The sequence below is a fragment of the Enterococcus sp. AZ035 genome, from assembly GCF_050548325.1.
In the GTDB taxonomy this organism is placed as follows: domain Bacteria; phylum Bacillota; class Bacilli; order Lactobacillales; family Enterococcaceae; genus Enterococcus; species Enterococcus faecalis.
The window spans coordinates 115343-215000 of sequence record NZ_CP172958.1; the positions used below are offsets into that span (position 1 = coordinate 115343).

Sequence of the window (99658 nt, forward strand, 5' to 3'; positions counted from 1 at the left end):
GAAAATTGAATAAGTCCATTCCTTATATTATTTCGAAAGGTCTGAACTTAGATGATGTAATTGAGCTTAATTCGACAATTAAGACATGGAAAATTGGAGATTTCATACGAAAATATTCGATGGATGGTATGAACGAATATAAAAAACTACAGTTTATTGTAAAGAAGTATAAAAATATCTCACCCTCTTCTTTAATATCTTTGGCTATGGGAAATAAACACTATGATGGTAATTCACAAGAATTAGTAAAAACAGGTCAATTTTCATTTTATAACTACAAGGAATTTATAAGATTATTAGATTCTTACGGAAACTTTTGTGAAGAGTTGAACTTGAGAAGTTCACAGCAAACATTTTTTGCTTATGTAGAATTATTTATTGTAAAAGATTTCGATTATTATAGGTTAATTAATGGATTTAAAATAAAAACTAAAAATGTTATAGAAGGAATTTTTCACCAAGGAGTCGTTTTGGAAGAGTTTTTGAAAGCATATAATTATAAATTGCATAGAAATTCAAACAAAGCAATTAAATATGAAATCGAAATTGATGGGAAGCCAGTAATAAGAGATATTCAAAGTATGTTTTTAATAAAGGAGATAAAAAATGGATAGAGAAATGAGTGATATTTATATAACGGAAGAATATGAAATGTTCAGCTTTTTAAGAAGTAATCGTGAAGTTACACTGAACAAGAAACTGGAAAATTCTATTCTACAAAAAGGAATTATTCGACCCATTATAGTAAACTCCACAATGCAGATCATCGATGGGCAACATAGATATAGTATTGCAAGAAAATATGGCTTACCCGTGCCATACTATGTTTCCGTAAACAAAGAAATGAATGACATTATTAAAATAAATAATACAGCATGTAAGTGGCGGGTAATAGACTATATTAATAAATACGTAATTTTAGGAAATGAAGAATACAAAAAGTTAAAAGATTTACATATAGAGAATAACAAAATTCCCTTAGTTGAGTTAGTTTCTGTATGCATGGGATCTTGGACTAGGCAGAATAAAATGATGACAGAAGTTAAGAATGGAATGTTCAGTTTTTACAATTATGAAGAGCTAAAGAATTTATTGAATGAATACAATGAATTGAAAAAAAATACTCAAATTAAAGATGCGGGAGCTGTATTCCAAGCTTATTTTAATTTGTCATCTATAATGAAATACAATCAAAAATGGTTTATAAAAAAGGTAAATGGTTTAGAAATATCAAGAAAAGTATTAGGTATAAGGCAACCTGAAAAAGTTTTAAAATTATTTTTAGAAACATATAATGATAATCTGAAAAAAAATTCAAATATAAATCATGATATGCGATATCATTTAGATTTAAAGCATAGAGCAGTTATTGATGATGAGATAAATTTCAAACGAGTAGATCCCAAAAAATTCAAACAGTGATTATTTATTGGTTGATCACGACTAAGTAAAGGAGACTTGCAAGAAAAATAGGCCTGTTTTTCTTGCAAGTCTCAAAATTTACCATTTAAACGCCGTCTAACAAAAGTGATTTTAGGCGGGAAAAGATTTTTATAGAAAATCCTCATTTTTCCAGTTTCTATTTTGCAAATTCGTTATTTTTTGTTATTCTATTGATGGTTGTGTATGCGCTTTCTTTTTAGGTGGATACACAAAAATGAACGGAGTGCAGAAAGGAATGGTGTTCAAAGTGGGGAACAATTTATCGACAAGAAAAGGAGAAAACAGAGAAACAATTGTCAGTTGGCTGGGTCTTTCGTTATTGGTTGGCTTGGCGTTTATCTTATTTAGTCTGTTTCATCAACCAATGATCAGCCAAGCCAATGAGCCGACCCAAGAGAAACATTTTATGGTTTATTATCGGGCTTGGCGTGACAAAACGATGCAAGGAGTTAATACAACATTGCCAGATGAAAATTGGCTAACGATGCACGATATTCCTTATGGTATTGACATTGTGAATGTCTTTAGTTATGTGCCAAAAGGACAAGAAGCACTTGCACAGCCATTTTATGATACGTTAAAAAATGAGTATGCGCCAGCACTGCATGCACGAGGTGTTCGTTTAGTTCGTGGGATTGATTACAGCGAGCTATTAAAAGTTCCTTATGCAGGAACAACGCCTACAGAAGCAGAATTTGATGCTTATGCGAAAGAGTTGTTAACCAAATTTGTCGATGATTTAGGAATTGATGGGTTAGATATTGACATGGAAACTCGTCCAAGTGAAAAAGATATTGTTCTATCTAATGGTGTCATTCGTGCATTATCAAAATACATTGGACCGAAGTCGGGAACGGATCGTCCATTTTTGTATGATACCAATGCAGAATATTTACCACCTTTACAAGATGTCAGTGACTGTTTCGATTTTCTCGCGTATCAACAGTATGGCAGCGATGACCAACGCACGCAACGAGCATTAAATAATTTAAGTCCGGTTCTCAATGGGGAACGATTTGTTCCAGGATTAACTTTCCCAGAAGAGCAAGATCGCAACCGCTGGTATGACACAAAAGAGCCGTATATGGAAAGTAACATGTATAAAGTAGCTCGTTATTCTTATGAAAATAATTTAGGGGGCATGTTCCTCTATGCCTTAGATCGCGATGGTCGCACCTATAATGAAGACGATTTAAATCAGATAAAACCTTCTAATTTACTTTGGACAAAAACGGCCATTGCAGAGAGTAAAGGCGTTTCTCTTGCAGAGATGAAAGCGGCTGCGCAACACTATTTAAAACGAATTAGCTACGCCAACACAGACCTTGAAGCACAAAATAAAGCCGCAGAAGCAGTGACACAAGCAACAACGCTTTATGATGTGAATAAAGCTATTTTAGGTGGCGATTATGGCCAAGGGATTTCAAACACCTATGATGCTGAATTAGAAAAAGGCCTGTTAGCCATTGACTTAACCACTTTATATCGTGCGTTGGATCAAGCAGTTACAGCCATTGAAAAGGCAGAAAGCTATACACCAGAAACGATTCAAGCACTACAAACAACAAAAGAGACAGTCGCCACAGAACTTGCGGGAAAAACGTATACAGCCGCACAAGTGACTACTTGGCAAACGGAGGTCCAAACAGCTTTGGATAATTTAAAAGAGAAACAAACACAACCTTTAAAAAGTGTCTTTTCCATTGATGCGGGAAGAAAATATTTTTCCGTGGAGCAACTGGAAGAATTAGTGGCCAAAGCTAGTCAAAATGGGTACACAGATGTCCAATTAATTTTAGGAAATGATGGCTTACGGTTTATCTTGGATGATATGTCGGTCAATGTGAATGGTAAAAAATACAACCACAACCGGGTTTCAAAAGCAATCCAACGAGGCAACAACGCATATTACAATGATCCTAATGGCAACGCGTTAACACAAAAAGAAATGGATCGGTTGTTGGCTTTTGCGAAAGCGCGCAACATCAACATCATTCCCGTGATTAACAGTCCAGGACATATGGATGCCTTGTTAGTGGCCATGGAAAAACTAGCGATTAAAAATCCCGCTTTTGATGGCTCAAAACGAACAGTAGATTTAGGGAACCAAAAGGCAGTGAATTTCACAAAGGCGATTATCAGTAAGTACGTGGCTTATTTTTCCGCGCATAGTGAAATTTTCAATTTTGGCGGCGATGAGTATGCAAATGATGTCGATACAGGCGGTTGGGCGAAACTGCAATCTTCTGGGCGCTACAAAGATTTTGTCGCTTATGCGAATGATTTAGCTAAAATAATTAAAGATGCGGGCATGCAGCCAATGAGCTTCAATGATGGCATTTATTACAACAGCGACGATTCTTTCGGTACATTTGACCCAGAGATTATTATTTCTTATTGGACAGCCGGTTGGAGCGGATATGACGTAGCCAAACCTGAGTACTTTGTTCAAAAAGGACACAAAATTTTTAATACCAATGATGCGTGGTATTGGGTAGCTGGCAATGTTGATTCTGGCATTTATCAATATGATGATGCTTTAGCAAATATGTCGAAAAAAGCATTTACAGATGTGCCAGCAGGTAGCCCAAATCTTCCAATTATTGGAAGTATTCAATGTGTTTGGTATGATGACCCTCGTCGTGACTATGATTTTGAACGAATTTATACGCTAATGGATACGTTCTCGGAAAATTATCGTGAGTATATGGTGGTTAAATAAAACTAGTTAAAGCTAACGAGTTATCTATAAAGACTGGCACGAATCAAGCTTGATTCGTGCCAGTCTTCTTTAACTGAAGAAGATTTGTTTGCGGGCCAACAATCAATTTAGGAATGCCTTATTGAAATGTTCCTGTTCTTATTGTAGACTGAAAGAAGTGGTGGTGGAAAGCTATCACCATTAATAGAAAAGCAGGAAAATAAAAAGGATCTTGTTGGAAGTTTAATGCTTAAAAATGTAAGCGGAATCATTTTTGTTGGAATGCTAAAAAAGGGAGTAGAGTTATGAGTAATGAAAATATCGTCTTAGCAAGAAATACAGAGCGTGCACCAAAGCATCATCTCGCAGCCCAAACAGTCGCATTTTCCCACTATAATCATTTGTCGGCACAATTACCTATTGAGCCAACCTCTGGACAATTGGTAGAAGGTGGCATTCGGGCCCAAGCGACACAATGTTTGAAAAATATCCAAGCGGTTGTTGAAAGTATCAACCATGTGATGAGTGACATTGTCAGAATGACCATTTTTGTCAAAGATATGCGGGATGCTGCCGCAGTTGAGGAGGTCTATGCGGCCTTTTTTACCCATTATTATCCAGCTAAAACAGTGGTCGCCGTCGCAGATTTGCCGTTAGACGCTTCTGTTCAAATGGAGGCACTTGTTTCAAATGGGGAAGGAACTATCCCTAATGCACCTCAAGCTGGGGATTTAATTAAATTAACAAATCAGACTGTTCAGGCACCAATTGATGCTCTAGCCAGTCAAACGGTCGCGTTTTCTCACTATAACAATCTGTCTGCACAATTGCCTATAGATCCTCAAACGGGCAGAGTTGTGGCTGGCTGTGTTAAAACGCAAACAAAGCAATGTTTGAAAAACATAAAAGCCATTTTAACCAGTATTGATGTGCCTTTTGATGATATTGTGAAGATCAACATTTATTTAAAAGATTTATCTAAGCTGGAAGCTGTCAATCAAGTACATGCCGCTTTTTTCCCAGATTCAGGAATTGCGCGCACGGTCAATTATATGCCAGCACGAACAGTGATTGCTGTTGCTGATTTACCAATGGGCGCGGCGGTGCAAGTAGAAGCGGTGGTTTCTCATGGGGATGGTACGCCACCACAAGCGATTGAAGATCGACATGGATTAATTATTGAAGCAAATAATACAGAGCACGCACCGAAGTGTCCATTTTCGACACAAACTGTTGCTTTTTCTCATTACAACCATCTATCAGCTCAGCTACCATTGGACCCTAAAACAAATGCGTTAGTCGCTGGCGGAATCAAGGAACAAACGACGCAATGTTTAGAAAATATTAAAGCGATTATTGAAAGTGTGGATCACAGCTTAGCTGATCTGGTGAAAGTGAACATTTTTGTGAAAGAGATTGAAGAGCTGGCGGCAGTAGATGACGTCTACCAAACGTACTTCCCTGAAGGCACGCCTGCAAGAAGAGTGATTGGTGTGACGGATTTACCAAAAGGTGCTCAGATTCAAATCGAAGCGATTGCTGGGAACGCAGAAGGTACGCCACCAATTGGTTAAACAGTAGAAGAAACAAACGTCAGCTGGCTTCTGAAGCCAGCTGACGTTTTTAGTATTTAGATAAATCAGTAAAGTAAGTTAGTTGCCATTTTTGTGTTTTTTTGGCGGTTTGATTAAGGTTTTGGCACCAAGAAGGATAAAAACGGGCCGCCATTTTGCCTTTTTGTTGATGCGTTTTGAGAATTTTTTGTTGGATTAAACATTCTTTTGGCAGAAGAAAGAGACCTTGCTTTTCTTGATCAGCAATGACAATTGCTAACATTTCAGGGGCTTCCGTTGCATCAAAGGCTTCGTTCTGATTTTGTTGATTTTTTTCCCAGAAGGCTACAAAATAGCCTTCTTTTTTCGGCGTTTTTTTGGCTAAGCGACTGCGGATAAGTTGTTGCGATTCATTAACTTGACATAAAAAGCCTTCATATTCGGCATTTTGTTTTTCTTCGGAAAGCAGGGTAATCGTGCCCACTGCTTTTTCAAGTATTGGCAATGAATTCATAGGGAATGTCCTTTCTTTTCGTTTAATGTCGGTAAGAGTTCTTGGATAATGGTTAATCCTTTCGCCAATACCTCAAGCTGATTGGAGGCCAAGGAAATTCGTAAAAAAGCATCTGGCTGATTTTGCACAGTAAAGCGGCTCGAGTGAAAAAGACGTACCCCATTTTGGAGAAATTCTTGTTCAATTTGCGGCGCCGTTTTTTCGGTAGAAAGGGGAATAGTTCGGTAGTACGGCAAAGGATTGCTAGGTCTAGCTAACCCAAAAATGGTATCAAATAAGTCATTGGCTTGTTTTGTTAAAGCCAATTTTTCTATCACTAATTCTTCTGCAACTGGTGAGCGTAAGACTTGGGTGACAATTTCAGCATCAAAGCCAGAAGTTTTAACGTTAATGTTAAAAATCGCACGCTCTATTTCTTGGCGAAGAAGCGGAGGGAAAACAAGGTACGCAATGCGTAAGCCTGTGCAGACAAATTTTGTCATCCCCGCTAAGTAAATCGTTTGTTGAGGTAAGAGTTCTTGAAACGTTGGTAAAACCGCTTGCTGTGCATAAGTTGTTAAAAAAGAATGAATGTCATCTTCAATTACCCATAAGTGTTCTTGCTGAATGATTTCAGCTAAAGTCATTCGGCGGGCGCTAGACATTTGGAAACCAATCGGGTTATTACATGCGGGCATTAAGAAAATACCATGTATTTTTTTCTTTTTGCATTCTTGCAGTAAATGCTCTGGGTCCATCCCCTCGGAATCATAGCCAATCGGGACGATTTCTAAATGATAAAGCTGGGCGAGTTCAATAAAATTTGAATACGTGTATCGATCTACGGCAATCCGCTGACCTGGAGAAAAAGCGGCGGCTAACGTCACGGCCAGCCCATTCTGGACACCAGATACAATGGCAACTTCTTCGGCATTGGTCCGAACGCCTTGTGTCTGAAGCCATTCGGCAGCGGTTGCTCGTTGAAAGTGCGTACCTAAAGGATCGCGATAATTTAGCAAACTGTTAAGGGCCGCATTTTTACTAACTGATTCAATAAAAGGTAAAATCCGCTGATTACACATATCAAAGGAACTAACCAGCCCTAAATCAATTAGATGGTCCGCTACTTGGTTGGTAGAGATTGTAATTGAGCGAAACGCGTTGGGAGAAACGAAAGTGCCGCTACCGATGTTGGTATAAAGTAAGCCTTTTTCCATAGCGTGTTTATAGGCTTGACCAATCGTCGTGAAATTCAGATCCAAGTAATCAGCTAATTCTCTTTGCGAAGGCAATTTCACATTTTTTTGAAGCGCACCAGATAAGATATCCGCTTCTAATTGTTGAACCAATGATTGGTAATAAGGTCTTGTTAAACGTTCTTTAACAGGGCGCCATGACAACGCATAGTTCTCATAGGAATTAATCGGCATGAGGGGAACTTCCTTTCTATAAAATTGTATTCCATACAATTATAGCATTGAGTGTATTGTTTGTCTGGTTTATGATAGCGCAAAGGGAGGAATTCAGATGGACATTATTTCTTATGAGAGGGTTATTCAACAATTGTCGTTTTCCGAAGCAATTCAAGTGATGAAACGTTGCTTTGCAGAGTTGCAAAAAGGAAAAATTTCGCAAAGTGAGCGCCATGTAGAGGTTTTACCAGATGGGAAAAATCAAAATCTTTTTGCATTAATGCCTGCTTACTTAGGAAAAAATCGCTTTTTTGGGGCAAAAATCATTACAGCTTTTCCAGAAAATCCACAAAAAAATTTGGCCTCGCATCTTGGTCAAATTTTATTGTTTGATAGTTCTACTGGAAGACCAGTCGCGATGATGGACGCCAATGCGATTACGTGGCTTCGCACGGCAGCTGTTTCTGCTTTGGCAACCGATTATTTAGCAGCTCCAAAGGCAAAAAGTATCGCTTTGATTGGTGCAGGTCAACAAGCTTCATCTCATCTCGCAGCGCTACAAAGCGTTCGGGCGATTGAAAAGGTTTTTATATATGACCGCACAGCAGAACGTGCACGAAAATTAATCGCTAAGCAACAGCACAATTACCCCGAATGTACCTTTATTGGTTGTTCTTCTGTCCAAGAAGCCGTCCAGGAAGCGGAAATTATCTGTACACTAACTTCCAGTCAGGACGCATTTTTAGAAGAAAAAGACGTTTTGCCGAATGCCCATATCAATGCAATTGGTACATTTACGCCGACTTCCAGAGAATTAACAAGCGACCTTGTTAAAAACAGTCAAGTGTTTGTAGATGAGTATGCGGCTGCATTAAAAGAAAGCGGGGATCTTTTAATTCCGATTTCAGAAGGTGCCTTTTCAGCTGAAAAAATTGTAGGTTCTCTCGGCGAATTAGTCACTGGCAAAGTTAAACTAAAGGCGGAGCAGAAAGGCCGCACGATTTTTGATGCGGTTGGCTTAGCAGTTGAGGATTTGTGTTGCGCGGAATACATTTATCAAAAAATACAAGGAGAGAATTAAAATGAGTTATCCCTATTATATTGTCGATGCTTTCGCGGAGGAAGTTTTTAAAGGCAATCCCGCCGCTGTTTATGTTTTGGAAAAATGGTTGCCAGAAGCGGTGATGCAAAACATTGCGATTGAAAATAATTTGTCAGAGACTGCTTTTACGGTCAAGGAGGGACAAAGTTACGCCCTGCGCTGGTTTACGCCGGAACGAGAAATCGATCTCTGTGGACATGCTACATTAGCGACGGCTTTTGTGTTGTTTAACTATTATTCCGTTGCGGAAGAAACACTCCATTTTACTAGTCAAAGTGGACCGCTCGCAGTGACCAAAAAAGAGGAATACTATTATCTAGATTTTCCTTATATCCTACCGGAAAGGATTCCAATTTTGCCAGAGTATGAAGCCGCTTTAGGCACGAAAATTTATGAAGCTTATTTGGGTCGCGATTTATTTTTTGTCTTAAAAGACGAAGAGACAGTGGCAAAAATCACACCAGATTTTTCTGCATTAAAAGCATTGGATTTAGGAGTAGGAGTCATTGTAACGGCATCAGGAGACTCGGTGGATTTTGTTTCACGAACTTTTTTCCCGAAACTAAGAATTAACGAAGACCCAGTTTGTGGTTCTGCGCACGCCAATTTAATTCCTTATTGGGGAAAACGGCTCAATCAAACGACCCTTTCGGCCTATCAAGTGTCCCCAAGAGGCGGCTTTTTAACTTGTGAAGTGAAAGAAAATCGAGTCATTATTGGTGGTACTGCTAAACTATTTGCAAAAGGAGAAGCGTACTTACCTGTATAAAAGTACACCGACCGCTAGCAATTCGTCGTTAGCGGTCGGTGTACTTTTTAAATAGAATAGTTGCGAGAAACAAAGGGAACTTCTTCACCATTTTCGAGCTGATTTAGGTACAAGGCTAACATGAAAAAGTAACCTGAGAGTAAGTTGACTACATCATACAGCTGCGGATCAATTTTTTTACCACCATAGTCCATGCGATAAAGTAAACGAACAATATCTTTGGCTTTGGCTCTTAAAATGTGTGCATAAGAGGAACAGATTGTGCCCATCGGTAAAACAAAAGGACGATTTTCTTCGTATGTCAGTTCATTCATAGCATTGACACGTTCCAAAAGCCAGGCTATTTCGTCCTCTGTGACTGTTAATTTTGTTCGGGTCGTTGGATTGACATGGTAGATTAACTCGCAAATTTTGGCTAGTTCTTCTGTTAGTGCAGGCTGTTCAGGGACGTCTAATTGTTGCACGTATCCTCGTAGAAGACCTGTCATCGAGGCCAATTCATCAGTCATTAATTCAAAATCACATCGTAAATCTTCTGGTTTAGAAGATAGATACGGGTACGCTTCATACGGACTGCGGTACATTTTTTCCATTCAATTTCCCTACTTTCTAAAAATAAAAAGCCCTCAAAAAGAATGCACGAAAGCCAATCTTTTTGAGCGCCGTTGCTCGACTGTTCACAGTACACCATTGTACTTGCTAAGGTAATCATAGCCAAGAGTGAAGGGAGAGTCAAGGGGGAATCAATATGAGATAACTTTATTGATTTATTTTTTGCTTAATATAATTAATGACATCTTTCTTTTGTTCTTTAGCCTCTGATATATATTCCTTTAGTTCTTTATCCGTAATTGTTGAACTGTTAATTCCTTGTTCATACAATTGTCGTCTAGTTTTTGAAACATCATCTGTTGGATTCAATTCTCTATTCTTTAAATTCTCGGTTGTTTCAATTGTTATAGATGATGTAGAAGTTGGTGTTGTGTCCGGATTACTACTATCTTTTTTAGAAGACTGGGTAGTTTGCTGCTTAGTTGATACTTCAGTAGATGAAGCGTCGCTATTTTTTCCCCCAGTATTATTACTACATGCCGTTAAAAATAAGGCTAACAATAGTACAATAAGTTTTTTTTTCATTATATCCTCCTATAAAATAACGAAACATGGTCGGCCTTCTGTCCAATCAATTGGATCATTTGACGGGGTATTCCAAAGTGCTTGTGTTGACACCCAACCTGAGTAAAACTGGCGACCATACGGATCATAGGTTAAAGTGTAACCATTTTTGTACTCATGAACGACAATAGCATGTCCAATCCCAACATTTTGATATAAAATAACGGGATATCCTTCAGAAAGATAGGCGTTTAATGTAGCTACATCATTAATAACTTTGATCGAACGGCCATATGATTGAGCTGTTATCACTAAATCAGTTGCAGAAGCGCCAAAGTATCTTTGATTTAACCCGCCATAAGATGCCATTCTTGTTGCAACACTGACAGGATTTACATTATAACCGTAAGAGCCTCTTAAAATCATAGATAAACTTGTTGGAACACATCCTGCTGCGCCAATGGTATAGTTTCCGATATAAGTATTAATCCATTGTGGGTCACGTTGAGAATAATAATAAGGTTTTTTCTTTAATCTTTCTGCACGTAATCTGTTTGCTATCTCTGCTGGTGTGCGAGCTTCATCGCCAACTAAAAAGGCTTTTCCAGATCCTTTAGGAGCAGTTTCACCTTTTCTAACTATTTTGATTTGAATAGCTTCCAAATGTTTAGAGGCAGCTTGACTTCCAGCTGAGGCACCATTAGCTGCCCAATTCAACCAACCTTTATCTTGGATATGGACACGGTAATAGACATCATAATATCTTGAAACATCACCGGCCAGTTTAATTTTAATGGCTTCTAATTGTAAATTTTTTCCAGTTGTGCCAGACAATGCCCCATTAGCTTTATAAGCTTGCCATCCGATATTTTGGATGTGCGTAGAGTATTCTATATTTCCAGCTAGAGCAGCATCACTCAGGTTGATTTTGATTGCTTCCAGTTGTAAATTTTTCCCACTTGTACCAGCTATTTCACCATTCTTGACAACCCCTTGCCAACCAATATTTTGCACGTGTGTTTGATAGTTGACATTTGGTTTGATTTCATCTGGACGTTTTGCTTCATTTCCAACTAAAAAGGCTTTTCCATTTCCTTTAGGAGCAGTTTCGCCCTTTCTAACTACTTTGATTTGGATGGCTTCTAAATGTTTAGATGCAGCTTGACTTCCAGCTGGGGCGCCATTAGCTGCCCAATTTAACCAACCTTTATCTTGGATATGGACACGGTAATAGACATCATAATATCTTGAAACATCACCGGACAGTTTAATTTTAATGGCTTCTAATTGTAAATTTTTTCCAGTTGTGCCAGATAATGCCCCATTGGCTTTATAATCTTGCCATCCGATATTTTGGATGTGCGTAGAGTATTCTATGTTTCCAGCTAGAGCAGCATCACTCAGGTTGATTTTGATTGCTTCCAGTTGTAAATTTTTCCCACTTGTACCAGCTATTTCGCCATTCTTGACAACCCCTTGCCAACCAATATTTTGCACGTGTGTTTGATAATTGACAGTTGGTTTGATTTCATCTGGACGTTTTGCTTCATTTCCAATTAAAAAGGCTTTTCCATTTCCTTCAGGTGCCGCTTCGCCCTTCTTCACTAATTTAATTTGAATGGCTTCTAATCTTTTAGCGGCGCTTTGACTACCTGCGGACTCACTGTTTTTTGCCCAATTCAACCAACCTTTATCTTCTATATGCACACGATAATAAACATCATATGCGTTAGCTATTTCTCCAGTTAAGCGAATTTGAATCGCTTCGAGCCGCAAAGACTTTCCGCTTGTACCAGACAATTGATTATCTTTCACATATCCTTGCCACCCAATTTCTTGGACATGTGTTCTATATTCTACAGATCCAGCCAAATCTGAATTTGAAATATTCATTTTAATTCCTTCAAGACGTAAAGAGCGTCTGCTAGTCCCAGAAATTTCCCCGTTTTTGACAACCCCTTGCCATCCGATGTCTTGGATATGTGTCTGATAATTAATATCAGGAACTTTTTCTTCTGCTTTTGCCGGTGCTATAGGTGTGTCCTCATTACTTTGTGATGTTTCCAAAGTAGTTTCAGTATCGTCGCTACTATTTTCTGTATCATTAACAGTTGTTACTTCTGATGTAGAAACTTCAGTGGTGGAATCGGAGGTTGAGGAAGTGGACGTTGTTTCTGTTTCCTCTTGAGAATTTATGATGCTTGGGTTCATTTCTTCAGTGACACCGCTACTCATTTGTCGCTCCGTTAGAGATGTTTCTGAAGCCACCGTTTCTTCAGTAGTTCCCTTAGAGCGTTCCAAAGCGTAAGCAGAAATAGGGGTAACGAGAAATCCCGACAACAAAACCGCTAACATAGAACTAGTTATAACACTTTTTTTCATTAATTTACTCCTTCATAGCTTATTTATTATTTATAGTATACGACAACGTCAAAGGCCAAACAAGAACGTCTTGTTTTTATAAGAACAATAGTGAAAAAGTGTCTATAAAATGACTGAAAAAATTACCAGAAGTAAACCAATCAATAAACTGACAAGACCAGAAAGTTGACCTAATCGTTGTTGGGTAGAAGAAGGCTGGTCGGTAACAGTGAGCAAACTTGAGAAAAAGTTCATTTTTTTCACGAGTATTAAATACGCAACAACAAGCAAAAGAATACCCGAAAAAAGGTACGAAAGGGGCTCAGAAATAAATTTTTGGGCACGAAGTAAAAAAATTCCTATGAAGAGGACAACAAAACCATACTTAAGAAAAGTTTCTTTTGACATGTTGAAATCGCTTCCTTTTAATTGATGAATTTTATTAATAGTCACTATCAAAAGGATTAAGACATAGCCATGCAAGTTTATTGATTAATGAGTTGAATGCTAATCCTTTAGCAGTTCAAAAAAGGCTTGGACACTCTGATATACAAATAACATTAGGAAACGTACCCACATTTATATCCAACTATTGATAGAGAAGTTGCAGATAATTTAAAAAATGTAATTAATATTAAAACATCCAATAAATCATTGGTAAATTGGAATGGAAATCAATATATTAAAAATAAGAGATAATACAAACTAGCTTATTTTTCGTTTATTTTTTATAATTAATGTTACAGGAAATTTACCATTAATTATAAGGAGAGGAAAAAATGTTTGAATTGTTAAAAAATAATTGGTTTGAGTTACTTATTTTAATTTTTATTTATCCTGGCTATAAAGGGATAAAAAAGGCTATCGAAAATGGCTTATCTGAATTGCCACAAAGGCTACATGAAAAAAACTAGAAGAGATAAGAAATGAAAATAGTAATATAATGCAAGACAAGGAACATCAAACAACTAGGGAATTGCAAGTTGATAACTATTATCGTTCAATTTCAGGTAAAAAAATAGAAGACCTTTTCTCTCGTTGGATGGATATGATAGCGGATACTGAAAAAATTGAAAATTTGAAGCCAGCTGTTTTAAATAAGATGATTAAGGAATTAATGATGTATGGTTCAGCGAGAACAGTTTATATTGGCTCTCTTTTTCAACAATATAATTATAAAAGACCGTCTACATCAGATGAATTTAATGCTTTCGAATTACTTTATCTAGGAGCTAGTCTAGTGGCTTCTATGAAGCAAGATTTTACAGGATATGAGGTTGACCCTGAGGTACTGCTAAGAATGAAAATTACAGATATCGATTCTGAAATAAACAAAGAAAGATTTAAACTTGCAAAAGAGAACGCAAGCAAGATAATAGAAGACGGTTTTATATAGATAGCTACCGAAAAGGGTACCAGAAACCAAATTAAAAGCCTAGAAACGTTGGAAAATCAACGTCTAGGCTTTGTTTTTAGACTATTCCCACTCCACAGTTGCAGGTGGTTTTGAAGTAATATCGTACACGATACGGTTTACATGTGCAACTTCGTTCACGATGCGCACAGAGATTTTTTGTAAAACATCCCAAGGGATACGGGCAAAGTCAGCGGTCATGCCGTCGATAGAAGTCACAGCACGGATACCGACTGTGTAATCGTAGGTACGGCCATCGCCCATAACGCCTACTGAGCGGATGCCAGGTAAGACAGTAAAGTACTGCCAAATGTCACGATCTAAGCCAGCTGCTGCGATTTCTTCACGTAGGATAGCATCTGAATCACGAACGATTTGTAACTTATCTTCTGTAATTTCACCAAGCACACGAATACCTAATCCTGGTCCTGGGAATGGTTGGCGCCAAACGATTGCATCAGGCATGCCAAGTTCAGTTCCTAAGGCACGAACTTCGTCTTTGAATAATGTATTTAAAGGTTCAATTAATTCAAATTGCATGTCTTCAGGAAGACCACCAACGTTGTGATGTGATTTAATTGTTTGCGCAGTTTCTGTACCAGATTCGATGACATCTGTGTAAAGAGTTCCTTGTGCTAGGAATGAAACGCCTTCTTCCCCAGCAAGTTTAGTTGCTTCGTCATCAAAAACATACACAAATTCGTTACCGATGATTTTACGTTTTTGTTCAGGGTCAGAAACGCCTGCTAATTTGCTTAAGAAGCGTTCTTTCGCATCTACTTTAATAATGTTTAAGCCAAATTTACCGCCTAAACTTTCCATTACTTGTTCTGCTTCACCTTTACGTAATAATCCATGGTCAACGAAGATACAAGTTAATTGGTCGCCAATGGCTTTTTGTAAAAGCACGCCGACAACACTTGAGTCAACGCCACCTGATAAACCAAGTAAGACTTTTTTATCGCCTACTTGTTCACGGATTTTAGCGACTTCCATATCGATGAAGTTTTCCATGCTCCAGTCACCAGTACAGCCACACACATCAAAAGCAAAATGACGTAATAAGTCGTTACCATATTCTGAATGACGAACTTCTGGGTGAAATTGTACGCCGTAGAATTTGCGGTTGGCATCTTCGATAGAAGCGATTGGACAATCGTTGCTTGTCCCAACTTTTTCGAATCCAGGAGCGATTTCTGTTACTAAATCACCGTGGCTCATCCAAACGGTTTGTTTCGCAGGTGTTCCTTGGAATAATGTCGCATCACCAAGGATTTCTAATTCTGCTTTTCCGTATTCACGGTTTGCGGCAGGTTCTACTTTTCCGCCTAAGTTATGAGTCATTAATTGCATACCGTAGCAGATGCCAAGAATGGGAATTCCTAACTCATAAATTTCTGGATCAATGCTAAAAGCATCTTTGTCATACACGCTGTTTGGTCCACCTGAGAAGATGATTCCTTTAGGCGCGATTTTGCGAATTTCTTCTGCCGTAGTTCGGTGGCTTAATAACTCAGAGAATACGCCAAATTCACGAATACGACGAGTAATCAATTGGTTAAACTGACTACCAAAGTCTAAAACAATAATTTTTTCGACAGATGTCAAATCGGCAACGTTAGTCACGTCTATTACCCCTTATCCATTTAAATTTATCTAAAGAAAAGGCGGTTAAAAAGTGGTCAGCACCAAGAATTAAGAAAGGATTTTCAAAAATTGTTTTACGATTTTTAGAAAATTTTGGCTTAATTCCGCAGGGGCTACTTTTAAACAGCCGAAAATCAGGCGGTTAAAAAGTGGTTCACTTTTGTTCCGTACTCTTCTTTGTCTAGCTATACTTATTAAAACATTTTACTCCTTGAAAGTCATGCATTCTGCTGAAAATTTTCAAGGATATTTCTACAAAAGATACAGGATATTTCTTAGCTCGTCAACCCTTAATATTTACGTAGATAGATTTGGTCAATCAAATGATTTTCCGTTTTATGCAAAATAATGTCCGCACGTCCGCGCGTTGGCAAGATATATTCCTCCAAGTTCGGTAAGTTCACGGTTTTCCAAACATTCCGTGCCATGGCGAAAGCATCTTCTCGTTTGCCAATTGCATATTGGTAATAATAATTATTAGGATCTAAGAAAGCCGTATCTAATAAGGCCCCAAAACGTTCTAGGTACCATTTTTCAATTAAGGCTGGATCGGCATCTACAAAAATAGAAAAATCAAAAAAATCACTCACATAAATTTGTTGATTGGCGGGTAACTGTAATGTGTTAATGCCTTCAACAATCAGAATATCTGGTTGTTGTATCAACTCATATTCGCCTTCGATAACATCGTAGACACTGTGAGAATAGACGGGTGCTTTAATTTCGTCTTTGCCGCTTTTGACTTCGTTTAAGAAATTAATTAGCTTCTCCATGTCATAACTTTCAGGAAACCCTTTTCGGTCCATAATTCCCTGTTCTTCTAACACTTTATTGGGATACAAAAATCCATCCGTTGTAATGAGTTGAACGTTTCTTCGTTTAAACGTTCGGGCCAGAATTCTTTGCAAAAGACGAGCGGTGGTGCTTTTACCAACGGCGACACTGCCGGCAATTCCAATGATGAATGGTGGTACAGAGACATATTCATGTAGGAATAATCCTTTGCTAAGTGTTAGCGATTCAAATTCTTTCATGTACAAATGAATAAGATGCGTTAAGGGTACATAAATTTCTTGTACATCTTTTAGTGAAATTTGGTCGTTCACACTTTTAATGTTATCCAATTCTGCTTCGGTTAACGGTGCTTTGCCGTCATGATAAAACCCATGCCATTCTTCTCTGGAAATTGGGTAGTAATTCATTTTATCGTCCATTGTTCCTCCACCAAACCCTGTTCAATCTTTGTACATTTTACCATAATTTCACAAGGGAAACACAGGATTTTACAAAAGAATTCCCTTCTTCGCCAATTTATGATGAAAATGGTATCATGAAAAGAGAAAACTGTTAGAAAAGAGGGGAAAAGCCATGAGAAAAATTGTATTATTTGGTGATAGCATTACTGCTGGTTATTTAGACGAAGCTGTCTCACCTGTTCTTGTTGACTTAGTAAAACGGGATATTGCTGCGATGGGTCTAGAAGAAGTGGCTGTCATTAATGCTGGAATGCCTGGCGATACAACAGAGGATGGTTTAAAACGATTAAATAAAGAAGTACTAATTGAGAAACCTGATGAGGTGGTGATTTTCTTTGGCGCCAATGATGCGTCACTGGATCGAAATATAACAGTAGCCACGTTTAGAGAAAACCTTGAAACAATGATTCACGAATTGGTTCAGAAAAGGTGATTTTAATTACGCCACCATATGCGGATAGTGGCAGACGTCCAGAACGTCCACAAACGCGTATCAAGGAATTGGTCAAGGTTGCACAAGAAGTCGGAGCGGCACATAACTTGCCAGTTATTGATTTGTATAAAGCGATGACTGTTTATCCTGGAACGGATGAATTTTTACAAGCGGATGGTTTGCATTTTTCACAAGTGGGCTATGAATTATTAGGTGCCTTGATTGTTCGAGAAATAAAAGGTAGACTAAAACCAAAACAAGCATAGATAGGAAGAACAAAATGGCGAATCATTATTATACAGAAAATCCAGAATTAGCACATGATTTAGAAAGCTGGTCTTTTCCATTACGTGGTCGGACCTTTCAGTTTACGACCGATAGCGGGGTCTTCTCAAGAGGAACAGTGGATTATGGTTCTCGTGTGTTGATTGATGCCTTTGAATGGGAAAATTTACCAGCAGGCCGTTTGTTAGATGTTGGTTGTGGCTATGGACCAATTGGGTTGTCCTTAGCAGCGGCGACTGGTCGACTGGTGGAAATGGTGGATGTCAACCAACGGGCAGTTGGGCTAGCTCAAATGAACGCCCAACGTAACCAAATTACTACTGTGGATATCCATTCTTCCAATGTGTATGAAACCTTAAACGAAACGACCTACGCGGCGATTGTTAGCAACCCGCCCATTCGTGCAGGCAAAAAAGTTGTCCATGGCATTTTAACAGGGGCTTTTCCGTTGTTGAAAGTTGGTGGCACACTAACGGTGGTTATTCAAAAGAAACAAGGTGCACCTAGTGCAGAAAAGAAAATGGCTGAAGTATTTGGCAATGTTGAAATTGTGACAAAAGACAAAGGCTATTATATTTTACGAAGTGTTAAAGAAGCAGAGTAAAAAAGAACCGCCACTTTAGTGGCGGTTCTTTTTTAGAATAGATACGCTTGATCAATTTTTTGGTTCAACAGTTTTTTTTCGTCTGGCGATAAAAAAGCACCTGCAAGCGCATTTTTAGTGAGTTGCTTCATTTCGTCATAACTTAATTGATACCAAGTGGCCAATTTCATGAATTCTTTCGTTAACGTAGTATCTGAAACAGTTCGATTATCGGTATTGATGCAGACGGCTAAGCCAGCCTCTATAAATTGTTGAAAAGGGTATTCAGCCAATGTTTTGACGGTTCCTGTTTGGAAGTTGCTAGTTGGACACATTTCTAAAAGAACCTTTTTTTCTTTTAAGAGCGCCAAATATTCGGGTGTATCTTTCAAAGCAATACCGTGACCAATCCGAGTAGCACCTAAAGTGACAGCATCAGCGACATTTTTGCCACAGCCGCATTCCCCAGCGTGGAGTGTTAATGGAATTGACAATTGGTTGGCTAAAGCTAATACGTCTTCAAATGTGTATGGAGGGAAATCGACTTCATTGCCAGCTAAATCAAAGCCGACAACGCCTGTCTCTCTGAAATCATGCGCTAAGTGAACGATTTTTTCTATGGCTTGTTGTTGGTCATGCCGCATGCCGCATAACAGTGCATTGCTTTTTACACCAAAATCTTCTTCGCCTTGTTTTAAGCCAGTTAAAACAGCAGTCACGATTTCAGGTAACCGTAAGCCTTTTTCTGTATGTTGGGAAGGCGCAAAACGCACCTCTATGTAAGCCACGCCATCTTCGGCAGCTTGGCTAATCACGTCATACGCCGCTGCTTGCAAAGCCTCAGCTGTTTGTAGACAGGTGAGCACGAAGTCGAACCGAGTTAAATAATCATTCAAATCGGTGCATTTTTCAGGGGCAACCACTAACTCTTTCAAGGCTTGTTCGTCTTGGGGTAATGGAATGTTTTGTTTTTCAGCAATGGTGCGTAAAGTGGTTGGTCGAATCGACCCATCTAAGTGACAGTGCAGCTCGATTTTTGGTAATTGACGGACACGGGATTCTTCCATGAAAAAAATAGCCTCCATTTTCTTTTGTTTTTTAATCTTTTTAGTCTATTTCTTTTGTCTTTTTTTTGTTAAAATGTAAAAGATTCGATAAGTATTTTGAAGACTGTAACACGTCTACAAATGTCTGTCAATGCAAAAGGAGACGTTGGGAGGGGCGCGATGAAACTAACGATTAAAGAAATTGCTGATATGGCTGGTGTTTCTGTCACAACCGTCTCACAAATTCTGAATAATAAAGGGAGTCGTTTCAGTGAAAAAACCCGCAACAAGGTGTTGGCGGTAGTCGCTGAAAATCATTACAAACCAGATTACTTTGCTTCGAATGTAATCAACCGTCATTCCAAAACCATTGGTATGATTGTGCCAGATGTGACGGATTTCTTTTTCTCAAAAGTGATTGAAGGTGTAGAAACATATTTAAATTCGTTAGGCTACATGATTTTGTTATGCAATTCAAAGCATGATTCCGAGCAAGCGATGCAATATGTTAGCGAGTTGATTCATCGGTCGGTGGATGGCATTATTTTTGCCACGCCGAATGTTTTGCCAGAAAATCATATTTTAAAAGACCGACGAGAACATCCGATTCCTGTCATTCTTGTCGATCGTGGGATTAATCCACGAGATAGTGGACGATTAATCGTTAAAGAGTACGAAGGTGCTTATCAAGCGGTCCATCATTTGATTCAACAAGGGCATCAGCATATTGGCATGTTGCGTGAAAGTGCCGGCTATTATCGTTTGACGGAACGAGTGACGGCGTATCAGCATGCGTTACAGGACAATAATTTACCTTTTCGTCCGCATTATGTTTGTGCTGGGGAATTGAACTTGCATGGCGGCTATGCTGCGGCGAAAGAAGTTTTGAAAAATGAAGAAATCACAGCAATTTTTTGTGGCAATGATGAAATGGCGATGGGGGCCTATCAAGCCATTGAAGAAGCGGGCAAGAAAATTCCTGACGATATTTCGGTGGTTGGTTTTGATGGCTTGGAAATTTCCGAATATTTGGTGCCGAGTTTAACAACTGTCTATCAGCCGAGTTTTGATATTGGCTATTATGCAGCAAAATTTTTGGTGGAAGCTATTGCAGATCCAACAGGGAAAGTTCCAAATAAAGTTTTCGATGCGACGTTTATTGCTAGAAAAAGCACAAAACCGATTTAAAAAACAGCTTAGAAATAGAATGTTCGTGTTGTTTGCGTTTTCACAAGAAAAAAATAATAGTAAACTGGTTTACTAAATGGTTTAAAGCTGAACGATTTTGTTGTATAATACATTATCGGGAAATCGGAGGGAACGAATTCATGAGAATGGTAGACATTATTGAAAAGAAACGTGACGGGCATCAACTAACAAGCGAAGAAATTCAATTTATTATCAACGGATACACAGATGGTTCAATTCCAGATTATCAGGTAAGTGCCTTTTTAATGGCTGTTTTTTACCAAGATATGACAGACGAAGAAATTACACAAATGACGTTAGCAATGGTCCATTCAGGCGAAATTGTGGATCTTTCTTCTATAGAAGGAATCAAAGTCGACAAGCATTCTACAGGTGGCGTAGGCGACACTACGACGCTTATTTTAGCGCCGTTAGTTGCTAGTGTCGGGGTCAATGTAGCAAAAATGTCTGGTCGTGGCTTAGGCTACACGGGCGGTACGTTGGATAAATTAGAAGCGATTCCTGGTTTTAAAGTTGAATTGACAGAAGAACGTTTTATTCAATTGGTGAACGATACAAAAGTGGCAGTAATTGGTCAGTCAGGTGATCTAGCACCAGCAGACAAAAAACTTTATGCGTTACGCGATGTGACCGCCACTGTTGACTCAATTCCATTAATTGCAAGTTCCATTATGAGTAAAAAAATTGCCGCAGGGGCAGATGCGATTGTCTTAGATGTGACTACTGGTGAAGGGGCCTTTATGAAAGACCTAGCAAGTGCTCGTCGATTAGCGGAAACAATGGTTCGCATTGGAAAACTGGCAAATCGCCAAACGATGGCAGTAATTTCAGACATGTCACAACCTTTAGGGGAGGCCATCGGAAATAGTTTAGAAATCGTTGAAGCAATCGAGACCTTGCAAGGAAATGGGCCAGAAGATTTAGTGGAGATGTGCTATGTCTTAGGAAGTCAGATGGTCGTTTTAGCTAAAAAAGCCGAGACGTTAGACGAAGCACGGGCTTTATTAGAAGAAGCATTAACAAGCGGTCGAGCGCTCGCAAAATTTAAAGAAATGATTGAAAATCAAGGCGGCGACAGTTCCGTTGTTGACCAGCCAGAAAAATTATTAACCGCAACTTATCAATTTGATTTACCTGCCAAAGAAACAGGCGTGGTACAAAAAATCGTTGCCAATGAAATTGGCGTTGCCGCAATGTTGCTGGGCGCTGGTCGTGCTACGAAAGAAGATACGATTGATTTTGCAGTTGGCTTGAAACTTCACAAAAAAGTAGGGAGCCCAGTTGAAAAAGGCGAATCATTACTAACCATTTATGCCAATCGTGAAGACGTGACAGAAGTCGAACAATTGCTTTATAAAAACATTGAAATTGGACCAACCGGCGAAGAGCCTATTTTGATTCACGATATTATTACGGAATAAAACAAAAAGAAAAGAGGAATTCTCATCATGGAATTAAACCGCATGATTGACCACACTATTTTGAAACCAGAAGCGACAGAAGCCGCTGTCCAAAAAATTATTGACGAAGCTAAGGAGTACAACTTTTTCTCTGTATGTATCAATCCTTGTTGGGTCGCTTTTGCTAGCGAGCAATTAGCAGATACCGACGTCGCTGTGTGTACCGTTATTGGCTTTCCTTTGGGGGCAAATACACCAGAAGTTAAAGCATACGAAGCAGCTGATGCGATTAAAAATGGTGCGAATGAAGTGGATATGGTGATTAATATTGGTGCATTAAAATCACAACAATACGATTACGTACGTCAAGACATTCAAGGCGTAGTAGATGCAGCCAAAGGAAAAGCGTTAGTCAAAGTGATTATTGAAACAGCATTATTAACAGACGAAGAAAAAGTTAAAGCTTGTGAATTAGCCAAAGAAGCAGGTGCCGATTTCGTTAAAACATCTACTGGCTTCTCAACAGGCGGCGCTAAAGTAGCAGACATTCGTTTAATGCGTGAGACAGTTGGTCCTGACATGGGCGTTAAGGCTTCTGGTGGCGTGCATAATGCAGAAGAAGCGTTAGCAATGATTGAAGCGGGGGCAACACGCATCGGTGCAAGTACGGGTGTAGCAATTGTTTCTGGCGCAACTGGCGAAGGGTATTAATTCGTATTTCAAATTAAACGAAGGTGTGGCGAAAAAGATGACAGTAAAACAAGAATGGCTTGATTGTGCCGTAGAAGCATTGGCACACGCCTATGTACCGTATTCTAATTTTCCTGTGGGCGCTTGCTTAGTGACTGCAGACGGGAAAATGTATCAAGGAGTCAACATTGAAAATGCCTCCTTTGGTTTAACAAATTGTGCAGAAAGAACGGCGATTTTTAAAGCCATTTCAGAAGATGAACGGACCTTCCAACATTTAGTTGTAGCAGGTAATACAGAGGCACCCATTTCTCCATGTGGCGCTTGTCGTCAAGTAATGGCTGAATTCTTTGATCCACAAATGCCGGTCACGCTAGTTGGTAAAGATGGCGCGACTAAAACAATGACAGTTGAGGCATTATTGCCCTATTCATTTACAGATAAAGATTTTTAAAAAAAGGACATAAGGTTTCGTTGGGCTCAAAGTAGATTTCAATAGCATAAATGCGAATGAAATAATAGATAAAATAGTAGGGGGCTTTTCGGAAAGTGAAACAAGCAAAATTTTTAGGTCTAGGATTGGCAGCAGTTGCCTTAACCATTGGGTTAGCTGCATGTGGCGGCAATAGCAAAAAGAACGCCAACACAAAAGGTGATCCACAACATAGTGTCGTAATGGTCACAGATACAGCCGGCATTGATGACAAATCTTTTAACCAATCTGCGTGGGAAGGAATGCAAGAGTGGGGCAAAGAGCACAAACTTCCAGAAGGACCTCAAGGGTATGCGTATATTCAATCAAATGAAGCATCTGATTATACATCAAACATTGACCAAGCCATTTCAAGTCAATTTAAAACGATTTTTGGCATTGGCTATTTACTAAAAAATGCAGTAGTAGATGCAGCGGACGCCAACCCAGAAACGAATTTCGTTCTAATCGACGATACAGTTAATGGGAAAAACAACGTCGCTTCTGCAACATTTAGAGATAATGAATCTGCGTATTTAGCAGGTGTGGCAGCAGCTAACACTACGAAAACCAACAAAGTAGGATTTATCGGCGGGGTTGAAGGACCTGTTATTGGCCGTTTCCAAGCTGGTTTTGAAAAAGGTGTAGCAGACGCTGGCAAAAAATTAGGCAAAGATATTCAAATTACGTCTACTTATGCAGGGACATTTGCAGACGCTTCAAAAGGACGGGCCTTAGCTTCTTCTATGTATCAAGCAGGTGCCGACATTATTTATCACGCAGCGGCGACTACAGGACAAGGAATCTTCCAAGAAGCCAAAGCGCTAAATGAAACAGGTTCAAAAGATAAAGTTTGGGTGATTGGTGTTGACCGTGACCAAAACGAAGACGGTAAATATACAACCAAAGATGGCAAGGATGATAACTTAACGTTAGCTTCAACCATTAAAGGTGTAAATATTGCTGTGAAAAAAATCTCTGATCTTGCATTAGAAGATAAATTCCCTGGCGGCGAACATTTAACTTATGGATTGAAAGATGGCGGTGTTGATTTAACAACAGAAGCCCTAAGCGATCAAGCCAAAACGGCAGTTAAAGAAGCCAAAGAACAAATCATCTCTGGTGACGTAAAAGTCCCAGACCAACCTTAGAAACAACTTAGTTGTTTAAATACATTAAACTATTTTTAGGAGGCTTTACAGAAATGAAAAAAGCAAAATTATTCGGTTTTAGTTTGATTGCATTAGGTTTATCAGTTTCACTTGCAGCATGTGGTGGTGGCAAAGGCAAAACCGCTGAAAGCGGCGGTGGCAAAGGGGATGCAGCGCATAGTGCTGTAATCATTACAGATACAGGCGGCGTGGATGACAAGTCGTTCAACCAATCTTCTTGGGAAGGATTGCAAGCTTGGGGTAAAGAACATGATTTACCAGAAGGTTCAAAAGGGTATGCATATATTCAATCGAATGATGCAGCTGACTATACAACCAATATTGACCAAGCGGTATCAAGTAAATTCAACACAATCTTTGGTATTGGCTACTTGCTAAAAGATGCAATTTCTTCTGCAGCAGATGCCAACCCTGATACAAACTTTGTTTTAATCGATGATCAAATCGATGGCAAAAAGAATGTCGTTTCTGCAACATTTAGAGATAATGAAGCAGCTTACTTAGCCGGTGTTGCTGCTGCAAATGAAACAAAAACGAACAAAGTCGGTTTTGTTGGTGGTGAAGAAGGGGTCGTAATTGACCGTTTCCAAGCTGGTTTTGAAAAAGGTGTGGCTGATGCTGCGAAAGAATTAGGTAAAGAAATTACTGTTGATACGAAATATGCGGCTTCATTTGCTGATCCTGCCAAAGGGAAAGCTTTAGCTGCTGCAATGTACCAAAACGGCGTTGATATCATCTTCCATGCTTCTGGTGCGACTGGACAAGGGGTCTTCCAAGAAGCAAAAGACTTGAATGAATCAGGTTCTGGCGACAAAGTTTGGGTAATCGGCGTTGACCGCGATCAAGATGCTGATGGCAAGTACAAAACAAAAGACGGCAAAGAAGACAACTTCACGTTAACTTCAACGCTTAAAGGTGTCGGCACAGCGGTTCAAGATATTGCCAACCGTGCGTTAGAAGACAAATTCCCTGGTGGCGAACATTTAGTTTATGGATTAAAAGATGGTGGCGTTGACTTAACAGACGGCTATTTAAACGACAAAACAAAAGAAGCTGTTAAAACAGCAAAAGATAAAGTAATCTCAGGTGACGTAAAAGTCCCAGAAAAACCAGAATAATTTAAGCTCCTAAATGAAAAAAGAAGGGCTCATTATTGTTCCTTCTAAAAATAAAGTGGTCCTTGGCAGCGACGGCTGCCAAGGGAACCCTTTATGATGTTTGGATTTTTAACTAAATAGTTGAAGTTCTTCAACTACTTAGTTAAGGGTCAAAATTACCCTCTAAAGTATTGCCAATATAATTTTGTTAGGAAGTGAATAGACCTTGTCTCAAGAAGAAAACGTAATTGAGATGCGTAAAATCACCAAAGAATTTGGGACGTTCAAAGCCAACGACCAAATTGATTTACAAGTAAAACCTGGTGAAATCCACGCACTGCTAGGTGAAAATGGTGCAGGCAAGTCGACCTTGATGAATATCTTATCAGGGCTATTGGAACCGACCTCAGGTGAGATTTATATGAATGGCGAAAAAGTCAACATTACAAGTCCTACTGCAGCCAATCGTTTAGGAATCGGAATGGTCCATCAGCATTTTATGTTAGTTGAAGCCTTTACTGTGACTGAAAATATTATCTTAGGTAGTGAACCTACCCATGGCGGTATTTTAGACCGGAAAAAAGCGAAAAAAGAGATTGAAGAAGTGTCTAAGCAATACGGGTTGGATGTAAATCCCAATGCCTATATTCGCGATATTTCTGTGGGTATGCAACAACGGGTTGAAATTTTAAAGACCTTATATCGTGGTGCGAACGTTTTAATTTTTGACGAACCAACCGCAGTATTAACGCCACAAGAAATTGATGAATTAATGATTATTTTGAAAGAACTAACCGATGAAGGCAAATCGATCATTTTAATTACACATAAGTTAGATGAAATTAAAAAAGTGGCCGACCGTTGTACGGTTATTCGCCGGGGGCAAAGTATTGGCACCGTCAATGTGAAAGACGTTTCTTCGCAACAGTTAGCCGATATGATGGTGGGTCGTTCTGTTTCCTTCAAAACAGAGAAAAAACCAGCGCAACCGAAAGAAACAATTTTATCAATTAAAGATTTAGTAGTGAAAGAAAGCCGCGGCTTAGATGCAGTGAAAAATCTTAGCTTAGATGTCCGAGCAGGGGAAGTTGTTGGAATTGCGGGGATTGATGGCAATGGACAAACAGAATTAATCCAAGCCTTAGCAGGATTAACCAAAGTCGAAAACGGGTCCATTCATTTGAATGAAAAAGAGATTACTAATCGCAAACCTCGGGAAATTACGGAAATGGGTGTCGCCCACGTTCCTGAAGACCGACATAAATATGGCTTGGTATTAGAGATGACATTGGCTGAAAATATTGGCCTACAAACGTATTACCAAAAACCATACAGTTCAACAGGTATTTTAAACTATCGAATGATTAACAAACATGCCCGTGAATTAATTGAAGAATATGATGTACGGACTCCTAATGAATTAGTACCAGCTCGGGCGCTTTCAGGTGGGAATCAGCAAAAAGCGATTATTGCCCGAGAAGTGGACCGCGATCCAGATTTGTTGATTGTTTCTCAACCAACACGCGGTTTAGATGTCGGAGCTATTGAATACATTCATCGTCGACTAATTGAACAAAGAGATAAAAATAAAGCTGTTTTATTAGTAAGTTTTGAATTAGATGAAATTTTAAACGTTTCTGATCGTATCGCTGTTATTCATGCGGGGGAAATTGTCGGAATTGTTGATCCGAAAGAAACGACAGAAAATGAATTGGGCTTGTTAATGGCTGGCTACTCATTGGAAGAAGCCCGTGCTGAGTTATCAAAAGTAGAGGCAGGTGAAACTGTTGAATAATCGTTCTGAAAAAATAAGAAATATTTTAGTCCCTGTGTTATCTGTTATTATGGGTTTCCTCTTAGGGGCAATTATTATGGTTATCTTTGGCTATGACCCAGTGGCTGGGTATCAAGCGATGTTTGAAACAGCTTTCCAAGGAAAGAAAAGTATTGGTGAGATTTTTGTCACCGCAGCACCGTTGATTTTTACCGCTTTAGGATTCTCGGTGGCTAATTCGGCTGGATTCTTTAATATCGGGCTTTCTGGACAAGCCTTATGTGGTTGGGTGGCTAGTATTTGGGTCGCTTTATCCATGCCTGATGCACCCCGGATGATTGCGTTGCCGGTGGCGATTATTGTTGGGGCAGTTGCAGGAGCTTTAGCAGCAGCCATTCCAGGTTTCTTGCGTGCCTATTTTGGGACGAGTGAAGTTATTGTTACGATTATGTTGAATTATATTTTATTATACACAGGAAATCATATTGCTAATAATGTCATGAAACCAAGTATTATGGCGAACAAAGGGATCACCAAAATGATTGGTGCGAATGCATCATTACGCTCACCGTTTTTAACAAGTATCAGTGATGGCTCTCGTTTGAACATCGGCATTTTCTTGGCCTTCATTTTCCTTATTCTTGTGTGGTTCTTGATGAAAAAAACAACGCTTGGTTTTGAAATTCGGTCGGTGGGGTTAAACCCATTTGCTTCTGAATATGCTGGAATGAGCAGCAAGCGAACGATTATTTTATCCATGATGATTTCAGGAACGCTAGCTGGCTTAGGTGGTGCGGTCCAAGGATTGGGAACTTTCCAAAACTTCTTTATTCAAAACACATCGTTGAGCATTGGGTTCGATGGTATGGCCGTGTCTCTATTAGGAGCAGGTAGCTCAATCGGGATTTTACTTTCCGCATTACTGTTCGGGATGTTAAAACTTGGTGGACAAGGGATGCCGTTGATAGCTGGTGTACCAACCGAATTAGTTGATGTTGTTATTGCAGCGATTATTTTCTTTGTGGGAATTAGTTATTTAATTCGTTTCTTGTTAGCAAAAGCGTCTGGTAGTAAAAAAGAAGTAGCGATTGTAGAAACAATTGAAGCGGCGCCAGACAAAAACAATCAAGAGGGGGGAGACATCTAATGGATTTAGCAACAATTTCCTCAATCATCACGCAAACATTAGTGTATGCAACTCCGCTCATCTTGACAGCATTAGGCGGAACGTTCTCAGAACGAAGTGGTGTGGTTAACGTTGGTTTGGAAGGTATTATGGTAATGGGTGCTTTCAGTTCGGTCGTTTTTAACTTGACGTTTGCTGATACATTTGGCGCGGCGACACCATGGATTGCTTGTTTAGTAGGAGGCGTTGTCGGGATTGTCTTTTCTCTCTTACATGCCGTTGCAACTATTAACTTACGAGCAGATCATATTATCAGTGGTACTGTCATTAACTTGATGGCACCGGCGCTAGGGGTTTTCCTAGTAAAAGTTATTTATCAAAAAGGACAAACAGATATGATTACACAATCATTTGGTTATTTTTCTTTCCCAGGATTGTCAAAAATTCCAGTGATTGGTGAACTATTCTTTGCAAAAACCTCTTTGCCAGCTTTCGTAGCAATTTTGATTGCGATTTTAGCTTGGTTTGTCATTTATAAAACACGTTTTGGCTTACGGTTACGTTCTGTGGGGGAACATCCACAAGCGGCAGATACATTGGGAATTAATGTCTACTTAATGCGTTATTCTGGTGTCTTACTATCCGGCTTCTTAGGCGGTATGGGCGGAGCTGTCTTTGCTCAAAGTATTGCGGGTCGTTTTGGGATTACCACAATTGCAGGACAAGGGTTTATTTCAATGGCCGCAATGATCTTTGGTAAATGGAATCCACTTGGGGCAATGGGCGCAGCCTTATTCTTTGGCTTTGCACAAAACTTAAGTATTGCTGGGGAAAACCTACCAATTATTTCAGAAATTCCAAAAGTTTATCTACAAGCAGCACCATACGTATTAACCATTTTAGTCCTAGTTGTGTTCTTCGGAAAATCATCGGGACCAAAAGCGAACGGGAAAAATTACGTCAAAACGAAATAAGAAAAGAAATAGGCCCTCCGTCAAAGCGACGGGGGGCCATTTCTTTTCTTAGGATAATCAGTTGAACACAAGCGGCATTAGGCACTGCCTCACTGTAAAAAAGCGAGTTGATAAAGGTAACTTTTCTTTTTTCTTTTAGCTGTTCTTTACAATTCGAAGGAAGTGTCGAAATTTTGAAAAAAACCAAACAGGTCTAGCAGCTTTTTTTCAAAAATCGTTGGTTTTTCTGCTATACTTTTGTTTGTAGTAAGCATAGGAAAAGTGGAGGACGTTCAATGAATAAAACACGCGTAGAAGCATTTAGTGATGCAGTCATTGCCATCATCATGACCATCATGATTTTAGAAATTAAAACTCCTCAAGTGGGTGTTTTGGCAGGTTTGATAGAAAATATCCCATATTTTTTATCGTTTATTGTCAGTTTTATTTTTATCTGTATCGCATGGTACAATCATCATTACATAATGTCCGTAACTCATTGGTTTTCTAAAAAAGCGTTTTGGGCAAATAATTTTTGGTTATTCTCCATGGCCTTCATTCCGGTAGCAACTGCTTGGGTGAGTGAATTTTGGTGGATGCGGGCACCTGTTTATTTTTATCTTGTTGTGTATACGGTTTGGGATTTTGCCTACTTCTTGCTAACAAGGATCATTTATGAAGACAATGTAGTGAAAGATCCACAAGGTGCAGCTAAGTTAAGAAAATCGAAATCTTATAGTAAGGCAACAAAAATCATTCATCTTTGTCTTTTCGCAATCGGATATATCGGTATTTATTTTTATCCGCCCATTGGCATTGGTGTGATTTTATCAGAAGCGGTTATCTGGTATTTAAATGTGCCAAAAGAGGGAGACCGCTTGGAGTGTTAAAAGTTTCGATTGGATAAAGAGTCGTGTTCTTTTTAAGGAGCAGGCTATTCGAAAAAAACAATAAAAAAGTTTCCTAATTACGGTGGGAGACTTTTTTTCTTTCAATTTTTAAGCCCTGCTAAAATCAAAGGAATCAGTGAAAATTTTAATGCTCTTTCAGGCAATAATAGCGGATTCATGGTATAATTGAAGAGCTGAGAATAAATAGATTATTCTGTTTGATTCTCGAGACTATTTAAAAGGCTAGCGTAAAATAATTGTCATTCTTGACGTATTTACGACCTTAGAGGAGGAAGCAAGTGTGTTTAAACGTGTTCATTTAATCGTACTAGATTCAGTCGGTATTGGTGAAGCACCAGATGCTGAAAAATTTGGAGATGTCGGCAGTGATACACTGGGTCATATTGCCAAAGAAGCGGGACTAACCATTCCTCATTTAGAAAAACTTGGATTGGGAACTATTGCTCCTTTAACAGGTGTCAAAGCAGTGGCAGACCACGATGGCTATGCTACCAAATTAGAAGAAATTTCTGTTGGAAAAGATACTATGACCGGTCACTGGGAAATTATGGGCTTGAACATCAAAAAACCTTTTCGGGTATTCCCAAACGGCTTTCCTGAAGAATTACTGAAACAAATTGAAGATTTTTCTGGGCGAAAAGTTGTTTGTAACAAACCATATAGCGGGACAGCAGTCATTGATGATTATGGCGAACATCAAATGAAAACTGGGGATCTAATCGTTTATACTTCAGCAGACCCTGTTTTACAAATTGCGGCGCATGAAGACATTATTCCATTAGAAGAATTGTATAAAATTTGTCAATATGTTCGTGACATTACGAAAGACGAACCTTATATGATTGGTCGGATTATCGCTCGCCCGTATGTTGGTGAACCAGGTAATTTCACTCGAACCAGTAACCGTCATGACTATGCTCTAGATCCTTTTGGCCATACTGTTTTAGATTCGTTGAAAGAAAACGGCAATGATGTGATCGCTGTTGGGAAAATTAACGACATCTTTAATGGACAAGGAATTACTGAAGCTATCCGCACGAAGAGCAATATGGATGGGGTGGATCAATTATTAACGGTCATGAACAAAGAGTTCACAGGTTTAAGTTTTACTAACTTAGTGGATTTCGATGCGCTGTATGGTCACCGTCGTGATGTAAAGGGCTATGCAAAAGCCATCGAAGATTTTGATGGTCGTTTGCCAGAGATTATGGCAGCTATGGCCGAAGATGATTTGCTTTTAATTACAGCAGATCACGGGAATGATCCAACTTTCCCAGGAACAGACCACACACGTGAATATGTGCCTTTATTGGCTTATAGTAAAAAAATGACAAAACAAGGCAGCTTGCCACAAGGATTTTATTCAGATATTTCAGCAACGATTGCTGAAAACTTTGAAGTTCCTGCAACGGAAAACGGTCAAAGCTTTTTAAATCAATTACAATAATTCGAGGAGGCAACACATGACAACGTTAACGAATCATTTAAACGAAACAACTGAGTTCTTGAAAGAAAAAGGGGTGCAACAAGCAGACTTCGGTCTAATCTTAGGTTCTGGGTTAGGTGAATTAGCTAATGAAATAACCGATGCGATTGCTATTCCTTTCTCTGAAATTCCCCATTTTTCTGTTTCAACAGTCGTTGGACATGCTGGACAATTAGTTTACGGAACGCTTTCTGGAAAAAAAGTTTTGGCGATGCAAGGGCGTTTTCATTATTATGAAGGACATTCGATGCAAACGGTCACTTATCCCGTTCGTGTGATGGCTGCTTTAGGCATTCATTCAATGATTGTAACCAACGCAGCTGGTGGCGTAAATGAAACATATACACCGGGAAATTTGATGTTAATCAATGACCACATTAATTTTACAGGCGATAATCCGTTAATTGGTGAAAATGATGAAGAAATCGGGCCGCGTTTTCCAGATATGAGTCATGCTTACACGCAAGAATATCGGGAAGTGGCAAAAAAAGTGGCTGCGGAACAAAATATTGATTTAAAAGAAGGCGTGTATATGGGCTTTTCTGGCCCGACATATGAAACGCCTGCAGAAATTCGAATGTCACGGACGATGGGTGCGGATGCAGTTGGCATGTCAACTGTTTCGGAGGTCATTGTAGCTGTGCATAGTGGCATGAAAGTACTAGGCATCTCTTGTATTACGAATTTAGCAGCTGGTATGCAAAGTAGCTTAAATCATGCAGAAGTAGTTGAAACAACTGAACGCGTTAAAGGACAATTCAAAGAGTTAGTGAAAGCAACACTAGCAGCTTTATAAAAAAGGAGTAAACCAGAATGAGTGTGCATATCGAAGCAAAACCAGGTGAAATTGCCGATAAAATTTTACTACCAGGGGATCCCCTCCGAGCAAAATATATTGCGGAAACTTTTTTAGAGAATCCTGTCTGCTATAATCAAGTTCGTGGGATGTTAGGTTACACAGGAACGTATAAGGGACAGCGTGTTTCGGTCCAAGGAACAGGGATGGGGATGCCTTCAGCAGGTATTTATGCCCATGAGTTAATTAACTCTTACGATGTGAAGAAGTTAATTCGTGTTGGTACGTGTGGTTCTATTTCAGAAAAAGTCAACGTTCGTGAATTAGTTATCGCACAAGCAGCAGCGACGCCTTCTTCCGCGATTCGCAATGATTTTCCTAAATATGATTTTCCACAAATTGCGAGCTTTGATCTTTTACTCAAATCTTACGAAATTGCTAAAGCAAAAGGCTTTACTACCCATGTTGGTAACGTATTGTCAGATGATGTTTTTTACAAAGATAGTTTAGATGATGTCTTTCGTTTAGGTCGATACGGGGGATTAGCGATTGAAATGGAAGCGGCAATGTTATATTATTTAGCAGCAAAATTTGATGTAGAAGCATTGGCGATTATGACGGTGAGTGATAGCTTGGTGACAGGCGAAGAAACAACGGCAGAAGAACGCCAAACGACGTTTAATGAAATGATTGAAGTTGGTTTAGAAACGGCAATTGCTAATTAAAAAAATGCTTGGATGATTATTTTCATCCAAGCATTTTTTTTAATTTAAGAGCGCTTTTTTTACATCTTCAACAATTTGAGTATTCGCAATAGGTCCATTGTATAACCAACTACTTTTTTTATCATAGGTATGAACTTGGTTATTTTTCACAGCAGGTAAGTTCTTCCAAATTGCTTCTTGGAAAAGAGGTGCTGATTCATCGCTGTTTACAAGGAAAATGTGGTCTGCGTCAAGCTCAGCTAATTTTTCTAAAGAAACTTGATTCCAATCCGCATTGGCGTTTTTAGAAATTTCTTCCACTAATTTTGGAACTTGGAGGCCTAAGTCCTGATAGAGCACGGTTCCGCTTGAGCGATTATCGCTAACCATAAAGACTTGGTTGTTGGTTACCCATAAGACTGCCGCAGATTTGCCAGCATCTTTTTTGCCAAGGTCTTCTTGGACGCCTTTGGTTAAGGTATCATAATCTTCTAACACTTTTTTCGCTTGTTCTTTTTTATCTAAAACAGTAGCAATATCTTCCAATTGATCACGCCAGGTGACATTTTCGCCGTTTTTGACTACATAAGTTGGCGCAATTTTACTGTATTCTTTGTATTTACCGCCTTCAACTAGAGCAGATGAACTGATTAATAATAAGTCAGGTTCAAATTTTAAAACCGCTTCATATGGCAAGTCATAGGAAATAGTGGGGACATCTTTCAATTCTTTCGCTAAATAATCTTGAATGCTGCCTTGTCCAACTGTCCATTGTGCCACTGGTTTTTCTCCTAGTGCAACTAGATAATCTTCTAAATAACTCGCAATAATCCGTTTGGGTTTCGCGGGGACGGTTACTTTATTGCCTAAGGTATCTGTTACTTCATGTGTTTTGTCAGCGTTGTTGGCTTCTTTATTCGTATTACCACAAGCTGCGAGTAAGAATGAACCAAGAAGAAGGGTGGTACCAATTAGGACCGTCTTTTTTAAAAGTTTCATTGTGTAACTCCTTTATTTTTAGTTGATAACGATTCTCATTATCATTTAAAAACGACCGTTTGTCAATCATCGCTTGCTTTTTTGAGCAAATAAGTTGCATTTTTTAGATAATTCGTTTTTTGATTGGAAGAAACATTGCTTTTTAAGGAAGGGTCTTTTATAATCAAGGAACAATGAGTGAGAACGATTCTCAATAAATGTAAAATAACGACAGAAAAATTAAAGAGGAATGGTTATGAATTATTTAGAGGCAGAGGACTTAACTACAGGATATGGTCGTCAAGTGATTAGTGAAGCGCTGAACTGTTCATTTGAAGCGGGAACTATTACAAGTATTATTGGACCAAATGGTTGTGGCAAATCGACCTTGTTAAAAACACTTGCGCGTATTTTGCCAGCTGAGAAAGGCAAGGTGTTCATTAAGAACCAAGAACTTCAACATTTTTCTTCAAAAGAAGTGGCGCAAGAACTAGCGATCTTATCACAAACGCCAGAAAATACAATCGATTTATCTGTTTTTGACCTCGTCTCTTTCGGGCGATATCCTTATCAATCGGGCTGGAAAAGTGTCACCACAGAAGATCAAGAGTACATACAATGGGCATTAGAATTAACAGGCTTAACTGAGTTAGCTAGAGAGTCTGTGGCAATTTTATCAGGTGGGCAACGCCAACGGGTTTGGATTGCTATGGCGCTAGTGCAGGATACAGATATTTTAATTTTAGATGAACCGACCACCTATTTGGATCCAGCGCATCAGCTAGAAATTTTAAATGTGTTAAAACGAATTAATCAAGAACATCAGAAAACTATCGTGATGACGATTCATGATATTAATTTAGCTTCTCGTTTTTCTGATCGCGTGATTGCGATGAAAGAGGGAAAGATTATCAATGAGGGAACACCGCAAGAAGTGATTACTGTTACTGGCTTAGCAGATGTTTTCGCTATTCAAGCAGAAATTAGTTATCATAGTCAGACACAGCGGCCACTAGTGCTTTCTTATGAGTTGATGGAAATGGAGCTGGATGGATGAAAGGCATAAGCGGATTTTATAGACACCAATGGCAAGTGTTGCTTGTCTGTCTTTTTTTGCTACTGGGGACAATGCTTCTGTCATTGATGTTTGGTGCGACGTCGGTTTCGATTCAAACGATTATTGATTCATTTACGCACTTCGATGCGACCAATCAAGCGCATCAAGTCATCCAAACGGTTCGGTTGCCGCGGATTTTAGGGGCCGCTTTTGTGGGGGCAAGTTTAGCGGTGAGTGGGGCGTTAGCGCAAGGGATTACACAAAATCCATTGGCAGATTCTGGCTTGCTGGGTATCAATGCTGGGGCTGGCTTGGGCTTGGCGCTTGTTTTTGCTTTCCTCCCTCAGGCAAGTTATTGGTGGCTTTTAGTTGTTTCTTTTCTTGGTGCCGGCGTGAGTGTGGCACTGATTTATTATCTTTCTAATCATTCAATTCGAGGAGCAAGCCCCATGCGTCTGACCTTAGTGGGAGCTGGTATTAGTGCCCTTTTTTTATCATTTAGTCAATTCTTAGCCATTCAGTTCAATTTGAGTCAAGAGTTAACGTTTTGGTTTCTTGGCGGTGTCAGCGTTATTTCTTGGGCACAATTAAAAATAGTCGTCCCTATCTTTCTGGGCGCATTTGCATTAGCAATTCTGATTAGTCCGTCGGTGACTATTTTACGGTTTGGCGATGATGCAACAATTGGTTTGGGGCGAAATCCGCAGCGTATTCGGTTGTTTGCCAGTATAACGATTTTGCTTTTATCAGGATTGTCTGTGGCGCTAGTTGGCTCGGTCAGTTTTGTTGGTTTGGTGGTGCCTCATGTGATGCGAACAGTTTCTGGAGAAAATTACCGGCGCTTGATTCCGTTCTCGGCGTTAGGTGGTGCGCTCCTCGTTTTGGTGGCAGATTTAATCGCTCGAATGGTGAATCCGCCTTTTGAAACACCATTTGGGATTATCACGGCCTTAATTGGCATCCCATTCTTTCTTTATTTATTTCGTAAAGGAGGGAAACTAGGATGACACAGAAAAAAGTGTCTCGTTGGGTGGCTATCTTAATAGTTGGGATTATCCTAACTGCTTGTATCAGTTTAACGCAAGGGGAATTATCTGTTTCCGTCATGGATTTAAAAGCCCTTATTTTGGGACAGGGAAGTCAGGCCAAACAACTGTTAGTTTGGGATTTTCGGTTACCACGGATTGTGCTTGCGGTCCTAGCGGGCGCAGCTTTAGGCTTAAGCGGCGCTATTCTTCAAGGGATTACTCGGAATCCGTTAGCAGATACTGGGATTTTAGGTATTAATGCGGGTGCGGGTTTGGCAGTGATTTTGTTTATTAGTTTTGTTGAGACGACAAGTATCACAACGTTTGCACTTCCACTCGTGGCCTTAGTTGGCGGCTTGCTAGCGGCTGTTGGGATTTTGGTAATCGCGTATCATCATCGTTTAGGATTGACGCCAGTTCGAATGGTCTTAGCGGGTGTCATTTTGAGTACGGGTATTTCAGCACTCACCTTATTAATTACATCAAAAATTGACACTGAAAAGTACCGTTTTGTTACAATGTGGCAAGCAGGCAGTATCTGGGGCAGTAATTGGTTCTTTGTGGGCGCTTTGTTGCCTTGGCTAGTCATCGGGTTCTTTTTTGCGATGAAGCGTCATCGTCTGTTGGATATTTTACAATTGGGGGACGAAACAGCTATTTCTGTAGGTATTGCTGTGAAAAAAGAACGAATCGTTTCGTTGCTCTTAGCGGTGATGTTGGCGGCATCAGCGATTTCCGTTACAGGGGGAATTAATTTTTTAGGTTTACTTGCGCCACATATTGCTCGCAAATGTGGTTTTACGCAACAAAAACAGGTATTGCCATTGGCGGCGTTGTTTGGGAGTTTACTTTTATTGGTTAGTGATACGATTGGTCGGCTATTGCCTGGCAATGGAGAAATGCCTGCAGGGATTATTGTTGCGATCATCGGTGCGCCTTATTTTCTTTATTTGTTAATCAAAACAAGCGATTCGTTATAAAAAAGAATCAAAAGCTGGGTCAATCGGTCGTTGTGAAAGCAACTGTCATTTGCTCGGCTTTTTTATTGGCGGATTTTTGAAAAAATAGTATGATAAATGCGTAAGAGGATTGAATGGAGGATGAAAGAATGGAAAACTTTAATTTTTATGTACCAACAGACATCCGTTTTGGGAAAGATCGTTTAGACGAATTACCTGCTGTGTTAGATCAATTTGGCAAAAATGTCTTACTTGTTTATGGTGGCGGTAGTATCAAACGTAATGGCTTGTACCAACAAATTACTGATTTGGCCCAAAAAAACGGGCATACACTGATTGAGTTGAGCGGTGTCGAACCAAACCCGCGCATTGAAACCGTTAGAAAAGGAATTGAGTTGTGTAAAGAAAACCAAGTCGATGTTATTTTAGCAGTTGGCGGTGGTTCAACCATTGATTGTTCCAAAGCAATAGCTGCGGGCTTTTATTCGGAAGAAGATATCTGGACAGTTATTGCAGCCAGAAAAGGGTATACTGGTCCTGCTTTACCAATCGTGACCATCTTGACTTTAGCAGCGACAGGTAGTGAAATGAACGCAGGTGCTGTCATTTCTAACTTAGAAACCAATCAAAAATTAGGCTTTGGTGGTCCGAATATGATTCCAAAAGTTTCGTTCTTGGATCCAACGAATACTTTTACGGTTCCTCAAAATCAAACAGCAGCTGGCTCAGCGGATATTTTCAGTCATTTGATTGAAAACTATTTTAGTATTTCGACAGGCGCGGACGTCCAAGATTTTGTGTCAGAAGGCTTAATGCGAACGGTTATCAAAAATTGTCCTATTGCTTTAGAAAATCCAGAAGATTATGATGCACGTGCTAATTTAATGTGGGCAAGTAGTTTAGCCTTAAATGGTTTAACAGGGCGCGGCAAACAAGGTGTTTGGTCTTGTCACCCAATGGAACATGAATTAAGTGCGTTTTATGACATTACGCATGGGATTGGCTTAGCAATTTTAACGCCTCGTTGGATGAATTACGTTTTGTCTGAACAAACCGTAGGCAAATTTGCACAGTTTGCTCGAAATGTTTGGGGAATAGTCGAACAAGAGGAGGAAGTAGCAGCGAAAAAAGGTATTCAAGCATTGTATGATTACTTTGTGGCTTGTGGCATTCCAATGACATTACCAGAAGTTGGCATCGAAGCAGATAAATTTGAAGAAATGGCACAACAAGCTGTGGACCATAGTGCAATTGCCGAAAAGGCTTATGTACCATTGGATGCAGCGGATATAGTAGCGATTTATAAAGATTGTTTAACCGAAAGTCAATTTATTTAATCCATAAAAAAGCGGTTTGCCTTGGCAAACCGCTTTTGTTAATAAGAAACAAGTTCTTATAAGTAGTATTTTTCTTTCACAGTTAAATCATCGTTTAATTCATAAACTAATGGTTTACCTGTTGGGATTTCAAGATCCATAATATCTTCATCAGAAATGCCTTCGATGTGTTTAGCTAAAGCACGTAATGAATTACCATGAGCCGCTACTAAAACAGTTTTGTTGTCTTTTAAAGCTGGCGCAATTTCATCTTGCCAGAATGGTAATGCACGTTCCAAAGTAACTTTCAAGTTTTCGCCACCAGGAATATCGCGTTGGTCTAACATTGCATAACGACGGTCGTTTGCTGCAGAACCTTCATCTGTTGCTTCCATTAATGGAGGAAGAGTATCGTAAGAACGACGCCAGATGTGGACTTGTTCGTCTCCGTATTTTTCAGCAGTTTCTTTTTTGTTTAGTCCTTGTAATTTACCATAGTGACGTTCGTTTAAGCGCCAAGATTTGATTTGAGGTACCCATAATTGATCTGAGTATTCTAGTAAATAGTTACAAGTTTTGATGGCACGAGTTAAAACAGAAGTATAAGCAACGTCGAATTCGATGCCTGCTTCTTTAATTTTACGGCCGCCTTCTTTTGCTTCTTCAACACCTTCAGGTGCTAAATCTACGTCAGCCCATCCAGTAAATTGGTTTAAGGCATTCCATTCGCTAAGTCCATGACGAGAAAAAACTAATTTTGGCATGTATAAGCTCTCCTTTGAGTTTAGTTTTCTGAAAATAAGATTTCCACGTTTATTGTACACCGTTTTGCGCAAGATTTCCAATGGAAAATAGTAAAAAAACGTGAAAGTTGCTGAAAAATTAGAGTGAAATCGAATCAAAAAAGAAGCCCCATCTGAAGGACTTCTTTTTTCTTCTTAGGAATACAGCCGCTCGACATCTGTCTCAGGTAAATTGATGTACTTATAACAAGTGCCCACCGAAACGCCGCATTTATTAGAAATAAATTGGATTGTTTCTTTGTTTTCATAATATAATGCACGGATTTTGCGGACGGTGCGTCCATCGATTTTTGGACGTCCACCTACTTTTCCGTTTTCACGAGCTTTGTGGAGCCCGACGAGTGTTCGTTCTTTAATTAGTGCACATTCCATCGCAGATAAGCTCTCCATTAATTGGAAATAGGCTTCACCTGTTGGAAGGTGAGTATCAATTCCTTCTGAAATGCTGACAAAATCAACTTGTTTTTCCTTTAACATTTTCATAAAGTCTGTTAATTGGCGGGTTGTTTTACCTAAATGGTGCAATTTACAAACAATAAGTGTATCCCCAGCAGAAAGAAGTTTTTCGACTTCGTCTAAGACACTGATCTCCGCTTGAGGATCAAATGTCTCTTGGAAAATATCATCACAACCAAACGATTGGAGAGTGGTTAGTTGATTTTTTAAATCGTCTTCAATAATAGTTGTGCGTGCATAACCAATTCGTTTCATATATTATCCTTCCTATATAAATAATCTTTTTTCACACATTCTTAACGTGCGGGAACATGTAAGGTTTTCGGTCCATCTTCATAACCGACGATTACCATAGAAACCATATTTAAAAATAAGCCGTGTTCAACGACGCCAACCAAGTTGTCTAAATAAGAACCCAAAGCTTCTGGATCTGTAATTTTTTCTAAATGCAAATCGATGATATGGTGGCCTCCATCTGTTATTAATGTTTCGCCAGCAGCGTTTAAACGAAGTGTTGGGTGATAGCCTTTTTCTTCAAATAAATGCACTAGTTGGCGGCTGCCATAAGGAACAACCTCAACTGGAAGCGGGAAAGCCCCTAAATCGTCCACCATTTTTGATTTATCCACAATCCAAATACATTTCTTTGAATAAGTGGCCACAATTTTTTCAAAAAGTAAGGCAGCGCCACCGCCTTTGATTCCTTGAAAATCAGCGCTGATTTCATCGGCGCCATCAATCGTAAGATCCACATACGGAACCTCATCAATACTTTTTAAAGGAATGCCCAAGGCCAAGGCTTGTTTCTCTGTTTCTTTTGAAGTAGTAACCCCTACGATTGACAATCCTTCTTCTTTTACGCGACGACCAATTTCGTCTACCATAAATTTTGCTGTTGAGCCAGTACCCAAACCGACAATCATGCCGTCTTCTACATATTTTGCAGCTTCGATTCCTACCATTTGTTTCAGATTCATCGCTGTTTTCCGCCCCCTTCAATAGTCAAAGATATTGTACCGTTATTTAACTAAAAAAGATAGAAAGTTTTTGAAAAAGTCATAAAAATTTTTAAAGGAAAAGTACGTTTAAATAGAAGGAAAATCTTTTTTTCGAAAGGCGAAAGAAGAGGGTTGACAGCTGATACTTATCGTGGTATCCTAACAAAGGTGCTTTATCTACAGGTTCCTTATAGGGACGTGCTGACTGTCTATCAAAGCATATTTGATAAAGAGTGCAGAGATTGCATTATTTTTTATCGCGAAAAAAGAACCACCTGGATGTGTGGAACTAGAAGCGAAGTAAGGAAGGAGGAGAACAAGGAATGCCTACAATTAACCAATTAGTACGTAAACCTCGTAAATCTAAAGTAGAAAAATCTGATTCACCAGCCTTAAACAAAGGATATAACAGTTTTAAGAAAACTCAAACAAACGTTAACTCTCCGCAAAAACGTGGAGTTTGTACACGTGTGGGTACGATGACACCTAAAAAACCGAACTCAGCTTTACGTAAATATGCCCGTGTTCGTTTGTCAAACTTAATCGAAGTTACAGCTTATATCCCAGGTATCGGTCACAACTTACAAGAACACAGCGTGGTATTATTACGTGGTGGACGTGTAAAAGACTTACCAGGGGTACGTTACCATATCGTTCGTGGTGCGCTTGATACTGCCGGTGTTAACGACCGTAAACAAAGCCGCTCTAAATACGGTACAAAACGTCCTAAAGCTTAATTATAATAAGACAATAACAACTTGAAAAATCATATTTCGGAAGGAGGAGTTACGGATGCCTCGTAAAGGTCCTGTTGCAAAACGTGATGTTTTACCAGATCCAATTTATAACTCAAAATTAGTAACTCGCTTAATCAACCGTGTAATGGTTGACGGTAAACGCGGGATTGCTGCTAACATTATCTATAATTCATTTGATATCATCAAAGAATCTACAGGTAACGATCCATTGGAAGTTTTTGAACAAGCAATGAAAAACGTTATGCCTGTTCTTGAAGTTAAAGCACGTCGTGTTGGGGGTTCTAACTACCAAGTACCAGTTGAAGTTCGTCCAGAACGTCGTACAACTTTAGGTTTACGTTGGGTAGTTAACTACGCACGTCTACGTGGTGAACACACAATGGAAGAACGTCTAGCGAAAGAAATCATGGATGCTGCTAACAACACTGGCGCTTCTGTTAAAAAACGCGAAGACACACACAAAATGGCAGACGCAAACCGCGCATTTGCTCATTATCGTTGGTAAGATCCTCTCTGTCTGTCGCGTAAAGTGGCAGCAGAAAGTCAATTTACAATCGATTTAAATAAAGAGAGGAGTAAACATACAAAATGGCAAGAGAATTTTCACTTGAAAAAACTCGTAACATTGGTATCATGGCCCACGTTGATGCTGGTAAAACAACAACAACTGAGCGTATCTTGTACTACACTGGTAAAATCCATAAAATCGGTGAAACCCATGAAGGTGCTTCACAAATGGACTGGATGGAACAAGAACAAGAACGTGGTATCACGATTACATCCGCTGCGACAACTGCACAGTGGAAAGGCTACCGTGTAAATATCATCGATACTCCAGGACACGTGGACTTCACAATTGAAGTACAACGTTCTCTACGCGTATTAGATGGTGCGGTAACAGTTCTTGACTCTCAATCAGGTGTAGAACCTCAAACAGAAACTGTTTGGCGTCAAGCGACTGAATATAAAGTTCCTCGTATTGTATTCTGTAACAAAATGGATAAAATCGGTGCGGACTTCTTCTATTCAGTAGAATCATTACATGATCGTTTACAAGCAAACGCTCATCCAATTCAAATTCCAATCGGAGCTGAAGAAGACTTCACTGGAATCATTGACTTGATTAAAATGAAAGCTGAAATCTACACAAATGATTTGGGAACAGATATTCAAGAAACTGATATTCCTGAAGATTATTTAGAAAAAGCGCAAGAATGGCGCGAAAAATTAGTTGAAGCTGTTGCTGAAACTGACGAAGACTTAATGATGAAATATCTTGAAGGTGAAGAAATCACTGAAGAAGAATTAGTCGCTGGTATCCGTCAAGCAACAATCAACGTTGAGTTCTTCCCTGTATTAGCTGGTTCAGCATTCAAGAATAAAGGGGTTCAATTAATGTTGGACGCTGTTCTTGATTACTTACCATCTCCATTAGATATCGATGCTATCAAAGGGATCGATACTAAAACAGACGAAGAAACAACTCGTCCAGCTGATGACGAAGCACCTTTCGCTTCATTAGCATTTAAAGTTATGACTGACCCATTCGTAGGTCGTTTAACTTTCTTCCGTGTTTATTCTGGTGTCCTTGAAAGTGGTTCATACGTATTGAACGCTTCAAAAGGCAAAAAAGAACGTATCGGTCGTATCCTACAAATGCACGCCAACACTCGTCAAGAAATTGACAAAGTGTACTCTGGTGATATCGCTGCTGCTGTTGGTCTAAAAGACACAACAACTGGTGATACATTATGTGCATTAGATGCACCAGTTATTCTTGAATCTATTGAATTCCCTGACCCAGTTATCCAAGTCGCTGTTGAACCTAAATCAAAAGCTGACCAAGATAAAATGGGCGTGGCTCTACAAAAACTTGCTGAAGAAGATCCATCATTCCGCGTTGAAACAAACGTTGAAACTGGTGAAACAGTTATCTCTGGTATGGGTGAATTGCACTTAGACGTTTTAGTAGACCGTATGAAACGTGAATTCAAAGTTGAAGCTAACGTAGGTGCTCCTCAAGTATCTTACCGCGAAACATTCCGTGCTGCGACTAAAGCAGAAGGTAAATTCGTTCGTCAGTCTGGTGGTAAAGGACAATACGGTCACGTATGGGTTGAATTTACACCAAATGAAGAAGGTAAAGGCTTCGAGTTTGAAAACGCAATTGTCGGTGGTGTGGTTCCTCGTGAATACATCCCAGCAGTTGAAAAAGGGTTAGAAGACTCTATGAACAACGGTGTTCTTGCTGGTTATCCATTAGTTGATATCAAAGCAAAACTTTACGATGGTTCATACCACGATGTCGATTCAAATGAAACGGCCTTCCGTGTAGCTGCTTCTATGGCATTGAAAGCTGCGGCTAAAAATGCAAACCCAGTTATTTTAGAACCAATGATGAAAGTTACAATTACTGTTCCTGAAGATTACTTAGGTGATATCATGGGACACGTAACAAGTCGTCGTGGACGTGTTGAAGGTATGGAAGCACACGGTAACTCTCAAATCGTTAATGCGATGGTACCTTTAGCTGAAATGTTTGGTTATGCTACAACATTACGTTCAGCAACACAAGGACGTGGTACATTTATGATGGTATTTGACCACTATGAAGACGTACCTAAGTCTGTTCAAGAAGAAATCATCAAGAAAAACGGCGGCAACGCATAATTTTCCTTGAGAATAAAAGGTTTGTTTTTAGAACTATCCTTTTTTCAAGATTTCGTGTAAAATAGCTTATGATGATCAGACGATTTTTAGTAACGTCTATCACATATAAAACAAACAATAAAATTTATATTTTTAGGAGGAACATTCAAAATGGCAAAAGAAAAATTTGACCGTTCTAAATCCCATGTTAACATTGGTACTATCGGACACGTTGACCATGGTAAAACTACATTAACAGCTGCAATTGCTACTGTATTATCAAAACACGGTGGCGGGGAAGCACAAAGCTACGATTCTATCGATAACGCTCCAGAAGAAAAAGAACGTGGAATCACAATCAACACTTCTCATATCGAATATGAAACTGAAACTCGTCACTATGCACACGTTGACTGCCCAGGACATGCGGACTACGTTAAAAACATGATCACTGGTGCTGCTCAAATGGACGGAGCTATCTTAGTAGTTTCTGCTGCTGATGGTCCTATGCCTCAAACACGTGAACATATCTTATTATCACGTAACGTTGGTGTACCATACATCGTTGTATTCTTAAACAAAATGGATATGGTTGATGACGAAGAATTATTAGAATTAGTAGAAATGGAAGTTCGTGACTTATTATCAGAATACGATTTCCCAGGCGATGATGTTCCAGTTATCGCAGGTTCTGCTTTGAAAGCTTTAGAAGGCGACGAGTCTTATGAAGAAAAAATCTTAGAATTAATGGCTGCAGTTGACGAATATATCCCAACTCCAGAACGTGATACTGACAAACCATTCATGATGCCAGTCGAAGACGTATTCTCAATCACTGGACGTGGTACTGTTGCTACAGGCCGTGTTGAACGTGGTGAAGTTCGCGTTGGTGACGAAGTTGAAATCGTTGGTATTAAAGACGAAACATCTAAAACAACTGTTACAGGTGTTGAAATGTTCCGTAAATTATTAGACTACGCTGAAGCAGGCGACAACATCGGTGCTTTATTACGTGGTGTAGCACGTGAAGATATCGAACGTGGACAAGTATTAGCTAAACCAGCTACAATCACTCCACACACAAAATTCAAAGCTGAAGTATACGTATTATCAAAAGAAGAAGGCGGACGTCACACTCCATTCTTCACTAACTACCGTCCTCAATTCTACTTCCGTACAACAGACGTTACTGGTGTTGTAGAATTGCCAGAAGGTACTGAAATGGTAATGCCTGGTGATAACGTTGCTATGGACGTTGAATTAATTCACCCAATCGCTATCGAAGACGGAACTCGTTTCTCTATTCGTGAAGGCGGACGTACTGTAGGTTCAGGCGTTGTTACTGAAATCGTTAAATAATTAACTTTTTAACTATAGTTTTAACCAGCGTAAAAAACTGGGGTATTCGGACGTAAGACCAGAGAATTTATTCTCTGGTCTTTTTTTTGTTTAGAAATTGGCTGGCTAAAAAATAAGCCAATTGGCTGTTTTAGCAGACTTGTTTCTTCAGTATACTTGGAGAAAAAGGTTAGGTGATTTAATGGAAAAAGTATTGACGATTGCAGGCTCCGATTCAACTGGAGGGGCAGGGATTCAAGCAGATTTAAAAACATTTGAAGAGTATGGAGTTTTTGGATTTTCAAGTTTAACCTCGATTGTGACGATGGATCCTACGACAGGTTGGTCACATGAAGTAACTGAATTGCCAGAAACGCTCTTAGAAAAACAATTGATTTCGGTTTTTGCAGGCGGTCCAGTAGCGGCTTTGAAAACAGGGATGATGGGTAATGAACAAAATATTAAAATGGCTAGTAAGTACATTAAACAAGAGAAAATTCAAAAAGTCGTGATTGACCCAGTCATTGCTTGTAAGGGAACGGCACAAATTCTGCAACCCAAAAGTGTGGAAGGCCTAAAAAACGATTTACTGCCATTAGCATTAGTGGCCACGCCTAATTTAATTGAAGCGGGCATCTTATCTGGTTTAGGCGAAATTTCTTCCGTGGCGGAGATGGAAGAAGCGGCAAAACGAATTGTACAAATGGGAGCCAAGCATGTCGTGGTTAAAGGGGGACATCGCTTAGCTGGTGAAAAAGCACTGGACTTGTTTTACGATGGTCACACCGCGCATCTTTTGGAAAATGAATTATATCCTACTGATTATAATCATGGTGCAGGTTGTACTTTTTCAGCGGCAATCACAGCTGGCTTGGCGAAAGGTTATTCGGTGTTAGAAGCAGTAACTTTAGCAAAAAAATTTGTAGCAGCGGCGATTAAACACGGTATTCAAGTTAATCCTTATGTGGGGCACGTATGGCATGGCGCTTACACTCATGCGGAACAACGGATGCGTAAGAAAGCATAATATTTAGAACTAGAGGAGTCTGTCAAGGACTGGCTCTAGTTTTTTTGTGATAAAGAATAACAATAGTAGGTATTACGTTAAAAGAATGTTCAAATTTTTAAAAGAGGAGTAGAATAGAACTGTAATTGCAAAAAAAGAAGCGGAACATAGAAGGGGTGATAACTTTTCTGTGCTTCAGTTTAGAACGGACTGTGGTGTTTGTTTTGACGAACTACCGGAAAGCGACTTCTTTTTGTTTTGGCTTCAAATGGTATTTAATGGAGGGAATGCAATGTTAGAAAAAGAAACGTACAGTCAACTGTTTAAATGGTCTTTTTCAAAAAAGACACAAGTCACATACTGGGATGGTACCGTCAAAGAGTATGGGCAAGGGTCGGGGGATCCGGTTTTTAAAATTGTATTCAATGAAAAAATTCCTGTGAAGGATTTACTGAATAACGCTTCGTTAACTTTAGGGGAAGCCTACATGGATCGCAAAATTGAAATCGAAGGCGATATCCAAGCGCTGATTTATGATGTGTATAACCAAAAGGATAGCTTTTTACACAATGCTAAATTTATTAAATGGCTTCCTAAAGAAAGTCATTCAAAAAAACGTTCGCAAGAGGATATTCACAGCCATTACGATCTAGGAAATGATTTTTACAAAAAATGGCTTGACCAAACAATGACGTATTCATGTGCTTATTTTAAAACGCCTGAAGATACATTAGAACAAGCGCAAGTGAATAAAGTTCATCATATTTTAGATAAATTGTTTATCAAAGAGGGCGACACTTTACTGGATATTGGCTGCGGCTGGGGCACGTTAATTTTAACTGCGGTGAAAGAATATGGAGCCAAAGCAACTGGGATTACATTAAGTGAAGAGCAATTTCATCATATTCGCCATATTATAGAAAAAGAAGATCTACAAGATCGAATGACTGTCAAATTGATGGATTATCGTGATTTAAAAGGAGAGTCTTTTGACCATATTACGAGTGTTGGGATGTTTGAACATGTCGGTGCGGAAAATCTACATGAATATTTTGATGTCGTTCAGCGGAATTTAGCGCCTAAAGGTACGGCGTTGATTCATGGGATCAGTCGCCAACAAGGTGGGGCTAAAAATGCTTGGATTAATCGTTATATTTTCCCTGGTGGCTATATTCCTGGTGTCACTGAGCTAGTCGGCCATATGACAGAAAACGACTTGCAAGTGATTGACTTGGAAAGTTTGCGCAGAGATTATCAATTGACGTTGGAACATTGGACAAAAAACTTCCATAATATAGAAGCAGAAATTGTTGACGAAAAAGGCGAGCGCTTCTATCGAATGTGGGACTTATATTTGCAAGCATGTGCAGCCTCATTCCAAGCAAGCAATATTGATGTTATTCAATATTTATTGGTTCATCCAGATAACAATGATATTCCAATGCGCCGGATTGGTTAATAGAATAAAAAAGAAAGAATTTGAGATTCTGGTAAAAAAGGAATCCCAAATTCTTTTTTTATAAAAATAGAATGAAAAGAATTGAAAAACAAAACAAATGCTTTTCAAAACAAGAAAAAATTCTTTCAAAAAAACGCAGAAAATCCTTGCTAACACTATCCTTTCATAGTATAATCAAAAAGGTGCTGTTTACAGGAGTGTAAAAAGCATTGGTAGATCAACGATTTGATTTGCCGGCTGTGAAGCGAGAGGTTGCGACACGCTCGGACGCTTTGCCATGAACGAGCATGCCGGATAAATTTTCGTGGAGCTATGTCTACTTTTAAAATAGGCGAAGGAGGGAACAAGATGGCAAAACAAAAAATTCGTATCCGTTTAAAAGCGTATGAACACCGTATTTTAGATCAATCAGCGGATAAAATTGTGGAAACAGCAAAAAGAACTGGAGCTGACGTATCAGGTCCGATTCCATTACCAACAGAACGCTCACTTTACACAGTTATTCGTGCGACTCATAAATACAAAGATTCTCGCGAACAATTCGAAATGCGTACTCACAAACGTCTAATTGACATTGTGAACCCAACACCAAAAACAGTTGACGCTCTAATGAAGCTTGACTTACCGTCTGGTGTTAATATTGAAATCAAACTATAAAATTAAGATGGAGGTGTACTCATGACCAAAGGAATCTTAGGGAAAAAAGTGGGAATGACACAAATCTTTACTGAGTCTGGTGAATTAATTCCAGTAACAGTAGTTGAAGCTACGCCAAACGTAGTTTTACAAGTAAAAACTGTTGAAACTGACGGATACGAAGCTATCCAAGTTGGTTACCAAGACAAACGTGAAGTTTTATCAAACAAACCTGCGAAAGGTCATGTTGCAAAAGCAAACACGGCTCCTAAGCGCTTCATTAAAGAATTCAAGAATGTTGAGCTAGGAGAATATGAAGTAGGTAAAGAAATCAAAGTAGATGTTTTCCAAGCAGGAGACGTTGTTGATGTTACAGGTACTACGAAAGGTAAAGGATTCCAAGGGGCAATCAAACGTCACGGCCAAAGCCGCGGACCTATGTCTCATGGTTCTCGTTATCACCGTCGTCCTGGGTCAATGGGTCCAGTAGCGCCTAACCGTGTATTTAAAAATAAACGACTAGCCGGCCGTATGGGTGGCGACCGCGTAACAATTCAAAACCTTGAAGTTGTTAAAGTGGACGTAGAAAGAAATGTTATCTTAATCAAAGGAAACATTCCTGGAGCGAAAAAATCTTTAATCACAATCAAATCAGCTGTGAAAGCTAAATAAGTGTAGGGAAAGGAGGAACTAAGGAATGCCGAATGTAGCATTATTCAAACAAGATGGAACTCAAAACGGTGAAATCACTTTAAATGAAGAAATCTTCGGAATCGAACCTAATGAAAGTGTTGTCTATGATGCAATCATCATGCAACGTGCTTCATTAAGACAAGGAACACACGCAGTTAAAAACCGTAGCGCTGTTCGTGGCGGTGGCCGCAAACCATGGCGTCAAAAAGGAACTGGTCGTGCTCGTCAAGGTTCAATCCGTTCACCACAATGGCGTGGAGGTGGCGTAGTCTTTGGACCAACACCGCGTTCATACAGCTACAAACTTCCTAAAAAAGTTCGTCGCTTAGCAATGAAATCTGTATTATCAGACAAAGTTGCTGAAAATAACTTGGTAGCAGTAGAAGGTTTAAGCTTCGATGCACCAAAAACAAAAGAATTCAAACAAGTTCTTGCTAACTTGTCTATCGATACTAAAGTATTAGTTGTTTTAGAAAATGGTAACGACTTTGCAGCTTTATCAGCTCGTAACTTACCAAACGTTTCTGTAGTAACTTCTGATAACGTTAGTGTGTTAGATGTTGTGTCAGCTAACAAAGTCTTGGCAACACAAACAGCTCTTACTCAAATTGAGGAGGTGCTTGCATAATGGAATTACTAGACGTAATCAAACGCCCAGTGATCACTGAAAAATCCATGTTAGCTATGGACGAAAAGAAATATACTTTCGAAGTGGACACTCGCGCAAACAAAACTTTAGTAAAACAAGCTGTTGAATCAGCATTCGATGTTAAAGTAGCAAACGTAAACATCTTAAACGTGCGTCCAAAATTCAAACGCATGGGTAAATATGCAGGTTATACAAAAAAACGTCGCAAAGCGATCGTTACATTAACTGAAGATTCAAAAGAAATTCAATTATTCGAAGCTGCTGAATAAGCAGTCCTGAACAATATCAACGTAGGAGGGAAATAAGACGTGGCGATTAAAAAGTACAAACCTACCACAAATGGCCGTCGTAACATGACGAGTTCTGATTTCGCTGAAATCACAACTTCAACACCAGAAAAATCATTGTTACAGCCATTAAAAAACAATGCCGGTCGTAACAACAACGGTCGCATTACGGTTCGTCACCAAGGTGGCGGTCACAAACGTCAATACCGTGTGATTGACTTCAAACGTAATAAAGATAACGTCGCAGCGGTTGTTAAAACGATCGAGTACGATCCAAACCGTTCTGCTAACATCGCGTTAGTTCATTACGAAGACGGGGTTAAGGCATACATCTTAGCACCAAAAGGATTAGAAGTAGGCATGCGCCTAGTATCTGGTCCAGAAGCAGATATTAAAGTAGGTAACGCATTACCATTGGAAAACATTCCAGTTGGTACAGTTATCCACAACATTGAAATGAAACCTGGTAAAGGTGGACAATTAATCCGTTCAGCTGGAACAAGCGCGCAAGTACTTGGTAAAGAAGGCAAATACGTATTAATCCGCTTAAACTCTGGCGAAGTTCGTATGATCTTAGCAACTTGCCGTGCAACAATCGGTTCAGTTGGTAACGAACAACACGAATTAATCAACATTGGTAAAGCTGGCCGCTCTCGTTGGATGCGTAAACGCCCAACTGTTCGTGGTAGCGTAATGAACCCTAACGATCACCCACACGGTGGTGGTGAAGGTAAAACACCAATTGGACGTAAAGCGCCAGTATCTCCATGGGGTCAACCAGCAATTGGATACAAAACACGTAATAAAAAAGCTAAATCAGACAAACTTATCGTTCGTCGTCGTACTAAATAATTTTTTTGACCATGTGTCGTACATTTTGAGAGGAGGTTCACCATGGGTCGTAGTTTAAAAAAAGGACCTTTCGTCGATGATCATTTGATGAAAAAGGTCGAAGCACAACAAGGTGCCGAAAAGAAAAAAGTAATTAAAACTTGGTCTCGCCGCTCTACAATTTTTCCATCATTCGTAGGTTTCACAATCGCTGTATATGATGGACGGAAACATGTCCCTGTTTACATTCAAGAAGACATGGTAGGACATAAATTAGGTGAATTTGCACCAACTAGAACTTATCGTGGCCACGTTGCTGACGATAAAAAAACTAAACGCTAATTTTGAGGGGAGGATATGCAAATGTCAGAACAAATTACATCAGCTAAAGCAACTGCAAAAACAGTTCGCACTTCACCTCGTAAAGCACGTTTAGTAATCGATCTTATCAGAGGGAAAAGCGTTGCGGATGCAATTTCAATCTTGAAATTCACACCGAACAAGTCTGCTGGAATCATTGAAAAAGTTTTAATGTCAGCAGTTGCTAACGCAGAAAACAACTTTGACTTAGACGTTGAAAGCTTAGTCGTATCTGAAGCATTTGTTAACGAAGGACCAACAATGAAACGTTTCCGTCCTCGTGCAAAAGGTTCAGCTTCACCAATCAACAAACGTACTAGTCACATCACAGTAGTTGTAACAGAGAAATAAGTCTCATGAAATAGGCTGTTTTCTTTATGAAAACAGAGCTTAAACATTTAAGAGGAGGGACAATCAGTGGGTCAAAAAGTACATCCAATTGGAATGCGTGTAGGCATCATCCGCGACTGGGATGCGAAATGGTATGCTGAAAAAGAGTATGCCGAATTCTTACACGAAGATTTAAGAATCCGTAAATTTATCGCAACAAAACTTGCTGATGCTGCTGTATCTACAATTGAAATCGAACGCGCTGCAAACCGTGTTAACATTTCAATTCACACAGCTAAACCAGGTATGGTTATCGGTAAAGGCGGATCTGAAGTCGAAAACCTAAGAAAAGAATTAAACAAATTAACTGGCAAACGAGTTCACATCAACATCGTTGAAATCAAAAAACCAGATTTAGATGCAAAATTAGTAGGCGAAGGAATTGCACGTCAATTAGAAAACCGTGTTGCTTTCCGTCGTGCTCAAAAACAAGCCATCCAACGCGCAATGCGTGCTGGCGCTAAAGGAATCAAAACTCAAGTATCAGGTCGTCTAAACGGTGCGGATATCGCTCGTTCAGAAGGATACTCTGAAGGAACTGTACCACTTCACACATTACGTGCGGACATTGATTACGCATGGGAAGAAGCGGACACTACTTACGGAAAACTAGGAGTTAAAGTGTGGATCTATCGTGGAGAAATTCTTCCAACGAAAAAAAACACTGAGAAAGGAGGGAAATAATCATGTTAGTACCTAAACGTGTAAAACACCGTCGTGAATTCCGCGGAAAAATGCGCGGTGAAGCTAAAGGCGGAAAAGAAGTAGCATTTGGTGAATGGGGTTTACAAGCAACTGAATCTCACTGGATTACTAACCGTCAAATCGAAGCAGCCCGTATTGCAATGACTCGTTACATGAAACGTGGCGGGAAAGTATGGATTAAAATTTTCCCTCACAAGTCTTACACAAGTAAAGCTATCGGCGTACGTATGGGTAAAGGTAAAGGGGCACCAGAAGGCTGGGTATCACCAGTTAAACGTGGTAAAATCATGTTTGAAATCGCAGGCGTTCCTGAAGAAGTAGCTCGTGAAGCTCTTCGTCTTGCATCTCACAAATTGCCGGTAAAAACTAAGATCGTAAAACGTGAGGAAATGGGTGGTGAATCGAATGAAGGTTAAAGAAATCAGAGAATTAACCACTGCCGAAATGCTAGATAAAGAAAAACAATTAAAAGAAGAATTGTTCAACTTAAGATTCCAATTAGCAACAGGTCAATTAGAAAACACTGCACGTATTAAAGAAGTACGTCAATCGATTGCACGCATCAAAACAGTATTGCGTGAACAAGCTAACTAATAGTGGAAGGAGGCCAAACGCGTATGACTGAAGAAAGAAATCAACGTAAAGTTTACCAAGGTCGCGTGGTATCAGACAAAATGGATAAAACAATCACAGTTGTCGTTGAAACAAAGAAAAACCACCCTATCTATGGCAAACGTATGAAATATTCTAAAAAATATAAAGCGCATGATGAAAACAACACAGCGAAAGTTGGAGACATCGTAAAAATCATGGAAACTCGTCCATTATCAGCTACAAAACGTTTCCGTTTACTAGAGGTAGTCGAAGAAGCAGTTATTATCTAATAAAACGAGAATTTCCTAATAGATTGAAGCACAAAATCTGAAAGGGGGATACACATCGTGATCCAACAAGAAAGTCGTTTAAGAGTCGCTGACAATTCTGGCGCACGTGAAATTTTAACGATCAAAGTCCTAGGCGGATCTGGTCGTAAAACTGCTAACATCGGTGACGTTATTGTTGCTACTGTCAAACAAGCAACGCCAGGTGGGGTTGTTAAAAAAGGTGAAGTAGTTAAAGCCGTTATCGTTCGTACAAAATCTGGCGCTCGTCGTGCTGACGGTTCTTACATCAAATTTGATGAAAATGCTGCGGTAATTATCCGTGACGATAAAAGCCCACGCGGAACACGTATCTTCGGACCAGTTGCACGTGAATTACGTGAAAACAACTTCATGAAGATCGTTTCTCTAGCACCAGAAGTATTATAATCTCGAGCCCACGTTAAAGGAGGTGCGAAACAGTAATGTTTGTTAAAAAAGGCGATAAAGTAAAAGTTATCACTGGTAAAGATAAAAACAAAGAAGGCGTTGTCTTAGCAGCGTTTCCTAAACAAGATAAAGTTATCGTTGAAGGTGTCAACGTCGTTAAAAAACACCAAAAACCAAACCAAGCAGCCCCACAAGGTGGAATCCTTGAAGTGGAAGCGCCAATTCATGTTTCTAATGTAATGGTGATTGATCCTTCAAACGGAGAAGCTACTAAAGTTGCGTTTAAAGAAGTCGACGGCAAAAAAGTCCGCGTTTCTAAAAAAACAGGTGAAGTTTTAGATAAATAAAAATTGCGGAAGGAGGGCTTACTGAATGAACCGCCTGAAAGAAAAATATATTAAAGAAGTAACACCATCATTGGTGGAAAAATTTAATTACAGCTCAGTTATGCAAACACCTAAAGTTGATAAAATCGTTATCAACATGGGTGTGGGTGATGCAGTATCAAATGCTAAAAACTTAGACAAAGCTGTTGAAGAATTAGCATTAATCACTGGTCAAAAACCACTTATCACAAAAGCTAAAAAATCTATCGCTGGATTCCGTTTACGTGAAGGAATGCCAATCGGTGCGAAAGTAACGCTACGCGGCGAAAGAATGTACGAATTTTTAGATAAATTAGTAACAGTTTCTTTACCTCGTGTACGTGACTTCCACGGTGTCAGCAAAAAAGCTTTCGATGGTCGTGGTAACTATACTTTAGGTATTAAAGAACAATTAATCTTCCCAGAAGTTGATTATGATTTAGTAGATAAAGTACGCGGTATGGACATCGTAATTGTTACAACAGCGAACACTGACGAAGAGTCTCGCGAATTGTTGGCACAATTAGGTATGCCATTCCAAAAATAATATAAGGAGGCGAACTACGTGGCTAAAAAATCAATGATTGCTAAAAACAAACGTCCTGCTAAACATTCAACACAAGCTTATACTCGTTGTGAACGTTGTGGACGTCCACATTCAGTTTATCGTAAATTTCATCTTTGCCGTATTTGCTTCCGCGAACTTGCCTATAAAGGTCAAATTCCCGGCGTGAAGAAAGCTAGCTGGTAAACAAGTAAACTCGCATAAAGGAGGTAAATAGTTCAATGGTCATGACAGATCCAATTGCAGATTTTCTAACTCGCATTCGTAATGCGAACATGGTTAAACATGAAACTTTAGAAGTACCTGCTTCAAAAATCAAACGTGATATCGCAGAAATCCTGAAACGTGAAGGATTTATCCGCGACGTAGAATACATCGAAGATGACAAACAAGGCGTAATCCGTGTTTTCCTAAAATATGGTAAAAACGAAGAACGTGTTATCACAAACTTAAAACGTATTTCTAAACCAGGTTTACGTGCATACGTAAAAGCTGACGAAGTACCAAAAGTATTAAACGGTCTAGGAATTGCAATCATCTCTACATCAGAGGGTGTAATTACTGACAAAGAAGCTAGAGCGAAAAATATCGGCGGCGAAGTAATCGCCTACGTATGGTAATTCTAAAAAATACACAAGGAGGTGTCTCTAAGTGAGCCGTATTGGTAATAAAGTTGTTGTTCTTCCTGCTGGTGTTGAAATCAAGCAAGACGGAAACAACATTACAGTTAAAGGACCTAAAGGTGAATTAACACGCGAATTTTCTTCTGATATCAAAATGAACATCGAAGGAAACGAAGTGACATTCACTCGTCCAAACGATTCAAAAGAAATGAAAACAATCCACGGAACAACTCGTGCAAACTTCAACAACATGGTTGTTGGTGTTTCTGAAGGTTTCCAAAAAGCACTTGAACTTATCGGGGTCGGATACCGTGCCCAAGTACAAGGCAACAAATTAACTTTAAACGTTGGTTATTCTCATCCTGTCGAAATGACAGCACCAGAAGGCGTAACATTTGAAGTACCTGCGAACACACAAGTTATCGTTAAAGGCATCAACAAAGAAGTTGTTGGTGAATTAGCTGCTAACATCCGTGGCGTTCGTCCTCCAGAACCTTATAAAGGCAAAGGGATTCGCTATGTTGGTGAATTTGTACGCCGTAAAGAAGGTAAAACTGGTAAATAATAACAGCTGTGTAGAAAACAGAAGTCAACAACAAGCAACTGTCATTTTATGGGATTTTTCCAATAAAATGCTTTTGTCTTGTCTGCCAGCTTCTCTTTTCCGTAATCTGCTGACTGCTTGAAATATTAGTAGTAAACATTAAATCAAAGAGGTGAAAATTGTGATTACAAAACCAGATAAAAACAAAACACGTCAAAAGAGACATCGTCGTGTACGTAACAAAATCTCTGGTACTGCTGAGTGCCCACGCTTGAACATTTTCCGTTCTAACAAAAACATCTACGCGCAAGTCATTGATGACGTAGCGGGTGTGACGCTAGCAAGTGCCTCTGCCTTGGATAAAGAAATTTCAGGTGGAACAAAAACAGAAACAGCTGCAGCTGTTGGTAAACTAGTTGCTGAACGTGCCGCTGAAAAAGGCATCAAAAAAGTAGTCTTCGACCGTGGTGGATACCTTTACCATGGCCGCGTGCAAGCTTTAGCTGAAGCTGCTCGTGAAAATGGACTAGAATTTTAGGAGAAGGAGGAACACCATTCATGGTTTATATTGATCCAAAACATTTGGAATTAGAAGACCGCGTTGTAGCGATCAACCGTGTAACAAAAGTTGTTAAAGGTGGACGTCGTTTACGTTTCGCAGCTTTAGTTGTTGTCGGTGACAAAAACGGACACGTTGGTTTCGGTACTGGTAAAGCACAAGAAGTACCTGAAGCTATCCGTAAAGCAATCGAAGACGCGAAGAAAAACTTAGTTGAAGTGCCTATGGTTGGTTCTACTATCCCGCACGAAGTAATTGGCGTATTCGGTGGCGGCCGTATCCTTATGAAACCTGCAGTAGAAGGTTCTGGGGTAGCTGCTGGTGGACCAGTTCGTGCCGTATTGGAATTAGCTGGTGTAGCAGATATTACATCTAAATCACTAGGTTCAAACACACCTATTAACGTTGTTCGCGCAACTGTTGAAGGTCTAAAACAATTAAAACGTGCCGAAGAAGTGGCAGCACTTCGCGGTAAATCTGTAGAAGAAATTATCGGTTAAGGAGGACAAAAATAATGGCTGAATTAAAAATTACTTTAAAACGCAGTGTTATCGGACGTCCTCAAAACCAACGTGCTACAGTTAAAGCGTTAGGTTTAGGTAAAGTGAATAGTACTGTTACAAAACCTGCCAATGAAGCAATCAAAGGTATGGTTAACACTATTTCACATTTAGTGGACGTAGAAGAAGTTTAAGATTTATAGATTTGTAATAGAAGATTGCTTAAGGAGGTGCCAAACCTATGAAACTTCATGAATTAAAACCTGCTGAGGGCTCACGCCAAGTACGTAACCGTGTTGGACGTGGTACTTCATCTGGTAATGGTAAAACAGCTGGCCGTGGACAAAAAGGGCAAAAAGCCCGTTCAGGCGGTGGTGTTCGTTTAGGATTTGAAGGGGGTCAAACTCCATTATTCCGTCGTTTACCAAAACGTGGGTTTACAAACATTAATCGTAAAGATTACGCTGTTGTAAACTTAGATACTTTAAACCGTTTTGAAGATGGAACAGAAGTAACTCCTGTTGTCCTAAAAGAAGCAGGAATCGTTAAAAACGAAAAAGCGGGAATCAAAGTTCTTGCAGATGGTGAGTTAACGAAAAAATTAACTGTGAAAGCAGCTAAATTCTCGAAATCAGCACAAGAAGCTATCGAAGCTGCTGGTGGTTCAATCGAGGTGATCTAATTGTTCAAGCTATTAAAGAACGCCTTTAAAGTCAAAGACATTAGATCAAAAATCTTATTTACAGTTTTAATCTTGTTTGTATTTCGCCTAGGTGCGCACATTACTGTGCCCGGGGTGAATGCAAAGGGATTGTCTGATTTAAGTAGCTTACCCTTTTTGAATATGTTGAATATGGTGAGTGGTAGTGCCATGCAAAACTTCTCTATCTTCTCGATGGGGGTTTCGCCATACATTACAGCCTCTATTATTATTCAACTATTGCAAATGGATATTGTACCTAGATTTGTAGAATGGTCAAAACAAGGGGAAGTTGGGCGTAAGAAATTAAATCAAGCAACAAGATATCTAACGATTGTCTTGGGTGTGGCTCAGTCAATGGGGATCACTGCTGGTTTTAATAGCTTAAGTCAAACTGGGATTGTCAACAATCCAACCTTAGGTACCTTTGTGATGATTGCAGTTATTTTAACTGCTGGGACGATGTTTGTGACTTGGATGGGTGAACAAATTACAGAAAAAGGAATCGGAAATGGTGTTTCAATGATTATCTTTGCCGGGATTATTTCCCGTTTGCCAGGAGCAGTCAAAGAAATCTATGAAGATTACTTCGTCAATATCGAGTCTTCTCGTATTTGGCAATCTGTTATTTTCATTGCAATCTTAGTTATTGCTATTTTGGTGATTGTTACAGTCGTAACGTTCTTCCAACAAGCAGAACGTAAGATTCCAATCCAATATACAAAACGTGTTTCTGGTGCACCAACAAGTAGTTATTTACCGTTAAAAGTAAATGCTGCTGGGGTTATTCCAGTTATCTTTGCCAGCTCGTTAATTGCAACACCAAATGCCATTTTACAAGCTTTCTCATCAAAATTCGCTGGTGAAAATTGGTATGACATTATGACAAAAATCTTCAGTTATAACACAGTTCCAGGGGCAATCATCTATACTGTCCTAATCGTTGCGTTTACGTTCTTCTATGCATTTGTTCAAGTAAACCCTGAGAAATTAGCGGAAAACTTACAAAAACAAGGAAGCTACATTCCAAGCGTGCGGCCAGGTAAAGGTACAGAAGAATATGTATCTGGCGTGTTAATGAGATTAAGTGTTGTCGGCTCAATTTTCCTAGGACTTGTTGCTTTACTTCCAATCATTGCGCAAATGGTTTGGAACTTACCTCAATCAATCGGTTTAGGTGGAACAAGTTTACTAATCGTTATCGGGGTTGCATTAGAAACAACGAAACAATTAGAAGGATTAATGATGAAACGTCAATATGTCGGCTTTATCAATAAGTAAGAATCGAGTGTTGAGGTTTTACCTCAGCACCATTCTCACATATGGCTAGCTTCATAAGCCGGTCTTTAAAATTAGGAGGAGAATATATGAACCTCATTTTAATGGGATTACCTGGAGCAGGTAAAGGCACCCAAGCAGAAAAAATCATTGATACGTATGGCATTCCACATATTTCTACTGGAGATATGTTCCGTGCAGCAATGAAAAATGAAACTGCCTTGGGCCTAGAAGCGAAATCTTATATCGATAAAGGTGAACTGGTTCCTGACGAAGTAACAAACGGAATTGTTAAAGAACGCCTTGCTGAACCAGATACAGACAAAGGATTCCTATTAGATGGTTTCCCACGTACACTGGATCAAGCAAAAGCATTAGATACAATGCTTAAAGAATTAAACAAAAAAATTGATGCTGTCATTGACATCCATGTAGAAGAAGATGTATTAATCGAGCGTTTAGCTGGACGATTCATCTGTCGCACATGTGGCGCAACGTATCATAAATTATTCAACCCGCCAAAAGTTGAAGGCACTTGTGATCGCTGTGGCGGACATGAATTCTACCAAAGAGAAGATGATAAGCCCGAAACGGTTAAAAATCGTTTGGCAGTCAACATTGAAAGTAGCGCACCAATCTTAGCTTTCTATAAAGAACAAGGCTTGATGCATACAATCGATGGCAATCGCGAAATCGATACTGTTTTTTCTGATGTGAAAAAAATCATTGACGAAAACTAATTTCCAATTGCCCGCAGTTTAACCCTGTTGTTGTATTCAGTTTCTCTTGCCAAAACATAACTAAATATGGTAGAATATATCAGTCCGACTTCTACAGTTTTGTGACATCAAAATGAATAACGAAGTTAGTTGAGAATTTCTAGGTGGGAGCTGGAGTTTCCGCCGTTTTATCGTGTGAAAACGCGAAACAAGTACAAGGAGGTACTGTGCGTGGCAAAAGAAGATATGATTGAAGTCGAAGGTACAGTCGTCGAAACTTTGCCGAATGCAATGTTTAAAGTCGAACTAGAAAATGGACACCAAGTTCTTGCTACTGTTTCAGGTAAAATCCGTATGCACTACATCCGTATCTTACCTGGTGACAAAGTAACAGTTGAATTATCACCGTATGATTTAACGCGTGGCCGTATTACTTATCGCTTTAAATAATTGTACTCCGTAAAACCACAGGAGGTATTATCATGAAAGTAAGACCATCAGTAAAACCAATGTGTGAACATTGTAAAGTAATTCGCCGTAAAGGACGTGTTATGGTTATTTGCCCAGCAAATCCAAAACATAAACAACGTCAAGGATAATTAGGAGGTGTAACGAATAATGGCTCGTATTGCAGGAGTAGACATCCCTCGTGACAAACGTGTAGTAGTTTCTCTTACTTACATTTATGGTATTGGTAACACTACAGCTAAAAAAGTTTTAGCAAACGTTGGCGTATCTGAAGATGTTCGTGTACGTGATTTAACAAACGAACAAACAGATGCGATTCGTGCGGAAATTGATAAGTTAAAAGTTGAAGGGGATCTTCGTCGTGAAGTGAACTTAAACATCAAACGCTTGATGGAAATCGGTTCATACCGTGGAATCCGTCACCGTCGTGGATTACCAACTCGTGGACAAAACACGAAAAATAATGCACGTACTCGTAAAGGCCCTACTAAAACAGTAGCAGGCAAGAAAAAATAATTCCTAAGTGAAGGAGGTTAGAACTTCATGGCAGCAAAAAAAGTTAGTCGTAAACGCCGTGTCAAAAAGAATATAGAATCAGGTGTAGCACATATCCATTCTACATTCAACAATACAATCGTAATGATTACTGATACACATGGTAATGCATTAGCATGGTCATCAGCAGGATCATTAGGCTTTAAAGGAAGCAAAAAATCAACTCCTTTTGCCGCTCAAATGGCTGCAGAAGCCGCAACTAAAGTGGCAATGGAACATGGACTTAAAACTGTAGACGTAACAGTTAAAGGACCTGGTTCTGGACGTGAAGCAGCAATTCGTTCATTACAAGCAACAGGTTTAGAAGTGACTGCAATTCGTGACGTGACTCCAGTTCCTCATAATGGATGCCGCCCTCCAAAACGCCGTCGTGTTTAATGAGCGCCACTCATTCTGAGTTTGAATTAGGAACGTCATTGAACAAGACACTTTTCGTTTTGAAAGGGGTATAGATAAGAATGATTGAATTTGAAAAACCAAGAATCGAAAAAATTGATGAAAATAGAGATTATGGTAAGTTCGTCGTTGAACCATTAGAACGCGGTTACGGAACTACTTTAGGTAACTCTCTACGTCGTATTTTATTGTCTTCTTTACCAGGAGCTGCAATTACGAATATTCAAATCGATGGTGTTTTACACGAATTCTCAACCATTCCAGGTGTACGAGAAGACGTAACACAAATTATTTTGAATATTAAAGGCTTAGCATTGAAATTATATGCTGAAGAAGAGAAAACCCTTGAGATCGATATTACAGGACCCGCTACCGTGACTGCCGGCGATATTATCGTGGACAGTGATGTTGAGATCCTAAATAAAGATTTAGTTATCTGTAGTGTTGCTGAAGGAGCTACTTTCCATGCTCGCTTAACAGTGAAACCTGGTCGTGGCTATGTTCAAGCAGACGAAAACAAAAAAGAAGATATGCCAATCGGTGTACTTCCAGTTGATTCCATCTACACACCCGTTCGTCGTGTTAACTACCAAGTAGAAAATACACGTGTTGGTCGTCGTGATGATTTCGACAAATTAACAATGGAAATATGGACAGATGGTTCAATCATTCCTCAAGAAGCACTAAGTTTAGCTGCGAAAATCATGACTGAGCATTTAGATATCTTTGTAAACCTTACTGACGAAGCGAAAAACGCTGAAATCATGGTGGAAAAAGAAGAAACTCAAAAAGAGAAAATGCTAGAAATGACGATTGAAGAACTTGATTTATCAGTTCGTTCATATAACTGTTTAAAACGTGCAGGCATTAATACTGTACAAGAACTTACAAACAAATCTGAACCAGAAATGATCAAAGTACGTAATTTAGGTCGTAAATCTCTTGAAGAAGTAAAACTTAAATTGCATGATCTAGGGTTAGGATTACGTAAGGACGATTAAGACTTTTACGAAGTTTCCAGTCCTGCTTAACAGCAGTGGCTCGTGAGAACAGAAACGAAGGAGGGAACCCAACGTGAGTTACCGTAAATTAGGACGCACATCAAGCCAACGTAAAGCTATGCTACGTGATATTACAACTGATTTAATCATCAACGAACGCATCGTAACTACTGAAGCTCGTGCGAAAGAAGTACGTTCAACTGTAGAAAAAATGATTACTTTAGGTAAACGTGGAGATCTTCATGCACGTCGTCAAGCAGCTACTTTCGTTCGTAATGAAGTTGCTAGTGTTCGTGAAGAAGATGAGTCTATCGTTGTTGAATCAGCTTTACAAAAGCTATTTAACGATTTAGGACCTCGTTTCGCGGAACGCCAAGGTGGTTACACTCGTATCTTGAAGACAGAACCAAGACGCGGCGATGCAGCACCAATGGTAGTTATCGAATTTGTTAAATAATTAATAAACCGATCACTTTATAGATGTTTCTTTTAGAGTGTTATGATGTTGGAGGCGACTCCGAGTCTAGCTCTGCTTTCCCTGCTAAAGATGGCTTTAGCAGGGGAGCACTCATCATATAAAGGTGATTTTTTTTTGCTTTGGGAAAACGCTGTTTTCTCAAAGCTTTTTTGTTTCTTAAAAGCATTGCAGAAGCTTTTCCGGTTTGTTATACTGATTATTAATTGGAATTTTCAGATAATTAAACATCTGAGTTAGTAGAAGGGGGAATTATATGTCGCAAATGTTTGCTTTTTCGTTGCTGATGGTTATTTTATACATTGGTGATGTAGTTTCTATCAAAACAAAAGCTTGGATTCCATCCGTTTTTGTTTGTGGTGTTTTATTTATTCTTGGTTATTGGACTATTTTTCCACAAAATATTGTGGAAGTGGCAGGGATTCCTACAGTGGTTGCCACTTTATTAATGTATCTGTTGATTACTAATATGGGCACTCTGCTCTCTGTTAAAGAATTGGTTAATCAATGGAAAACGATTGTGATTGCTTTGTCAGGTATTCTGGGCATTATTGCCTTGTTGTTAGCTGTGGGGACTTTTGTTTTTGACTTAAAAACAGTTTTAGTTGCAATCCCGCCGTTAGTAGGAGGTTTAGTTTCTTCATTAGTAATGTCAGAAGCGGCTCAATCAGCTGGTTTAGCCTCACTTTCGGTTTTGGCAATTTTAATTTATGTCATTCAAGGGTTTGCTGGTTATCCCTTAACTTCAATTGTTCTAAAAAAAGAAGGAAAGCGGAAGCTTCAAGAATATCGAGCAGGGACATGGCAGCCGGTTCATGAACAAGAGGGGCAAGAAACAGGAGCAGAACCAGATGTGCCTAAACTATTTGAAAAAGTACCCAAACGATATCATACAGATTATTCACGAATTTTACGTTTAGCCTTAGTTGCCACACTTGCTTATTATGTTTCTGTGTGGACGGCACCGTTTGTGACGATTAGTCCTTTTGTGCTGTGTTTATGTTTTGGCGTGATTGCAACGTCTTTAGGCTTTTTAGAAAAGCAACCATTGCAGAAAGCAAATAGCTTTGGTTTTGCGATTTTAGGGTTAATGCTTTTTGTCTTTGATGGCTTAAAACAAGCCACACCTGAAATGTTGATGGATTTATTTTTACCAATGATTGGGATTATTGTGATTGGTGTTATCGGGATGTACATCTTTTCAGCAATTGTTGGTCGTGTATTAGGTGTGAGTAAAGAGATGGCATTCGCTGTTTCGTTGACAGCTTTATATGGCTTTCCAGCCGATTATATTATTACTAATGAAGTGATTCAATCATTGACAGAAGATGAACAAGAACAGGCGGCTTTAACGAGCCATTTAATGCCACCGATGTTAGTGGCAGGTTTCGTAACAGTCACCATTGTTTCGGTTATTTTAGCGGGTATTTTTTCAAGTATTTTATTAAGTTTGTAGAAACGGGGCGTAAGTATGAAAAAAATCAAAGCACTAGTCAAGCAGCATGCACAAGAAATGATTGCTTTTCGACGGGATTTACACCAACATCCAGAATTACAATTTGAAGAATTTCGAACGACAGAAAAAGTAGCGGCAGTTCTTGATCAATTAGGAATTACTTATCGCAAAACAGAACCGACGGGTTTAATTGCTGAAATTGTGGGCGGCAAACCAGGCCGAGTGGTTGCGCTGCGGGCGGATATGGATGCCTTACCTGTACAGGAATTAAATGAAGATTTAGCTTATAAATCTTTAGAAGCTGGCAAGATGCATGCATGTGGGCATGATTCCCATACCGCGATGTTAGTAACAGTGGCTAAAGTATTAAAAGAAATCCAGGAAGAACTTCAGGGAACAGTAAGGTTAATTTTTCAACCATCTGAAGAAAATGCGCAAGGTGCTAAAGCAATGGTTGCGCAAGGCGCAATGACCGGTGTTGATGATGTATTTGGCTTACATATCTGGTCACAAATGCCTGTAGGAACCGCTTCGTGTCGAGTGGGCTCAAGTTTCGCATCCGCAGATATTTTTTCTGTTGATTTTAAAGGCCGTGGTGGCCATGGTGCCATGCCAAACGCTTGTATTGATGCGGCAGTCATAGCTTCTTCTTTCGTGATGAATCTGCAAACGATTGTTTCTCGGGAGACAGATCCTTTAGATCCAGTAGTTGTCACGATTGGACGGATGGATGTGGGGACCCGTTTTAATGTGATTGCTGAGAATGCACGTTTAGAAGGAACGGTTCGTTGCTTTAGTGTAGCAACGCGTAATCGAGTAGAACAGGCGCTACAACGCTATGCGGAACAAACAGCCGCTATTTACGGTGGGACGGCTTCGTTAGATTATCAATATGGGACGTTGCCAGTGATTAATGATGAGCAGGATGCCTTGTTTGCCCAAACACTAATTAAGGAAAATTTTGGTGAAGCGGCCTTAAGACAAGAAGAGCCGACAACTGGTGGCGAAGACTTCAGTTATTATACTGAACATGCTTCTGGTTGTTTTGCCTTAGTGGGAAGTGGTAATCCAGAGAAAGATACGGAGTGGGCACATCACCATGGTCGTTTTAATATTGATGAAGATGCGATGGCAATGGGTGCTGAGTTATATGCCCAATATGCGTTTGAATATTTGAAGACACATTTTTAAAAGAAAATCAGTAACTTCTTGTTTTATGAGAACAAGAAGTTATTTTTATGAAAAATAGACCTGTCAAGACAGATAAGAGCTCCCATAATGACCGTTCTTTTGGTATAATAAAAAATAGTGTGAAGAATCAGAACAGATGATTGAAAAAACGCTACTTTTTTGGTAGTGTTAGAAAGAATAAATAGATTGAGGGAGTATGCGATGCAACCAATCATTGAACTAAATAATATCCAATTTAATTATCAACCAGAAGATGCTTCTCCCGCTTTAAAAGATGTGTCTTTTTCCATTCAACAAGGCGAATGGGTCGCTATTATTGGCCATAATGGTTCTGGTAAATCAACGTTAGCCAAAACGATCAATGGGCTGTTACTGCCAGCTGCTGGGACTATCAAAGTTGGCGGCAAAGAATTAAATGAAGCAAACGTCTGGGATATCCGGCGTATGGTAGGAATGGTTTTTCAGAATCCAGATAACCAATTTGTCGGTTCAACAGTCGAAGACGATGTGGCTTTTGGTTTAGAAAATCAAGGTATTCCGCGTGATGAAATGGTCGAACGTGTTCACGATGCATTAGAACGGGTTCGTATGTTAGATTTTGCCAAGCGAGAACCTGCTCGGCTATCTGGCGGCCAAAAACAACGAGTAGCTATCGCTGGTGTGGTTGCTTTGCGACCAGATATTATTATTTTAGACGAAGCGACAAGTATGTTAGATCCAGAAGGTCGTGCAGAAGTAATTGCTACCATTCAAAAGATTAAAGAAGAAAGTAATTTAACAGTTATTTCTATTACCCACGATATTGATGAAGCGGCTAATGCGAATCGTATTTTAGTGATGCGCCAAGGACAATTGACAAACGAAGGAACACCAGAAAAGATTTTTTCTGCAGGAGAAGCGCTTGTTGAAATGGGCTTGGATTTACCGTTTCCTGAAAAATTAAAAGTAGCTTTGAAAGAGCGTGGCGTTGTTGTGCCAACGAATTATTTAACAGAAGAAGGGATGGTGGATTGGTTATGGACATCCGTTTTAAACAAGTAGATTTTACTTACCAACCCAATACTCCTTTTGAGCAACGGGCATTATTCGATATTAATTTAACGATTCAAGACGGCTCTTATACAGCGATTGTCGGACATACTGGCAGTGGCAAATCAACGCTATTACAACATTTAAATGCTTTGGTGAAACCAACTAAAGGCCAAGTGACAATTGGAGAGCGTGTAATTACGCCAGAAACTGATAATAAGAATTTAAAACCAATTCGTAAAAAAGTTGGGATCGTTTTTCAATTTCCAGAAGCACAATTGTTTGAAGAAACAGTGGAGCGAGACATCGCTTTCGGACCGAAAAACTTTGGTGTTTCAGACGAAGAAGCGAAAAAATTAGCTAAGAAAATGCTTGATTTAGTCGGCTTAGATGAAAAATACTTACAACATTCTCCGTTTGAGTTATCAGGTGGTCAAATGCGCCGTGTCGCAATTGCTGGTGTGCTAGCGATGGAACCAGAAGTCTTAGTATTAGACGAACCGACTGCTGGTTTGGATCCTAAGGGTCGTAAAGAAATGATGGAGATGTTTAGTCGTCTGCATAAGGAACATAATATGACCATCGTTTTAGTGACACATTTGATGGATGACGTGGCTAATTACGCAGATCACGTGATTGTTTTAGAAAAAGGACAAATCGTCCGAGCGGGAGCACCACAAGAAGTGTTTCAAGAGACACAATGGCTGAAAGAAAAACAATTAGGCGTGCCAACTGCAGCCGAATTTGCTGAAAAATTAGTGGCAAAAGGCTTTTCTTTTGAGCAATTACCATTAACGGCCGATCAATTAGCCGATCAGCTTCTGAAAAAAATGCAGGAAGCAGGTGAGGCAAAATGATGAATAAATTGATTTTTGGGCGTTATATTCCAGGCGATTCTTTTATCCATCGTTTAGATCCGCGTGCAAAATTATTAGCTAGTTTTTATTTTATTGGAATTATCTTTTTAGCAAATAATTGGCAGAGTTATGTTTTAATAGCAGCCTTTACTGCTTTTGCTATTTCATTATCAAAAATCAGCGCCCGCTTCTTTATCCGCGGTGTTCGGCCATTATTATGGCTAATTCTGTTTACTGTGGCTCTTCAAACCTTGTTTACACAAGGGGGGGAAGTGTACTTTCAGTGGGGAATTATTTCCATAACCCAGTTTGGTGTGACGAATGGGCTATTTATTTTCTGTCGTTTTGTTTTAATTATTTTCATGTCAACGTTATTAACTTTAACGACGGCACCATTAGAGTTATCAGATGCGATTGAATATTTGCTACGCCCACTTCATGTAGTGAAATTTCCAGTTCATGAAGTTTCATTGATGTTATCAATTGCCTTACGTTTTGTCCCAACATTAATGGATGAAACGGAAAAGATTATGAATGCTCAACGTGCCCGTGGTGTTGATTTTGGTGAAGGAAACTTACTTCAAAAAATGAAAGCTATTGTTCCACTTTTGATTCCGCTTTTCGTAAGTAGTTTTAATCGTGCGGAAGACTTAGCGACTGCCATGGAAGCAAGAGGTTATCAAGGTGGTGAAGGACGGACAAAATACCGCATTCTTCATTGGCACCTACGAGATACAATAGTAATGTTTGGCTTTGTCTTGTTAACCATTGGCTTATTTGTATTAAGAACTTAGAAAAGGTGAAGAAAAATTATGCCCCGCTATAAAGCAATCATTGCCTATGATGGCACTCATTTTCATGGCTTTCAAAAGCAACCTAATGAGCGTACCGTTCAAGAAGAAATAGAAAAAACGTTAGCACGCATGAATAATGGACGCTCCGTGACGGTTTTTGGTTCAGGACGAACAGATGCAGGTGTTCATGCAATGGGCCAAGTGATTCACTTTGATTATCCGCAGGAACGTCCGTTGGAAAAAATGCGCTTTGCGTTAGATACACAAACACCCGAAGACATTGCTGTGCGCAGCGTGGAACGTGTTTCAGAAGACTTTCATGCACGTTATCATGTGATCGAAAAAACCTATCAATTTAAAGTGGATATTGGCAAACCGCGAAGTCCATTTCGACGTTTTTATGCTAGTTATTTTCCGTATCCCATTGATCTCGAAAAAATCCAACAAGCTTTGCCTGATTTATTAGGCACCCATGATTTTACCTCTTTCTGTGCCTCAGGAAGTTCGGTAGAAGATAAAGTCCGAACCATTCATGAAGCCAGTGTTCATGTCAATGAAACGGGGGATGAATTAACATTCACTTTTCGGGGCGATGGTTTCTTGTACAAAATGATTCGGATTTTAGTTGGTACGCTATTGAAAATCGGCAATGGGCGGCTGGAACCAACCGCGATTCCAGCAATTATCGCAGCCAAAGATCGAAATTTAGCAGGTCCGACTGCTCATCCAGAAGGATTGTATTTAGCAGAAGTGAAATATGAAAACTAAAAAGACGTAGACCTTACAAGAAAAGGTCTGCGTCTTTTTAGTTGCAAAATTTAGATGTATTTAACAGCTGTTCCGTAAGCCACGACAGATTGCATGTCTGTGCCAATTGTGCCAGAATCAAAACGCATCATCACAACGGCATCTGCACCTAATTTAGAGGCTTCTGCTTTTAAACGTTCGATTGCTTGGTCGCGTGCTTCTCGTTGCATATCAGTGTAACCTTTGATTTCACCGCCAACTACGCTTTTTAGTCCAGCACCTAAATCTTTAAACATATTTTTAGAACGTGTGGTTAACCCGAAAACTTCTCCAATAATTTCATATTCTTGACCGCTAATTCTCTCGGTTGTTGTAACTAACATGGGCAATTTCCTCCAGTACTTGTTGGTAACTTCAATTTACCATAGTCAAGAGTTTGGTACAACGAATATACATAAAAACGACACTAGAAAAGATGCGCTTCCGCATTTTTTCTAGTGTCGTTTTGGTAAGAATTAATCAAGAATAGGATCTTTTTTAGAAATCATGACCCAAACCCAACTAATTAGAAAAGCAACCGTTGCTGGAACGACCCAGCCCATACCAATAGTGAACAATGGTAAGTATTGGCCGGCTTTTTCTAAAAGCGTTGTTACAAACGCCGTATCTTTGATAAAGGCAGGCGCGCTATTTAATGCATCTAAAACAGCAGCAATCAATGTGATATAGGTCGTTGCTTGATAGACTTCCCGTCGATGTTTGAAAATAGGACTGATGATTACCAAAAGCATTAAAGTAATCGCCAATGGATAAAGGAACATCAAGACTGGAACGGCAAATTGAATGATGTTGGTTAAGCCGACATTTGCAAAAATAGCTGGTAAAATAACAACAATTGCCAAGAATTTTTGATAGGAAACTTTCGGAAACATTTCTTCAAAAGTCTCAGAAAAGGCTGTGCTTAAGCCGATACCGGTTTTTAAACAAGCAAGAACTACGATAAAAGCCAGTAAAATACTCCCTGGTAGGCCTAAATAGTAATTGGCAATTTGGGCTAAGGCAATCCCGCCGTTTTCACTGATTGGAAAAGCCCCGATACTCATTGTTCCCATATAAGCAAGTAAGGTATAGATAATCCCCATCAATACAACACTGAAAGCACCTGATTTAATCATTCCTTTAGCGATATCTCCTGGTTTTTCGACGCCCATATTTCGTAAAGTGGAAACGACAACAATCCCAAAAGCTAATGAAGCTAAAGCATCCAGCGTATTATAACCTTCTGTAAATCCTTTAAAGAAAGGACTTGAAATATAATTTTCACCAACAGCGGCACTGGCCACATGACCTAATGGTTTTACAAAGGCTAAAACAATCAAAATTCCTAGCAATGCTAAAAATAACGGATTTAAAAATTTACCCACATAATCTAAGATTTTACTTGGCTTTCTAGAGAAGAGCCAAACAGCTAAGAAAAATAATGCGGAAAAACCAGCAAGAACCAGCCATTGCAAGTCTTTCGGAACAAATGGTGCAAGACCAATCTCAAAAGAAGTAGTTGCTAACCTTGGTAAAGCAAAGAAAGGACCAATCGTTAAATATAATAGTAAGGTAAAAATAAGAGCATAACGACGATTAATCCGAGAAGCTAAGTCAAAAACACCTGAACTTTTAGAAACACCCATAGCAATGACACCAAGAAAAGGTAAGCCAATTCCAGTGGCTAAGAAGCCCAAGTTTGCTAAAAAGACGGAAGCCCCCGCTTCTTGTCCCATATGTACAGGGAAAATTAAATTTCCAGCACCGAAAAACAAACCGAATAACATTGAACCAACGTATAGATAATCACGCCAAACTAACTTTTTTTGCATAGATTCACACTCCTTAATATTGTCTTATTATTTAAAATAACAGAAGAAGAAACAGAGAGCAACCAGTTTTTATAGAAAACATTGGTTTTCTTATTTTTCTATGAAATAAGCATACTGATAATCATCACAATAGTGTCCATTTATATAAAATTCTTCTTTAAAATGTGCTTCCTGCACAAAACCATGTTTTTCATAGAATCGAATGGCTTCTTGATTGGTAGCCATTACTCGCAAACTCAGCTTATGAATCCCGCTTATCTCAGCCATATCTTTGATATACGACAACAAAGAACCACCAATCCCTTGATCTTGGAAATCTGGCGAAACGCCAATACTTAGTAGCCATTGCTTTTGATGAGCTGCTAACGAAGTGGGCGGATGGACTTCAATAAATCCAGCAAGTTGTTGTCCGCTGATGGCAACGAAAATCGTTTCATCCTTCATTTTTTCCTGATATGCCGCAAGCGAGAGTGGTTGTATCTCGGCAGGGGTATTCTTTTTTGTCCAAATGATTTGATCCAAGGCATGTAATGCGGGCCAATCGGCTTCGGCAACTAAGCGAATAGTGAGTGAGGTAGACAAGATAATAGGGCTCCTTTTTCTGAAATTTTAAAATATAAAAAGACTATAGCATTTATTGTCTGAAAATTCAAATACTTTTAAAACGAAAAGAAAAATGGCTGCACCTTTTCGAGAAAATCAAAATATGCTACCATAGCTACCAGAGGATAGATGGTAAAAAAGAATCTATCTAAATGGAGGGTATGTTTGTGAAAAAAATGGCAGTATATTGTGGCGCCAGTCTGGGGAATGAGCCAATCTATCAGCAAGCTGCAGTAGCGTTAGCCGCTTGGATGAAAGAAAATCACTATGATCTAGTTTATGGCGGTGGCAATGTTGGTCTAATGGGTACGGTGGCTGACACGCTTTTAGCAGAAGGTGGAGAGGTAATTGGTGTCATGCCCACTTTTTTAATGGAACGAGAGATTGCACATAATGGCATTACAAAGATGCATACAGTCAGTGATATGCATGCGCGTAAGAAAAAGATGATTGAATTGGCAGATGTGTATTTAGCTTTACCCGGTGGTCCCGGCACGCTAGAAGAAATTAGCGAGGTGATCTCTTGGGGCCGAGTCGGTGAACATATGAATCCTTGTATTTTATACAACGTGAATGGTTACTATGATTTACTAGCTGCTTTTTTTGATAAAATGGTAGAAACTAATTTCTTAACAGAAGCGGATCGAGCTAAAATTTTCATTTCAGATTCCTTAGAAGAAATTGGTGCATTTATTGATTCCTATGAACCGCCAATGATTCGTCAATACAAAAAATAACAAAAGAGGCAGTCACTCTAACCAGAATGACTGCCTCTTTTTTACTAGTTTTTCGTTAAAATCCGATGTAAGAACTCTTTTGTCCGAGCTTCTTTTGGATGGACAAAAATATCTTCAGCGGTCCCTTCTTCGGCAATGACACCTTTATCCATGAAAATAACACGATCGGATACGTCCCGCGCAAATTCCATTTCATGTGTTACAATCACCATTGTTAGCCCAGTATGGGCAAGATTTTTCATCGTTTTTAGCACTTCGCCAACCATTTCAGGATCCAATGCAGAAGTTGGTTCATCGAAAAGTAAAACATCTGGATCCATTGATAATGCTCGAGCAATGGCTACCCGTTGCTTTTGTCCACCAGACAATTGAGCAGGTTTGGCATCAATAAAACGAGCCATGCCAACTTTTTCTAAATTTTCTAAGGCAATTTTTTTGGCTTCTTCTTTGTTTCTTTTTAGGACAGTCATCTGACCAGAAGTACAGTTTTCTAAGACATTCATGTTATTAAATAAATTGAATGATTGGAAAACCATACCTAAATGGGTCCGATATTTGGGCAAACTATAACCACGTTCTAAAACATTTTTACCATTATAGATGATTTTGCCATCTGTTGGTTTTTCTAACAAATTAATACAACGTAGTAACGTTGATTTACCAGAACCAGAAGAACCGATAATGGTGACAACTTCTCCTTTGTTGACGTTCATATTGATATCTTTTAATACTTCGTTTTCGCCAAAGCTTTTTCGTAAATGTTCAATTTCAATAATTGCACTCATCTGTTTGCCTCCTAGCTTTCTTTTCCTTCTTCAGTTAATTCTTCTACTTTAACGTAAGCAGAAGGGCCATCCATTTTACGTTCCACAACACGTAAGATTCGTGTGATCACAAAAGTCATTACCAAGTACATGATGCCGACAATTGTAAAGGTTTGGAAGAACTGGAAGTTTGCGCCAGAAGCAGCATTCCCTTGGAAGAATAAATCTGCAACACCGATAACACTTAACACGGCCGTATCTTTGATATTAATGACAAATTCATTCCCTGTTGCAGGTAAAATATTACGTAATACTTGGGGAATAACGACTTTACGCATTGTTTGTCCATGGGTCATCCCAATCGCTTGTGCTGCCTCGAATTGTCCTTTATCTACTGCGAAAATACCTCCGCGAACAATTTCAGACATATAGGCACCAGTATTCACAGAAACGATAAATAATGCGGCCACTGTTCGGTCTAAAGAGATGCCAAAAGCTAGAGCTAAACCATAGAAAATAACCATTGCTTGAACCATCATTGGTGTACCACGGAAAACTTCAATATAAATAGAAAGAATTAAATTTCCTAATTTTTGGAAGAAACGAGCGACTGGGTTTTCAGAATCTGGAATTGTACGGAAGACACCAATTAGTAAACCAAGGGTTGTTCCGACAACTGTCCCAATTAACGCGATAAATAGCGTTAAACCAGCACCACGTAAAAACATGTCGCCATATTGATTCCAAATATTTTTGAAATCGTTAATAAGTCCTGTTTTTTGTTCATCACTATCTGTTGCTGCAGGTTGATCCTTGATTGCTTGGTCCATAATTTTTGTCCGTTCATCTTGAGAAATACCTGCTAAAATTTTGTTTACTTTTTCAATGTCTGGATCGCCTTTACGCATGCCGACTGCTACTTGCGAGTCTTCAGCGCTAGCATCAAAGCCCTTTTCTTTTGGAAATTCTAACATTTTTAATTCTTTATTGACACTAGTTGCTGTTATGCCTTCAGGGCGTTCACTAACATACCCGTCAATCATGCCAGAAGCAAGTGCTGTTCGCATAGCTGAAAAGTTATCCATTGCTTGCTGTTTATTGACATTTGGAATTTGATCAATTAATCCGTAGTGGAATGTATTTAGTTGAGCCGTAATTTTAGCATCAGCTAAATCTTTCAAGCTTTTTGCATTAGCGTATTTGCCATCTTTTTTTACAATTACGACAAATTGTGATTCATAATAAGGGTTTGTAAAAGCAATTTCTTTTTTTCGTTCAGCGGTTGGGCTCATTCCGGCGATAATGGCATCAATTTTTCCAGATTGTAAGGCGGGCGCCAAGCCATCCCATTTGGTTTGGACGATTACTAATTTACGACCTAAACCATCGGCAATTTTTTTAGAAATTTGAACATCATAGCCACCTGCATAAGAGTTGCCTTGAATAGGCACTGCGCCATGTGCGTCATTTTTCTGTGACCAGTTAAAAGGGGCGTAGCCAGCTTCCATGCCGACACGAAATTCACCATTTTCCTCCGCCGAAGCGTTGGTTGTCATGCCAAGTAACGAAAATAGCGTGACAAGTAGTAGACTGAATGAAAAAACTTTTTTGTTCATCTTTTTCTCTCCTTTAAATTTCTTGTCTGATTGATCGTTTTGTCTTTTTTCAATCAACAAGCTTTGATAATCAGCTGAGCAAAAGCGATTCTGTCTTTTTAAAGGAGAATACTTCTGTCACAACCTATTTTTGAATACAAAAAAACAACCAAACAGATGTAAGGTTGCTAGGTAATGTCGAAAAAAATTCCTCAACGAAACATAGCACAACTTAGCATCACTACTAAGACAGTCCGCAAGCTCTTAACTTACGTCCCAACACACAACAGAAGAGGCTCCGTTATGCATTTCGGCGATTGATCCTAAACTTGCTTCCCAGTGTCCTCTCACTCCACAAGCGTAATAAAAACCGCGACCTCTACCTCTTTTTTGAGGCACTATTCAGTTATTAAATTCAGTTATTAATTTTAGGATAAATCCAGAAGAAAGTCAATATGTTCCAGCAAAGGAATTTATCAAGAGGACACAAACACCATGAAATTAACGTAACATTTTCCCTACGAAATAGAAACTAATACGAAAAAAGCAACCATTCCTAAAGGAACAGTTGCTTTTTACTTAAGCTTTGACAGCTTTTGGTTCACGACCTAAAATAGCTTGAAGAACAGTCAATACACCTAAAGAAGCTAAAATTGTATAAATTAGACTTGAGTAAGTTAAGATACCGAAATCCCAAGTTTTGTAAACTAATAAAACAATTGCTAAGGCGATAATAGCGATAACGTTGAAGAACGCAAAAGCCCAAAGATTTCCGTTTTCTTTACGAGAAAGATAAAAAACAGAGAACCAAATGCTTAAAACGCCCCAAGCGATGCAGGCAATAATTGCAGCCCAATAAATAATAAATGCGACCATTGTTGTTTCACCTCACTTTTACTCATGCATATTTTACCACGAGTTGAGAAATTTGTCACAAACTCTTTCAAGATAAATCAATATATAGGTAAGAAGTTTTCAAAAAGTGGAAAAACTTTTGGTGCTAATGTTAAAATACGTTATAATATAGAAGATTAGGAGCTGAATCGATATGCAAGATATCACGCAAGCCGAGGCAATTCATTGGTTGGCAACCCAACAAAAAATCACATTTTTAACAGGTGCGGGTATCTCGACAGCCTCAGGTGTGCCAGATTATCGTTCCTTAAAAGGTGTCTATCAAGGAATCCAGCAACCGGAATACTTATTGAGCCGGACTTGCTTAAAAACAGAGCCAGAAAAGTTTTATCAATTCGTTAAAACGCTCTATCATCCAGACGCACAACCTAATATCATTCACCAGAAAATGGCCCAATTAGAGCAAATGAAACGGGGAAAAATTGTTTCACAAAATATTGATGGGCTTCATCGAAAAGCAGGTAGCCAAGAAGTGGTGGACTTTCATGGTAATTTATATGAATGTTATTGCCAAACTTGTGGTGCAACGGTTCCTTGGCAAGACTATTTGCTTAGTGATCGGCACGCTGATTGTCATGGACAAATCCGTCCAGCTATTACTTTGTATGAAGAAGGACTATCCGAAGAGGCAATTGAAAAAGCCATTCAGGCCGTTGCTTCTGCCGACTTAATCGTGATTGTCGGCACGAGTTTTCAAGTGCATCCATTTTGCGATTTGATTCATTATAAACAACCAACGGCAACTATTTTAGCCATTAATCAAACGCCGCTATTTTTACAACAACCTTATTATTTTTTAGAAGCGAAAGCCGAAACGATATTTGCAGAATTAACGATAAAGGAGTAACGGAATGGAAGAATTTAAATCAGAAAAAGAAAAAATGATCGCAGGTGCACTATATTTTGCCTCAGATCCTGAATTAGTGGCTGATCGCAAAAAAGCCCGTGAACAAATGGCGTTAATTAACCAACAACCAGACACTTATATTCGTCGTCAATTAATAGAAGAAACGTTTGGAAAAGTGGGTGTCGGGACGTACATCGAACCGATGATTCAATTTGATTATGGCTACAACATTTCTGTGGGAAAAAATTTCTATGCCAATTTTAATAACGTTTTTTTAGATGTTTGTCCAATCGAAATTGGCGATAACTGTATGTTTGGACCCAATGTGCAACTTTATACAGCCGAGCATCCATTACAAGCGGCCAAGCGTAATAGCGGAATGGAATCAGGGAAACGAATTATCATTGGCAACAATGTTTGGATTGGCGGTGGAGCGATTGTCCTTCCTGGCGTAACATTAGGCGATAATGTAGTGGTGGCAGCAGGTGCTGTTGTGACCAAATCGTTTCCAGAAAACTGTGTGATCGCAGGTAATCCAGCACGGATAATTAAAGAATTGACTGAAGATGACGCCCCAACAACTTCTTTAGAACAACAACGAGCAAAGATTAACCAAATCGATAAGGAACTGGTCCGTTTATTAGAACAGCGGATGGACGTCGTCGCAGAGATTGCTGCAGTGAAAAAGAAAGCAGGTCATGCGGTTTTTGATTCTGAAAGAGAACAACAAGTATTAGAAACTATTCTGAATCATGTTGAAAATGCCGAGTATGAAGAAACATTATCTGAGACTTTCCAGGGAATTATGGACGCCTCTAAACGTTTCCAAGAAAAACATTTAGGAGAGTGAGGCGAAGGTCGTGGATGGAGAAATCAGAAGAAGAGAGATTGTTAAAAGATTAAGAGAGACCGAAAAGCCAATTAGTGCCACTCGTTTTGCAAAAGCTTTTGATGTCAGCAGACAAATTATTGTAGGAGATGTCGCTCTATTACGGGCGACAGGGGTCGAAATTGTCGCAACAGCTCGAGGGTATATGTTGGAACAACCTTTAGAAGGAATTGAACGGAAAATTGCTTGTCAACATACACCTGAACAAACGAGAGAAGAATTGTCAGTCATTGTTGCCAAAGGTGGAGAAGTGGTAGATGTGAGTATTGCACATCCGCTTTATGGGGAATTAATCGGCAGTTTGCGCATTCAATCAGAGAAAGATATTGATAAATTTATGGACAAGTATCAAAAAGAGCATGCTACATTACTATCAGTTTTAACAGGAGGCGTCCATCTGCATACTATTCGCTGTGCAGACGAAGAAACTTTCCAAGAAATCAAAGAGGCACTTCGAAAAAAAAGTATTTTGTTTGAAGGATAACGAGAAAAAGAGAGGACGTTGATGTTTGTTCAAGCCCTTTCTTTTTTTTCTTAGAAAATTACCAAAAAAAGATAGAAGAATTTGTGAATTTTCTTCTATTTTTTTAACTTTTTGCTAGAAATTTTTTATGAAACAGTATACTATTAAAAAAGGAGCCATTTAAACAATAACTATGTCAATTATATATGTTGGTACATAAAAATAAATGGAGAAAAATAAAAAAGGAGAATGAGTATGAAAAAACAATTTGCCCTGTTCTCTACCTTATTACTTTTAGGTTCATCAATGCCAGTAGGTGCATTTGCAGAAGGTAATAACTTGGTAGCTGAAAATAGTTCTGTCGCAGAAACAACCGCAGAAGCAACAACTGCTGAAGCCACTGAAACGACAGCGACTAGTGAAACAACAGAAGCGACAGAAGAATCAACAACTGAAACAGAAAGTTCAACCGAATCAAGTGAATCTGCAACCACGGAGTCCACGGAAACGTCAGGAACCGAAACGACAGATTCCACAACGGATTCTACATCCACAAGTACGACAGAATCGACTACTGACTCCACCTCGACGAGTACAACAGAGTCAACCACAGATTCTACGTCAACAAGTACAACTGAATCAAGTACCACGCCAACGACCACACCAAGTTCTTCTAAAGAACAGCCAAAACCTGGCACGAGTACTTCTGAATCAAAACAGCCGGCGAAACCAGTGACACCAACAGCGCCAGCTGAAAAGCCAGTAGAACAACCAGCAGCGTCAACACCGCAGCCTGAAATAGTCCCACCAGTTACAAATGAAACGGTTGGGTTAGTGGAAGACGATGAGACGTTTACGGTCAGCAAAACGAAGAAGACAGAAGAGTTTATTCAAGAAATCGGTGAATCTGCTCGGAAAGTGGCCAAGGACAAAAACTTATATGCTAGTGTGATGATTGCTCAAGCAATTTTAGAAAGTGGCAGCGGCAATAGTAAATTAAGCCAGAAACCAAACTACAATTTGTTTGGTATTAAAGGCGATTACAAAGGTCAATCTGTTTCTTTTATTACCTATGAAGACAATGGTTTCGGTAACCTATACACAGTAGAAGCAAAATTCCGTCAATATCCAACGTATAAAGAATCAATGGAAGATTATGCGAAATTATTGAAAAATGGTTTAGATTCCAATAAAGATTTCTATCATGGTGTCTGGAAAACGGAAGCCAAATCATACAAAGAAGCGACACGTTTCCTAACAGGAAAATACGCAACGGACAAAGATTACCATAAGAAATTAAATGCGTTAATTAAAACATACGATTTAACTTATTATGATAAAGAAAAAGCAACCGTTGAACCAATGGAATCAAATTTCCCAGCCTATAATGGCAAAAACTATGACACCTTTAATAGTTATGCTTGGGGCAACTGTACACAATATGTCTACAACCGTATTACGCAATTAGGTAAACGTGTGGACTTAACAATGGGGAATGGTCAAGATTGGGGCGAAACAGGTCGTGCACGCGGGTACAAAGTAAGTCGTACACCAAAAGCAGGTGCAGCGGTTTCCTTCCCAGCTGGTGTTTTAGGCGCAGACAATACTTATGGTCATGTCGCATTTGTGGAAAAAGTCTTTAAAGATGGTAGCATCTTAATTTCTGAAATGAACGTGAAGGGATTAAACGTTGTTTCGACACGTACAATCTCAGCCGATGAAACACATTTGATGAACTATATCGTTCCAAAAGATAAATAAAAAAATCAGCTCTTTGTCAATAAGAACGAATGAGTTGGAAAAATCAAAGCTAGCACTGAAGAAGCAATTTTAATTCTTCAGTGCTAGCTTTTTTTTGTGGCAAAAGTTCTCTCCAATAAAGTTTAATACATTCAGATATTGCCAGGAGGCTTCAGGTCGGGATGAGTTAGCAACAGTCGCTGAGAGCTATATTTTTTTTAGGTAGAATCATTTACTTTTAGGTGGAAGATGTCTTATAATTGTAAGCGGATACAAAAATAAAAAAAGAGGTGGGTAAATGAGTAAAAAAGAAATAAATCAAGTAGTTGCCAGTAGCTATCAATTGTATATTAATGGAGAGTGGACAACAGGTAGTGGTAACAAAATGATTGCTAGTTACAATCCTAGTAATGGCGAAAAATTAGCAGAATTTGTAGATGCCACAAATGCAGATGTGGATCGAGCTGTAGAAGCAGCCCAAGAAGCGTTTCAGACATGGAAAGATGTTGACGTTGTAACAAGAAGCAATCTTTTGTTGAAAATTGCTGATTTGATTGAAGAAAATCAAGAACATTTGGCTATGGTGGAGACTTTAGATAATGGAAAACCGCTTCGGGAAACGCAATCGATTGATGTCCCTGCCAGTGCAGACCATTTTCGGTATTTTGCTAGTGTGATTCGTGGAGAAGAAGGATCTGTCAAAGAATTTGATAAGGATACGTTATCCATTGTTGTGAAAGAACCCATCGGTGTTGTGGGTCAAATTATTCCGTGGAATTTCCCCTTATTAATGGGTGCTTGGAAATTAGCACCAGCGTTGGCAGCAGGTAACACGGTTGTGATTCATCCGTCCTCGAGCACATCATTAAGTCTGTTGGAATTGTTTAAAATTTTTGATCAAGTCTTGCCGAAAGGAGTAGTGAATTTAATCACCGGTCGTGGTTCTGATTCAGGAAATTATATGTTGGCACATCCAGGGTTTGATAAGCTAGCTTTTACAGGCTCAACAGAGGTGGGGTACACTGTCGCTAAAGCGGCGGCCGACCGCCTAATTCCAGCCACTTTAGAACTTGGCGGAAAATCAGCCAACATTATTTTTGAAGATGCCAATTGGGAACGTGCATTAGAAGGCGTGCAGTTAGGGATTTTATTCAATCAAGGGCAAGTTTGTTGTGCTGGGTCTCGTGTGTTCGTTCAGTCAGGTATTTATGATCAATTTGTAGAAGCTTTAAAGGAAAAGTTTGAACAAGTGAACGTTGGTTTCCCGTGGGAAAAAGATGTTGAAATGGGCGCTCAGATCAATGAGCATCAATTGGAAGAAATTTTAAAATATGTCGAAATTGGTGTGAAGGAAGGAGCTACGCTGATTACTGGTGGGCAACGTTTAACAGAAAATGGGCTAGACAAGGGGGCGTTTTTAGCACCTACGTTATTAGCGAATGGTACGAATGCAATGTGTGTGGCCCAAGAAGAAATCTTTGGTCCTGTTGCAACAGTGATTAAATTTGAAACGGAAGAAGAAGTCATTCGTTTAGCTAATGATTCTGAATATGGTCTAGGTGGTGCCGTCTTTTCTCAAGATATCAATGTGGCATTACGGGTTGCTCGTGGTGTACGGACAGGTCGAATGTGGGTCAACACATACAATCAATTGCCTGCGGGCGCGCCATTTGGCGGTTATAAAAAATCAGGAATTGGTCGAGAAACGCATAAATCAATGCTAGATGCTTATACGCAAATGAAAAATATTTACATTGTGACAAAAGAAGAAGCAGATGGACTGTATTAAGTAGTGTAGTGAATTCTAGATAATAAACTTATTTTTGGTTATTGTTATTTTTCGAGCTAAACAAAACAATAATTTTTTTAAAAAGTTGAGTGATGAGTAAAGTAAAACAGATTAAAAGTAAAGCCTGGTACAAAAATCACTTTGGATTTTTGTACCAGGCTTTAAAGCGGAGTAACAATAGTGTTCACTCTTGGTTGTTTTTAATTTTTGACTATTGTAGAAGGAGTTATTTTGCTTCTTCTGCTTCAAATTTAGCAAAAGCTGTTTCAATAACTTCTTTTAATGCAGAAGCAGAAGCTTCCATTTTTTCTTGTTCAGCATCTGTTAATGGAATTTCAATGACTTGTTTAACTCCTTGGCGGTTGATGATCGCTGGTGCACCGATATAAATATCGTTTTGACCATATTCACCTTCTAAATAAACAGATAATGGTAACACAGAGTTTTCATCGTTTAGGATAGCTTTAGTGATACGCGCTAGTGCAACCGCGATTCCATAGAAAGTAGCTCCTTTTTTCTCGATGATTGTGTAAGCAGCGTCGCGTACGTTGAAGAATAAATTAACCATTGCTTCTTCATCGACGTCAGGATTATTTTTCACCCATTCGTAAATTTGTAAGCCAGCGACATTCGCATGTGACCAAACTGGGAATTCTGTATCTCCGTGTTCCCCTAAGATGTAGGCATGGACATTTCGTGCATCAACGTCAACTAATTCGGCAATTGCTTGACGGAAACGAGCAGAATCTAGTGAAGTTCCTGAACCGATTACTCGTTCTTTCGGGAAGCCAGAGAATTTCCAAGTTGAATAAGTCAAAATATCAACTGGGTTTGCGGCAACTAAGAAGATACCGTTGAAACCAGAATCAACAATTGTTGTAACGATTTCTTTATTAATTTTCAAGTTTTTATGAACTAAGTCTAAACGAGTTTCGCCTGGTTTTTGAGGCGCACCAGCTGTTAAGACAACTAAGTCTGCATCATGGCAATCGTCATAAGTAGCAGCATAGATTTTTTTAGGAGAAGTAAATGCTAATGCGTGAGATAAGTCCAACGCGTCTCCTTCAGTTTTTGGTACATTAATATCAATAATCCCAACTTCTTGAGCAATATTCTGAGTTACTAAAGCAAAGGCATAGCTAGAACCTACGGCACCGTCCCCGACTAAAATTACTTTTTGGTGATCTTTATTCCCTGCGGCTGCAGTCATGTGTACCATTCCTTCCTCTACATTCTTTTTCGTGAGCAACGAGTTTTTATTTCCTGTTGCTAAAGTGATAGTAACATGGTTTGTAAAAAATGTCACGAACTTTGATTGTAAAAATGATACAGTTTTCAGACCTGTTTCAAAATGGTAGCTCTTACATGTGCGTAATTTCACTATCTTACGCATATTTAAATTTCTAAAAATTTTTTTACATCTTTCTTAATCTTCAAAGACTGCGAGTTTTTTTATTTCTATGGTATAATGAATAAAACTGGGTAGCGCATACGCTTCCCAGCCATTTTGTGTTGGCAAGCTTATAATCCAAGGAGAATGAAAGATGAAAGTAATCGTAGGACTGGGAAATCCCGGTAGTAAATACAAAGAAACAAAACACAACATTGGCTTTATTACGCTAGATGAAATTGCGTATCGGCAAAATGTTTCGTTTAATAATAGTAATTTTGAAGCAGATATTGCAGAGTTTTTTATAGGGACTGAGAAAGTATTGTTAGTGAAACCATTAACATTTATGAATGAATCAGGTCGCTCTGTTGGTCCGTTGTTGACCTACTTTGGGGTAGATGAGGAAGATTTGATTGTTATTTATGATGACTTAGACTTAGAGATCGGTAAAATTCGTTTACGGCAAAAAGGTAGTGCTGGCGGCCACAATGGGATAAAAAGTCTGATTGCCCATTTAGGAACAAATGTCTTTCCTAGAATTAAAATTGGCATTGGTCGGCCCTCAAAAAATGATACAGTTATCCACCATGTACTAAGTACTTTTCCCAAAGAAACACACGAAGAGATGTTACTTGCTGTAAAAAAAGCAGCCGATGCCGCTTTATATGCATGCGAAGGACATACGTTTGTTGAAACAATGAATCAATTTAATGGAAAATAGCAGAAAGGAGGGCCCTTGTTTGAATATTATCGAACGAATTAGCCAAACAGAAATTGCTAAATCATGGCGCAGTCAACTAATGACAACAGGAACGCGCCAACTAATTACTGGGTTATCAGGCTCTGCTAAAACATTACTGATGGCAGGCGCTTTACAAAAGACGCATCAAAAAATTGTTATTGCGGTCCCAAACCTATACTATGCCAATCAATTAGTAGATGATTTTTTAAATATTTTACCTTCAGAACAAGTTCATCTATTTCCAGTAGATGAAGTGTTATCCGCCGAAATGGCCTTTTCTTCACCAGAAGCGCGCGCAGATCGAGTGAGTGCGTTAAATTTCCTGATGACAGCGAATGCAGGAATCGTGGTCGTACCAGTAGCTGGACTACGAAAATATTTGCCAACGAAAGAAACGTGGCAAAATGCGCAACTTTATTGGGAAATCGGGACAGAAGTAGAACCTGAGATCCTCGCGCAACGCTTAGTGTTAATGGGCTATGAACGCCAAGCAATGGTCGGAAAGCCTGGCGAATTTAGTATTCGCGGAAGCATTGTTGATGTCTATCCGCTAAATGCCGAATACCCTGTTCGGGTGGAACTGTTTGATGTTGAAATTGACTCAATCCGTTATTTTGAAGCAGATACCCAACGTTCATTAGAAAATCTTGAAGAAGTAACGATTTCACCAATGACTGATTTAGTATTCTCAAAGGCAGATATGAATCATGGCATGACGAGGTTACAAGATGCTCTAGAAAAACGTTTAGCGACAGCTAAAGATCAAACGGAGACCGATTTTTTAGAAGAATATTTTGGTCAGTTGCTGTCTTCTTGGGAACAAGGGATTCCTACAGAAAATGCTCACTATTATACAGATTTTCTGTACCAACAAAAAACTACGCTGTTAGATTATTTACCAGAAAATAGTTTGCTTTTTGTGGATGATTATTCTCGTATGATGGAAACGGAGCGAGAAATCGCTAGAGAGGAAGCGGAATGGCAAACCCTGAAAATTGAAGAAATGCGCGTGTTTTCTGAACAAACTTTTGGCGTAGACTTTCATGATCAATTGCGAAAAACTGCACGAAATACGACCTTCTTTTCACTTTTTCAAAAAGGAATGGGGAATCTTCGTTTCCAAGAAGTCCATAATTTCCAATATCGTTCAATGCAACAATTCTTCGGTCAAATGCCGTTGCTAAAAGCGGAAGTGGACCGTTGGCAAAAGCAAAACCAAACGGTCGTTGTTTTTGTTCCTACGAAAGAACGGATTCAAAAAGTCGAAGAGCTATTTCAGGACTTTGACATACCTAGCGTAGTAAGCAATTGGGATCAGTTGTTAGATGGGCATGTCCAAATTGTCCAAGGGGCATTACAAACAGGGTTTGAATTGCCTAAAAACAAGCTCGTGGCGATTACGGAAAAAGAAATTTTTCATACAACGACCAAAAAACGGGCACGTCGTCAAACAATCTCTAATGCGGAACGTTTGAAAAGTTATAGCGACTTAAAAACGGGCGATTATGTCGTTCATGCGAATCACGGGATTGGTAAATATATTGGTATGGAAACCTTAGAAGTTGATGGGGTCCATCAAGATTACATGACTATCTTGTACCAAAATGATGACAAGTTATTTATTCCAGTAACACAATTGAACTTGATTCAAAAGTTCGTTGCTTCCGAGTCTAAAACGCCGAAAATTAACAAGCTAGGCGGCAGTGAATGGACGAAAACTAAACGAAAAGTTGCTTCGAAAATTGAAGATATCGCGGATGATTTAATCTTACTTTATGCGACAAGAGAGTCGGAAAAAGGCTATGCTTTTCCGCCAGATGATGCGTATCAAAAAGAATTTGAAGAGGCTTTTCCGTATTCTGAAACAGATGATCAATTACGTAGTGCCGCCGAAATTAAACACGACATGGAAAAATCTCGACCAATGGATCGTTTGTTAGTTGGCGATGTAGGGTTTGGTAAAACAGAAGTGGCTTTACGAGCGGCTTTCAAAGCTGTTAGCAACAATAAACAGGTTGCCTTTTTAGTGCCAACAACTATTTTAGCGCAACAACATTATGAAACGATTCAAGAGCGGTTTGAGGGCTTTCCTGTAGAAATTGGTTTATTAAGTCGTTTCCGCACGAAAAAACAGCAAAATGAAACAATTGAAAAAATTAAACATGGCCAAGTAGATATTGTGATTGGTACCCATCGTTTATTGTCGCAAGATATTAATTTTAGTGATTTAGGCTTGTTGATTATTGATGAGGAACAACGGTTTGGAGTGAAACATAAAGAACGACTAAAACAATTGCGTTCACAAGTGGATGTCTTGACGTTAACAGCAACGCCAATCCCAAGGACCCTTCATATGTCGATGTTAGGTGTCCGTGATTTATCCGTCATCGAAACCCCACCAGAGAATCGTTATCCGATCCAAACGTATGTCATGGAAAATAATCCTGGGGCGATTCGGGAAGCGATTGAGCGAGAAATGGCCCGAGATGGTCAAGTCTTTTATTTATACAATCGAGTAGATACGATTGAACGAAAAGTTGAAGAGTTACAAGCACTAGTTCCAGATGCACGAATTGCGTATGCACATGGGCAAATGACAGAAGTACAACTGGAGAATACTTTGTTTGATTTTATTGAAGGACAATATGATATATTAGTCACTACAACAATTATTGAAACAGGAGTAGATATTCCTAATGCTAATACCTTGTTTGTAGAAAATGCGGACTACATGGGCTTATCTACGTTGTATCAATTACGTGGTCGTGTGGGGCGTAGCAATCGAGTGGCCTATGCTTATTTTATGTACGAACAGCAAAAAATCCTAAACGAAGTTAGTGAGAAACGTTTAGAAGCAATTAAAGACTTTACGGAATTAGGTTCTGGGTTCAAAATTGCGATGCGTGACCTTTCCATTCGAGGGGCCGGGAACCTTCTTGGTGCCCAACAACACGGCTTCATTGATTCGGTTGGGTTTGATATGTACTCGCAGATGTTATCTGAGGCAGTTGCTCGTAAACAAGGAAAAAATATCCAAGACCAAAAAACGTCTGTTGAAATTGATTTGGGCATTGATGCTTATATTCCAGGAACGTACATTACAGACGAACGACAAAAAATTGAAATTTATAAACGGATTCGTCAATTAGAAAATATGGATATGTACGAAGAATTAGAAGCGGACTTGTTAGACCGCTTTGGAGAGTATCCTGACGAAGTGGCGCATTTATTAACCACTGGCCGTATCAAAATGGATGGCGACCGTGCCTTGTTAGAAAGTATTCGTAAACGCGATCAAAAAGTCAAGTTTGTGTTAAGTAAAATTGGCACAAAAACATACTCTGTGGAGCAGTTGTTTGAAGCGTTATCGGCAACCAGCTTAAAAGCGGATCTAGCAGTTGAGAAAGAACAAATGACTATTTCCTTGAAGTTGCCGAAAGATTGTAAAGAAGCTGTTTGGATTCAAGAAATTGCTGCTTTTACAACCGCATTGCGACAAGAAAAATACAAACATTCGCAAGGAACGGATTCCCTTTAAAAGGAGGCCTAGAAGATGGCACAAAAAGAAATGCAACGAATGATGCAAGGTGCCGTTGTGTTAACCATTGCTTCCTTCATTGCAAAAGTGTTGAGTGCGTTTTATCGCGTTCCTTTTCAGAACTTTGTAGGGGATGAAGGATTTTACGTGTATCAGCAAGTTTATCCAATCTATGGGATTGCGATGACATTAGCATTGTCAGGCTTACCGCAATTTATTTCCAAAATTGTTGCTGAACAACCAGATATTCGGAGTCAAAAACAAGTGTTGCGCCAACTATATCCCTATGTGTTATGGTTAGCGATTGCTTGTTGGGCCTTCTTTTTCTTTGGTAGTCAAGAAATTGCTATTAGTATGGGGGATGCTGCACTCCAACCATTAATGGAAGTTGTTTCCTTTACCTTTTTACTCGTTCCAATTCTTTCTTTCTATCGTGGGAATTTTCAAGGTCATTTGTTGATGGTGCCTAGTGGTATTTCACAGGTGATGGAACAGTTTGTGCGTGTCGGGGTTATTCTAGTAGCTGCGTTGTCCTATCATTACTTTGGTGGCTCCATTTACCAAACGGGGACGGTGGCCATGAGTGGTGCGTTGGCTGGCGGTATCTTAGCGGTACTTGTCTTATGGTACTACAATCGAAAAATTCTTAGTGGAAGTACGGAATACTTGCATCAATGGAAGATTATGCCTCAAACCACAGGACTATTTAAACGTTTAATGATTGAGGGTGGTTTGGTCTCTTTATATAGTGCTTTTCTGATTCTATTTCAATTAATTGATTCCTTTAAAGTAAAAAATGCCCTCATGCTTTTCGGGCTCTCTGATTTAGCTGCGAAAGTGGACAAAGGGGTCTATGATAGAGGACAACCACTAGTTCAATTAGGATTGGTAATTGCTTTAGCTTTAAGCTCGACCTTTTTACCAGGTTTGACAAAATATTTTATGAAAAAAGACCGTCAACAATTTTTACAAGTTGCAAAAATCTTTTTGCGCCTTACCACAACCTTGGCATCGGCGGCTTCGATTGGTCTAATGATGTTATTGCCGTACATGAACTTTACGCTTTTTAAAGATTATAAAGGCAACGATGTTTTAGGGGTGTATGTTTTATCCATCGCTTTTATGGCCATTATTCAGGCCTACCAAAGTATTGAACAAAGTCGCAATCGTTTTAAAGGTCCTTTAGTGGCAGCTGGTGTGGGCTTATTAGTGAAGTTACTGACAACGGGCTTTTTCACCATTCGTTGGGGAACATTAGGTGCTAGTTGGTCTACTATTCTTGGGTTACTAGCGACGTTATTCGTTTTAGTCCGACAATCGGATGCAGCGATTAATTGTTTTGTTCGAGAACGAAACTTTTTGAAAAAACTGTTGCTTAGTTTAGCAATCATGATGCTGTCATTACTGGTCTATCAAGGAATTATCTCCATCTTGTTCCAAGGTGTGCATCACCGAAGTCAAGCGTTTTTCGTTACAGTTTTAGGTGTTGCAGTGGGTGGTACAGTTTTTATTAGCACCATCATTAAGTTAGAATTATTTACGATACGTGAATGGTTAAGTTTACCGTATGGCGCAAAAATTTTACGGATGAGACAAAAAAAATAAAAGAGGTGAATGTGATGCGGTTAGATAAATTTTTAAAAGTTTCTCGCATTATTAAAAGAAGAACAGTTGCCAAAGAAGTCGCTGATAAAGGCCGGATTCAAATCAACGGAGTCTTAGCCAAATCTTCTAGTACTGTGAAGATTGGTGACCTTGTCAAAATTCAATTTGGGAACAGAATTTTAGAAGTAGAAGTCCTGCAACTGAATGACTCTACGAAAAAAGAAGATGCCACAAAAATGTATGAAATAAAATCAGAAACACGTGTCTCTGAAGAATAAACAGGTGAGGATGGAGCGCTTGGCAAGTTCATTGAAAAGATGAATATTCCAAGCGCTTCATCCTTTCAGCGTTTTAATGAAACAGACGCGCCGCTTTTGAAAAAAATTAATAAATCAACCGCTGTTATTTCAAAAGCAAAGAATATTTTAGAAAAAAGCTTGATTTTCTTTAACTTCTCTGAAATTAACATTAGACAAGGTTCTTAGATGTTGGTATAATAAAACGGACAATCCAAAGCGAGTGGAGCGAGACGATGGGAAAGAATGAAAAAAACTCGAAGAAAGTTGCGGCATTGGAAAATGACTACACGAAAGAACAGTATGTCGAATTCCAAAAACAACAGAAACAATTGATTTTTAGACGCAGACGCTTGGCAGCGATTTTTCTCGTGGCCTTCATTATTTTTGCCTTTTCTGGCATCCAATTGATGAAAGATTATCATCGCTTAGGTGCTTTCAAACAAGAACGAGCAGATGCAATTGCTGAATCCGTAGCAGTTGATAAGAAGGTCAAGGATCTAAAAAAAGACGTTGCTTTGTTAAAAGATGATGATTATGTGGCAAAATTAGCACGTAGCCGTTTCCTTCTCTCAAAAGAAGGCGAACAGATTTATCCCACACCAGAACAAATGAAAAAAACACAGACTTCTGGAGCGGAAGAAAGCAAGAGCAGTTCAGAAAAAAATAGTCAATCACAGTCTTCAACTGAAACAACTAAGTCTTCAGCTGAATAAACTGCAATTATAATTAGGGAAAAAATAGGAGGAACAATTTTTTTATGTCAATCGAAGTAGGAGCTAAATTGCCAGGAAAAGTGTCAGGGATTACTAACTTTGGTGCATTTATTGATTTAGGAGAAGGAAAAACTGGGTTAGTACACATCAGTGAAGTGTCTAATGGATTCGTTAAAGATATTCATGATGTATTAACAGTAGGTGACGAAGTAACAGTGAAAGTAACCTCAGTTGGTGACGACGGCAAAATTGGCTTATCGATCCGTAAAGCACAAGAGCCAGCAGAAGGGCAACAACCAAAACGTGAATTTCAACGTCGTGAAAACAATTATGAGAATCGTGACCGTAATCCACGCGCAGGGGGCAAAAAGCCTTTCAATAAACCACAAGCAAATAACAATAACAATAAACAAGATTTTGACTCATTGATGAGCTCTTTCTTGAAAGATAGTGATGACCGTTTATCTTCATTAAAACGTAATACTGAAGGCAAACGTGGCGGACGTGGCGGACGTCGCGGCTAAGCACAAACAAATAGGGGGACTGGGGATAACGAATGGGTTATTTCTCGGTTCCTCTTTTATTCTAAGGAAGAAAGAAGGGCGAACAATGTTTTGGCAGTTTTATAAACGAGGAAAAGAACAAGGATTTTGGCAACCGCATCAAACAATCGTGGTCGCCGTTTCTGGTGGTGTAGACTCCATGGCCCTTTTGACGTTAATGGAACAGGTGGCAGAAAAAGAACAATTACAATTGGTTGTTGCACATGTCAATCATCAATTGCGAGAAGCGTCGGCACAGGAAGCGCAATATCTCGCTACCTATTGTCAGCAGCGAGAGCTAACGTATTATGAAACACGTTGGGAAGACCCTGAAAAGCAACGAAATTTAGAAGCAAAAGCGCGCACATTTCGTTATGAATTTTTTAAAGAAGTCATGGAAATTGAAGGTGCGGCGGTCTTAATGACGGCACATCATCTAGACGATCAAGCGGAAACGATTTTAATGAAGCTGATTCGAGGAACTAATTTTTCCCATTCCGCAGGCATTAAAGAGAGACGTCCTTTTGCGACAGGGGAATTGATTCGTCCGTTACTCATTTATCCAAAAGAAGAATTGTATCAATTTGCACAGCGCCAAGCATTCGTTTATTTTGAGGACGAAACGAACCAAACCAATGAATATTTGAGAAATCGGCTCCGTAATCAGGTTTTGCCGCTATTAAAGCAGGAAAATCCGCAATTCTTAGATCAGATTGCTTCTTTTAGTAATGAACAACGTTTTGCCCAAGAATTTATTCAAGAACAAATTGAGCCTCAATTATCTGAAGCCTTAGAACCAACCAAACAAGGCTGGCGCATTCCTTTGAAGAGATTATTAAAAGAAACGCCTGCGTACCAGCACTTCTTTTTAACCGCGTTTTTCCAAAAAACATTAGTGCCATTAGGGGTTTCGTTAAACCAACGCCAGATGACACAAATTTTAAAAGTTTTGAATGATGAACGGCAACCGCAAGGCTCGGTTATGTTAGAACAGCAATGGCAACTAGCTAAAAGTTATGATTGGCTATGCTTAGAACAAAAACAGGCTGCACTGCGAGAAGAAGTTACACATTTATTAGTACCTGGTGCGGGGATTTATCTATCGGAAACCGAGTGGCTAGGATTAATTGCGACAGACAAACCGTTTCCTCTTCCTGAAGAGATTAATCAGTGGACGGGTCAGTTGTTAGCGATCCCGTTGACCACAGCCACACCTTTGACCGTTCGTCATCGCCAAAGTGGTGATCGGATTACATTAAAACCAGGGTTTACGAAAAAATTAAGCAGAGTTTTTATTGATCAAAAAGTGCCAAATGAAGCGAGAGAGAGTGCTTGGGTCATTACGGATGAGCAAGAGGAAATCATTTGGGTACCAAAATTTGCAAATTCCTATTTGAGTATTCCTTTAGAAACTGATAAAATACACTACAGACTCCTTTTTAAGACAAAGGAGTAATGCTGAAAGGAGCGCACTATGATAGAAAAAGATATTGAGAAAGTCCTAATCTCCAAAGAAGAAATTCTTGCGAAGTCTGCAGAGCTTGGCAAGCAACTGACAGAAGAATATCAAGGGAAAAATCCTTTAGTGGTCGGTATTTTAAAAGGTGCAGTACCATTTATGGCTGATTTGACTCGTGAAATCAATACTTATTTAGAATTGGACTTTATGGATGTATCTAGCTACGGCAACGCGACAGTTTCTTCAGGCGAAGTAAAAATTGTCAAAGACTTGGACACAAATGTCGAAGGTAGACATATTTTAATCGTAGAAGATATCATCGATAGTGGTCGTACATTAGCGTATTTAGTAGATTTGTTTAGATACCGTAAAGCTGCATCTGTGAAAATTGTTACCTTATTAGATAAACCAGAAGGCCGTGTAGTAGACATTAAAGCTGACTACGTAGGGTTTGATGTGCCCAATGAGTTTGTGGTCGGTTACGGATTAGACTATGCAGAAACGTACCGCAACTTGCCTTATATTGGCGTTTTAAAACCTGAAGTTTACGAATCAAATTAATATCTATCAAGGAATTAATTGTGTTACAATGTAAAGGTCAGGATTGATAAAAGAATAACATGAATTGTAATGATGAGCATAAGGAGGACAGGCATGAACAAAAAGAATAATGGCATGAAAAATGGTTTATACTACGTCTTAGTAGTACTTGCCATGGTCATGGTTGTCTATTTCATTTTTGGAAATAACAACCAACAATCGCCAGACATCGATTACTCAACCTTCCAACAACAATTGGAAGACGGAAAAGTCAAAGACATGACCATTCAACCAACTAATGGGGTTTACCGGATTGAAGGTCAGTATAAAGAAAAACAAGAAGTGAAAGACACAGGTGGTCTGTCATTGTGGGGCTCAACGCAAGCGTCGTCAAAAGGCTTCACAACAACCGTTTTACCTAGTGATACAACCTTAGCTGGCATTCAAGATGCGGCACAAAATAACAAGGTGAAGCTAGTTGTCAAAGAACAATCAACAAGTGGTGCTTGGTTGTCACTGTTGTTTAGTTTCTTACCATTAGTGATTATTTTCTTCTTCTTCTACATGATGATGAGCCAACAAGGCGGTGGCGGTGGCGGCGGTGGCCGTGTGATGAACTTCGGTAAATCAAAAGCCAAAGAAGCCGATAAAAAAGCTAACCGTGTCCGCTTCTCAGATGTAGCTGGTGCGGAAGAAGAAAAACAAGAATTAGTTGAAGTAGTGGAATTCTTAAAAGATCCACGTCGTTTCGCTGAATTAGGCGCACGGATTCCTGCGGGCGTACTATTAGAGGGACCTCCAGGGACTGGTAAAACGTTACTTGCTAAAGCCGTAGCAGGTGAAGCAGGTGTGCCATTTTACTCAATCTCAGGTTCAGATTTCGTTGAAATGTTTGTCGGGGTCGGTGCTAGCCGTGTCCGGGATTTATTTGAAACAGCGAAGAAAAACGCGCCTGCAATTATCTTTATCGATGAAATCGATGCAGTTGGTCGTCAACGTGGTGCTGGTATGGGTGGCGGACACGACGAACGTGAACAAACCCTTAACCAATTATTAGTTGAGATGGATGGTTTTGATGGCAATGAAGGAGTTATCGTAATTGCTGCAACGAACCGTTCAGACGTGTTAGACCCAGCGTTGTTACGTCCAGGTCGTTTTGACCGCCAAATCTTGGTAGGACGTCCAGATGTCAAAGGTCGTGAAGCGATTTTACGTGTTCATGCGAAAAACAAACCGTTAGCTGATGACGTTGATTTGAAAGTTGTTGCACAACAAACACCAGGTTTTGCTGGTGCTGATTTAGAAAATGTCTTAAACGAGGCAGCCTTAGTTGCCGCTCGTCGTAACAAGAAAAAAATTGATGCTTCTGATGTGGATGAAGCCGAAGACCGCGTAATTGCTGGTCCAGCTAAAAAAGATCGCGTGATTAATAAAAAAGAACGCGAAATGGTGGCTTACCATGAAGCAGGACACACAATTGTTGGTTTAGTCTTAAGCCGTGCTCGTGTTGTCCACAAAGTAACAATTATCCCTCGTGGTCGCGCAGGCGGTTATATGATTGCTTTACCAAAAGAAGATCAATTCTTAATGACTAAAGAAGATATGTTTGAACAAATCGTTGGCTTACTTGGTGGACGTACAGCAGAAGAAATTATCTTTGGCGTTCAATCAACAGGGGCTTCAAATGACTTTGAACAAGCAACAGGGATTGCTCGTAGCATGGTAACTGAATATGGAATGAGCGACAAATTAGGACCTGTTCAATATGAAGGAAACCATCAAGTCTTTGTCGGTCGTGATTATGGTCAAACAAAAGCTTACTCAGAACAAGTGGCGTTTGAAATCGATCAGGAAGTTCGTCGTATCTTAATGGATGCTCATACGAAAGCGCATGAAATTATCGAAGCGCACCGTGAACAACATAAACTAATCGCTGAAAAACTATTAGAATATGAAACATTAGATGCAAAAGCAATCAAATCATTATTTGAAACAGGTAAAATGCCTGAAGGTGCTGACAGCGACTATCCTAGTGAAAAAGAAGCGCAAACATTCGAAGAAGCAAAACGTGCTTTAGAAGAAAAAGAAGCGCAAAAACAAGTTGAAGAAAAACAAGACTTTGAAGAAGCGAAAAAAGAATTACATGATGAAGCAGAAGAAGTCAAAGTAGAAAGCGAACAAACAGAAAAAGAAGTCCAATCTGAAGAGAAAAAAGATTCAGATTCCAATTCTGAATATGATCGCAATAACTACGAAGATCGTTATAAATAACCAATTAGTAGAAGGTGCAGTATTTGTCGAGTTGACGAATACTGCACCTTCTATAATATTAAGATATTCTATAGAAGGAAGATTATTTGGTTGAAAAAACACCTGATTCCTAGTATTATCTGACTAATGGACAAAAAAGCACCAAGAGAAGAGGAAAAAGAATGGAAGATTATTTAGTAAAAGCCCTTTGTTATAAAGGTTCAATACGAGCATATGCCATCAGTGCCACTGAAACTGTTAGCGAAGCGCAAAGAAGACATGATACATGGAGTTCTTCTACTGCAGCGTTAGGACGCACATTGATTGGAGCCCTTTTACTAGGAGCGACTTTAAAAGGTGACGATAAATTAACTGTAAAAGTACAAGGAAATGGCCCAGCTGGCGCTATTATTGTCGATAGTAATGGCCGCGGAGAAACAAAAGGCTACATTAAAAATCCACATGTCAGCTTAAAGTTGAATGCAACAGGTAAAATTGATGTACGTGGTGCTGTCGGTAACGAAGGAATTTTCACAGTCATTAAAGATTTAGGATTAAAAGAAACCTTTTCTGGACAAACACCTATTGTTTCTGGTGAAATCGGTGAAGACTTTACATATTTTATGGCGGTCTCTGAACAAGTTCCTTCAGCTATCGGTTTAGGTGTATTGGTGGACACGGATGAATCTGTGAAAGCAGCCGGTGGTTTTATGATTCAAGTAATGCCAGGTGCCGATGAAAGTACCATTGATTTTATTGAACAGCGTCTAGCGGAAGTGCCACCAATTTCACAATTACTAGAAAATGGAGAAACACCTGAACAAGTCTTGTATCGCTTATTGGGAGAAGACGAAGTAGAAATTTTAGAAAAAATGCCTGTACAATTTAAATGTGACTGTTCCAAAGAAAAATTTGCGACCGCTTTGATTGCTGTTGGGATCGATGAATTAAATGCGATGATTGATGAAGATCATGGAGCAGAAGCAGTTTGTCAATTCTGTAACAATAAATATCACTATAGTGAAGAAGAATTAATTGAACTTCGCGATGAAGCGATTCGCAATACGAAACAAAAGTAGGAGGAAAGACTATGTGGAAAATTGGAGACGTTGAAATCCCCAACCGTGTTGTCGTAGCTCCGATGGCGGGTATTAGTAACGCCGCTTTTCGTGTGACTGTAAAAGAATTTGGCGCAGGATTAGTCGTTTGTGAAATGATTAGTGACAAAGGAATTAAATTAAGAAACAAAAAAACCTTAGAAATGCTATATATTGATGAGCGGGAATATCCTTTAAGTGTACAAATTTTTGGTGGAGATAAAGAAACATTAGTGGAAGCTGCTAAGTTTGTGGAAGAAAATACGCAAGCGGCGATTATTGATATTAACATGGGCTGCCCTGTCAATAAAATAATTAAAGCTGAAGCTGGTGCGAAATGGTTGCTGGATCCGAATAAAGTGCATGAGATGGTTCACGCAGTCTCTTCGGCAGTTTCTTTGCCGGTCACTGTAAAAATGCGAACAGGCTGGGATGAAGATCATCTATATGCTGTAGACAACGCTTTGGCTGCCGAACAAGCAGGGGCTTCGGCAATTGCTATGCATGGTCGGACACGTGTCCAAATGTATGAAGGGACAGCCAACTGGGACGTTTTAAAGGAAGTGAAAAAGCATTTAACCATTCCTTTTATGGGAAATGGCGATGTCAAAACGCCTGAAGATGCTAAACGCATGTTAGAATATGTTGGAGCGGATGGTGTGATGATTGGTCGAGCTGCTTTGGGCAATCCTTGGATGATTCAACGGACGAAAGAATACTTGGAAACGGGTGAATTGATGCCTGAGCCTTCACCAGCTGAAAAAATTAACATTGCAAAAGTTCATTTACAACGATTAGTGGATTTAAAAGGTGAAAAAATTGCGGTCCGTGAGTTTCGCCAACATGCTTCTTACTATCTAAAAGGAATCTCGCGAGCAGCCAAAGTGAAAGTTGCGATTAACCAAGTCGAAACACAACAAGCAGTTGTCGATTTACTTGATGCCTTTGTAGAAAAGATTTCCAAAGTTGCTGTAACTACTATAGAAGAATAAAAAATTCAAGCCGAAAGTAAAATTCGGCTTGCTTTTTTTCGAATTACTGTGGCATTATTAGGATAGGTTAAAATCAAGAATGGAGGAACAACAGTGGCAGAAGAACAACAAGCGCATTTAGAGGATTTAAATGATCAAATGCTCGTGCGCCGCGAAAAAATGGAAGCTTTACGTGAAGAAGGGATTGATCCTTTCGGTAAACGTTTCGATCGCACTCATAATTCAGCAGAACTTCATGAACAATATGATAATCATACAAAAGAAGAACTTAGTGAAATGAATACAGAAGTCAGCGTTGCTGGACGTATGATGACAAAACGTGGTAAAGGAAAAGCTGGTTTCGCCCATTTGCAAGACCGTGAAGGCCAAATTCAAATTTATGTTCGGAAGGACCAAGTTGGAGACGAAGCCTATGAACTATTTAAACATGCTGACTTAGGCGACTTCTTTGGTGTGACAGGTCAAGTAATGAAAACCAATACGGGGGAAGTTACTGTTAAAGCTCAAACAATTACGTTATTAACTAAAGCTTTGCGTCCATTGCCAGATAAATACCATGGATTAACGAATGTGGAACAACGCTATCGTCAACGCTATTTGGATTTAATCAGTAACAAAGAAAGCTTTGATCGTTTCATGAAACGCAGTCAAATTATTAGCGAAATCCGTCGTTATCTAGATGGCAATGGCTATGTCGAAGTAGAAACGCCTGTCTTGCATAACGAAGCAGGAGGAGCTGCTGCTCGTCCATTTATCACACACCATAATGCGTTAGATATGGACTTATACTTACGCATTGCCCTAGAGTTACATTTAAAACGTTTAATTGTCGGTGGCATGGAAAAAGTATATGAAATTGGTCGTGTCTTCCGTAATGAAGGAATCGATACCACTCATAACCCAGAATTTACAATGCTAGAAGCTTATACTGCTTATACTGATTATCAAGATGTGATGGATTTAACAGAGGGAATTATTCGTAATGCTGCGGAAAAAGTCTTAGGAACTACTGATATCACGTACGATGGTCAAGCGGTTGATTTAGGCAGTCCTTTCAAACGTCTACACATGGTAGATGCGGTCAAAGAACAAACGGGCGTAGATTTTTGGCAAGAGATGACGATAGAAGAAGCCCGTGCGTTGGCTAAAGAACATAATGTTGAAATTACAGATGCCATGACAGTCGGTCATATCATTAATGAATTTTTCGAAACATTTGTAGAAGATACGTTGCAACAACCAACATTTATTTATGGTCACCCAGTAGCTGTTTCACCATTAGCGAAGAAAAATCCAGAAGATGGTCGTTTCACTGACCGCTTTGAACTGTTTATTATCGGAAAAGAGTTTGCTAATGCATTTACAGAATTAAATGATCCAATTGACCAACGTGAACGTTTTGAAGAACAAGAAAAAGAACGGGAACAAGGAAATGATGAAGCACACGGAGTAGATGAAGATTTCATCGAAGCCTTAGAATATGGCTTGCCACCAACCGGAGGATTAGGTATTGGGATTGATCGACTAGTTATGTTATTAACCGATGCACAATCAATTCGTGATGTCTTGCTATTCCCAACAATGAGATAAAAAAAGATGCCTTAAGGGCATCTTTTTTTTGTATTCGCAAAAAATTAAATAAAAAAAGAATAGAAAAACAATTGAAACCAATTCTTTTTTTCTAAAAAAATCGAAGATGGGTAATAAAAAGAATGGGTAATCTGATAAAAAACGAACTTTATCTAATCGGATAAGAAAGAATAATCGGTATTGAAAAAAAGTTTAAAAAAAGTGAAAATAATGATTGACCAATGCTTGAAATCTTGGTATATTATTACATGTCGCAAGGCGAGTCACACAGCTGAGCGATTCAGAAATCAATAATTAAATAACAATTCTTGATTTCAAATCTCTCGAAAAAAGTTTGAAAAAACAACAAAAAAGTTGTTGACAAATAACAAACGAGATGATAAGATATAGAAGTTGTCACAACAGACAACAACAACCGAGCAAAACAACTTAAAAAACTTTTTAAAAAAGTTCTTGACATTCAAACGAAAGTTTGTTATGATATAAAAGTTGCTGCGAGGTAATGTAGACCTTTGAAAACTGAACAAAGAATAGACGAACCAAATGTGTAGGGCGTCTTGATTCAATTCAAGACAACAAACATTTTTAACAAGCAAGCAATATGCTAGCAAACAAATTGAGCTTAACAATCGTAAGATTGTTCTAACTTTTATTATGAGAGTTTGATCCTGGCTCAGGACGAACGCTGGCGGCGTGCCTAATACATGCAAGTCGAACGCTTCTTTCCTCCCGAGTGCTTGCACTCAATTGGAAAGAGGAGTGGCGGACGGGTGAGTAACACGTGGGTAACCTACCCATCAGAGGGGGATAACACTTGGAAACAGGTGCTAATACCGCATAACAGTTTATGCCGCATGGCATAAGAGTGAAAGGCGCTTTCGGGTGTCGCTGATGGATGGACCCGCGGTGCATTAGCTAGTTGGTGAGGTAACGGCTCACCAAGGCCACGATGCATAGCCGACCTGAGAGGGTGATCGGCCACACTGGGACTGAGACACGGCCCAGACTCCTACGGGAGGCAGCAGTAGGGAATCTTCGGCAATGGACGAAAGTCTGACCGAGCAACGCCGCGTGAGTGAAGAAGGTTTTCGGATCGTAAAACTCTGTTGTTAGAGAAGAACAAGGACGTTAGTAACTGAACGTCCCCTGACGGTATCTAACCAGAAAGCCACGGCTAACTACGTGCCAGCAGCCGCGGTAATACGTAGGTGGCAAGCGTTGTCCGGATTTATTGGGCGTAAAGCGAGCGCAGGCGGTTTCTTAAGTCTGATGTGAAAGCCCCCGGCTCAACCGGGGAGGGTCATTGGAAACTGGGAGACTTGAGTGCAGAAGAGGAGAGTGGAATTCCATGTGTAGCGGTGAAATGCGTAGATATATGGAGGAACACCAGTGGCGAAGGCGGCTCTCTGGTCTGTAACTGACGCTGAGGCTCGAAAGCGTGGGGAGCAAACAGGATTAGATACCCTGGTAGTCCACGCCGTAAACGATGAGTGCTAAGTGTTGGAGGGTTTCCGCCCTTCAGTGCTGCAGCAAACGCATTAAGCACTCCGCCTGGGGAGTACGACCGCAAGGTTGAAACTCAAAGGAATTGACGGGGGCCCGCACAAGCGGTGGAGCATGTGGTTTAATTCGAAGCAACGCGAAGAACCTTACCAGGTCTTGACATCCTTTGACCACTCTAGAGATAGAGCTTTCCCTTCGGGGACAAAGTGACAGGTGGTGCATGGTTGTCGTCAGCTCGTGTCGTGAGATGTTGGGTTAAGTCCCGCAACGAGCGCAACCCTTATTGTTAGTTG

At 39.4% G+C, this 99658-nt stretch carries 106 protein-coding genes, 1 rRNA gene, 1 pseudogene and 1 riboswitch (2 of these 109 cut by a window edge); of the genes and pseudogenes, 88 read left to right on the forward strand and 20 right to left on the reverse strand.

Annotated features, from left to right (window positions below):
* The 4 genes from IGL32_RS00485 to IGL32_RS00500 all read left to right on the forward strand — a co-directional run.
* Positions 1 to 614, forward strand: the 3' portion of a protein-coding gene (locus IGL32_RS00485) for a ParB N-terminal domain-containing protein (protein ID WP_002387475.1). It extends 190 nt beyond the left edge of the window; the window shows 614 of its 804 coding nt (coding positions 191-804); the start codon falls outside the window, past its left edge; the stop codon is at positions 612 to 614.
* A complete protein-coding gene (locus IGL32_RS00490; protein WP_002373786.1) occupies positions 607 to 1422 on the forward strand; it encodes a ParB N-terminal domain-containing protein in 816 nt (271 codons plus the stop codon). Before IGL32_RS00485 ends, IGL32_RS00490 begins: the two co-directional genes overlap by 8 nt.
* 235 nt (positions 1423 to 1657) lie before the next feature.
* On the forward strand, positions 1658 to 4165 hold the full coding sequence (locus IGL32_RS00495) for an EndoS/ChiA family endoglycosidase (RefSeq protein WP_002387476.1): 2508 nt from the start codon (positions 1658 to 1660) through the stop codon (positions 4163 to 4165).
* A gap of 284 nt (positions 4166 to 4449) precedes the next feature.
* Positions 4450 to 5718, forward strand: a complete 1269-nt coding sequence (locus IGL32_RS00500; protein ID WP_156210222.1) for a RidA family protein — start codon at positions 4450 to 4452, stop codon at positions 5716 to 5718.
* Positions 5719 to 5767: 49 nt separating this feature from the next.
* Here the strand turns inward: IGL32_RS00500 and IGL32_RS00505 are convergent, their stop codons facing one another.
* The gene (locus IGL32_RS00505) at positions 5768 to 6211 is read right to left on the reverse strand and encodes a MepB family protein (protein WP_002379245.1); all 444 of its coding nucleotides are present in this window, start codon (positions 6209 to 6211) and stop codon (positions 5768 to 5770) included.
* Positions 6208 to 7620 carry a PLP-dependent aminotransferase family protein gene (locus IGL32_RS00510; RefSeq protein ID WP_085443574.1) on the reverse strand — a complete coding sequence of 471 codons (1413 nt, stop codon included), beginning with the start codon at positions 7618 to 7620 and terminating at the stop codon, positions 6208 to 6210. The genes IGL32_RS00505 and IGL32_RS00510 overlap by 4 nt, the downstream gene beginning before the upstream one ends.
* A gap of 97 nt (positions 7621 to 7717) precedes the next feature.
* On the opposite strand from IGL32_RS00510, the gene IGL32_RS00515 reads away from it, so the two are divergent.
* Both IGL32_RS00515 and IGL32_RS00520 read left to right on the forward strand, forming a co-directional pair.
* On the forward strand, positions 7718 to 8683 hold the full coding sequence (locus IGL32_RS00515; protein WP_002387478.1) for an ornithine cyclodeaminase family protein: 966 nt from the start codon (positions 7718 to 7720) through the stop codon (positions 8681 to 8683).
* Position 8684: 1 nt separating this feature from the next.
* On the forward strand, positions 8685 to 9473 hold the full coding sequence (locus tag IGL32_RS00520; RefSeq protein ID WP_002356143.1) for a PhzF family phenazine biosynthesis protein: 789 nt from the start codon (positions 8685 to 8687) through the stop codon (positions 9471 to 9473).
* A 47-nt stretch (positions 9474 to 9520) separates the two neighbouring features.
* On the opposite strand, the gene IGL32_RS00525 is transcribed toward IGL32_RS00520, so the two are convergent.
* From IGL32_RS00525 to IGL32_RS00540, 4 genes are all read right to left on the reverse strand, one after another.
* Positions 9521 to 10066, reverse strand: coding sequence for an ATP:cob(I)alamin adenosyltransferase (locus IGL32_RS00525; protein WP_002387479.1), 546 nt, complete (start codon positions 10064 to 10066; stop codon positions 9521 to 9523).
* A 166-nt stretch (positions 10067 to 10232) separates the two neighbouring features.
* On the reverse strand, positions 10233 to 10610 hold the full coding sequence (locus tag IGL32_RS00530; RefSeq protein WP_002387480.1) for a hypothetical protein: 378 nt from the start codon (positions 10608 to 10610) through the stop codon (positions 10233 to 10235).
* A gap of 9 nt (positions 10611 to 10619) precedes the next feature.
* On the reverse strand, positions 10620 to 12971 hold the full coding sequence (locus IGL32_RS00535; protein WP_010714336.1) for a C39 family peptidase: 2352 nt from the start codon (positions 12969 to 12971) through the stop codon (positions 10620 to 10622).
* Between the two features lie 102 nt (positions 12972 to 13073).
* On the reverse strand, positions 13074 to 13403 hold the full coding sequence (locus IGL32_RS00540; RefSeq protein ID WP_002399673.1) for a hypothetical protein: 330 nt from the start codon (positions 13401 to 13403) through the stop codon (positions 13074 to 13076).
* A 326-nt stretch (positions 13404 to 13729) separates the two neighbouring features.
* Between IGL32_RS00540 and IGL32_RS00545 the strand changes: the two genes are divergently transcribed.
* Together IGL32_RS00545 and IGL32_RS00550 are read left to right on the forward strand one after the other, a co-directional pair.
* The gene (locus IGL32_RS00545) at positions 13730 to 13864 is read left to right on the forward strand and encodes a hypothetical protein (RefSeq protein WP_261990867.1); all 135 of its coding nucleotides are present in this window, start codon (positions 13730 to 13732) and stop codon (positions 13862 to 13864) included.
* A 29-nt stretch (positions 13865 to 13893) separates the two neighbouring features.
* Positions 13894 to 14346, forward strand: a complete 453-nt coding sequence (locus IGL32_RS00550) for a hypothetical protein (protein WP_231594490.1) — start codon at positions 13894 to 13896, stop codon at positions 14344 to 14346.
* A gap of 81 nt (positions 14347 to 14427) precedes the next feature.
* Here the strand turns inward: IGL32_RS00550 and guaA are convergent, their stop codons facing one another.
* The gene (gene guaA, locus IGL32_RS00555) at positions 14428 to 15990 is read right to left on the reverse strand and encodes a glutamine-hydrolyzing GMP synthase (RefSeq protein ID WP_002356158.1); all 1563 of its coding nucleotides are present in this window, start codon (positions 15988 to 15990) and stop codon (positions 14428 to 14430) included.
* 311 nt (positions 15991 to 16301) lie between these two features.
* Positions 16302 to 17225 carry a type I pantothenate kinase gene (gene coaA, locus IGL32_RS00560; RefSeq protein WP_002356160.1) on the reverse strand — a complete coding sequence of 308 codons (924 nt, stop codon included), beginning with the start codon at positions 17223 to 17225 and terminating at the stop codon, positions 16302 to 16304.
* Between the two features lie 154 nt (positions 17226 to 17379).
* Here coaA and IGL32_RS00565 point away from each other — a divergent pair.
* Positions 17380 to 17966 (forward strand): annotated as a pseudogene (locus IGL32_RS00565) (SGNH/GDSL hydrolase family protein).
* A 14-nt stretch (positions 17967 to 17980) separates the two neighbouring features.
* Entirely contained in the window at positions 17981 to 18589 is a 609-nt protein-coding gene (locus IGL32_RS00570; RefSeq protein ID WP_002356162.1) for a class I SAM-dependent methyltransferase, read from the forward strand.
* Positions 18590 to 18621: 32 nt separating this feature from the next.
* Here the strand turns inward: IGL32_RS00570 and add are convergent, their stop codons facing one another.
* Entirely contained in the window at positions 18622 to 19653 is a 1032-nt protein-coding gene (gene add, locus IGL32_RS00575; RefSeq protein ID WP_002356163.1) for an adenosine deaminase, read from the reverse strand.
* A gap of 141 nt (positions 19654 to 19794) precedes the next feature.
* Between add and IGL32_RS00580 the strand changes: the two genes are divergently transcribed.
* From IGL32_RS00580 to deoD, 13 genes are all read left to right on the forward strand, one after another.
* Positions 19795 to 20802, forward strand: a complete 1008-nt coding sequence (locus IGL32_RS00580) for a substrate-binding domain-containing protein (protein ID WP_002356164.1) — start codon at positions 19795 to 19797, stop codon at positions 20800 to 20802.
* A gap of 140 nt (positions 20803 to 20942) precedes the next feature.
* Positions 20943 to 22244, forward strand: a complete 1302-nt coding sequence (locus IGL32_RS00585) for a pyrimidine-nucleoside phosphorylase (protein ID WP_002356165.1) — start codon at positions 20943 to 20945, stop codon at positions 22242 to 22244.
* A 27-nt stretch (positions 22245 to 22271) separates the two neighbouring features.
* Entirely contained in the window at positions 22272 to 22934 is a 663-nt protein-coding gene (gene deoC, locus IGL32_RS00590) for a deoxyribose-phosphate aldolase (RefSeq protein WP_002356166.1), read from the forward strand.
* The gene (locus IGL32_RS00595; protein ID WP_002387503.1) at positions 22903 to 23367 is read left to right on the forward strand and encodes a cytidine deaminase; all 465 of its coding nucleotides are present in this window, start codon (positions 22903 to 22905) and stop codon (positions 23365 to 23367) included. The genes deoC and IGL32_RS00595 overlap by 32 nt, the downstream gene beginning before the upstream one ends.
* Before the next feature lie 95 nt (positions 23368 to 23462).
* Positions 23463 to 24536 (forward strand): BMP family lipoprotein, encoded by a 1074-nt coding sequence (locus IGL32_RS00600; RefSeq protein WP_002356168.1) that lies wholly within the window; start codon positions 23463 to 23465, stop codon positions 24534 to 24536.
* Between the two features lie 53 nt (positions 24537 to 24589).
* Positions 24590 to 25675, forward strand: coding sequence for a BMP family lipoprotein (locus tag IGL32_RS00605; RefSeq protein WP_002356169.1), 1086 nt, complete (start codon positions 24590 to 24592; stop codon positions 25673 to 25675).
* Between the two features lie 205 nt (positions 25676 to 25880).
* Positions 25881 to 27449: an ABC transporter ATP-binding protein gene (locus IGL32_RS00610; RefSeq protein WP_002381361.1), complete on the forward strand. Its 1569-nt coding sequence runs from the start codon at positions 25881 to 25883 to the stop codon at positions 27447 to 27449.
* The gene (locus IGL32_RS00615; RefSeq protein WP_002356171.1) at positions 27442 to 28575 is read left to right on the forward strand and encodes an ABC transporter permease; all 1134 of its coding nucleotides are present in this window, start codon (positions 27442 to 27444) and stop codon (positions 28573 to 28575) included. The genes IGL32_RS00610 and IGL32_RS00615 overlap by 8 nt, the downstream gene beginning before the upstream one ends.
* Positions 28575 to 29528 carry an ABC transporter permease gene (locus IGL32_RS00620; protein ID WP_002356172.1) on the forward strand — a complete coding sequence of 318 codons (954 nt, stop codon included), beginning with the start codon at positions 28575 to 28577 and terminating at the stop codon, positions 29526 to 29528. Before IGL32_RS00615 ends, IGL32_RS00620 begins: the two co-directional genes overlap by 1 nt.
* Before the next feature lie 275 nt (positions 29529 to 29803).
* Positions 29804 to 30397: a TMEM175 family protein gene (locus tag IGL32_RS00625; RefSeq protein ID WP_002367631.1), complete on the forward strand. Its 594-nt coding sequence runs from the start codon at positions 29804 to 29806 to the stop codon at positions 30395 to 30397.
* A gap of 301 nt (positions 30398 to 30698) precedes the next feature.
* Positions 30699 to 31865, forward strand: a complete 1167-nt coding sequence (gene deoB / locus IGL32_RS00630) for a phosphopentomutase (RefSeq protein WP_002387505.1) — start codon at positions 30699 to 30701, stop codon at positions 31863 to 31865.
* 16 nt (positions 31866 to 31881) lie between these two features.
* Complete coding sequence (locus tag IGL32_RS00635; protein WP_002356180.1) at positions 31882 to 32700, forward strand: purine-nucleoside phosphorylase; 819 nt, start codon at positions 31882 to 31884, stop codon at positions 32698 to 32700.
* A gap of 17 nt (positions 32701 to 32717) precedes the next feature.
* Entirely contained in the window at positions 32718 to 33425 is a 708-nt protein-coding gene (gene deoD, locus IGL32_RS00640; protein ID WP_156210223.1) for a purine-nucleoside phosphorylase, read from the forward strand.
* A 39-nt stretch (positions 33426 to 33464) separates the two neighbouring features.
* Here the strand turns inward: deoD and IGL32_RS00645 are convergent, their stop codons facing one another.
* On the reverse strand, positions 33465 to 34403 hold the full coding sequence (locus IGL32_RS00645) for an iron-hydroxamate ABC transporter substrate-binding protein (protein WP_002368568.1): 939 nt from the start codon (positions 34401 to 34403) through the stop codon (positions 33465 to 33467).
* A gap of 229 nt (positions 34404 to 34632) precedes the next feature.
* On the opposite strand from IGL32_RS00645, the gene IGL32_RS00650 reads away from it, so the two are divergent.
* The 4 genes from IGL32_RS00650 (at position 34633) to IGL32_RS00665 (ending at position 38763) form a co-directional block, all read left to right on the forward strand.
* Positions 34633 to 35439, forward strand: coding sequence for an ABC transporter ATP-binding protein (locus tag IGL32_RS00650; RefSeq protein WP_002356183.1), 807 nt, complete (start codon positions 34633 to 34635; stop codon positions 35437 to 35439).
* Complete coding sequence (locus tag IGL32_RS00655; RefSeq protein ID WP_002379232.1) at positions 35436 to 36446, forward strand: FecCD family ABC transporter permease; 1011 nt, start codon at positions 35436 to 35438, stop codon at positions 36444 to 36446. The genes IGL32_RS00650 and IGL32_RS00655 overlap by 4 nt, the downstream gene beginning before the upstream one ends.
* Positions 36443 to 37447 carry a FecCD family ABC transporter permease gene (locus tag IGL32_RS00660; protein WP_002361536.1) on the forward strand — a complete coding sequence of 335 codons (1005 nt, stop codon included), beginning with the start codon at positions 36443 to 36445 and terminating at the stop codon, positions 37445 to 37447. Before IGL32_RS00655 ends, IGL32_RS00660 begins: the two co-directional genes overlap by 4 nt.
* Positions 37448 to 37575: 128 nt before the next feature.
* Positions 37576 to 38763: an iron-containing alcohol dehydrogenase gene (locus tag IGL32_RS00665; protein ID WP_002379231.1), complete on the forward strand. Its 1188-nt coding sequence runs from the start codon at positions 37576 to 37578 to the stop codon at positions 38761 to 38763.
* Between the two features lie 56 nt (positions 38764 to 38819).
* Here the strand turns inward: IGL32_RS00665 and gpmA are convergent, their stop codons facing one another.
* From gpmA to rpiA, 3 genes are all read right to left on the reverse strand, one after another.
* Positions 38820 to 39506, reverse strand: coding sequence for a 2,3-diphosphoglycerate-dependent phosphoglycerate mutase (gpmA, locus tag IGL32_RS00670; protein ID WP_002359343.1), 687 nt, complete (start codon positions 39504 to 39506; stop codon positions 38820 to 38822).
* A 174-nt stretch (positions 39507 to 39680) separates the two neighbouring features.
* Positions 39681 to 40256, reverse strand: a complete 576-nt coding sequence (locus IGL32_RS00675) for a recombinase family protein (protein ID WP_002356188.1) — start codon at positions 40254 to 40256, stop codon at positions 39681 to 39683.
* Positions 40257 to 40297: 41 nt separating this feature from the next.
* Positions 40298 to 40978: a ribose-5-phosphate isomerase RpiA gene (gene rpiA / locus IGL32_RS00680; RefSeq protein WP_002363468.1), complete on the reverse strand. Its 681-nt coding sequence runs from the start codon at positions 40976 to 40978 to the stop codon at positions 40298 to 40300.
* A gap of 344 nt (positions 40979 to 41322) precedes the next feature.
* Between rpiA and rpsL the strand changes: the two genes are divergently transcribed.
* The 42 genes from rpsL (at position 41323) to truA (ending at position 68913) form a co-directional block, all read left to right on the forward strand.
* Complete coding sequence (gene rpsL, locus IGL32_RS00685) at positions 41323 to 41736, forward strand: 30S ribosomal protein S12 (protein WP_002356190.1); 414 nt, start codon at positions 41323 to 41325, stop codon at positions 41734 to 41736.
* A gap of 55 nt (positions 41737 to 41791) precedes the next feature.
* A complete protein-coding gene (gene rpsG / locus IGL32_RS00690; RefSeq protein WP_002356191.1) occupies positions 41792 to 42262 on the forward strand; it encodes a 30S ribosomal protein S7 in 471 nt (156 codons plus the stop codon).
* Positions 42263 to 42345: 83 nt separating this feature from the next.
* Positions 42346 to 44427 (forward strand): elongation factor G, encoded by a 2082-nt coding sequence (gene fusA / locus IGL32_RS00695; protein ID WP_002356192.1) that lies wholly within the window; start codon positions 42346 to 42348, stop codon positions 44425 to 44427.
* A gap of 150 nt (positions 44428 to 44577) precedes the next feature.
* Entirely contained in the window at positions 44578 to 45765 is a 1188-nt protein-coding gene (gene tuf / locus IGL32_RS00700; protein WP_002356194.1) for an elongation factor Tu, read from the forward strand.
* Positions 45766 to 45946: 181 nt separating this feature from the next.
* On the forward strand, positions 45947 to 46771 hold the full coding sequence (thiD, locus tag IGL32_RS00705) for a bifunctional hydroxymethylpyrimidine kinase/phosphomethylpyrimidine kinase (protein WP_002364530.1): 825 nt from the start codon (positions 45947 to 45949) through the stop codon (positions 46769 to 46771).
* Between the two features lie 271 nt (positions 46772 to 47042).
* Complete coding sequence (locus IGL32_RS00710; RefSeq protein ID WP_010706799.1) at positions 47043 to 48209, forward strand: SAM-dependent methyltransferase; 1167 nt, start codon at positions 47043 to 47045, stop codon at positions 48207 to 48209.
* A gap of 348 nt (positions 48210 to 48557) precedes the next feature.
* Entirely contained in the window at positions 48558 to 48866 is a 309-nt protein-coding gene (gene rpsJ / locus IGL32_RS00715) for a 30S ribosomal protein S10 (protein ID WP_002389727.1), read from the forward strand.
* A gap of 21 nt (positions 48867 to 48887) precedes the next feature.
* Positions 48888 to 49517: a 50S ribosomal protein L3 gene (gene rplC, locus IGL32_RS00720; protein WP_002356199.1), complete on the forward strand. Its 630-nt coding sequence runs from the start codon at positions 48888 to 48890 to the stop codon at positions 49515 to 49517.
* A 25-nt stretch (positions 49518 to 49542) separates the two neighbouring features.
* Positions 49543 to 50166 (forward strand): 50S ribosomal protein L4, encoded by a 624-nt coding sequence (gene rplD, locus IGL32_RS00725; RefSeq protein WP_002356200.1) that lies wholly within the window; start codon positions 49543 to 49545, stop codon positions 50164 to 50166.
* Positions 50166 to 50456, forward strand: a complete 291-nt coding sequence (locus IGL32_RS00730) for a 50S ribosomal protein L23 (protein WP_002356203.1) — start codon at positions 50166 to 50168, stop codon at positions 50454 to 50456. Before rplD ends, IGL32_RS00730 begins: the two co-directional genes overlap by 1 nt.
* 39 nt (positions 50457 to 50495) lie before the next feature.
* A complete protein-coding gene (gene rplB, locus IGL32_RS00735; protein ID WP_002356204.1) occupies positions 50496 to 51326 on the forward strand; it encodes a 50S ribosomal protein L2 in 831 nt (276 codons plus the stop codon).
* Between the two features lie 42 nt (positions 51327 to 51368).
* Positions 51369 to 51647, forward strand: coding sequence for a 30S ribosomal protein S19 (gene rpsS, locus IGL32_RS00740; RefSeq protein WP_002356205.1), 279 nt, complete (start codon positions 51369 to 51371; stop codon positions 51645 to 51647).
* A gap of 21 nt (positions 51648 to 51668) precedes the next feature.
* A complete protein-coding gene (gene rplV / locus IGL32_RS00745; protein ID WP_002356206.1) occupies positions 51669 to 52016 on the forward strand; it encodes a 50S ribosomal protein L22 in 348 nt (115 codons plus the stop codon).
* A gap of 66 nt (positions 52017 to 52082) precedes the next feature.
* Positions 52083 to 52739, forward strand: a complete 657-nt coding sequence (rpsC, locus tag IGL32_RS00750) for a 30S ribosomal protein S3 (protein ID WP_002356207.1) — start codon at positions 52083 to 52085, stop codon at positions 52737 to 52739.
* Positions 52740 to 52741: 2 nt separating this feature from the next.
* Positions 52742 to 53176 carry a 50S ribosomal protein L16 gene (gene rplP / locus IGL32_RS00755; RefSeq protein WP_002356208.1) on the forward strand — a complete coding sequence of 145 codons (435 nt, stop codon included), beginning with the start codon at positions 52742 to 52744 and terminating at the stop codon, positions 53174 to 53176.
* Positions 53166 to 53354: a 50S ribosomal protein L29 gene (gene rpmC, locus IGL32_RS00760; RefSeq protein WP_002383858.1), complete on the forward strand. Its 189-nt coding sequence runs from the start codon at positions 53166 to 53168 to the stop codon at positions 53352 to 53354. The genes rplP and rpmC overlap by 11 nt, the downstream gene beginning before the upstream one ends.
* A gap of 23 nt (positions 53355 to 53377) precedes the next feature.
* Positions 53378 to 53644, forward strand: coding sequence for a 30S ribosomal protein S17 (rpsQ, locus tag IGL32_RS00765; RefSeq protein WP_002359348.1), 267 nt, complete (start codon positions 53378 to 53380; stop codon positions 53642 to 53644).
* A gap of 57 nt (positions 53645 to 53701) precedes the next feature.
* The gene (rplN, locus tag IGL32_RS00770) at positions 53702 to 54070 is read left to right on the forward strand and encodes a 50S ribosomal protein L14 (protein ID WP_002356211.1); all 369 of its coding nucleotides are present in this window, start codon (positions 53702 to 53704) and stop codon (positions 54068 to 54070) included.
* Between the two features lie 35 nt (positions 54071 to 54105).
* Positions 54106 to 54417: a 50S ribosomal protein L24 gene (rplX, locus tag IGL32_RS00775; protein WP_002356212.1), complete on the forward strand. Its 312-nt coding sequence runs from the start codon at positions 54106 to 54108 to the stop codon at positions 54415 to 54417.
* A 25-nt stretch (positions 54418 to 54442) separates the two neighbouring features.
* Positions 54443 to 54982: a 50S ribosomal protein L5 gene (gene rplE / locus IGL32_RS00780; protein WP_002356213.1), complete on the forward strand. Its 540-nt coding sequence runs from the start codon at positions 54443 to 54445 to the stop codon at positions 54980 to 54982.
* An 18-nt stretch (positions 54983 to 55000) separates the two neighbouring features.
* Entirely contained in the window at positions 55001 to 55186 is a 186-nt protein-coding gene (locus tag IGL32_RS00785) for a type Z 30S ribosomal protein S14 (protein ID WP_002356214.1), read from the forward strand.
* Positions 55187 to 55221: 35 nt separating this feature from the next.
* The gene (gene rpsH / locus IGL32_RS00790) at positions 55222 to 55620 is read left to right on the forward strand and encodes a 30S ribosomal protein S8 (RefSeq protein WP_002356215.1); all 399 of its coding nucleotides are present in this window, start codon (positions 55222 to 55224) and stop codon (positions 55618 to 55620) included.
* Between the two features lie 31 nt (positions 55621 to 55651).
* Entirely contained in the window at positions 55652 to 56188 is a 537-nt protein-coding gene (gene rplF, locus IGL32_RS00795) for a 50S ribosomal protein L6 (RefSeq protein WP_002356217.1), read from the forward strand.
* Between the two features lie 160 nt (positions 56189 to 56348).
* Positions 56349 to 56705, forward strand: a complete 357-nt coding sequence (gene rplR, locus IGL32_RS00800; protein ID WP_002356218.1) for a 50S ribosomal protein L18 — start codon at positions 56349 to 56351, stop codon at positions 56703 to 56705.
* A gap of 20 nt (positions 56706 to 56725) precedes the next feature.
* Positions 56726 to 57226: a 30S ribosomal protein S5 gene (rpsE, locus tag IGL32_RS00805; RefSeq protein WP_002356219.1), complete on the forward strand. Its 501-nt coding sequence runs from the start codon at positions 56726 to 56728 to the stop codon at positions 57224 to 57226.
* Between the two features lie 14 nt (positions 57227 to 57240).
* On the forward strand, positions 57241 to 57420 hold the full coding sequence (gene rpmD / locus IGL32_RS00810) for a 50S ribosomal protein L30 (protein WP_002356220.1): 180 nt from the start codon (positions 57241 to 57243) through the stop codon (positions 57418 to 57420).
* Between the two features lie 47 nt (positions 57421 to 57467).
* The gene (gene rplO / locus IGL32_RS00815; RefSeq protein WP_002356221.1) at positions 57468 to 57908 is read left to right on the forward strand and encodes a 50S ribosomal protein L15; all 441 of its coding nucleotides are present in this window, start codon (positions 57468 to 57470) and stop codon (positions 57906 to 57908) included.
* Positions 57909 to 59207: a preprotein translocase subunit SecY gene (gene secY / locus IGL32_RS00820; RefSeq protein ID WP_002359350.1), complete on the forward strand. Its 1299-nt coding sequence runs from the start codon at positions 57909 to 57911 to the stop codon at positions 59205 to 59207. It begins immediately after the preceding gene.
* An 86-nt stretch (positions 59208 to 59293) separates the two neighbouring features.
* Positions 59294 to 59944 carry an adenylate kinase gene (locus IGL32_RS00825; RefSeq protein ID WP_002356223.1) on the forward strand — a complete coding sequence of 217 codons (651 nt, stop codon included), beginning with the start codon at positions 59294 to 59296 and terminating at the stop codon, positions 59942 to 59944.
* Positions 59945 to 60154: 210 nt separating this feature from the next.
* The gene (infA, locus tag IGL32_RS00830; protein WP_002356224.1) at positions 60155 to 60373 is read left to right on the forward strand and encodes a translation initiation factor IF-1; all 219 of its coding nucleotides are present in this window, start codon (positions 60155 to 60157) and stop codon (positions 60371 to 60373) included.
* A gap of 32 nt (positions 60374 to 60405) precedes the next feature.
* Positions 60406 to 60522 (forward strand): 50S ribosomal protein L36, encoded by a 117-nt coding sequence (gene rpmJ / locus IGL32_RS00835; protein ID WP_002288710.1) that lies wholly within the window; start codon positions 60406 to 60408, stop codon positions 60520 to 60522.
* 19 nt (positions 60523 to 60541) lie between these two features.
* Positions 60542 to 60907, forward strand: coding sequence for a 30S ribosomal protein S13 (gene rpsM, locus IGL32_RS00840; protein ID WP_002356225.1), 366 nt, complete (start codon positions 60542 to 60544; stop codon positions 60905 to 60907).
* Between the two features lie 27 nt (positions 60908 to 60934).
* Positions 60935 to 61324 carry a 30S ribosomal protein S11 gene (gene rpsK / locus IGL32_RS00845; RefSeq protein WP_002356226.1) on the forward strand — a complete coding sequence of 130 codons (390 nt, stop codon included), beginning with the start codon at positions 60935 to 60937 and terminating at the stop codon, positions 61322 to 61324.
* Positions 61325 to 61404: 80 nt separating this feature from the next.
* Positions 61405 to 62343 carry a DNA-directed RNA polymerase subunit alpha gene (locus IGL32_RS00850; protein ID WP_002356227.1) on the forward strand — a complete coding sequence of 313 codons (939 nt, stop codon included), beginning with the start codon at positions 61405 to 61407 and terminating at the stop codon, positions 62341 to 62343.
* 73 nt (positions 62344 to 62416) lie between these two features.
* Positions 62417 to 62800 carry a 50S ribosomal protein L17 gene (rplQ, locus tag IGL32_RS00855; protein WP_002356228.1) on the forward strand — a complete coding sequence of 128 codons (384 nt, stop codon included), beginning with the start codon at positions 62417 to 62419 and terminating at the stop codon, positions 62798 to 62800.
* Between the two features lie 45 nt (positions 62801 to 62845).
* A complete protein-coding gene (locus IGL32_RS00860) occupies positions 62846 to 63058 on the forward strand; it encodes a hypothetical protein (RefSeq protein WP_002387511.1) in 213 nt (70 codons plus the stop codon).
* Positions 63059 to 63074: 16 nt separating this feature from the next.
* Complete coding sequence (locus IGL32_RS00865; RefSeq protein WP_002356229.1) at positions 63075 to 64274, forward strand: DUF819 family protein; 1200 nt, start codon at positions 63075 to 63077, stop codon at positions 64272 to 64274.
* A gap of 15 nt (positions 64275 to 64289) precedes the next feature.
* Positions 64290 to 65465: an amidohydrolase gene (locus IGL32_RS00870; protein WP_002370653.1), complete on the forward strand. Its 1176-nt coding sequence runs from the start codon at positions 64290 to 64292 to the stop codon at positions 65463 to 65465.
* A 201-nt stretch (positions 65466 to 65666) separates the two neighbouring features.
* Entirely contained in the window at positions 65667 to 66506 is an 840-nt protein-coding gene (locus IGL32_RS00875) for an energy-coupling factor ABC transporter ATP-binding protein (protein ID WP_002359354.1), read from the forward strand.
* Complete coding sequence (locus IGL32_RS00880; protein ID WP_002381364.1) at positions 66482 to 67351, forward strand: energy-coupling factor ABC transporter ATP-binding protein; 870 nt, start codon at positions 66482 to 66484, stop codon at positions 67349 to 67351. Before IGL32_RS00875 ends, IGL32_RS00880 begins: the two co-directional genes overlap by 25 nt.
* Complete coding sequence (locus IGL32_RS00885) at positions 67348 to 68145, forward strand: energy-coupling factor transporter transmembrane component T family protein (protein WP_002379226.1); 798 nt, start codon at positions 67348 to 67350, stop codon at positions 68143 to 68145. Before IGL32_RS00880 ends, IGL32_RS00885 begins: the two co-directional genes overlap by 4 nt.
* 18 nt (positions 68146 to 68163) lie before the next feature.
* Entirely contained in the window at positions 68164 to 68913 is a 750-nt protein-coding gene (gene truA / locus IGL32_RS00890; protein WP_002370657.1) for a tRNA pseudouridine(38-40) synthase TruA, read from the forward strand.
* Positions 68914 to 68963: 50 nt separating this feature from the next.
* Here truA and IGL32_RS00895 read toward each other — a convergent pair whose 3' ends face one another.
* From IGL32_RS00895 to IGL32_RS00905, 3 genes are all read right to left on the reverse strand, one after another.
* Complete coding sequence (locus IGL32_RS00895; protein WP_002381365.1) at positions 68964 to 69275, reverse strand: heavy metal-binding domain-containing protein; 312 nt, start codon at positions 69273 to 69275, stop codon at positions 68964 to 68966.
* Between the two features lie 132 nt (positions 69276 to 69407).
* On the reverse strand, positions 69408 to 70763 hold the full coding sequence (gene brnQ, locus IGL32_RS00900; RefSeq protein WP_002361550.1) for a branched-chain amino acid transport system II carrier protein: 1356 nt from the start codon (positions 70761 to 70763) through the stop codon (positions 69408 to 69410).
* Between the two features lie 90 nt (positions 70764 to 70853).
* The gene (locus IGL32_RS00905) at positions 70854 to 71345 is read right to left on the reverse strand and encodes a GNAT family N-acetyltransferase (protein WP_002359358.1); all 492 of its coding nucleotides are present in this window, start codon (positions 71343 to 71345) and stop codon (positions 70854 to 70856) included.
* Positions 71346 to 71518: 173 nt separating this feature from the next.
* Between IGL32_RS00905 and IGL32_RS00910 the strand changes: the two genes are divergently transcribed.
* Positions 71519 to 72103: a TIGR00730 family Rossman fold protein gene (locus IGL32_RS00910; protein ID WP_002387512.1), complete on the forward strand. Its 585-nt coding sequence runs from the start codon at positions 71519 to 71521 to the stop codon at positions 72101 to 72103.
* A gap of 44 nt (positions 72104 to 72147) precedes the next feature.
* On the opposite strand, the gene IGL32_RS00915 is transcribed toward IGL32_RS00910, so the two are convergent.
* From IGL32_RS00915 to IGL32_RS00925, 3 genes are all read right to left on the reverse strand, one after another.
* Entirely contained in the window at positions 72148 to 72888 is a 741-nt protein-coding gene (locus tag IGL32_RS00915; RefSeq protein WP_002356242.1) for an amino acid ABC transporter ATP-binding protein, read from the reverse strand.
* Between the two features lie 11 nt (positions 72889 to 72899).
* Positions 72900 to 74483: an ABC transporter permease subunit gene (locus IGL32_RS00920; RefSeq protein ID WP_010706796.1), complete on the reverse strand. Its 1584-nt coding sequence runs from the start codon at positions 74481 to 74483 to the stop codon at positions 72900 to 72902.
* A gap of 194 nt (positions 74484 to 74677) precedes the next feature.
* A riboswitch (Lysine riboswitch) is annotated at positions 74678 to 74852 on the reverse strand.
* Positions 74853 to 75041: 189 nt separating this feature from the next.
* Positions 75042 to 75338, reverse strand: a complete 297-nt coding sequence (locus IGL32_RS00925) for a hypothetical protein (RefSeq protein ID WP_002356244.1) — start codon at positions 75336 to 75338, stop codon at positions 75042 to 75044.
* Between the two features lie 172 nt (positions 75339 to 75510).
* On the opposite strand from IGL32_RS00925, the gene IGL32_RS00930 reads away from it, so the two are divergent.
* From IGL32_RS00930 to IGL32_RS00950, 5 genes are all read left to right on the forward strand, one after another.
* Positions 75511 to 76224: an NAD-dependent protein deacylase gene (locus tag IGL32_RS00930; protein ID WP_002381369.1), complete on the forward strand. Its 714-nt coding sequence runs from the start codon at positions 75511 to 75513 to the stop codon at positions 76222 to 76224.
* Positions 76225 to 76228: 4 nt separating this feature from the next.
* Positions 76229 to 77074 (forward strand): chorismate mutase, encoded by an 846-nt coding sequence (locus IGL32_RS00935; RefSeq protein ID WP_002363448.1) that lies wholly within the window; start codon positions 76229 to 76231, stop codon positions 77072 to 77074.
* Positions 77075 to 77084: 10 nt separating this feature from the next.
* On the forward strand, positions 77085 to 77597 hold the full coding sequence (locus IGL32_RS00940; RefSeq protein WP_002356248.1) for a transcription repressor NadR: 513 nt from the start codon (positions 77085 to 77087) through the stop codon (positions 77595 to 77597).
* Between the two features lie 228 nt (positions 77598 to 77825).
* A complete protein-coding gene (locus tag IGL32_RS00945) occupies positions 77826 to 79337 on the forward strand; it encodes a glucosaminidase domain-containing protein (RefSeq protein WP_002378718.1) in 1512 nt (503 codons plus the stop codon).
* 277 nt (positions 79338 to 79614) lie between these two features.
* The gene (locus tag IGL32_RS00950; protein WP_002379222.1) at positions 79615 to 81105 is read left to right on the forward strand and encodes an aldehyde dehydrogenase family protein; all 1491 of its coding nucleotides are present in this window, start codon (positions 79615 to 79617) and stop codon (positions 81103 to 81105) included.
* 226 nt (positions 81106 to 81331) lie between these two features.
* Here the strand turns inward: IGL32_RS00950 and IGL32_RS00955 are convergent, their stop codons facing one another.
* Positions 81332 to 82315 carry an L-lactate dehydrogenase gene (locus IGL32_RS00955; RefSeq protein WP_002356251.1) on the reverse strand — a complete coding sequence of 328 codons (984 nt, stop codon included), beginning with the start codon at positions 82313 to 82315 and terminating at the stop codon, positions 81332 to 81334.
* A gap of 334 nt (positions 82316 to 82649) precedes the next feature.
* On the opposite strand from IGL32_RS00955, the gene pth reads away from it, so the two are divergent.
* The 13 genes from pth to IGL32_RS01020 all read left to right on the forward strand — a co-directional run.
* Positions 82650 to 83216: an aminoacyl-tRNA hydrolase gene (gene pth, locus IGL32_RS00960; protein ID WP_002379221.1), complete on the forward strand. Its 567-nt coding sequence runs from the start codon at positions 82650 to 82652 to the stop codon at positions 83214 to 83216.
* A 19-nt stretch (positions 83217 to 83235) separates the two neighbouring features.
* Positions 83236 to 86775, forward strand: coding sequence for a transcription-repair coupling factor (mfd, locus tag IGL32_RS00965; RefSeq protein WP_002379220.1), 3540 nt, complete (start codon positions 83236 to 83238; stop codon positions 86773 to 86775).
* A gap of 15 nt (positions 86776 to 86790) precedes the next feature.
* A complete protein-coding gene (locus IGL32_RS00970; RefSeq protein WP_002361558.1) occupies positions 86791 to 88380 on the forward strand; it encodes a putative polysaccharide biosynthesis protein in 1590 nt (529 codons plus the stop codon).
* 14 nt (positions 88381 to 88394) lie between these two features.
* Positions 88395 to 88658 (forward strand): RNA-binding S4 domain-containing protein, encoded by a 264-nt coding sequence (locus tag IGL32_RS00975; protein WP_002356255.1) that lies wholly within the window; start codon positions 88395 to 88397, stop codon positions 88656 to 88658.
* Between the two features lie 254 nt (positions 88659 to 88912).
* On the forward strand, positions 88913 to 89392 hold the full coding sequence (locus tag IGL32_RS00980) for an FtsB family cell division protein (RefSeq protein WP_002356257.1): 480 nt from the start codon (positions 88913 to 88915) through the stop codon (positions 89390 to 89392).
* A gap of 44 nt (positions 89393 to 89436) precedes the next feature.
* Positions 89437 to 89916 (forward strand): S1 domain-containing RNA-binding protein, encoded by a 480-nt coding sequence (locus IGL32_RS00985; protein WP_002356258.1) that lies wholly within the window; start codon positions 89437 to 89439, stop codon positions 89914 to 89916.
* Between the two features lie 85 nt (positions 89917 to 90001).
* A complete protein-coding gene (tilS, locus tag IGL32_RS00990; RefSeq protein WP_156210224.1) occupies positions 90002 to 91390 on the forward strand; it encodes a tRNA lysidine(34) synthetase TilS in 1389 nt (462 codons plus the stop codon).
* An 18-nt stretch (positions 91391 to 91408) separates the two neighbouring features.
* A complete protein-coding gene (gene hpt, locus IGL32_RS00995) occupies positions 91409 to 91954 on the forward strand; it encodes a hypoxanthine phosphoribosyltransferase (protein WP_002356260.1) in 546 nt (181 codons plus the stop codon).
* Between the two features lie 93 nt (positions 91955 to 92047).
* Positions 92048 to 94204, forward strand: coding sequence for an ATP-dependent zinc metalloprotease FtsH (ftsH, locus tag IGL32_RS01000; RefSeq protein ID WP_002363441.1), 2157 nt, complete (start codon positions 92048 to 92050; stop codon positions 94202 to 94204).
* A gap of 161 nt (positions 94205 to 94365) precedes the next feature.
* Positions 94366 to 95262 (forward strand): Hsp33 family molecular chaperone HslO, encoded by an 897-nt coding sequence (gene hslO / locus IGL32_RS01005; RefSeq protein ID WP_002359370.1) that lies wholly within the window; start codon positions 94366 to 94368, stop codon positions 95260 to 95262.
* Positions 95263 to 95273: 11 nt separating this feature from the next.
* Positions 95274 to 96272 carry a tRNA dihydrouridine synthase DusB gene (gene dusB / locus IGL32_RS01010; protein WP_002356263.1) on the forward strand — a complete coding sequence of 333 codons (999 nt, stop codon included), beginning with the start codon at positions 95274 to 95276 and terminating at the stop codon, positions 96270 to 96272.
* A gap of 93 nt (positions 96273 to 96365) precedes the next feature.
* A complete protein-coding gene (lysS, locus tag IGL32_RS01015) occupies positions 96366 to 97862 on the forward strand; it encodes a lysine--tRNA ligase (protein ID WP_002359372.1) in 1497 nt (498 codons plus the stop codon).
* Between the two features lie 650 nt (positions 97863 to 98512).
* Positions 98513 to 99658, forward strand: a 16S ribosomal RNA gene (locus IGL32_RS01020); it runs 415 nt beyond the window's last position.

Excerpts from the sequence above, each read along its gene's own strand:
- IGL32_RS00490 (WP_002373786.1), top strand. The coding sequence starts at position 607 with ATGGATAGAGAAATGAGTGATATTTATATAACGGAAGAATATGAAATG.
- IGL32_RS00495 (WP_002387476.1), top strand. The coding sequence starts at position 1,658 with ATGAACGGAGTGCAGAAAGGAATGGTGTTCAAAGTGGGGAACAATTTA.
- IGL32_RS00500 (WP_156210222.1), top strand. The coding sequence starts at position 4,450 with ATGAGTAATGAAAATATCGTCTTAGCAAGAAATACAGAGCGTGCACCA.
- IGL32_RS00505 (WP_002379245.1), bottom strand. The coding sequence starts at position 6,211 with ATGAATTCATTGCCAATACTTGAAAAAGCAGTGGGCACGATTACCCTG.
- IGL32_RS00510 (WP_085443574.1), bottom strand. The coding sequence starts at position 7,620 with ATGCCGATTAATTCCTATGAGAACTATGCGTTGTCATGGCGCCCTGTT.
- IGL32_RS00515 (WP_002387478.1), top strand. The coding sequence starts at position 7,718 with ATGGACATTATTTCTTATGAGAGGGTTATTCAACAATTGTCGTTTTCC.
- IGL32_RS00520 (WP_002356143.1), top strand. The coding sequence starts at position 8,685 with ATGAGTTATCCCTATTATATTGTCGATGCTTTCGCGGAGGAAGTTTTT.
- IGL32_RS00525 (WP_002387479.1), bottom strand. The coding sequence starts at position 10,066 with ATGGAAAAAATGTACCGCAGTCCGTATGAAGCGTACCCGTATCTATCT.
- IGL32_RS00530 (WP_002387480.1), bottom strand. The coding sequence starts at position 10,610 with ATGAAAAAAAAACTTATTGTACTATTGTTAGCCTTATTTTTAACGGCA.
- IGL32_RS00535 (WP_010714336.1), bottom strand. The coding sequence starts at position 12,971 with ATGAAAAAAAGTGTTATAACTAGTTCTATGTTAGCGGTTTTGTTGTCG.
- IGL32_RS00545 (WP_261990867.1), top strand. The coding sequence starts at position 13,730 with ATGTTTGAATTGTTAAAAAATAATTGGTTTGAGTTACTTATTTTAATT.
- IGL32_RS00550 (WP_231594490.1), top strand. The coding sequence starts at position 13,894 with ATGCAAGACAAGGAACATCAAACAACTAGGGAATTGCAAGTTGATAAC.
- coaA (WP_002356160.1), bottom strand. The coding sequence starts at position 17,225 with ATGGACGATAAAATGAATTACTACCCAATTTCCAGAGAAGAATGGCAT.
- IGL32_RS00570 (WP_002356162.1), top strand. The coding sequence starts at position 17,981 with ATGGCGAATCATTATTATACAGAAAATCCAGAATTAGCACATGATTTA.
- add (WP_002356163.1), bottom strand. The coding sequence starts at position 19,653 with ATGGAGGCTATTTTTTTCATGGAAGAATCCCGTGTCCGTCAATTACCA.
- IGL32_RS00580 (WP_002356164.1), top strand. The coding sequence starts at position 19,795 with ATGAAACTAACGATTAAAGAAATTGCTGATATGGCTGGTGTTTCTGTC.
- IGL32_RS00585 (WP_002356165.1), top strand. The coding sequence starts at position 20,943 with ATGAGAATGGTAGACATTATTGAAAAGAAACGTGACGGGCATCAACTA.
- deoC (WP_002356166.1), top strand. The coding sequence starts at position 22,272 with ATGGAATTAAACCGCATGATTGACCACACTATTTTGAAACCAGAAGCG.
- IGL32_RS00605 (WP_002356169.1), top strand. The coding sequence starts at position 24,590 with ATGAAAAAAGCAAAATTATTCGGTTTTAGTTTGATTGCATTAGGTTTA.
- IGL32_RS00620 (WP_002356172.1), top strand. The coding sequence starts at position 28,575 with ATGGATTTAGCAACAATTTCCTCAATCATCACGCAAACATTAGTGTAT.
- IGL32_RS00625 (WP_002367631.1), top strand. The coding sequence starts at position 29,804 with ATGAATAAAACACGCGTAGAAGCATTTAGTGATGCAGTCATTGCCATC.
- IGL32_RS00635 (WP_002356180.1), top strand. The coding sequence starts at position 31,882 with ATGACAACGTTAACGAATCATTTAAACGAAACAACTGAGTTCTTGAAA.
- deoD (WP_156210223.1), top strand. The coding sequence starts at position 32,718 with ATGAGTGTGCATATCGAAGCAAAACCAGGTGAAATTGCCGATAAAATT.
- IGL32_RS00645 (WP_002368568.1), bottom strand. The coding sequence starts at position 34,403 with ATGAAACTTTTAAAAAAGACGGTCCTAATTGGTACCACCCTTCTTCTT.
- IGL32_RS00650 (WP_002356183.1), top strand. The coding sequence starts at position 34,633 with ATGGTTATGAATTATTTAGAGGCAGAGGACTTAACTACAGGATATGGT.
- IGL32_RS00655 (WP_002379232.1), top strand. The coding sequence starts at position 35,436 with ATGAAAGGCATAAGCGGATTTTATAGACACCAATGGCAAGTGTTGCTT.
- IGL32_RS00660 (WP_002361536.1), top strand. The coding sequence starts at position 36,443 with ATGACACAGAAAAAAGTGTCTCGTTGGGTGGCTATCTTAATAGTTGGG.
- IGL32_RS00665 (WP_002379231.1), top strand. The coding sequence starts at position 37,576 with ATGGAAAACTTTAATTTTTATGTACCAACAGACATCCGTTTTGGGAAA.
- gpmA (WP_002359343.1), bottom strand. The coding sequence starts at position 39,506 with ATGCCAAAATTAGTTTTTTCTCGTCATGGACTTAGCGAATGGAATGCC.
- IGL32_RS00675 (WP_002356188.1), bottom strand. The coding sequence starts at position 40,256 with ATGAAACGAATTGGTTATGCACGCACAACTATTATTGAAGACGATTTA.
- rpiA (WP_002363468.1), bottom strand. The coding sequence starts at position 40,978 with ATGAATCTGAAACAAATGGTAGGAATCGAAGCTGCAAAATATGTAGAA.
- rpsL (WP_002356190.1), top strand. The coding sequence starts at position 41,323 with ATGCCTACAATTAACCAATTAGTACGTAAACCTCGTAAATCTAAAGTA.
- rpsG (WP_002356191.1), top strand. The coding sequence starts at position 41,792 with ATGCCTCGTAAAGGTCCTGTTGCAAAACGTGATGTTTTACCAGATCCA.
- fusA (WP_002356192.1), top strand. The coding sequence starts at position 42,346 with ATGGCAAGAGAATTTTCACTTGAAAAAACTCGTAACATTGGTATCATG.
- tuf (WP_002356194.1), top strand. The coding sequence starts at position 44,578 with ATGGCAAAAGAAAAATTTGACCGTTCTAAATCCCATGTTAACATTGGT.
- thiD (WP_002364530.1), top strand. The coding sequence starts at position 45,947 with ATGGAAAAAGTATTGACGATTGCAGGCTCCGATTCAACTGGAGGGGCA.
- IGL32_RS00710 (WP_010706799.1), top strand. The coding sequence starts at position 47,043 with ATGTTAGAAAAAGAAACGTACAGTCAACTGTTTAAATGGTCTTTTTCA.
- rpsJ (WP_002389727.1), top strand. The coding sequence starts at position 48,558 with ATGGCAAAACAAAAAATTCGTATCCGTTTAAAAGCGTATGAACACCGT.
- rplC (WP_002356199.1), top strand. The coding sequence starts at position 48,888 with ATGACCAAAGGAATCTTAGGGAAAAAAGTGGGAATGACACAAATCTTT.
- rplD (WP_002356200.1), top strand. The coding sequence starts at position 49,543 with ATGCCGAATGTAGCATTATTCAAACAAGATGGAACTCAAAACGGTGAA.
- IGL32_RS00730 (WP_002356203.1), top strand. The coding sequence starts at position 50,166 with ATGGAATTACTAGACGTAATCAAACGCCCAGTGATCACTGAAAAATCC.
- rpsS (WP_002356205.1), top strand. The coding sequence starts at position 51,369 with ATGGGTCGTAGTTTAAAAAAAGGACCTTTCGTCGATGATCATTTGATG.
- rplV (WP_002356206.1), top strand. The coding sequence starts at position 51,669 with ATGTCAGAACAAATTACATCAGCTAAAGCAACTGCAAAAACAGTTCGC.
- rplP (WP_002356208.1), top strand. The coding sequence starts at position 52,742 with ATGTTAGTACCTAAACGTGTAAAACACCGTCGTGAATTCCGCGGAAAA.
- rpmC (WP_002383858.1), top strand. The coding sequence starts at position 53,166 with ATGAAGGTTAAAGAAATCAGAGAATTAACCACTGCCGAAATGCTAGAT.
- rpsQ (WP_002359348.1), top strand. The coding sequence starts at position 53,378 with ATGACTGAAGAAAGAAATCAACGTAAAGTTTACCAAGGTCGCGTGGTA.
- rplX (WP_002356212.1), top strand. The coding sequence starts at position 54,106 with ATGTTTGTTAAAAAAGGCGATAAAGTAAAAGTTATCACTGGTAAAGAT.
- rplE (WP_002356213.1), top strand. The coding sequence starts at position 54,443 with ATGAACCGCCTGAAAGAAAAATATATTAAAGAAGTAACACCATCATTG.
- rpsH (WP_002356215.1), top strand. The coding sequence starts at position 55,222 with ATGGTCATGACAGATCCAATTGCAGATTTTCTAACTCGCATTCGTAAT.
- rpsE (WP_002356219.1), top strand. The coding sequence starts at position 56,726 with ATGGTTTATATTGATCCAAAACATTTGGAATTAGAAGACCGCGTTGTA.
- rpmD (WP_002356220.1), top strand. The coding sequence starts at position 57,241 with ATGGCTGAATTAAAAATTACTTTAAAACGCAGTGTTATCGGACGTCCT.
- rplO (WP_002356221.1), top strand. The coding sequence starts at position 57,468 with ATGAAACTTCATGAATTAAAACCTGCTGAGGGCTCACGCCAAGTACGT.
- IGL32_RS00825 (WP_002356223.1), top strand. The coding sequence starts at position 59,294 with ATGAACCTCATTTTAATGGGATTACCTGGAGCAGGTAAAGGCACCCAA.
- rpmJ (WP_002288710.1), top strand. The coding sequence starts at position 60,406 with ATGAAAGTAAGACCATCAGTAAAACCAATGTGTGAACATTGTAAAGTA.
- rpsM (WP_002356225.1), top strand. The coding sequence starts at position 60,542 with ATGGCTCGTATTGCAGGAGTAGACATCCCTCGTGACAAACGTGTAGTA.
- rpsK (WP_002356226.1), top strand. The coding sequence starts at position 60,935 with ATGGCAGCAAAAAAAGTTAGTCGTAAACGCCGTGTCAAAAAGAATATA.
- IGL32_RS00850 (WP_002356227.1), top strand. The coding sequence starts at position 61,405 with ATGATTGAATTTGAAAAACCAAGAATCGAAAAAATTGATGAAAATAGA.
- IGL32_RS00860 (WP_002387511.1), top strand. The coding sequence starts at position 62,846 with ATGTTGGAGGCGACTCCGAGTCTAGCTCTGCTTTCCCTGCTAAAGATG.
- IGL32_RS00865 (WP_002356229.1), top strand. The coding sequence starts at position 63,075 with ATGTCGCAAATGTTTGCTTTTTCGTTGCTGATGGTTATTTTATACATT.
- IGL32_RS00870 (WP_002370653.1), top strand. The coding sequence starts at position 64,290 with ATGAAAAAAATCAAAGCACTAGTCAAGCAGCATGCACAAGAAATGATT.
- IGL32_RS00875 (WP_002359354.1), top strand. The coding sequence starts at position 65,667 with ATGCAACCAATCATTGAACTAAATAATATCCAATTTAATTATCAACCA.
- IGL32_RS00880 (WP_002381364.1), top strand. The coding sequence starts at position 66,482 with ATGGACATCCGTTTTAAACAAGTAGATTTTACTTACCAACCCAATACT.
- IGL32_RS00885 (WP_002379226.1), top strand. The coding sequence starts at position 67,348 with ATGATGAATAAATTGATTTTTGGGCGTTATATTCCAGGCGATTCTTTT.
- truA (WP_002370657.1), top strand. The coding sequence starts at position 68,164 with ATGCCCCGCTATAAAGCAATCATTGCCTATGATGGCACTCATTTTCAT.
- IGL32_RS00895 (WP_002381365.1), bottom strand. The coding sequence starts at position 69,275 with ATGTTAGTTACAACAACCGAGAGAATTAGCGGTCAAGAATATGAAATT.
- brnQ (WP_002361550.1), bottom strand. The coding sequence starts at position 70,763 with ATGCAAAAAAAGTTAGTTTGGCGTGATTATCTATACGTTGGTTCAATG.
- IGL32_RS00910 (WP_002387512.1), top strand. The coding sequence starts at position 71,519 with ATGGAGGGTATGTTTGTGAAAAAAATGGCAGTATATTGTGGCGCCAGT.
- IGL32_RS00915 (WP_002356242.1), bottom strand. The coding sequence starts at position 72,888 with ATGAGTGCAATTATTGAAATTGAACATTTACGAAAAAGCTTTGGCGAA.
- IGL32_RS00920 (WP_010706796.1), bottom strand. The coding sequence starts at position 74,483 with ATGAACAAAAAAGTTTTTTCATTCAGTCTACTACTTGTCACGCTATTT.
- IGL32_RS00925 (WP_002356244.1), bottom strand. The coding sequence starts at position 75,338 with ATGGTCGCATTTATTATTTATTGGGCTGCAATTATTGCCTGCATCGCT.
- IGL32_RS00930 (WP_002381369.1), top strand. The coding sequence starts at position 75,511 with ATGCAAGATATCACGCAAGCCGAGGCAATTCATTGGTTGGCAACCCAA.
- IGL32_RS00935 (WP_002363448.1), top strand. The coding sequence starts at position 76,229 with ATGGAAGAATTTAAATCAGAAAAAGAAAAAATGATCGCAGGTGCACTA.
- IGL32_RS00945 (WP_002378718.1), top strand. The coding sequence starts at position 77,826 with ATGAGTATGAAAAAACAATTTGCCCTGTTCTCTACCTTATTACTTTTA.
- IGL32_RS00950 (WP_002379222.1), top strand. The coding sequence starts at position 79,615 with ATGAGTAAAAAAGAAATAAATCAAGTAGTTGCCAGTAGCTATCAATTG.
- IGL32_RS00955 (WP_002356251.1), bottom strand. The coding sequence starts at position 82,315 with ATGACTGCAGCCGCAGGGAATAAAGATCACCAAAAAGTAATTTTAGTC.
- pth (WP_002379221.1), top strand. The coding sequence starts at position 82,650 with ATGAAAGTAATCGTAGGACTGGGAAATCCCGGTAGTAAATACAAAGAA.
- IGL32_RS00970 (WP_002361558.1), top strand. The coding sequence starts at position 86,791 with ATGGCACAAAAAGAAATGCAACGAATGATGCAAGGTGCCGTTGTGTTA.
- IGL32_RS00975 (WP_002356255.1), top strand. The coding sequence starts at position 88,395 with ATGCGGTTAGATAAATTTTTAAAAGTTTCTCGCATTATTAAAAGAAGA.
- IGL32_RS00980 (WP_002356257.1), top strand. The coding sequence starts at position 88,913 with ATGGGAAAGAATGAAAAAAACTCGAAGAAAGTTGCGGCATTGGAAAAT.
- IGL32_RS00985 (WP_002356258.1), top strand. The coding sequence starts at position 89,437 with ATGTCAATCGAAGTAGGAGCTAAATTGCCAGGAAAAGTGTCAGGGATT.
- tilS (WP_156210224.1), top strand. The coding sequence starts at position 90,002 with ATGTTTTGGCAGTTTTATAAACGAGGAAAAGAACAAGGATTTTGGCAA.
- hpt (WP_002356260.1), top strand. The coding sequence starts at position 91,409 with ATGATAGAAAAAGATATTGAGAAAGTCCTAATCTCCAAAGAAGAAATT.
- ftsH (WP_002363441.1), top strand. The coding sequence starts at position 92,048 with ATGAACAAAAAGAATAATGGCATGAAAAATGGTTTATACTACGTCTTA.
- hslO (WP_002359370.1), top strand. The coding sequence starts at position 94,366 with ATGGAAGATTATTTAGTAAAAGCCCTTTGTTATAAAGGTTCAATACGA.
- dusB (WP_002356263.1), top strand. The coding sequence starts at position 95,274 with ATGTGGAAAATTGGAGACGTTGAAATCCCCAACCGTGTTGTCGTAGCT.